The sequence below is a fragment of the Rhodococcus sp. B50 genome (genome assembly GCF_013602415.1).
Classification (GTDB): domain Bacteria; phylum Actinomycetota; class Actinomycetes; order Mycobacteriales; family Mycobacteriaceae; genus Rhodococcus.
Map to the genome: position 1 here is coordinate 115344 of NZ_WPAG02000003.1, position 115343 is coordinate 230686.

Genomic DNA, 115343 nt, shown 5'->3' on the forward strand with positions numbered 1-115343 from the left:
CGAGGTCGAGAACGTCCTGCTCGCTGACCCGCAGGTGCTCGAAGCGGCGGTCGTGGGGGCGCCCGACCCCGACCGCGGCGCGATTGTCCGTGCCGTGATCGTCGCGGATCCGACGGCCGACCGCGACCCCCTCGTCTCGAGGTTGAAGGAGGCGGTCCGTACCCAGGTCGGGCGCCACGCCTACCCACGCGTCATTGACTTCGTCGACGAGCTCCCTCGCACCGAGAGCGGCAAGGTCAAGCGAAACGTACTCAGGGACAAGGTTGTTCAGCCCGATTACCAGGAGCAGCGATGACCAGATATCAGATCGGATCGGACATCGGCGGCACCTTCACCGATGTCGCTGTGGTAGACGACCAAGGACGGATCTGGACCGACAAGGCGGACACCACGCCGCGCGCTCTGGGCGACGGCCTTCTCGCCGCGCTTGACAACGTCGCCGCGCAGATGCACGTCGGACTCGAGGACCTCCTCGGCCGGACCACTCGGTTCGTGAACGGCACGACCGCTGTCACCAATTCGATCGCCGAACTCGATGGCGCTCGCGTCGGGTTGCTGACCACCCGAGGTTTCGGTGACAACCTCACGATCGCGCGGTCTGCGCGCAATGCCCACCGCGACCAACACTTCCAGCGCAACCTTCCCCAACTGGTGCCACGGGAGCGGATCGTGGAGGTCAGCGAGCGCATCGACCGCAAGGGAGTCGCGGTCGTTCCGTTGGCCGAGGCCGAGGCGCGTCGTGCGATCGAGTCGCTGGTGGCGCAGGACGTCGACTCCATTGCGATCAGCCTGCTGTGGAGCTTCCGCAATCCCGCCCACGAGGAACTGATCGCCGACATTGTCGAGAAGGAGTACCCGGGGATATTCCTCAGCGTCTCGCATCGGCTTCATCCAGTGATCCGCGAGTACGAGCGGACCATGACAACGGTGCTGAACTCGTTCACCTGCCTTCGGGTGGCCGAGTATGTGTCGAGCATCGAATCACGCCTTGCCGAGCGGGGATTGACAGTTCCCATCGCTTTCATGCAGGGATTCGGCGGAACGGTTTCGGCCCGGGAGGCACTCGACCGACCGATCACTCTGGTCGACTCCGGCCCCGCGGCCGGGGTTATCGGATCCCAGGCCCTGGCGAAGCGTCTCGGTATCGACAACATCGTCACCGGCGACATGGGTGGAACCTCGTTCGATGTGTCCGTCCTGCCGGGTCAGCGCACGTCGGTCACACAGCGAGTCATGCTGCGTGACCAGTTTCTCACCGCATTGGCCAAGATCGACGTACTGCCGATCGGTGCCGGCGGCGGCAGCGTCGCGCATCTCGACGCGCGACAAATGCCACAGGTCGGGCCTGCCAGCGCAGGCGCCGACCCGGGTCCGGCCTGCTACGGCAGGGGCGGTCAGCGACCCACCGTGACGGATGCGGCTGCTGTTCTCGGGTTGCTGAATCCCGATGTGTTCCTGAGCGGTCGGAGAAGTCTCGACCTCGACGCTGCCCGGACGGCACTTACCGCGGACTTCGGCTCACGGTTGGGGATCGACGCGGAGGACTCCGCAATCGCGATCTACCGGATCGTCACCGCCAACATGAGCAACGCGGTTCGTGCGGTCACCGTGGAGCGGGGGCACGATCCCCGAGAGTTCGCACTGTGCTCCTACGGTGGGGCCCTGGGTATCTTCGCGTGCGACATCGCTCGCGCATCGGGGATCTCGACCGTTCTGGTCCCCCGCGAGGCAGCGGTCTTCTCCGCCCACGGCCTGCTGGACTGCGACGATGTCCGCACACGTGTGCGGTCGCTCAATTCGAAGGCCGCCGCCTCGGACGAGGTCCGTGATGCCCTCGTCGTTCTCGAGGACGAGGCCGCCGCTGCCCTGCGCGACTCCGGTTACACGGATCGCGACATCGAGTTCACGTGGCAGTTGGACCTCAAGTTCAGCGGACAACAATGGGATTTGACCGTGAACCTGGTCCGCAACCCACAATTCGGTGCCGCTGAGCTACAGAAGGTGATCGACGACTTCCCGCACCGCTACGAACTCGAATTCGGTGAGGGCAGCGCGTGGATCGGCAGCCCCGTCCTGGTGATGGCCGCACGGGTGATCGCCCGGGCATCCGCTGGACGGCCCACTCCCCTGAGGGTCGCCGCGGGTCGTGACAACACGGTCGCCGATGCCCGTACCGGATCGCGCGAGGTACGGATACCGTCTCGTGGGCAACGCATACCGGTCGACGTGTACAACGCCGAACTCTTCGCGGAAGGCCCCGGAGTGGTCGGACCCGCGCTACTCGAACAGCCTCTGACAACCGTCTTCGTGCCCGAGGGGTGGACTCACCAGGTCGACGCTTTCGGCAATCACCTTCTCACCGACGCTACTGCCGGCAACCATTCGGTCCGAACGGAGGAAGTCGCGAAATGACCACTACCGCCGAAGTCGACCAGCGCGTGGCAAACATACTTGGGGGAACCGATCCCGTAGATCTCGAGGTGTTCACCAAAGCGCTGGAGAACATCTCCTCCGAAATGGGAACAGTGATGATGCGGGCATCGGGAAGTCCCGTCATCGCCGAGGCTGTCGACTTCTCGACGTTTCTGGCCGACGCCAACGGCGACATCATCGCCTACGCGAGTTACATCACCCAGTACCTCGGCCCCGCACGGCAATCCGTCCGGCACATCCTGGCCACCGTGGACCGCGCGAGCATCCACCCCGGGGACGTCTACATCTGCAACGACCCGTTCACCACCGGCAACGCCCACCAGGTCGACGTCGGAGTCGTCAGGCCCATCTTCCACAACGGCGAGTTGGTGGCCTGGTGCTGGGCAGAAGCGCACCTCACCGATATGGGAGGCATGGCGCCCGGCGGGTTTGCACCGATGGCCGCGGACACCTACGGCGAGGGCCTGAGGCTGCCCGGCATCAAGATCATCGATCAGGGCCGGCTGATCGACGACATCTGGCGCCTGATCGAGTGCAACATCCGTGTCCCCGCACTCGTGCTCAACGACATTCGATGCTTCATCGCAGCCTGTAACCGTGCCGATGATCGCGTCACCGAACTGCTCGATCGATACGGCATCGACCGCTTCCGTGACTACCTCGAAAAGTCGCGCAATGTCACCGAACTCGCCGTCCGTCGCCGCATCGCCACCCTGCCGGACGGTGTCTACGAGGCCGAGGACTTCGTCGAACACAACGGCAAGGTCAACGACTTGTACCGGCTGCACTGCACCATGACCGTTGCCGGTGACGAGCTCACCCTGGACTTCTCCCAGTCCGCTCCCCAGACAGACGGCTTCATCAACTGCAGCGCGGCCACGACACTCGGCTGCGCGACCACACCGCTCCTGACCGCTCTGTTGCCCGACATCCCCATCAACCAGGGCACCCTGGGCCCGATCCACGTGATCACCAAGCCCGGGACGATCTGCGACATGGAGCTTCCCGCCCCCTGCTCGTCCGGGCACATGGAGACAGGTACCCGCATCTACAAGACCGTCACGCTCCTGCTGTCGAAGGTTCAGTCGGGCAGTACCGACGCCTTCGTTCGGGAGCACGCGATGGCGGCCTTCCAGGACTCGTGGAACGGTGCGCTGTTCTTTGCCCCCGACGAGACCGGCGAGTACGTGCCGTTCCTCGACATGCACGGCGGCGGCAGCGGCGCGGGCGCCCAGGCGGTGTCCGACGGCCTCGACGTCGGTGGCGTCATCGCGCAGCCCGAGAACAGCATCCCCGACATCGAAGTCAACGAGCTGGGGTATCCCGTTCTCTACCTCTGGCGCCGAATCAATCCGTCGGGCGGCCCCGGACGCTATCGCGGCGGGGACGGAATCGACCTCGCCTGGACACCGTGGTACACCGACGGCGGCCAGTTCAGCGCCTTCGGCGCATGCTGGCAGCTGCCACCCGGAGGCGCGTTCGGTGGCTTCCCCGGGTCCGCCAGTGGATTCACCGTCGCACTCGGCGCCGGCGCGGACCGGACGCTCGGCGACGGTCGGGTGCCGATGTCGATCGCCGACCTCGGCGCGACCGAACAGCAAATCGCCGGAAAGCAATTCGGCATCGAACTCGCGGCCGGCGACGTGGTTCGCATGCGATCGGGCGGTGGAGGCGGGTTCGGCGATCCACTCTCCCGCGATCCTCAGCAGGTCGCCGACGACGTCCGGTCCGGTGTAGTCTCACCCCGGACGGCAGAGGCCGGCTACGGCGTCGTGCTCGACACCGACGGCAACGCAGACGCCGCCGCCACCGAGCACCAGCGCGGGTTGATTCGCCACTCACGCAGCCGATGGTGCCCCGGCGAGTTCACGCTCGCTGGGCAGTCCCGCCCTGCATTGGTATCGTCCGCTCCGCTCTCGTCTCGTCTCTCGGACATCGGAATGTGGGCAAGCCCACGTGAAGGCGTCCACTTGATCGAATACGCAGACCCAGACACCCTCGAACTCTTATGGGTCGAGGTCCGCGTCGAGGAAGGCGACCTTCCCGCCTCATAGAGCACCATGGAGTCCCTTGCCCACGCGGGATGGCGCGACCGGTCCAGCCGCGGGTCCATCGCAGTGACCGCAAGGCATCGCGATGGACCCGCGGCCACAAATTTTGCGTCAGAACTCACTGCCGCAGAACCAAATACAGGCGGGGCGCAGGGTGGTCAACATCCTCCGTCCCGCCCACCACAACCTGGTGGCTCTCAGCCGCCAAGTCCAGAGTGAGCACGACAAGGAGTAACAATATGGGTTTGCGCACCGGTGACGAGTTCCGCAAGGGGCTGGCGGACGGTCGGCGCGTCTTCTATCGAGGACGACAGATCGACGACGTGGTCGGAGAGCCCGAACTAGCTCTCGCCGTGGATCATTCGGCACTGTGCTACGACATCGCGACGGACCGTCCTGACCTGGCGATCACCGATGTCGACGGTGAGCAGGTCAGCACGTTCTACGTCGCGCCGGCCAACGCGGACGATCTGGTTCGCCGCGGCGCGCTTATCGAGGAAGTATCCCGTCGTGGCGGCGGCACGATCGTCCTCAAGGAGGTCGGCAGCGATGCATTGTTCGCCCTGCTGCGAGCCACCGAAGGCGAAGGACTCGACAACGCACGCGCGTTCTACCAGCGGGTGTGCCGCGAGGACCTCGCGCTCGCCGTGGCGCAGACCGACGTCAAAGGCGACCGGTCCCTCTCTCCGCGCCAGCAAGCGGATCCGGACCTGTACCTGCACATCGTCGACGAGGACGACGAGTCGATCACCGTTCGCGGCGCGAAGTGCCACACGTCCTTCTCGGCCAACGCGGACGAGCTGATCGTGCTGCCGACCCGCGCGATGGGACCGGACGATGCCGACTACGCCGTGTCGTTCGCCATCCCCATGGATACCCCCGGCCTGAACCTGTACGTCTCGCCGTACGCGGCCGGCGAGCGGAACAGCTTCGAGTTCCCCATCTCCACCAAGCACAAGCTGCTCGAATCGCTGACCGTTTTCGACAACGTCCGGGTCCCGAAAGATCGGGTGTTCCTCAACCGCCGCCCCGAACTCGCCGGTCCACTGGCCCTTGCGTTCGTGGACTACCACCGCTTCACCGCCATCAACTACAAGCTGCCGCTGCTCGACATCATGGTCGGTGCGGCCTCGCTGATCGCCGAGGCGAACGGCATCAGCAAAGCGGGCCATGTCAAGGGCAAGCTGACCGAGCTGATTACCTGGAGCGAGACCGTTCGCGGCCTTGCGCAACTGTCGGCGGTGCGCTCACGTCCGGGCGAGCACGGTGTCCAGCAGCCTGATCCGCTGGCAGTGAACATGGCCAAGTACCACTTTGCGCACGGTTTCCACAACGCCGTCGCGATCCTGACGGATCTGTCCGGTGGCCTCCTCGCCACCGGCCCTGGTGGCGAGGACTGGGACAATCCCGATATTCGGGCTGTCCTTGAAAAGTACTATGCGGCGGCTGTTCCCGCTGAGAAGCGGCTTCGCCTGCTCAACTTCATCGCCGACTTGACCGCACGTGACTACGGCGGCTACCAGTCCGTCCTCGCCACCCACGCCGAAGGCTCGCTCGAAGCCGAGAAGTTGCAGATCTCCCGCTCGTTCGATCCGACGCGGGCGCGTGACTATGTCGCCGATCTCGCCGGGGTCGCCGAACTCTGAACGGTGACTCAAGTCCAAGTCGGATTGGGCTTACCACGATCTGATTGCGCGACAGACTGTGCGGTCGTCCGGCTTCGGGCGGGGCCACGGTGCACTGGTCCCGGATCCGGATCCGCAATTCCAGCGGGCTTCGTCCGGTTCCCACACGGGGCCGGACGAAGCCCGCTGTGGCGTCTTGTCTGCCAGACCGATGCGGTGCCTCGGAAGCCGGGCGTGGACAGACAGCGGGAGCACTGTGGAATCAAGGCCATAGTGGTGGACTCATCCAGAGTGGACTCATCCGATCATCGCAACCAGCACAGCGCCGTGTATGGGGGCGCTTGGCGAGTTCGGTAGCGAGGCAGTCGATGTGCTCGGCGGTGCGAATCTACAGAGGCCGAGCCAGGAAGGTACCGATGACGCAGCCCATTCGCCTTCTCTTTCGTCCAGGCCGCCACGGGGAGTGGGGATCACAGAAGCCGGCTCGGCACGGGCGGGTGATCGATTCGGCTCCGGCTCAGGCGATCGGACGCACACGGACAGTCCGGCGATCTCGATAGCTGTCGACGACTTCGGATCACCTCCCCAGCGACTCAGCAGGCCGTTCGCTTATATTGATCGAGCCGGGGTCGTACCAGCACCACAATCACTCATAGGTGGACCGCTGAGACGGGTTTCGGACGTATCGCTCGCGCCCCGACAAGATAGTGCCCCGTGGAGTGGTGGACTTCGGATCGGCTGACGATGCATGTAGCGATCAACGAGTCGCGGTGAATACTATGCTCTTTCGGTCGAACCGGTCAACGACAACGCCGGTTCGGCAGCGCGGTGCTTGGCGGCGATCACCGCCCGGAGCTCGTCCATGCTCACATCCGAGACATAGCGGCGGGTGACCTGCCATTCGTCGTGCTGCTCGATGACCACCGCGGTCGCCAGACGCAGGAACGCCGCCGGGTTCGGGAAGATCTCCACGACATCGGCTCGACGCTTGATCTCCTTGTTCAACCGCTCGATGGGATTGTTGGACCAGATCTTCTGCCAGTGCGCCTTCGGAAAGGCGGTGAACGCCAGCACATCGTGTTTGGCCGCTTCCATCAACGCCGCGACCTTCGGAAACGACCCGGAGAAGGTGTCGGTGACCTGATCCCACTGCGCCGCCACCTCGACCGGATCGGTGTGCGCGAAGATCGTCTTGACCGCGGCCATCACCGGCGGCACATGCTTGGCCGCCACCGCGGCTCGGATGTTGCGCATGAAATGCACCCGACACCTCTGCCACGACGATCCCGCGAACTGCTGCATCACAGCAGCTTTAAGACCGCTGTGCGCATCGGAGATCACCAGATGCACCCCCGACAGACCCCGGTCTTTGAGGCTGGTGAGGAACTCACGCCAGAACTCGAACGACTCCGAATCACCGACCGCGGTGCCCAACACCTCGCGGGTGCCGTCGATCGACACCCCCGTCGCGACCACCAGTGCTTGGGAGACCACGTGCGCCCCGACCCGGACCTTGCAGAAGGTGGCGTCGAGGAACACATACGGAAAGCTCGTGTGCGCCCGCGGTGCGCTCACGGAAGCGGGTGATCTCGGCGTCGAGGCCGGCGCAGATCCGTGAGACTTCCGACTTCGAAATCCCGGATCCGACGCCCAGCGCACCGACCAGGTCGTCGACGCTGCGGGTCGAGACCCCGTGCACATAGGCCTCCATGACCACCGCGTACAGGGCCTTGTCGATCCGTCGCCGCCGCTCAAGCAGGGAGGGGAAGAACGAACCGGACCGCAGCTTCGGAATCTTCACCTCGACATCGCCGCTGGTAGTGGCGACGGTCTTGGTGCGATGTCCGTTGCGGTGCGTGGTGCGGGTGTCGGTGCGCTCGTACCGGCCGGCGCCGAGCTTGTCGGTGGCTTCGGCTTCGATCAAGGCCTGCAGTCCGGTGCGGATCAGTTCGGCGAACACGCTGGCGCTGTCGGCGCCCTTGAGCGCGTCGAGTTGGGCGAGCAGTGCAGAATGGTCGTGGGTCATCGCGTGGTTGCTTTCTGTGAGTCACTTTGGTCGGTAACTCGTTGATCACTACGCGATGGCCCACTCTCGGAGAGGGAGCGACACGCCGCGGACCTGGCCGGATGCCCTCAGCCGATTCCCACCACTTCCCGGGACTTATCCCCCCGACACCCGGGGGGTGGGGAGCCGAGTTGCCACGCCTCATCGTACCCCGTATTGGTTCGCGGCTGATCGTCGATCGCGACCGGCTCACTGCCTCAGCGTCGGCCCGGCCCGGAGCGGCTCGGAGGGCATTGATGATCAACGCGCGAACGTCGAACGCAGACCGGCGTCCGGCAGGGATGATCCCCGGCCGGACGCCACTTCTGTCAGTGCTGCGATGACCGACCGAATCGGCCCGGAGTCAGGCAGTCTCGGGCACGCGGGCGGACGAGGACCTCGTGCGCCCGCCTGCGCTAGCCACCTCGTCGATGGTGCGCCCGTAGGTACGCTCACCGAAGATGCCGATGATCAGGGCCGCACTCGCGATGGCGGTCGCCAGAAACGCGAACACCGCAGTGAATCCGATATTGCCCAGAATCGCCGCGACGGCGAACATTGCACCGAAGGCGGACAGACGCCCGATGGAGTTTGCAATACCGGTTCCAAGTGCCCGAAACCGCGTGGGGAAGATCTCCGGGGTGTAGGCATAAGCGATCGCCGTGCTGCAGTAGAGAAGGAAGCATAGGACGACGCCGGAGGTGAGCAGGATCGCCAGGCTGCCGGTGAACCCGAACACGAGCAGCATTGCGCCGATGGCGAGGAAGACCACCATGATCGCTGTCCTTCGCTCGACCTTGTCGATGAAGAGCATCGCGCTCAGGGCGCCCGGGCAGGCGGCGAGCGCCAGGATCGAGGTGTATGTCAGACTGCTGGTGTTGCTGAACCCGTGTTCGGTCAGCAGAACGGGGATCCAGGAGTTGAATCCGTAGAACACCGCGCTCGACAGGCCGAGGACGAGACTCAACACCACGGTACGCTTTACGTACCCACTGCGGACGAACTCACCGAAGGTGGCCTTGTCTGAAGCGGCGGGAACCGTTGTTGCTTCATCAACTTCCAGCAGCGAAGCCGACTCACGCTCCAACTGGGCGACGATCGGTTCGGCGAGGGTAGCGCGATCGCGCGCCTCCTGCCAACGGACCGACTCGGGAAGCAGCCACTGCGACACGAGTGCGCCGACCAAACCGAGTGCGCCGAGGACGAATACCCAACGCCATGCCTCGTCCCCCTGTGGAACCACCCAGCGTGAGAACCACGACATCATGGGAATACCGAGAAGCGCGATCGCGAGGACCAACGCCTGAACCCGTCCCCGCTGACGCTGCGGGAACATCTCGGCGATGAATGTCAGGGCGCAGATGGTTACGGTGTACAGTCCGAAACCGACCAGGAACCGGTACACCATCAGCTCGCCGGCGGATTCCGCGAACGCGCAGCCCAACGAGGCAAGCGAGTAGAAGACGGTGCCGAGGACGAGCATTCGCTTGCGCCCGAATCGATCCGCCAGAACGCCGCCGACCAGGGCACCCACAGACATGCCCAGGAATGCGGATGCGGTGATCGATGCGACCTCATCCACAGACAGGCCCCACTGCGCTCGTACCGTGGGGGCTACGTAAGCGAAGGCATTGATGTCGGCCATCTCAAGAATCATCAGCATCGACACGACAGCGAACCATCGGCGCTGCGTCCGAGTCACCGTGGGAATCCTGTTCATTCTCTGCCCCACATTGAGGCTCAATTCGTCTGTCGCGCTCAAAGTTTCCCCTTTGTGCAGTGGCCGGATCCTACTGGCCTCGGACTCTCTCGTCATCAGGTGGCAACTTATGCGTGGGAACCGCGTCCAGACGGCCGGAAGTCGTTCGCCTGCACCACAGGAGCCACCAATCGTGCCCTGGATCACAGTAGGGTATTGATTCAGTCGAATCAAGGCGAGATTCGAGCGAATCATCAGATCTGGCGATCATCGCAGCGTAGAGCCGTTCCATTCGGGATCCGGTGGCGGTGACATATGGAGCCGGCCGGACCGGGTTCGACGTGCGCCGCAATCAGTCCGCGGTGGCCAATACAGCGATCGGCTGGACTAACAGAGGCGGCGCCCCGTTGGACGTCGATCCTCGGGACGCTGCCTCGTCCTGCGTCCTTGAGAATCTGCGTACACATCAGAGTGTGAAGGCGCATCGATCGAGACAGAAACTCGAGGCCGGGCGAGCGGACCGCGAATTCTCACCAAGACGTGAGCCAAGTCGGGTCAGCCGACAAGACCCTTCGTCCGCAATCAAACACCCGGCTACCGCCGCCGAGTCGGGGATCGCGCGCCGCAGTCAGGCAGGGCTCCAGCGTGGTGCCAAGTATCCGACCGAGGTTAGCCTCGGGCTTTCGCGGAGATAGCGAACCGACCGAGTGTCGCATACAAAGAATGGTGCTCTGAACTGCGAAGATGTGACTTGTCTAGGGTCATATCCGCCGCAGTTCGAGGAGCACCATTCCGGTGAGCAAGTCTACGTCCCCCTACCCTCGCGTGTCCGCATCGGCCACCGGAACCGGCGTCGTGTCCCATGCCGGCGCGGCTCTGCTGCTGCGCACCGCGGAGAAGACCGGCCTCGCTGGGGCGTTGACGACCGAGCTCGCACCATATCGAAAACCGCTGGCCCGACACGATCCCGGCAAGATCGTGCTCGATCTCGCGACGGCATTGGCGATCGGCGGAGACTGCCTCGCCGACATCGCACAACTGCGGGCGCACCCGGAGATCTTCGGTGCGGTGGCCTCGGATCCCACCGTCTCCCGCCTGATCAGCGTGTTGGCCGCCGACGTCGACACCGCACTCGCCGCGATCGGACGGGCCCGCGCCACCGCCCGAGCCCACGCCTGGGCCGCTGCCGGCACATCGGCTCCCGACCACGCCATCGACGAAGCCCATCCGCTGGTCCTCGACATCGATGCCACCCTGGTCACCGCGCACTCGGAGAAGGAACAGGCCGCTCCGACGTTCAAGCGGGGCTTCGGGTTCCATCCGTTGTGCGCGTTCGTCGACCACGGCACCGGCGGTACCGGTGAACCCGTCGCGATGCTGCTGCGGCCGGGCAACTCCGGGTCGAATACTGCCGCCGATCACATCACCGTGGTGCAGGACGCACTCGCGCAGTTGCCGTTCGACCCGACATATCGGGTCGGGAAGAAGGTGCTGGTGCGCGTCGACGGCGCCGGCGGCACCCACGGATTGGTCGAGTATCTGACCAAGCGCAGGCTCTCGTACTCGGTCGGATTCGGGTTGACCGACGCCCACGCCGAAGCGATCGACCTGGTTCCTGACCAGGCGTGGACCCCGGCCTACGATTCCGACGGCCAGGTCCGCGACGGGGCCTGGGTCGCCGAGATCACCGACCTGCTCGATCTGTCGACGTGGCCGGAAGGCATGCGGGTGATCGTCCGGAAGGAGAGGCCGCATCCGGGTGCACAGTTGCGGTTCACCGACCGCGACGGGCTACGCCTGACCGCGTTCGTCACCAACACCCGCCGAGGCCAACTGCCCGATCTGGAGCTGCGGCACCGGCGTAGGGCTCGGTGCGAGGACCGGATCCGAGCAGCGAAAGTCACCGGGTTGCAGAATCTTCCGTTGCACGGTTTCGATCAGAACCGGATCTGGTTGGCGCTCGTGCAACTCGCATGCGAGCTGCTCGCGTGGATGCAGATGCTCGCGTTGACCGAGGTTCCGGCACGGCGGTGGGAACCGAAACGGGTGCGGCTGCGGCTGCTGTCGATCGCGGGGAGGATCGCCCGACACGCCCGCCGTGTTCGTCTGCGGCTGGCCGTCACAGCTCCGGATGTCGATGTTCTCATGGCCGGCCTGAACCGGCTCGCAGCGCTTCCTGCGCCTGCGTGACCAGTTCTTATCTGTCCGATCGAGACGAAAGGAAACCGTTCTCGGGGCCGTGGACCTCGGCGTCACCCGACCGTGTCGGGCGACCGAGCGTGGATGCACACCGGATCCACGGTCTCCACATCCAATCCGAAGCCGCTCAGGCCGGCACGCGGGACTCGCGAAAGATTGAGGTTAGCGCAATATCCGAGTACTTTGCGGCTACGTCTTCGGCGGTGAGTCGTCCACCGTCGTGATACCAACGGGGAATCGCTTGGCACATGGCGAGAAGGGCGCGTGTCGTCTCGAAATTGTCTCGGACACTGAACGCTCCGGCCCGGACACCCTTCTCGACGATCGTCAGTACGATCTCTTTACGTGCTTTTCGGTACCGGCGACGGTTGTCCGGCGCGAGATACCGGACCTCGCCTTCGAGCGCCGACAGACGCGCCCGCTCGGTCATCAGCAACACAATTGCCTCGATCACGTTTTGCCAGTTGCCTCGCCGCGTCGCCGTCGGCCTCGGCGGCTTTCATCCGAATCCCGACGTCACTCGTCGAGAATTCGAGCAGGATTCCTTCTTTGTTCTTGTGGTGGTAGTAGAGTGACGGAGCTGTCACATTCGCGCGCGTCAGGATGTCTCGAACCGTGGTTCCATGCAATCCGCCCGCATGAAAGGCATCAAGAGCCGCAGACAGCAGGTTCGACAGTTCCGACGAGTCGACTCGACGCCAATCCACCACAACGATATCGGTGGACTCATTGGCGTCCGATGTCATGGTGTTGAACCCCCTGTCGGTATTTCGGCGCCTGCGATTATACGACCCGCGGCACCTGGACCCCGACATCGGACCTCCACCTCCCCCGCTCAGTGGAGGGCTGACCATTCCGTGTATTCCTCGGTACAGACCGACCAGAATGAATCTCTCCGTAGAACTGGGCACTACACCTCAGTGCCATTGCGGAAATGACGAACTGGAGACGTTCACGCTCTCGCCCGGTTCCGGACGGTGCGGCGGCCCTTGTCCTCGTGACCGCCACACCTTACGACCACCGCTCTACTCGGGATGATCCTCCCCGGGCACGCGTACCGCCTGTTGTACCAGGTCGCGCTTGATGAGTTTTCCGGTCATGGTGCGCGGCATGTCATCGATGAAGATGATCCGCCGGGGCACTTTGTACTTCGCGATACGACCCCGCAGATGCTCCAGCAGTTCTGCGGCCAGGGCATCATCGCCGTGGACTCCCTCGATCGGCTTCACCATTGCGGTGACGAGTTCCCCCATGTCCTCGTCAGGTATTCCGATCACGCCTGCGTCGAGAACCTTGGGGTGCTCAATGAGGAGATTCTCGATTTCCTGCGGGTAGATGTTGACTCCGCCGGAGATGATCATGAACGAATCACGATCGGTGAGGAACAGGTATCCGTCTGCGTCGACGTAGCCGACATCGCCCGTGGTGGTCCACGTGGGATGATCCGGATGCTGGGCGGCCCGGGTCTTGTCCGGATCGTTGTGATACTGGAACGGTAGCTCGTCCCGCTCGAAGTAGATCGAGCCGATCTCTCCTGCGGGCAACTCATTTCCGTTTGCGCCACAGATGTGCAGCACCCCGAGAGCAGCCCGCCCCACGGTTCCGGGCTTGCGTAACCAGTCCTCGGTGTTGACGATCGTGCTGCCGTTCATTTCGGTGGACGAATAGTATTCGAAAATGATCGGGCCCCACCAGTCGATCATCTGCCGCTTGATCTCGATCGGGCACGGCGCGGCGGCGTGATTCGCTATCCGCATGCTGGACAGATCGTAGCGGCGCCGAGTCTCCTCGGGAAGCCTGAGCAGGCGGACGAACATCGTCGGCACCCACTGGCTGTGGGTGACCCTGTATTTCTCGATGTACTCGAGGGTCTTCTCGGCGTCGAAGCGGTCCATCACGACGACTGTTCCACCGAGTGCCTGGATGGCGGCACACACACGCAGCGGTCCCGCGTGATAGAGCGGTGCGGGGGACAGGTACACGTCTCCCGGGCTGACTCCCCATACCTCCTTGTACGTGGTTGTGACGGTGTCTCCAGGATCTCCGATCTGGCGGTCGGGCAGTGGCGGCTTGATCCCTTTTGGTCGGCCGGTGGTGCCGGACGAATAGAGCATGTCGGCACCCCGGGGCTGATCAGCCAGAGGAACGCAGGATTGCCGGGCTGCCGCTTCGTCCAGGTCGGCGTAGCCGAGAACGGTGCCCTGGATGGACAGTCGGTGCTCGATCCCGGGGGTCAGTCCGGACAGTTCCGTTGCCATTTCTCCCAGCGCCGCATCCACCACCAGCGTCTTGGCGCCGCAGTCCTCGACGATGTAGGCCGCTTCGGCAGCGGTGAGATGCCAGTTCACCATCGTGATGTACAGGCCTGAGCGCATGGCTGCCCAGTACAGATCGAAGACCCTCGGACTGTTCGTGGTGAGCACCGCCACGTTGTCTCCGCGCTGCAGGCCCAGTTCCAGGAAAAGGCGAGCGATGCGGATCGAGTTCGCCTCGAGTTCGGCGAAACTGACCGTCTCGCCGGTGGTGGCCATGATCACCGCTGGGCGGTCCGATCCAGCTTCCAAATGTGCACCAGGGTACATATGTAGATCTCCTGAGTAGGCGGTCCAGATTCGGTCTCAGTAGCGGCGACGGGCAAGGACGATGAGGCACAGGAGTGCGACGACGGCGAGGCCCACGATGAGCGCACCGACCCGCCAGAGATTCGTCTCGTTGCCGTCGACGAGCGCGACCATGACCATTGGTGCGAAGCCACCCACGATGGCAGCACCTTGGTATCCGAGGGAAGCTCCGGAATACCGGACCTCCGCGGGGAACAATTCGGCGAACAGTGCGGCCTGCGGTCCGGACTGGAACGAGAGGATCACGCAGCAGGCGATGAGGGCGATCGCGAGTGGCCAGATGTTGTCAGGGTGGGCCGAGGCGATCAACAGGCACATGGGTACCGCCCACACGCCGATGCCCACGATTCCGATGCCGTAGATCAGTTTGCGCCCGTACAGATCCGACAGATATGCCGTCAGTGGAACCATCACAGCGGTGATACCGACCGCGGCCAGGACGATCCAGAGAACGGTGGAGCGCTCGATGCCGAGGTTCGTCGTGGCAACCTGCATCGCACCGGTGATGGTGATGTAGAAGACGAAGAGTCCTGCAAGATAGGTGCCGCCGGCGAGGAGGACCGTTCCGAGGTTGTTGCGCAGGACATGGAGTACGGGTGAGGCGGCAGGCGTGGGCGCCGCTTCCCGCTTGGCCTCCACCTCCTGGAATTCCGGGGTCTCTTCGAGGTACCGGTGGATGGCAACGGCCACGACAATCATCAGCAGGCTGATCCAGAACGGCACTCGCCAGCCCCAGCTCATGAAGGAATCAGCTGACACGGTCTGCGAGACGAGCAGAAACACGCTGTTACCCAGGACGATACCGATCGGAATGCCGAGCTGGGCGAAACTACCGTAGAACCCCCGCCGGTTCTCCGGGGCGTACTCGATGGCCAACAGGACCGCTCCGCCCCATTGACCGCCGACGGCCAGGCCCTGGCAGATGCGAAGCAGTACCAGCAGCGCGGGTGCGAGCCACACAACAGATGTGTTGGGAACCAGGCCGATCAGTGTGGTCGCAACACCCATCAACAGGATCGCGGCGACCAGAACGGGCTTTCGTCCGTAGCGGTCGCCATAGTGGCCGGCGATGATCCCGCCGATCGGGCGGGCGACGAACCCGACGGCAACCGTGGCGAACGAATTGAGTGCCGCGACCACTTCACTGTCTGTTGCGAAGAAGGTCGCGTTGAAGACGAGAGCCGCAGCCGTCGCGTAGATGAAGAAGTCGTACCACTCGAGCGAGGTCGAGATGGCGGCTGCGAATGCGGCCTTTCGCGCCCTGCGTTTCGGCTGGCCCTGTTTGGCGGAAGGTTCGAGGGTCTGCCCCTGATCTTCTTGTCGGGGGGTTGGAATCGTCATGATTGCCTTTCAAAGGATGTGTGGAAGAGTCAGCAAATCGGCAGTGAGTCCAGACCGCCCTGTCACCTGGAGTGAGACACTGTCGCCGGACGTGCCGGTACCCGCACCGCTGGTGGATTGCCGACGTCCGCGACTGATTCGCGGGTGCAGCGTCGATCTAGCGCGACGACCACTCCGTGGCGATGCCCGCAAGATCCTCGTCCGACCTCGACGGGGCGGTCGGGGCGGTCGGTGGAGTGCGCGAGAAGCGCGGCGCCGGCGCGGCCTGCGCGACACCGTCGATGTCGACGATCGTTCCTCGCTCGCGCAGGTAGGAATCTCCTGCGACCTCATCGAACGACAGGACCGGGGTGACACAGGCATCGGTGCCGTCGAAAGCGACTGTCCAGTGGTCACGCTTCTCGGATGCGAAGATCTCGGTGAACCGACGTCGCAGAGTCGGCCATCCCGATCGATCGTTCTGATCCGGAAGATCCGCGCCGGTGAGGCCTAGACCGGCGAGGAGTTCGGCATAAAACTGCGGCTCGATGGCGCCGACGGCCACTGCTCCCCCGTCCGCACACGAGTACGTGTCGTAGAACGGCGCGCCCCCGTCCAGGAGGTTCGTCCCAGCTTCGGACGACCACTGGCCGAATCCCCGCATCGCCCACATCATCTGGGCCAGAACCGAGACGCCGTCCAACATGGATGCGTCGATCACCTGCCCCTCACCTGACTGCTGGCGCTCGAACAGTGCCGACAGGATTCCGAGCAGGAGGAACATCGATCCACCACCGAAGTCCCCGACCAGGTTCAAGGGCGGAACAGGTCGTTCGCCCGGTCGCCCGACCGCGTGCAGGGCGCCGGTCAGCGAAATGTAGTTGATGTCGTGGCCGGCACGCTGCGACATCTCGCCGTCCTGACCCCAACCGGTCATGCGGGCGTAGACCAGTCGCGGATTCACGGCGGCGCAGTCATCCGGGCCCAACCCGAGACGGTCGGCGACGCCCGGCCGGAACCCCTCGATCAGCACGTCAGCCTTCTCGATCAGCTGAAGAACGAGCTCGAGATCAGTGGGGTTCTTCAGATCGGCGGCGACGGACCGACGGTTGCGCAACATATAATCCGGATTGCCGTCGAGGACGTCGACCCCGGAGGGGTTGGGGCGGTTGACTCGCACCACCTCCGCACCAAGATCTCCCAGGATCATCGCGGCGTGTGGCCCCGGCCCGATACCGGCAAGCTCAACCACCCGCAGTCCATGCAGCGGCCCCGTCATTTTCGTACCTCTTCGTTCATGATGATCAGATCAGTTGTTGCAGCCCGGTTCCGGGTTCTGGAGGGCGTCCGTGTTCGGCGCCGAGGGTCAGTCGTCACGTCGTTGAAGCTGGCAAGGGGGTTGACGGCGTTGCCGCATCCGCTGTCGGAGACAGCGCTCGGAACCTCAAGTCGGCCACCTCTGCGACTCCCTTTATTGTGCATCAAATCATATAGCGATCGATAGATACAGCATTGGCCTGATTTTCGGGAACATGGTATCGATATAGCGATCGTTATATAACTGCTTGATCCAACTTGAAGGAGGCCTTGTGGCCGACGAGTCGACCCCCGCGCCCGAACCGGCCGCGCTGTACGAGCGCCGCGGCAGCGTCGCACTCATCACCCTGAACCGCCCGCGCGCGATGAACGCCGTCAACTGCGAGCTGTCCACCGCGGTCGGCAACTACCTCGAACAGGCCGACGCCGACGACGAGGTGCGGGTCATCGTGATTACAGGCTCGGGCCGTGCGTTCTGCGCCGGCGCGGACCTGAAGGCGATCGGCGCCGGGCAGACGCTCGAGGCGGAGGACCACCCCGAGTGGGGTTTCGCTGGCTTCGCACAGCACTGGGTGAGCAAGCCGACGATCGCCGCGGTCAACGGATTTGCCCTCGGCGGCGGTACCGAACTGGTTCTCGCCGCCGACCTCGCCGTCATCGACGAGAACGCGCAGCTCGGCCTGCCCGAGGTCAAGCGCGGCCTGTTCGCCGCGGCGGGTGGCGTGATCCGTCTGCAGCAGCAGATCCCGAAGAAGATCGCCCTGGAGATCGCGCTGACCGGTGAGCCGATCAGCGCGGCAGAGGGCAAGGAGCTGGGCCTGGTCAACCGGGTCGCACCCGCGGGAACCGCGCTCGACGTCGCCTTCGAGCTGGCCGAGAAGATCGCCGTCAACGCGCCGCTGTCGGTGCGCGAGTCCAAGGCGATGATCCACCGCACCGCGACCGGCGCCGACTGGGAGTCCGGCGTCTGGGACGCCAACACCAAGTCGATGGCCGTCGTGTTCACCAGCGAGGACGCGAAGGAGGGCCCCGCCGCGTTCGCCCAGAAGCGCGAACCCGTCTGGACCGGTCGCTGACCCGGCCGCCTCGCCACCTCGCCCCACCCCACTGAAACTCGGTCCGGTGCCGTGCCCACCTTCCCGGCACCGGACCGCCCCAACCACCACACCCGAAGGATCACCATCATGACCAACGCAGTCATCGTCGACGCCGTCCGCCTCGCGTCCGGCAAGGGCAAGATGGGCGGCGCGCTGTCCGGCACCCACCCGGTCGAGCTCCTCGCCACCGTTCTGCGCTCCATCGTCTCGCGCAACAACCTCGACCCGGCCCAGGTCGACGACGTGATCGGCGGCTGTGTCGCTCAGGTCGGCGAGCAGGCAGTGAACATCTCCCGCACCGCGCTGCTGTCCGCCGGCTTCCCGGACTCGGTGCCCGCCACCACCATCGACCGCCAGTGCGGGTCGAGCCAGCAGGCCGCCCACTTCGCCGCCCAGGGCATCATCGCCGGCGCCTACGACATCGTCATCGCCTGCGGTGTCGAGTCCATGAGCCGCATCCCGATGGGCACCGCGACCCTCGGCAAGGACACCGGCGGCCCGGGCATCGCCGCCCGCTACCCCGAGGGCCTGGTCAACCAGGGCATCTCCGCCGAGTTGATCGCCGCGAAGTGGAAGCTGGACCGCGACACCCTCGACGCCTACTCCGCGCAGTCGCACCAGCGCGCCGCCGAGGCGATCGCCGCGGGCGCGTTCGACAACGAGATCATCCCGATCGACGTCACCAACGCCGCCGGCGAGACGGTCACCCACCTCGTCGACGAGACGGTCCGCGCCGCGACCACCGCCGAGGGCCTGTCCGGCCTCAAGCCGTCCTTCTACACCGACTCGTACGCGGCACGCTTCCCCGAGGCCGGCTGGAACATCACCCCCGGCAACTCCTCGCCGCTGACCGACGGCGCGTCCGCGGTCCTGATCATGAGCGAGGAGGCCGCGAACAAGCTGGGCCTGACCCCGCGCGCCCGGTTCCACTCGTTCTCCGTCGCCGGCGACGATCCGGTCTTCATGCTGACCGCTCCGATCCCCGCCACCCACAAGGTGCTCGCGCGTGCGGGCCTGAGCATCGAGGACATCGACGCCTACGAGGTCAACGAGGCGTTCGCGCCGGTGCCGCTCGCCTGGGCGCACGAGTTCAACGCGGACCCCGCGAAGCTGAACCCGCGCGGCGGCGCGATCGCCCTCGGCCACGCCCTCGGCTCCTCCGGCACCCGCCTGCTCACCACCCTGGTCAACCAGCTCGAGGCGACCGGCGGTCGCTACGGCCTGCAGACGATGTGCGAGGGCGCCGGCATGGCCAACGCCACCATCATCGAACGTCTCTGAGACACCTTCTCCTCCACACCGATTCGAAAGGCACACCATGATCGTCAATGACAGCGTCGCGGTCGTCACCGGTGGCGCGTCGGGCCTCGGCCTCGCCACCACCAAGGCCCTGCTCGCCGACGGCGCCTCGGTCGTCATCATCGACCTGCCGTCCTCCAACGGCGAGACCGTCGCCAAGGAGCTCGGTGACCGGGTCCGTTTCGTCGCCGCCGACGTCACCGACGAGGCCGCCGTCGCGGAGGCACTCGACGTCGCCGAGTCCCTCGGACCGCTGCGTGTCGCCGTCAACTGCGCCGGCATCGGCAACGCCATCAAGACCGTCAACAAGAACGGCGCGTTCCCCCTCGCCGATTTCTCGAAGATCATCAACGTCAACCTGATCGGCACCTTCAACGTGCTGCGTCTGGCGGCCGAGCGGATCTCGAAGACCGAGCCGATCGACGGCGAGCGCGGCGTCATCATCAACACCGCCTCCGTCGCCGCCTTCGACGGCCAGATCGGTCAGGCCGCCTACTCGGCGTCCAAGGGCGGTGTCGTCGGCATGACCCTGCCGATCGCCCGCGACCTCGCGTCGCTGCTCATCCGCGTCAACACCATCGCACCGGGCCTGTTCAAGACCCCGCTGCTGGGCTCGCTGCCCGAGGAGGCCCAGAAGTCCCTCGGCGCGCAGGTACCGCACCCGTCGCGTCTCGGCGACCCGTCCGAGTACGGCGCCCTGGCCGCGCACATCGTCTCCAACCCGATGCTCAACGGCGAGACCATCCGTCTCGACGGCGCCATCCGCATGGCACCCCGCTGACGCACGCACGAACCGAGGAGGGGCCGATGACTGCACAGCCGCCGACCGCCGCCGCATGGCGGGACTTCGAGCCGATGCAGCTCGGCCCCATCTTCGACCACGTCCTCGAAGCATTCCATTAGAACGGCTTCCACGGCACCACCGTCCGCGACCTCGCCCGCAGCAGTCCGCGCTCGACTCCGAGATGCGTCACCTATCCCCGGAGAACCGCCGCCGATACGCGGCCACCCGCAAGCAACTCGAACTCATGGCCCTCGATCTCGTGACGGACGGCATCGAGAAGGGTGTCTTCGCCGTCGACGACATCCCCGAGACCGTCCGTGCCCTGCTCGACATGGGCCAGTCCATCACCCGCTGGTTCCAGATCGACGGTCCCCTGACGCCCGACGAGGTCGCCGACCGCTACACCGCCATTGTCCTGCGTGTCGTCGGCCATCCCACCGCTCCCTGACAATCCGTACCGCGAGGAGACCTACGTGCTGACCACCGCATTCACCGAGACCTTCGGCGTCCGCCACCCCATCGTGCAGGGCGGCATGCAGTGGGTCGGTCGCGCCGAACTCGTTGCCGCTGTCGCCAATGCCGGCGCACTCGGCCTGATCACCGCGCTCACCCAACCCACACCGGACGATCTCGCGAAGGAGATCGCTCGCACCCGCGAGATGACAGACCAGCCGTTCGGGGTGAACCTGACCATCCTGCCCGCGATCACCCCGCCGCCGTACGACGAGTACCGCCAGGTCATCATCGACTCCGGCGTCAAGATCGTCGAGACCGCCGGATCCAACCCGGCACCGCACCTGCCCGACTTCCACGCCGCCGGCATCAAGGTGCTGCACAAGTGCACCAGCGTCCGGCACGCCGTCAAGGCGCAGGACATCGGTGTCGACGGCATCAGCATCGACGGATTCGAGTGCGCCGGGCACCCCGGCGAGGACGATGTGCCGGGCCTGGTGCTGATCGCCGCCGCTGCCGAGCAGATCACCATCCCGATGATCGCGTCCGGCGGTTTCGGCGACGGCCGCGGCCTGGTCGCGGCGCTCGCGCTCGGTGCCGACGGGATCAACATGGGTACCCGCTTCATGTGCACCGAGGAGTCGCCGATCCACCGCACGATCAAGGAGGCGATCGTCGCGGCGAAGGAGACGGACACCGAGCTCATCTTCCGTCCACTGCGCAACACTGCGCGGGTCGCCAGCAACACCGTCAGCCGCGAGGTCGTCGAGATCCTCGACCGCGGCGGGCAGTTCGAGGACGTCCGTGAACTCGTCGCCGGGGCGAGAGGGCGCCTCGTGTACGAGAACGGCGACCCGGAGGCCGGCATCTGGACGGTCGGCACCGTGCAGGGCATCATCCACGACATTCCGACGGCGGGCGAGCTCGTCGAACGGATCGTCGCCGACGCGGAGGCACTGATCGCCGAACGCCTCACAGGGCTGCTCGGCAGCGGAACCCAGACCGTCACCGCCTGACCACGAGGAGGCAGAATCTATGCAACGCAGACACTTCGAAGCCGATCACGAGGACTACCGCGGCACCGTCCGCGAGTTCCTCGCCCGCGAGGTCAAACCCCACTACCTGCAGTGGGAGGAAGACCACCTCATCGATCGCAGTGCGTGGCTCGCCGCCGCGAAGGCAGGAATCATGGGCTTGTCCGTTCCGGAAAAGTTCGGCGGCTCCGGCGTCACCGACTTCCGGTTCCGGCAGGTCGTCTTCGAAGAGATTGCCCGCTCCGCGACGACGTCTTTCGGCATGGGAACCGGCTGCCAGGATGACATCGTGATCCCGTACATCAATCATCTCGGCACTGAGGATCAGAAGCGCCGTTGGCTGCCAGGGCTGGCCGCGGGTGAGCTGATCGGCGCCATCGCGATGACCGAGCCCGAAACGGGTTCGGACCTGCAGGCGATCAGAACTTCGGCCGTTTACGATCCAGCCACCAAGGAGTGGGTGATCAACGGGCAGAAGACGTTCATCACCAACGGAATTCACTCCGACCTGGTGATCGTCGTGTGCCGCACCGACCCGAACGCCGGGTCGAAGGGCTTCTCGCTTATCGTCGTCGAGCGCGACACCCCCGGCTTCAGCCGCGGCCGCAAGCTGCACAAGGTTGGCCTCGCCGCGCAGGACACCGCCGAACTCGTCTTCGAGAACGTCCGCGTGCCCGCGAGCAACCTGCTCGGCACCGAGGGCCGCGGCTTCATCCACATGATGGAGAACCTGCCGCTCGAACGACTCTCCATCGCCATCGGTGCGATCTCTGCCGCCCGCGCCGCCTACGAGTGGACAAAGCACTACGTCTTCGAGCGCAAGGCCTTCGGCAAGCCGATCGGCGACCTGCAGAACACCCGGTTCGTGCTCGCCGAGATGCTCACCGAGATCGAGATCACCGAGTCGCACATCGACCGCTGCGTGATCGCCCTCAACGCAGACGAATTGACCGCAGTCGACGCGGCCAAGGCCAAGTGGTGGGCGACCGAGCTGCAGAAGAACGTCGTGGATCGTTGCGTCCAGGTGCACGGTGGGTACGGCTACATGATGGAGTACCCGATTGCTCGGTCCTTCCTCGACGGCCGAATTCAGACCATCTACGGCGGCACCACCGAGGTCATGAAGGAGATCATCGGCCGCGACATCGCCTCGCAAATCGCCCAGTGATCGTTTCGGAATGAGTTCGGCGTGACACATGGCGGTCGAGATGCACCCGGCACTGTGTCTCGGGCAGCTGTTGATCTTGCTCCGGATGATCTGTGGAACCGGGTGGCTCCGCTGACCGAGGCCGGGCCGCGACCGACGCTCCACGAAACACTCCTCGCCGAGCTGCGGGCCACCGATCTGCCCGGGATGAACGACGTCGCCACTCGAGGGCTCGCATGTGCGAGCCCTCGAGTGGCATTGAGCATGTCGACGCCTCGCGCACGGCTCGTCGGTGTCCGCACCGGTACGCAGGGAACGAAGGCCCCCTCGCCTGATTCGTGTCCAGTCCGCTACTGATGCTCGGTGACGTCTCCAACGCCGAGCAGATCGTCGTTCACTACTACGAGAACACCCCACGATGATGCGACGGGCTGCTCCTCTCCAACGGATGGGAGCAGCCCGTGCGGTATTCGTGTTGCTGGAGTCGAGGTGCACGTTGGTGCCCTCTCCGTCTCTGCGAGATCGGGAGGGCACCAACGTCAAGCGTTGATCATCTGCCGCAGGCGGGATTTGAGGATCTTGCCCGATGCGTTGCGCGGAAGCTCCTCGACGATCAGAACTGCCGTCGGCTTCTTGTACGAAGCCAGCCGTTCTTGACAGTATTCGATGATGTCAGCCGCGCTGGGCGGATCCTCCGGATTCGCAGCGAGGATCACGGCAACGGGAGTCTCCCCCCAGTGATCATGCTTTTTGGCAACCAGGGCGACATCCTGCACCTGGGGGTGCCCGGCAATCACGTTCTCGACCTCAGCGCAATAGATGTTCTCTCCCCCGGAGATGATCATGTCCTTGAGCCGGTCGACCACATAAATGAAGCCATCTTCATCCACTCGAACCAAATCGCCTGAGTGGAACCAGCCCCCGTGGAACGCCTCCTCAGTGGCGTCAGGCTTGTTCCAGTACCCGGCCATTGTCGACGGGCCGCGGTAAACGATCTCGCCGACCTGCCCCGCGGGGACATCATTCATTTCCGCATCCACCACACGAACCATGACGTGCGGCAACGGCTTACCGACTGACCCGAGCTTTCGCACTGCATCCTGCCCTCTGAGGACGACAGTATTAGGCGACATCTCGGTCTGTCCGAAGCCAGAGACGATGGAAACGCCGGGAAAGCAGTCGTTCATCCGGTGCAGAAGTGCCGGCGTAGCCGGGGCTGCGCCCCAACAAGCGACCTTGAGCTGAATGTCTCTCGAAGAGAGAGTGGTGCTGCTGCACACTGATTGCCACTGTGTCGGGACGAGGAAGGCAGTGGTGACCGCCTCCTGTTCGAGTGTGTCGAGGAAGGCTTCGACGTCGAAGGCGCCCGTCGGGACGATGACGGATGTGTGCCCTAAGATGAGGCTGGGCAGCGCCGCGCCGACCCCGGCTATGTGGAACAGGGGCGAGGTGATGAGCGAGATCGTGTCCTCGTCGGTCAGCTGATAGATCTGACTGACCGCAATCGTTCCGGCAAGCAGATTCTCGTACGACAGCATCGCCCCTTTCGGGTTTCCTGTCGTGCCCGATGTGTACATGATGAGCGCGATGTCTTCCAGACGCAACGGCCATGGATGTTCCACCGCAGGAGTGGTGGCAAGCAGCTCGTCATAGGACACGAGAGGCAGGGCCATCTGCTCCGGATGAGAGCAGACGATCTTGATCGGCGGTAGTGGGATGCCAGCGCACGCCGCATCCGTGACATCGATAAGACCACCCTCGGTGACGATCACGTTACCGCCGGAATCGCGGATGATGTACTCGACTTCGTCGGCGGCGAGCCGAAAATTCACCGGTACCGCGATTGCACCGATTCGGTTGACGGCGATGACCGTTTCTATGAACTCCGGCCGATTCTTCAACAGCACGAGTACGCGGTCACCGCTGCCGACACCCAGCTCCGACAGCGCGTGACCAAGTCTCGTGGTGCGATCGGCGAGTTCGGACCAGCTGGTGGTGAGACCACCGAATCGCATCGCCGGCGTGGACGGTTTAGTGTGGGCATGTCTTTCGACCTGGTGCATCCAAGTCAACGGCATATGCGGCAGCATGTACAGATCCTTTGCCTTCGATCATGTGGTCACTGGCCGGCGGCGTGACCACCACGGTGGACAGGCCACGTACCAGCCTGCGCCCCCGAGGCGGTCTGCACGCCTCGGGGGAGACAACCGAGCGGTGAGTGCACTGGGTAGTGCACCCTCTGCGCTATCCGGTGTGATCGTTCTCGACCACGACCCGGATGGGGTGAAGACTGCGGTCGCGGAGGGTGGCAATGCCTTCGGCGTACCTCTCAAGAGATACCCGGTGACTGATCGTTCCGGCGATCTTCAGCTGCCCGGATCCGACGAGCTCAATCAGGTCATCGAGGTCCTGAGAGACGTAGCCGTACGAGCCTCGAACCGACCATTCCTTCGCCACCAGTGTCCCGAGGCCAAAACCTAGCTCGACCTTCTCCGAGGACACCCCGACCACGGTGCACAGTCCTCCCGGGCGCAGGCTTCGGATCGCCTGTTCGACGGTTCTGTTCGACCCGACGAACTCGAAGCTGTAGTCGACCCCGCCACCGGTCTCGCTGACGATCCGCTTTCCTGGGGCCCCGTCCCGCGCATCGACCACCACGTCAGCCCCGAAGCCCGCGGCCCGATCGAGGGCAGCGTCGTAGGTGTCGACACCGATGACGCGGGCGCCGATCACCTGCTTCAGGATCATGGTGGCGTGCAGGCCGAGACCTCCGAGTCCGAAGACGGCGACGGTGTCGCCCCGCTGAACACCCGCTTCCCGGATCGCGTGGAACGGACCGGCAACGGCATCGGCCATGATCGCTGCGGTCGCGAAGTCGATCGAGTCCGGGATGCGGTGGACGTTGCCTGCCGGAACGGTGACGTAGTCCGCCGCGGCACCGGCTCCGACTACACCGAGGACGGTGTTGTTCGGGCACTGGTTGGTTCGCCCTGCCCGGCACGCCGTGCATTCGCCACAGACTACGATCGGATTGACGAGCACCCGGTCGCCGGTCCTGACTCCGACGGCGTCGGTACCCACTTGGTCCACGACACCGGAGGCTTCGTGTCCCAAAGTGAGTGGCAGGTCCTGGGTGGGAATGTGTCCGTCGAGAATATGGAGGTCGGATCCGCAAATACCGCAGGCGCGGACTGCAACCCGGACGTCGCGCGGACCCGGTTCCGGGATCGGCAGATCGACGAGTTCCGGATCCGCTCCGGATTCGCGAATCTGGATCGCACGCATCACAGCACCGCGATCTCTCGCTCGAGACGTTCGGCGACGTGCCGCTGGGCGGCTTCCCGGATAGCAGGGAGGTGGCCGGAGCCGAACAGGGGTTCACCGGGAGTGGCGTCGCGCAGCAGGCTCTTGGCCAGCGTCCACTTGTGGACCTCGGTGGGGCCGTCGGCGACGGCCATCACCTGGGCGTCGACCATCATCGCCGAGAACGGCATCTCATTGGAGATCCCCAGTGCCCCGTGCAGGTGCATCGCGCGCTGCACGACATCGTGATACACCTTGGGCATCGCGACTTTGACCGCGGCGATGTCCTTGCGAACGGCGCGGTAGTCGTCGTGCTGATCGATCAGCCAGGCGGTCCGCAGAAGCAGCAGCCGGAACTGCTCGATGTCGATCCAGCTGTCCGCGACCTTCTCCTGCGTCGCCTGCAGGTCCGCCAGGCGACCGTCGCGCATCGTGCGGGAAACGGCGCGTTCGAGCATGAGGTCGAACGCCTTGCGGACCTGGGCGAGGGTGCGCATGCCGTGGTGGATGCGCCCGCCCCCGAGCCGGGTCTGCGCGATGGCGAACGCCGCGCCCTCCTCCCCGAGAAGATGGTCGGCCGGCACCCGCACGTCGCGGTACCGGATGTAGGCGTGGCTCGAGTACTCGGCCGACTCGGTGCCGATCCCCGCGTCCCGGATGATCTCGATGCCGGCCGTCTCGGCAGGCACGATGAACATCGACATCCGCCGGTGCCGGTCCGCGCCGTCGTTCGTCACTGCCATCACGAGGAAGAAGCTGGCATACCGCGCATTCGACGAGAACCACTTCTCACCGTTGATGACCCAGTCGTCACCGTCGCGCACCGCGCGGGTGGTAAACAACGTGGGATCGGCCCCGGCAAGCGGCTCGGTCATCGAGTAGCACGAGGAGATCAGGCCGTCGAGCAGCGGCTGGAGGTAACGCTGCTTCTGCTCGGCCGTGCCGTACTTGGCGAGGATCTCGGCGTTCCCGGAATCGGGCGCCTGGCACCCGAACACCGACGGCGCCCATCGGGACCGCCCGAGGATCTCGTTGAGCAGGGCCAGTTTCACCTGGCCGTAGCCCTGTCCGCCGTGCTCGGGGGTGAGGTGGCACGCCCACAGCTTCTGTTCACGAACCTGCTCCTTCAGCGGCGCGATCAGGCGCATCGCCTGCTCGTCGGCCTTGTCGTAGGGATCACCGAGAACGTGATCGAGGGGCTCCACCTCCGTGCGGACGAATGAGTCCGCCCAGTCGAGCTTGGCCTGGAATTCGGGCTCTGTCGAGAAGTCCCACATCAGCTACACTCCAATTCAGTTGCATCAAACTTGGAAGCAACTGTATCTACTAGTGGAGGTAATTGCCAGATGTCTGGTCGTGTTGTGGTGGTGACGGGCGGAAGTCGCGGACTCGGGCGGGCGATGTGCCGGCATTTCGCGGCGGACGGCGATCACGTGGTGGTGGCCAGCCGCAAGCGCGAGGCCTGCGAAGCGCTCGCGGAGGAGTTTCGCGCCGAATACGGCGTGGACGCCGTCGGTTTCGCGTGCCACGTGGGCTCGTGGGAGCAGTGCGATGCGCTGATCGACTTCGTCGACGAGCGTTTCGGCCGCATCGACGTGCTGGTGAACAACGCCGGGATGTCCCCGCTGTACCCGTCGCTGGGCGAGCTGAGCGAGGAACTGTTCGACAAGGTGATCGGGGTCAACCTGCGCGGGCCGTTTCGGCTCGCGGTCCGGGCCGGTGAGCTGATGCAGCGCGAACAGGGTGGTGCGATCGTCAACATCACCAGCATCGCGGCCGTGCAGCCGCAGCCCTACGACCTGCCGTACGCCGCGGCCAAGGCCGCCCTCAACACGGTGACGAGCGGGTTGGCGCGATCCTTCGGTCCGACGGTGCGGGTCAACGCGGTCATGGCCGGCCCGTTCGACACGGACGTCACCGCCGCGTGGAACGACCACACCCGTCAGCGGACCTCCGAGGACATCCCGCTCGGGCGTATCGGAAACCCAGAGGAGATCATCGGGGCAGTCGCCTACCTGGCCGGCCCGTCCGCGAGCTACACCACCGGCGCAGTGATCAAGGTCGACGGTGGGATGGCTAGCATCCCAGCATGACCAGCAAGCAAGCCGGTGGCAAGGAAACCCGCGAACGGTTGCTCGACGCCGCCGAACGGCTATTCGCGGAGCGCGGGGTGGACTCGGTGTCCATGCGCGAGATCAGCCGCGAAGCTCGTTCCCGCAACGTGATCGCGGGCCAGTACTGGTTCGGTGACAAGGAGGGCCTCGTCGCCGCCTTGTTGGACAGGCACAACCCTGAAATCGACAACCGCAGACATGCGCTGTTGGACGCGTACGAGGCGTCCTCGGTGTCGGACATCGCCACTCTCGCGGCGGCACTGGTTCGGCCCCTGGGCGCGAAGCTCAGCCAGGGAGCCAGCGGTGCCGGATACCTCCAAACCATGTCCGACCTGCTCACCAGAGCCAACCCGTCGGTCGAGCCCTTCGGGCTTGCCGATCCGAGTAGCAGCATGGCCCGCTGGGGCGGGCTGCTCGAACCTCTGCTCGAACCCGAGGCCGTCCAACTCCACCGTAGGTTTCTCACGGCCCGATTCGTCGTAGTGGAATTGGCACTTCGTGCCCAGACTGATCGTAAAGACCACGCGTTGCTTCTCAGCCACGTCATCGACGCCGCGGCCGGACAGCTGACCGCGCCCGTCTCCGCGGAGACTCATCGACTCCGGTTGGAACGCGATAATTCGAAGAAGGGTGTAAGGAAAAGTTGACTGCGGAAATCGACTGGACGGCAATGGCCTCCTGGATTCGCGAGAACGATCTCGGCACCACTATCGCCGACGTTCGACCCCTCGCCGGTGGGACACAGAACCGGGTCCTCCGGCTCCGGGTCGACGACCGCGATCTGGTCCTACGGTGCCCACCGCTTCATCCGCGACCGTCAAGCAACAAGACCATGTTGCGCGAGTCCGCGGTCCTGTCGTCTCTCGCCGATACTGACGTTCCGCATCCCCGGCTCGTCGCGACGTGCGAGGACCTGGAGGTCCTCGGAATGGTGTTCTACCTGATGGAAGAGGTGGACGGGTTCAACCCCGGCGAAGAAATTTCGGACGCGTACACCGCCGATCGAGATACTCGACACGAATCCGGACTTGCGGTGGCCCGCGCATTGGCGCACCTCGGCGAGGTGGATCCGGCGGGCACGCCGATGGCCAAGTTCCAGCGACCGGGAAGCTTTCTGTCGCGCCAAGTGGACCAATGGCAAAAGCAGCTCAACGGCTACTCTGCCGACAGTACCTACAAACCCGCACTCCCCGACGTAGACCTCACCGCCGAATGGCTCCGCGCCAACCAACCCGATAACCAGCCCCCCGGAATCATGCATGGGGACTTCCATCTCAACAATGTCCTGCTTGCGCGAAACTCCCCCGAAGTCGCCGCCATCGTCGACTGGGAAATGTGCACCGTGGGAGACCCCTTGCTCGATCTGGGCTGGCTACTCGCCTGCTGGCCACACGAGCCGGCGCCAGTCGCAACCGGTGCTCGGCTGGCGTCCGCAGGCGGTTTGCCGACTCGCACCGAACTCGTCACTGCCTACTCCGCTGCCAGCACCCGTAGCGTCAGCGAGATCGACTGGTACACAGCCCTTGCCGGATACAAGCTCGGAATTGTATTGGAAGGCACGTGGGCTCGAGCGCTTGCCGGAAAGGCACCTCGCGAGGTCGGTTTGCGTCTCCACGAATGCGCAATTGGACTACTGGAGATCTCTGCCCGAATCGCATCGGGCGACTGGTCTGTCGCCGCCGAACAAGTTTAGCCCGAGCTGCGGCACAATCGACCTGTTAAGGCACCAACGACAAGGTTCAGCAGGTCAACTGATGTGCACGCTGTGAACTTCGTTAGTCGACGACTACATCCATTGGTAGCAGCTCACAGACGGTCTCGACGACATCGCCCCTGCGCCACGCTGACACGACCGCCACGTCCGACACCTTACGTCCCAGCTGAATCCCTAGTAGGACTTTGTTAGGTTTTTCACTTCGGGTGTGAGGGCTCGAGATTCGGCGTGATTCTCGAGACGATGACGGGGTGGATCCCGCAACCCTGACCGCTGTCGGTGAATGTCTCGATGCGTTTGTCGAGGAGGTGTTCTCCTCGCTCACACGCAAGGACCAGCGGGCGACAGCAGGGGTGTACACGCGGGGATTGATGCTCGACGGGCGCCGCAAATCGATGCAACCCATGGCCGAGCGACTGGGGGTCGATCACCAACGCCTGCAGCAGTTTGTGACCACGTCACCGTGGGACGTGGTCCCCGTCCGGAAAACACTGTCCCGCAGAACATGTGATCTGATCGAACCGGACGCGTGGGTCATCGACGACACCGGATTCGCCAAGGACGGCGACCGCTCCCCGGGCGTGGCCCGACAGTACTCGGGCACCCTCGGCAAGGTCGGCAACTGCCAGATCGCGGTCAGCGTGCACGCCGCCACCGACGTCGCCTCGGCCCCGTTGGATTGGCGCCTGTTCCTGCCCGAGAGCTGGGACGATCGGTCCACCACCGATCCGGACGCGGTCGCCGCGATCACCGCCCGCCGGACGCGGTCGGCGATCCCCGACACCGAGCATCATCGCCGCAAGTGGGAAATGGCGATCGAGATGATCGACGAGATGCTCGAGTGGGGCAGGACCCCACCGACGGTGGTCGCGGACGCCGGCTACGGCGACGCCACCGCCTTCCGGCTCGCGCTGACCGAACGGGGTATCGGCTACGTCCTCGCCGTCAAGGGCGCCACCACTGCGCATCTCGGCGACGCGACCGTCGAGACGGTGCCCTACCGTGGCCGGGGACGCCCACCGACACCCCGCTACGGGCCGCCATCGACCTGCAAGGACCTCGTTCTGGCGGCCGGAACCTCGGCGCTGACCGAGGTGACCTGGCGCCGTGGCAGCAAGGCCGACCCCGGCAACCGGACCGCGGCGATGCGCTCGCGGTTCGCCGCCATGCGGGTCCGCCCGGCGAACCGTGACATCACCCGCGCCGAGGACGGCACCCTGCCGCAGGGGTGGTTGCTCGCCGAATGGCCCACCGGCGCCGACGAACCCACCGATTTCTGGCTCGCCACCCTGCCGGCGGACACGTCCCTCGAAGAACTCGTCCGCCTCGCCAAGATTCGCTGGCGTATCGAGCACGACTACCGGGAGCTGAAAACCGGTCTCGGGCTGGATCATTTCGAGGGCCGCTCCTGGCTGGGCTGGCATCACCACGTCACCCTGGTCACCGCCGCGCATCTGTTTCTGACCACCTTGCGGTTGACCGGCCCAAAAGTGAATGGGCAGGACTGACCCTGTACGGAATCGTGCGCGAACTCCAACGCGCACTTGCCCGTTGGATCGGTACCTGCCCACTTTGTCACCACACCTTCCCAACCTAACAAAGTCCTACTAGTGCTGAGTTCCTCAAAGACGATAGATAAAACGTCGGCGTAGTTTCCTGGTCGGCGGGGCGGGACGTCCCCAAATCCAGGGCCGGGCTCGCGCATTGAGCTGTGCGGTGGCCAGGGCCGTGACCGCCTCGATCTCGCCGGGGTCGGCGAAGGTCTGTCCCGCCAGCGCGGCCTTGCGGAAGATCCGCCACCACCCCTCCTGCAGATTCAGCCAGCACGCACCGACCGGGATGAACACCTGCCGGATCCGGGGATGGTTCTCGAGCCAGGCCCGGGTGGACACGCTGCGATGAGACGAGAGATTGTCGGTGACCACCACGATCTGTCCGTCGGGCTTGTCCTGCTCCACCACCTGCAGAAAACGCTGGTAGGCAACACTGTTACGACAGGATGCGGTCATCGTCAGCTCCCGGCCGTCCCTCGGCCGCAACGCCCCGTACACCCAGGTCTTCTCCGGGCCCCGCCCGTAGTCGAGGGCGGCCTTGATCCGGTGCCCGTCCGGGGACCAGCCCGGCGCCGGCGGGAAGCTCCGCGGGATCACCGGACCGAGCTCGTCGGCGCACAGGATCGTCGCGTCCGCCGGTGGTGCGGTGTAGAGCGCGACGATCCGTGTCCTTTTCCCGCAAAATCCGGATCGGTGGACCGGATCCAGGTACGGGTGCGCCGCCACCGCACCCCCTCGGCGAGCAGGATCCGCCGCACCTGGCTGCGGTGGACATCGATACCCTCGGCCCGGGCCGCGGCGGTCAACGCGTTCAGGGTCCATTCCGGCGGACCGGCCGCCTCGGCTGCCGCGAGCTGCCCGTCCGGTGCGCGGTCCGGACGACCAGGCGGAGTCTGCATGACCAGAGCCAGAATTCGGGAACGCTCATCCTCGGTGATCCGCCTCTTGCGGCCCTGTCCACCCCGGTCGGCCAGCCCGTCGAGCCCGCCGGCGTTGAACCGTTCGAGCCACCGGCGCACGGTCTGCTCGTGGCAGCCCAGCTGCTCGGCGATCGCCGGGACCCGCAGTCCGTCCCAGCTCAGCGCGATGATCCGGCCGCGCTGCACCCCGTCGGCGGGGGCGTGCCGGGCGCCGGCCAATCGGCGGACCGTCCGTTCCTCGTCGCTGCCCGCGGCCGGGCGTGCACGCAGGATCTTCGGCATCCGAATCGCCTCCGATCGACTCGCATCGATATACTCAACCTCAATCCACGCCTCCAAAGAGGAACTCAGCACTAGTGGTTCGTCAGGCAACCTTGGCCAGGTAATGCGGGTACTCGGTCCACGTCCGAATCGGTGAGTCCGGCGCGAAGTTGGTCTTCGGGTCGGCGTGGGCGTTTCGCCACCGCACGTAGGCCGCGATCGCGGCGTTCTGGTCGGCGTGACTGCGGTGATCGGTCCCGTTCAACGCGAAGTACCGCAGCGCAGCGAACTCGGACTCGGACTCGGACTCGATCCAGTTCAACCACGACCCGTACGTCGGCAGGAGTACCAACTCGACCTCGTGGGCGGTAGCCCACGTCTTGACGGTCGGGTGCCGGTGTGGGGAGAAGTTGTCGAGGACGACGTACAACTTCTCCCCTGGCCAGCGGGCGCGCAGTGTCTTGAGCAGATCGAGGAACTCGCCGGATCGCTTTCGCGGCCGGATTCGGTAATATATTCTGCCGGTGGCCAAGTCGAGTGCAGCGAGCATGTGCATCACGCCGTCGGAGCGGTGATACGTTCGCTTGTTGTCGGCGTGGGCGGGTGACCGGCCGCCAGCACTTGCCCTCGCGGGGCTGCAGGTTGAGCAGACCGAACTCGTCGACGCAGACCACCCGACCGTCGACCGGCGGCCGGTCGTACAGATCCAAGATCGCCTGCATCTTGATCAAGAAGTCGGGTCGGTCGACGCTTTCCAGGTGGTGGACGCCTGTCAGGTGACCTTGCCGTCCCGCAGTATCCGCCGCAGCGTCTCGCGGCTGATCGCCGGCACCACCTTCCTGGCGGTCAGATGCTCGGCGAGCTTGGTCAAACTCCAGGTGGAGAACGCGCTCACACCCCAGTCGGCGGGGGACGTCCGGGCGATCAAACAGATCCGCTCTCGGGTCTGTTCATCGATCGTCCTCGGTCGTCCCCCGCTCCATTTTGGGTTCAGTGCCTCGAATCCATGCTCGTTGAACGCGTGGATGACGCCGCGGACCTAGTGCCGCATCATGCAACGTTTGCCCTGTTGACTATGTCCCGTAGCCGCCTGTCCTCGGCATGCTTGTTGCGCCAGATGATGTAGCGGCGGATCATCGACGCCTGCTCCCGATGACTGCCGTGATCGGTGCCGTCGAGCGCGAAATACCGCAGCGCGGTGAACTGCGCCTCGATCCGGTTCAGCCACGAACTGTTCGTCGGGGTGTACGCGATCTCGACGTTGTTCGCCTGAGCCCACTCGGCGACCCGCCGGCACTTGCGCGTGGTCAGGTGGGGTGAGAAGTTGTCACACACGATCGCGATACGGACCTCGGCCGGATACAGGGTGCGCAGATACCGGCAGAACTCGAGGAACTTGGTGCAGTTCTTCGTCGTCTTGACGTGCCCGTACATCCGGTCCTTGCCCAGGTCGTACGCGGCGAACAGATGACGCACTCCGTGCGGGCGAGTGTAGGTCGCCCGTCGCCGGCGCCGGGGCCCTCGATCCGGATCCTTGTGCTTGCCTCCACGCTCGGCCCACTGCCGGCCCGGATGCGGCTGCAAGTTCAAGGGCCCGAACTCGTCGAGGCAGAAGATCGCCTGTGGCTCATCGGGATCGGGCACGACCTCACCATCAGCGATGGCATACAGGTGCTCGACCCGAGCCTTCTTCACCGCGTAGTCCGGGTCCTTGGACCGCTTCCAGGTTTTCACTTTTTGAAACGAGACACCCTCCTCTCGGAGCAGCACGCGTAGACCCTCGTGGCTGATGTCGTCGACCACCCCCTCGGCGACCAGGAACTCGGCGAGTTTGGTCAGGCTCCAGGTCGAGAACGGCAGATCGTGCTCGACGGGGGTCGACTTGGCGATCTTCTTAATCTCGCGGCGTTCGGGCAGCGTGAACGTCTTCGGCCGTCCACCGGCGTATTTCGGGTACAGCGAGTCGAATCCGTCGGCATTGAAGTTGTGGATCACGTCGCGGACCCGGTCGGCGCTGGTGAAACTGACCTCGGCGATCTTGGGTACCGGCATGCCTTGGGCGGAGAGCAGGATCATCTGGGCGCGACGCCAGGTCACCACCGATCCGGCGCCGCGGCGGATGATCCGCACCAGCCGTTTACCTTCGTTGTCGTCGAGTTCTCGCACTCGTACTCGTTCTGCCACCGGACCAGGTTGACCGATACCGAGGCCGACACACCGCAATCAGGCGGCGTGTCGGCTATAACGGGGCAAAGGTTCGCGGGTGCGGCACTAGATCCTGGGAGACGTAGCTGTACGAGCCGCGCACCGACCATTCCCGGGCGACCAGAGTGCCCAGGGCGAAATTGAAGTTGGCCTTCTCCGAGGAGACGCCGACCACAGTGCACAGTCCGCCCGGGCGGAGGCTGCGGATCGCCTGTTCGACAGTGTTGTTCGACCCTACGAACTCGAAGCTGAAGTCGACTCCGCCGTCGGTCTCGTTCACAATCCGTTTGCTCGGGGCGCCGTCTCGCGCATCGACCACGACATCGGCACCGAAGCCGGTGGCACGCGTGAGGGCGGCGTCGTAGGTGTCGACGCCGATCACCAGCGCACCGATCACCTGTTTCAGGATCATGGTGGCGTGCAGGCCCAGACCACCCAAGCCGAAGACGGCGACTGTGTCGCCCTGCTGGACGCCCGCTGCGCGAATGGCGTGGAACGGGCCCGCCACGGCATCCGCCATGATCGCTGCGGTCGCGAAATCAATCACCTGGGGAACTCTGTGGACGTTTCCGGCCGGCACGATGACGTAGTCGGCCGCGGCACCGGCGCCGACCACCCCGAGGACGGTGTTGTTCGGACACTGGTTGGTTCGTCCCACTCGGCATGCGGAGCAAACTCCGCACACCACGATCGGATTCACAAGCACCCGCTCGCCGGCAACGATGCCGGAGGTGCCGGGGCCGATCTTGTCCACGACACCCGCTGCTTCGTGTCCGAGGATGAGGGGCAGGTCCTGTGTGGAAATCTGACCATCGAGGATGTGCAGATCGGATCCACATATCCCACAGGCGCGCACCGCTACGCGCACTTCGTCAAGTCCCGGCTCCGGGACGGGCAGGTCGACCCGCTCGGGATCAGACCCGGCTTCGAGCAGCTGGATCGCCCGCATCACAACGTCGCCACTTCACGCTCGAGCCGTTCCGCGACATGTTGCCGAGCCGCTTCCCGTATGGCCGGAAGGTGACCGGAGCCGAACAACGGCTCACCGGGTGCGACGTCTCGAAGCAAGCTTTTCGCCAGCGTCCACTTGTGCACTTCGGTCGGGCCGTCTGCGACGGCCATGACCTGGGCGTCCACCATCATCGACGAGAACGGCATCTCGTTGGAGATGCCGAGGGCACCGTGCAAATGCATGGCCTGCTGGACGACGTCGTGATACACCTTGGGCATCGCGACTTTGACCGCCGCGATGTCTTTGCGGACCGCGCGGTAGTCGTCGTGCTGGTCGATCAGCCATGCGGTCCGCAGCAGCAGCAACCGGAACTGCTCGATGTCGATCCAGCTGTCGGCGATCTTCTCCTGTATGCCTGCATATCCGCGAGACGGCGCGCTTGAGCATGAGGTCGAACGCCTTGCGAACCTGCGCCACGGTGCGCATCCCGTGGTGGATGCGTCCACCACCGAGGCGGGTCTGGGCGATCGCGAAGGCTGCCCCTCCTCGCCGAGCAGGTGGTCCGCGGGGACGCGGACATCCCGGTACCGTAGATACGCGTGGCTCGAGTGCTCGGCGGACTCGGTGCCGATCCCCGCGTCCCGGATGATCTCGAGTCCGGCGGTCTCGGACGGCACGATAAACAACGACATGCGTTGGTGCCGGTCCGCGCCGTCGTTCGTCACCGTCATCACCAGGAAGAAGCTCGCGTGGCGCGCATTCGAGGAGAACCACTTCCCCCCGTTAATGACCCAGTCGTCTCCGTCACGCACCGCACGGGTGGTGAACAACGTGGGATCGGCACCCGCGAGCGGCTCGGTCATCGAATAGCACGACGAGATCAGGCCGTCGAGCAGAGGCTGCAGGTTGCGCTGCTTCTGGTCCTCGGTGCCGTACTTCGCAAGGATTTCCGCGTTGCCGGAGTCCGGCGCCTGGCACCCGAACACCGAGGGAGCTTTACGAGATCGGCCGAGGATCTCGTTGAGGAGCGCCAGCTTCACCTGTCCGTAGCCCTGACCTCCATGTTCGGGGGTGAGGTGACACGCCCACAACTTCTGTTCACGAACCTGCTCTTTGAGCGGTGCGATCAAGCGCATCGCCTTCGGATCGGTCTTGTCATACGGGATCCCCAAGGACGTGATCAAGCGGCTCCACCTCTGCACGGACGAAGGAGTCCGCCCAGTCGAGCTTGGCTTGGAAATCAGGTTCTGTCGAAAAGTCCCACATCAGCTCCACTCCAATTCAGGTGCATCAACCTTCGATGCAACTGTATCGAGTTACGGAGGTGTGCGCCAGATGCCTGGTCGGATTGTGGTCGTGACGGGTGGTAGCCGGGGCCTCGGAAAGGCGATGTGCCACCACTTCGCCGCGGAGGGTGATCACGTGGTCGTCGCCAGCAGGAAGCGCGAAGCGTGCGATAAACTTGCTGCAGCCCTGACCAAGGAGTACGGCGTCGACGCCGTGGGATTCGGATGCCACGTCGGGTCATGGGCGCAGTGTGACGAGTTGATCGACTTCGTCGAGGAACGGTTCGTTCGGATCGACGTGCTGATCAACAATGCTGGCATGTCGCCGTTGTATCCCTCCTTGGGAGAGATCAGTGAAGAACTGTTCGACAAGGTCATCGGGGTCAACCTGCGCGGCCCGTTCCGGCTGGCGGTGCGCGCCGGGGAGTTGATGCAACGTGGACAGGGCCGAGCGATCGTCAACATCAGCAGCATCGCCGCGGTCCAGCCGCAGCCCTATGACCTGCCATATGCGGCGGCCAAGGCCGCCCTGCACACGGTGACCAGCGGACTGTCCCGGTCCTTCGGTCCTACCGTGCGGGTGAACGCCGTGATGGCTGGACCGTTCGACACGGACGTCACCGCAGCCTGGAACGAGCAGACGCGGCAGAAGACCGCCGGAGAACTGATCCCGCTCGGTCGCATCGGGAAGCCCGAGGAAATCGTTGGCGCCGTCGCCTACCTCGCGGGCCCGTCCGCCAGTTACACCACGGGCGCTGTCATCAAGGTGGACGGCGGAATGGCTAGCATTCCAGCATGACCAGTACCCAGCCCGGTGGCAAAGAGACACGCGAACGTCTACTCGAAGCGGCTGAGCGCCTGTTCGCCGAGCGTGGCATCGATGCGGTGTCCATGCGAGAGATCAGTCGCGAGGCCGGCTCCCGCAATGTCATCGCCGGCCAGTACTGGTTCGGCGACAAAGAGGGCCTGGTCGCCGCATTGCTCAACCGACACAACCCGGACGTCGACAGCCGCAGGCACGCCCTTCTAGATGCGTACGAGGCCTCGTCGGTCCCGGATATCACCACACTCGCCGCCGCCCTGGTCCGGCCACTGGGCGCAAAACTCAACCAGGGCGTCAGCGGTGCCGGTTACCTCCGGACCATGGCGGATCTACTTACCAGAGCCAACCCGTCGGTCGAGCCCTTCGGGCCCGCCCACCCGGGCAGCAGCATGGTGCGATGGGGCTCACTGCTCGAACCGCTCCTCGAACCAGAGGCTGTACTGCTGCACCGTCGGTTTCTCACTGCCCGATTCGTCGTAGTGGAACTGGCGTTACGCGCCCAGACGGAACGGAAGGACCATTCCCTGTTCCTCAGCCACGTGATCGATGTCGCGGCTGGGCAGCTCACAGCGCCCGTTTCAGCGGAGACACATCGGCTTCGTCTCGAACGTCGGGCAAAAATGGAAAAGGACGTAAAGAAGACTTGAGTACGGAAATCGACTGGGATGCCTTGGCCTCATGGATCCGGGAACGCGGCATCGGCACCAACATCACGGACATTTGACCACTCACCGGTGGCACGCAGAACAAGGTTTTACGGCTACGCATCGATGATCGCTGCCTCGTCCTGAGGTGCCCTCCACTTTATCCCAGGCCCTCGAGCAACAAGACAATGCTTCGCGAGTCTGCAGTCCTCACGGCCCTCGCCGGCACGGACGTACCCCACCCACGCCTGGTCGCAACATGTGAAGACCTCGAGGTCCTTGGCATGGCGTTCTACTTGATGGAGGAGGTGTGAACCGTCTGTAAGTGTTTGTGTTGGCCAGCCCGCGGCTGGCTGACAGGATCGGTGTCGTCGCCGGGATCGGTGTGACTCATGAATCGTGTTGCTCCTGATGGGATGCACTTCCCGGGATCTGTCCACTGGTTGTCAGCGGTCATGCAATTCCCCAGGTTGAGGGGTCGGCCCGTCACGTAATTCCTCACCCGGCCGTCACGTAATTCCCCACCTTTGGGGCGTGTCGGCCGGGGTGTGGGTGCTGCTGCAGGTTCGCTTCTTCCCAAGGTCCATCTCTAGGGCCTGGGAAGGGGCCCGACGGTGGCAAGGAGAACGTGGACGATGACCGATCTGATAGAGCTGTTCCGGCACTGGCATGCCGGCCGCTCCCAGGTGCAGATCTCGACAGCCCTGGGACTCGACCGCAAAACCATCCGCAAGTACCTGGCTCCAGCCGTGGCGGCGGGGTTGACCCCGGGCGACGGTGAGAAATTCGACGAGAACCTGTGGCGCGAGTTGATCACGTCGTGGTTCCCGGAAGTGGTGGACCCGACAGCGCGAGCGGTGACCTGGCCGGCCATCGCCGCCCACCACACCTGGATCGAGGGCCAACTCGACGAGTCGGTGACCGTGGCGACGATCGCTCAACGCCTGCGCGACGACCGCGGTGTTCCGGTGTCGGAATCGACCGTGCGGCGGTATATCGCAACACGATTCGCCGATCGGGTCGCAGCATCGAAAGCCACCTTTCCCCGTGGTCCGGTCCCGCCGGGCGACGAGGGTCAGGTCGACTACGGCAAGCTCGGGATGTGGCGCGATCCGGCCACGGACCGGCGGGTGGCGGTGTGGGCGTTCGCGATGATCCTGGCCTGTTCACGGATGCTGTTCGTCCAGCCGGTGCTGCGGATGGATCAAACCTCCTGGTGCGCCTCGCATGTGGCCGCGTTCGAGTTCTTCGGTGGCGTCCCGGCGCGGATGGTGTGCGACAACCTCAAAACCGGAGTGGATCGGTCCGATCTCTACGATCCGCAGATCAACCGGGCCTATGCCGAACTCGCCGACTTCTATCAGGTGCTCATCGATCCGGCCCGGGCCGGCAAACCCAAGGACAAACCACGCATCGAACGGCCCATGCCCTATATCCGGGATTCGTTCTTCCGAGGCCGCGAGTTCACCTCGCTGACGCAGATGCAGGCCGCCGCGCTGACCTGGTGCACCGATGTCTACGGCCGGCACCAGCATCGCGGCCTCGAGGGCGCACAACCGGCAGCGGTGTTCGACGCCGTCGAGAAAACCGCCTTGACGCCGTTGCCGCCGCGGCCGTTCGCCCCGGTGGTCTACTCCACCGGCAAACTCGCCCCGGACTGCCACGTCAAGGCCGGCAAGGCGTTGTATTCGGCGCCGTGGCAGCTGATCGGCCGACGATTGCTGGTGCGCACCAGCGGCGATGTGGTGCAGATCTTCCACGACGAGCAGGTCGTGGCCACTCATGTGCGTCGCCCGTCGGGACGGGCGACGAATCCCGAGCATTATCCGCCGAAGAAGACCGCGTTCACGTTGCAGACGGTGGTGTGGTGCCGGGCCCAGGCCGAGCAGATCGGGCCCGGTGCGGTCGCGATCGTCGACGAGTTGTCGCAGATCAACGCGATCCATCGACTGCGGTCGATCCAAGGCATCGTCCGACTGCGGTCGCGTTACGACGATGCTCGCATCGATGCGGCCTGCGCCCGGGCCCTCGAGGTCGGTGATCCGCGTTATCGCACGATCAAGGGCATTCTCGTTGCCGGCACCGAACACGACGGGCAGGACATCGCCGATGCCGGGATCACCGCGCCGGCGTTGCTCCGTGGGCCGGCTGCATTCGACACCGAACGTTCAGCGTGAGGTCTGTTGACCGACTACCTATTTCCCTTTTCAGGAGGACTCTGTCATGACGATTCACGATCCCAGCCTGCGTGCTGCACTGAAGACATTGAAGCTGACCGGCATGCTCGACACTCTCGATGCGCGCCTGGCGCAGACCCGCGATGGGCAGCTCGGGCACCTCGAGTTCCTGCAGGTGCTCTGTGAGGACGAGATCGCCCGCCGGGAAACCGCCGCCTTGGCCCGGCGGGTGCGCCGGGCCAAGTTCGAGCAGCAGGCCACCTTCGAGGACTTCGATTTCACCGCCAACCCGAAACTCCCGGCCGCGATGCTGCGGGACCTCGCCGCCCTGCGGTGGCTCGACGCCGGCGAGTCGGTGATCCTCTACGGGCCTGTCGGTGTCGGCAAAACACATGTGGCACAGGCACTTGGGCATCACGTGGCCCGCCGCGGTGGGGACGTTCGGTTCGTCAAGTGTTCCCGGATGCTCGCCGATCTGGCCGGTGGACACGCCGACCGCACCATCGGTCAACGGATGCGCGAGTACACCCGGCCGCTGGTGTTGATCATCGATGACTTCGCGATGCGCGAGCACACCACCACCCAGTCCGATGATCTCTACGATCTGGTGTCCGATCGGGCGATCGCCGGCAAGCCGTTGGTTCTGACGAGCAACAGGGCCCCGAAGGACTGGTATCCGCTGTTCCCGAATCCGGTCGTGGCCGAGTCCCTGCTCGATCGGTTGATCAACACCAGCCACCAGATCCTGATGGACGGCCCGTCCTACCGGCCACGCAAACGCCCCGGAAACCGCACCGCGGCCGCGAACTGAACCAACCCGGGCACCGGTCCGGCTACCCTCGACTCAGCACACCCGGACATGGGGAATTCCGTGACGGAAACCCCTGGGGAATTACGCGACGGTCGACACGGGAGAAGATCTGCGATCAGATCCTCGCCGGGCGACTGTTCTCCGGTAAAGGCGACGAGATCGCTCCCGAGATGTTCGATGCCTATGCCGACCGGTGCGGAGCCAAGACCAAACGTCGAAAGCCCAAACCGAAGCCCCGACCTACCCGGCGTGCGGCGACCAAGAGGACTGCGCCCGCGTCCCCTCCCGCGCAGGATGTTCCAGCGTCCCCCGCCGACGGACAACCTGCGCTGTTCAAGGGAGCGGTGGCATGAACCCCAGCCCGCACCTGAAGCTGTTCGAAGCTATCGCCCAGGGCGTCATCGAGGCACCGGCCGGTGATGATCATCCCGCTGCGGACCGTTGGCAGTGGTTCGCCGACCTGTACAGCCACCGCACGTGGGGTCTGGTCGCTGCCATCGACGGGTTCGCCCGCCTGGCGGCCGACCATATCGCCGCCGCCTGTCGGGACACTGCCACCGACACCGCGACAGTCGAGCAATGGCAGGCCATCGCGGACATCACGCGCACAGCCCGCACTACCGCCCACTCCCCCGGCCTCGCCATCGCGTGGAGTGCCGTCGCCGACACCTGCACCGACGCCCTCGACCATCTCGCCGGCCGCACCTTCAGCGGTCTCGAAGCCATCCTCGGCGCACTCGATGCCATTGGGCACGAGCACGAGCCCCCGATCGCGGTGTCCTTCGCCCGCGACGCGTACACCGCCTGGCAACACCGCGTGGCCCCGCCCGCGACGAGTGATCGGAATGTCGCGTGAACTCCCTGGTTGCGGTGGATCGAGACGGCCGCGAATGGGCAGTCCTTGCCGTCGATAGCGTGCTCAAAGCTCGACTCGTCCACGGGACCGCCACGCCTGCCGTCCTGGACCTCGACGAGCTGGTGCACAGGTATGGACCAGTGGTCCTGTCTCCCACGTCTCTCCCGACCTCCGGTGGGTTCGTCGCGCTCGCCGACACGGTCGGTCTCGTCGCTTCCGATCCGGAAACAGCCTCGGTCGAGCAGATCAGGCAGGTCGCCGCATTCGCACAGTCGATCATCCTGCCGCACGGTTCGTAGAACCGCCTACCGGCTCCACACCCCGGATTCCGTCCGTGCGTACCTCGTCCATCGAGAACTACGCATGCTCCGGCCGGGAGTCGTCACATGCACCTGAATGCCGAGGAGACGCATTTATGACTACGTGACCCCACCGACCAATCCGACACATCAACAGCGCAGTGACTCAACCCAAAAGAGAAACCCACCCCCGAAAGGGTGGGTTTCACCAGGACTTCCACAGAAGGACTCGCAAGATCCGTCACCACTGGAGCAAGAACGTCTGGCAGGACGATCACGCTCTTGGGCCAGTCTCCGAAGTTTGCCGCTTCGAAAACTTTTGAGTTACTGCTTCCCCGAAGGGACTTACCGTGCCAGGTACGTCTCAGGGTAGCGCACACCCTGAAACTCGCCCAACCACCTACACTTCCACCCTCGGCACCTCAACCGACAGCGATCACGTCGACTTCCCACTTCCGCAGCCGTTCACCGACGCCGACTGGGACGCGATCGTTGCCGACGCCGTCGCGAACGTCGCCGCACTCGAAGCTGCCCAAACCCAGGACCAACCAGCCGAGAAAGCTGTCCGCGACCTGCTCGACGCCCAGCCCGCGGGCACCGGTGCCGTACTCTCGCTGCCCGTCCCTGCAGGCGCATGCGCCCGTGTCCCGACCTGGCATAGCCGCCGCTACTGGCTGAGCTTGTGCGAATGGATCACCGTCCACACCGAACGCGGACGCACCGCCCTCACACGCCACGGCATCGCCGCCCAGACATTCCTACGGGTCTGCGCCGCACACGCCGAGTACGCCGAATCCACCACCGGACGCCACGTCTGCGCCTCCCTGGCTACGCTCGCCGATAGAGGCACGCTGTCGATCGACCAGCTCAAACGCGGACGCCGCGTCCTCAAGACCCTCGACCTCGGCATCGAACTGGCCCGCGGTAAGAAACTCAACGCCACCGAACGCGAAGCCGCAGCACGTCTGCATGAACAGGCCCACAGGCAATCGCCCATGCGACCACAGCTCGGCGCTGCCAGCGTGTGGGCACTGTCCGCACCAGCCTGGGCCGTCGAAGCCATACCCTCCCCGAAAACACCCCGCACGCAATCACGGCGACGGTCGCGGCGCCGACCAGCACGCGCCGCCCACACCACCGGAGCCTCCGCCGCCCGTGCTGTCCCGCAAGCCCCCTGCGGTTCCTCGAGTTCCGCACCCCAATCCCCTAGTGGTTCTTCTCCTCAGTGTCTTTCCGTCAGGAAAGATCACCAAGCGCGCACACGCGCAGGCGAACACAACTCGACACCGACCAGAACCCGCCCCCTGGCGCTTCAACGGGCAGCCGCACAACTCGTCGATCACATCCCCGCACTGCGCGCAGTCATCGGAATCGACGATGCGATGGGCAAGCGACGCGGGCACATCGGATCCGTCTGCGATCTGCTGACCGACGCCGGCATCGACACCACTCGCTGGACCGGCATCGACATCGCCCACGCCCTCACCCACGACGGAACAGCCCGCGGATGGGACTGGCCGACAACCGAAGCAATGACAAGCCCGCTGCGGCTGGTGGCCTACCGATTGTCCCGCCTTGACTGGACCGGCCCATCGCCCACCGAACAGAAAATCCACCACCTCAAGCGGACCGGCGAAACCCCAGCAGAAACGGCACACCGGCTCATCCGGGCTTACCGCCGTGTCCGCGCCGCAACCGGGAGCACACAAGGTCCACCGGCGTCCGACGCGCACCGACGAGCGGTGCGGGAACAACTTGCAGCGGACCTCGCCGCGAAGAAATCGACTATTTCAATCATCGCCGCTCGCATGGCGAGATAGACCGCATCCACCTGCGGAGCATGAAGCCGCCGACCGGTCGAATCACACAGCGGTCGACTACGGTGAGACACCCGTCCTTGCTGAGGCCTGAACCAGGTAGCCGAGCCTCCGCCGAACTCGGCGTGGTTCACCAGACAGCGCCCGAGCAACCCGATAACGCACCGGCCCCGCGGTAGCTACCCTCACAACCGCACATCGCGACACATCGACAATAAGGGAGGACCTGTGAGGCGCCTGACCGGCCGATGGCGGATCACGGAAATGGACCTGTGGGACCGCGACGCCATCGACCTCGTCGAACCCGGCTTCATCGAGTTCACCCGCGACGGCACCGGACAATTCGGCTTCATCGCCGTCCGCGGCTCCATGGACTGCCGCACCACCGAACGCAACGGCAACCCGGTCGTGGAGTTCAGCTGGATCGGCGACGACGAAGGCGACGAGGTCAGCGGCCGCGGCTGGGCAGCCCTGCACGAGGACGCCACGCTCACCGGACACCTGTTCTTCCACATGGGAGACGACTCGGGCTTTCGCGCGGACCCTATAGTCCCTGCCGACCCGCCCCGTAGGCGATGAGCGAATACCAGTACTACGAGTTCCTCGTCGTCGACCGGCCGTTGAACAAGCGCCAACTGGCCGAGGTTCGCTCGCTGTCCACGCGCGCGCGGATCACGGCCACCAGCTTCGTCAACGAATACCACTGGGGCAACTTCCGGGGCGAGCCGAGGAATATGATGGAGCGCTACTACGACGCGCACCTCTATCTGGCGAACTGGGGAACACACCGGATCATGCTCCGCCTCCCGCAGGGTCTGCTCGACCTCGACGTCGCCCGCGACTATTGCGTCGCAGATCTGGTCACCGCCTGGACCACAGGTGAATTCCTCGTACTCGACCTGACCAGCGAGGACGAGGACGGTGACTGGGATCCTGACGACGACGCACCGTTGTCGACCCTTATCGGATCCGCGCCGAACTGTCATGGCGACTGGACGAAGGTCGGATCCGATATCCACAGATCGAAGCTCCTGCACGGTGCGAGGGCAACTGCAAAGCCCGAACCGCGTGCCATGCCGCAGGAACTGCTGACTTCACACAACGACCGGAACAGGACAGGACCGCAAACCAGATGCCGGTCGCTGCTGACGAGGGTCTGTCCAGATAACGGTGTAACTGGTTGATTTGTCGTTACTTTCGTCCGGTGGACAGGCGTCCGTCGAAGGTGATTTCGAAGGCGTTCAGTGCTGCCTTCCAGCGGTTGGACCAGCGTTGGCGGGCGGTGCCTTTGGGATCGAGGCTCATGATGGCCAGGTACACGCATTTCAGGGCCGCGGCCTCGGTCGGGAAGTGACCGCGAGCCTTCACGGCTCTCCGGATCCTGGCGTTGACACTCTCGATGGCGTTGGTCGTGTAGATGACCTGCCTGATGGCGTTGTCGAACTGCAGGAACGGCACGAACTCGGCCCAGGCGTTGGTCCAGAGCCGGATGATCGCGGGATAGCGTTTCTCCCATTTGTCGCTGAACTCGACGAACCGGTCCAGCGCGGCCTGCTCCGTCGGCGCGGTGTACACCGGTTTGAGGTCCTTGGCGATCTCGGCCCAGTCCTTACGAGAGGCGTAGGCGTAGGTATTGCGAAGGAGGTGCACCACGCAGGTTTGCACAATGGTCTGCGGCCACACCTGCCCGATCGAGTCGGGCAGATACTTCAGACCGTCGCACACGGCGATCAGAACGTCTTGCACACCACGATTTTTCAGCTCGGACAACACCCGAAGCCAGTACTTCGCTCCTTCCCCGTCGCCGTGCTCGCCGGCCCATAACCCCAGAATGTCGCGGGTGCCGTCGGCAGTGACCCCCAGCACGACGTAGATCGGCCGGTTGGCCACATTACCGTCGCGGATCTTGACGTGAATGCAGTCGATGAACAACACCGGGTACACAGGATCCAACGGCCGATTCTGCCACTCGGCCATGCCGTCCATCACCCGCTCGGTGATCGTCGAGATCGTCTGCTTGGACACCTCGGCGCCGTACACCTCGGCCATGTGCGCAGAGATTTCACCGGTGGTCAACCCCTTGGCCGACAGCGAGATCACCATGTCCTCCACCCCGGTCAGCCGCCGCTGCCGCTTCGCCACGATCTTCGGCTCGAAGGAGGAATCCCGGTCCCGAGGCACGTCGAGCTCGACCGGACCGGCCTCGGTCAACACGGTCTTGGCTCGCCTGCCGTTGCGGGAGTTGCCGCTGCCCCTGCCGGCCGGGTCGCTCTTGCCGTAGCCGAGGTGGTCATCCATCTCGCCCTCGAGCGCGGACTCCACCACCAGCTTGGTCAGCTTCGCCAACAACCCACCGTCGCCGGTCAACTGCAACCCTTCGGCCCGCGCTTGCTCGACCAGCTCCTTCAGTCGCGCATCGCTGACACTCGGCTGAACTGAGTTCGTCTCTGCCTCACGATCAATCACATCAGTCATGGTGGCGTATCTCCTTTCAGAGTTACACCGTTGTTCTTACAGTCCCGCTGACGACGCATTCGTAGCGTTCATGTTTGGGAGGGCTCCGTCGGCGCGGCGACGGACACAGCCGCGCCGACGGAGGAGGCCCGACGCGACAGGGGGACAGCGCCGGAACCCGTGTCGATGCGGGGGACAAACATCGACACAGAGTTACGCCCCATGCAGGGATCGATCCACTCGGGGGGACTGAAGATCGACATAGTAGGGGCGCACGTTCGGATAATAGGAGTCCTCGTATGCGATAGTTCACGCCGAACACTCAGTACTCTACTGCTATAGATGAACAACAAGGACCTGCGCACTCTCACCGGTGAACTGCGCGGACTCGACCCGGACACGGTGTCTACCGGGCAGATGACCTACGACCTGCGTCGACTGAAAACCCGCAGCCTCATCGCCCGAATCGAGGGCACCCACCGCTACCAGGTCACCGACCTCGGACTCGACACCGCGAAGTTCCTCGCCTGCGTCCACAACCGGGTCCTGCGCACCGGGCTCGCCGAACTTGCCTCCCCGACAACCACTCCCGGCCACCTGCGATCAGCTGCCACCGCCTACCGCAACGCCGTCGACACCTTCGCCGCTACAGCGCAACTCGCAGCCTGAAATATCAAGCAGTCGAACATGACCCATACATCACAAACTTGACCCCAAAACCCGGCTACGCCGCTCTTAGCTACCTAGGCAGTCTGCTGTGCCTCGGCAATCCGCGCGGGGTCCAGGAGGACAAGCACGTCACCGTCGAGTTCTGAGGTAATAGCACTGGTAGGTGTGGTCGGGACTATCTTTCGGGTGGTCTTGTCGATGGTGACATCCCCACGTAGGTAGCCGGTATGTGCCCCCGTGACGTTGATGTCGGCGATGTAGCGGATACGGGATTCATTCGCGTTCGCACTGGTCGACTCCGTTCCGTTGAGGATCATTCCCTTCTCGTTGATGTAATCGGTGTAAACGACAGTGCGAAGGGTGTTGCCGGCAACGTTCGGGTCCGGCACCTCGTTCAGAATCGCGGTACCGCCTGCGGCACCGGCGTATTCCCCGGGGGCTGGGAGCGGTGCCGGGCCTGGGATGTAGGTGCTCAATTCTGGAGCCCACTCAGGGATCGGGGTGATCCGGTCGCCTTGGACGGGTCCGACGCTGGTCGTGTTCTTCACATTGGCGATGACCAGGCGTGTATTCGTTCGATCGGTAGTACTGAGTTCGAAGAAGGCGACGGCCTCACCTGTCGGATTCCAGCTGGGCATGCTCCGTGCGACGTATCCATCGTTGTCGACGAACAATGGAATACCGTTCTTGCCGTTGAGGTCATCTTCGATGGAAACGAGCCACTCCTGGTTCGTGACATTGGTAGGATTCGCGTAGGCTTCGTACACGCTCCCTTGAATGTGTGCTGGTAGGAACGCTGGTCGTTGGACTCTCGACATCGGGGTCAGCGCATCGAGACCTCGCATGCTTCCGACCGCCATCCACCGTTGGTTGGGTGAGAGGTCCATATCCTCGTCGTAGTCGAGGTTGCCGTTCAAGCGGGTCACTTCGCCGGTGCCCAGGTCAACGATAATGTTGTCGACGTTGCCTGCATCGTACTGTCCACCGATCACGACCACCCCTTTGCCGTCGGGCGTCCATTGTTTGCCTTCACCTGTGGCGTAGATCGCCCGTGCGTCAACGACTTCATATCCTTCGTCGGTGCGGCTCAACGCCCCCACGACAGGAACAGCGGCTATGAACCCGCTTGGGGCGATTTGGATCTGAGTGAGCAAGACGTGCTTACCGTCGGGGGATATTCTCATCTCGCGAGTCGGGTCGACAATGCGTGCCCCTGCGTGTGGGGCAAGGACCGGCACCAACCGTTTGTCGTCTCCCTCGATTTCGAGGATAACCCATGTATTGTTCCCGGCCTCCAGTAGGACCTGTCCGGATCCGTCCTGGAAGGTCGTCATTTTGCCGAGGTCATTCGTTACTTCTGGAGAGACTCCGCAGGTGACGCATTGAACGTCGGACCCATCCACTCGGATTTGGTAGATCTCTTTGCGGCCTCCGTCAGCCGGTCGTGCATGGAAGTAGATGGTTTCGCCATCTTCGGCGTAGCGGGGGTTCATAGGGTTGGTGATGCCGTCCGGCATGTCCAAGACGACACGGTCGATGGCTGGCTGTGCTGCCGAGCTTCCGCTGCCCAGCGGCCCGCCTGCGCTCCCGCTGCCCAGCGGCCCGCCTGCGCTCCCGCTATCCAGCGGCGCTGCCGAGCTTTCACTGGTGGCACAGCTGGAAAGGGACAGCGCCACGATGGTGGCGACGGCCGCCTGGACGTACTTCGAAGGTGTTCGCATAAAAAGCTGTCCTCTCGATCTTGTTCTGGATTTCTACGGGTGCCCTTGCGGGAGTCCCTACTGCGTCCCGCTAATTGACCGGACCGGCGGGTTCTGCGGGGAACCGCAACCCACCGTCAGCCAACGTGCCTACCCACTCGCCGGCACATGAATTCGTGCGTCGGCGGGACGACGATTTCAGGCACCAGGCCGGCGTGGGATATCCACTGGCGTCGGGGATCCAAGCTTCCTGGTGAGGTCTGAACGTCTCACCCTTTATGCAACGCACTACGGAATTGGTCCGCGACCGTGCCCTCGAGGTAGCGGCCGGAACACCTTCGAAGTCGGTCAGCGTGGCGCTGTCCCCCACGAGAGACTCGTATCGATGTCGACCAAGCGAAGTGATGCTTGCCTGACTGAGAGCTGGACATCCTTTGAGGCTCACACGTTTTCGTCACACTGTGGCCCTACTCGAGGCCGCACTCTCAGCTAGGGAGCGCAACTCGGAACGCCGGCCCGACGATCTGGCGCCTCACCATCCCTCCGCGACTGCGACGACCATCCATCCAGCCGCCGCGTCACAACCACTCGGGCGCTACCATAACGAGTTCTTCGAGCATTGGAGATGTAATACCGAAGGGACCGACAAGAACGTGACATGTAGGGCGCCTGCGTCGACCGACACCAACCATGCGCGCACTCCTAAAGGACGTGTGACGTAGACAACTATATTTAATTCATGTGATGAACTTAATAGCATCTCCCCGTTGAGTGCGTCAAGGAAGCCATCAAGGAAGTCGGAGGTACGTCGGATGCAGAGCCACCGCCTGCTACATCGGCAACGCGTCGTTCACCTGTTGAGGACATCTGGCCCTCTGGCCAGATCTGACCTCGCTCGAATCCTCGGAGTGACCCGCTCGACGATCACCGCGATCGTCTCCGATCTCGTCGCTGACGGCACGCTTGTCGAGCTCGATCACCGGGTGGATGGTCCGAACTCACGTGGCCGTCCGCGCACGCTACTCGTATGCAATCCTCTGGTTCGACGGGTAGTGGGGATCTGGATCGACGAGCATCATGCGCACATTGTCATCGCGGACGCGACAGGCAACGTCTCCAACGAAAGCCACACCCCTGTTGGAGAGCGAGACCCGTACTCGGTCATCGAATCGATCGTCGACATCGGGAAAGAACTGATGGACTCACCAGGGGGGCCAGTCGCTGCAGCAGGGATCTGCATACCTGGATTCGTCAACAGCGCAACGGGGACGGTCGACGAATCTGCTTCCCCTGCATGGTCGCACGTCACTCTCGGCCAGTCGATATCTCAGGGCCTGAAGATACCGGCGGCCGTAATGAACACCACCCATGCTCTCACACTGGCCGAGACAATAGCCGGTAGGGCAAGAGGGGCACGTTCCGCGGTCGTACTGGATTGCGGACAATGCATCGGTGTAGGACTGATCATCGATGGGCGACCGTATACGGGTGCCACCGGAACTGCCGGTGTCGTCGGGTCCACAGGGGGAACGCCCCTGGATGAGCCCGAATTCTCGTCGCTATGGCACGCAGCACATCGAGACCCTCCATCGCAGAATATGATTCGTGACATTGTCGACCGAATTGCCTACACTGCCCTGCTGATCGAGGCGATTGTCGACCCAGAGCTGCTCATCATCAGTGGACTCAGTTCCGAGCTGGAGGAACTCGGCAGCGCTCTGCAATCACGAATCACCGAATTGCGGCCACTGCCCAGACGAGACCGTACGAAGACCGAGCTTTCTCACATCGGTCGAGAACACCGAGTTCCGGTTATCGTGGCGCTTCAGCAACTCGATGAGGACATCGCGGCTCTGCTGCACACATCGAGTTGAGTTGACAACGGGCCCAGCCCTCTTGCGCGATAATGCCCGGTCTGGTTCTATTTTCGGGCGCCGTCGGCACGGGCAGTCGATGCAGCCACGGCTTCGGGGGACTGATGGCGTTCGCCGCTCCCCGACTCTGAGCTGAGCAGATAAGGCGGTAACCCAGGGCTCGAGTCGCTTGCCGCCACCCCGCCCCGTCCCGTCCCAGTACCGCTGCAACACGCCGCTTGGTGGTTTCGGCTCGTAGGGCAGCGTTCTCGGCTTCAAAGCGGGCGAGTTTCCGCTCGACGGTCTCCGATTCGCTGCCAGGGCTGGGCTGTTGGGTGTAGGGCCGTAAGAGCCCACCGTCTCGCCCCCATGGTCGACGAACCCGCGATGCCGTGTAGACCTTCGGTGCGCATCAGGCGCTCGACGGTGCACCGGGCCGCCCGGGTTCCTTGTCGCTGCAGCTCCGCATGGACCTTGCGGGCGCCGTTGACGGCGTGGCGCGCGAGCAACTGTCCGTGCCGAGTTCGATCGGGTCGCCGAGCTCTACGACCACGGCCGCGCCGCCGCGTGCCGATGGCTCGCCGCCTGCGACGCCCCAGAACTCGACCACCGGGCACCGATCGCCGGGCGCCACCCGGTACTACCCTCGCAACTGTCGGTGCAGCTGACCGCGCTGGTGGCCGAGAGCCCGACCGGCCGGCATACCCTCGCGCTGCTGCCCGGCGCCCAGCACGGCTTCACCCTGCATGGTTATCGCCTCGCGCTGCCACCGCAGCTTCCCCACATGGTCGGTCCGGGGCTGACCACCGACCCGTTCACCTCCGAGACCGCCACCCGGATCCGGGAACGGATCGCCCATCCCGTCCGTGCCGGTGCACTCGCTACCGTCTCGATCACCGGCCTCGGCTACGGCACCCTGGTCTCGATACCGCTGACCGCACTCAGCGACCGCGCCGATGTCCTGGTGCTCGAATCCCGCCGCCGCGCCGAACTCGGCGCGTATGCCGTCCCCGTCCCGACGCGTCCGTTGCTGGGCGCCGCCCGCACCTTTCAGGCTGTGCGTGGCGCGGAGCCGCACCATGCGTTGTTCCGCGGCGGCCTCGGCGGCCAGGGCCACTTTGTGCGGGAATCCGCCGAGGCCTGCGGGTTGACACTCCCGCCGCGGCATCGGTGGGACGCGCAGTGACTGTCCACAGTCACGGCGCACCCGTACGACGGCCCTGATCGGTGATAGCCGCCCGAGAAAACCCGTCGTCATCGTACTCAGCGGCGGACGTGGTAGCTCAGATCGGCCGAGAGAGGGCGTTCCACGACCACGTTCACGAACCACTCTCGGCCGGGGTTCCCTCGGGGCACATACCCCCAGCTCAGCGACGGAACATTGCCCGGATCCTGTTGACATTTCGTGCGGCCTACCGCTGACACCGTGTGATGTTTCCGCAGGTCACTCGCTGACAATTTCGTGCGGCCCCTCAGCTCAGTTCGATCCATTGGGAAGGCTGGAGTCGCCCCATACCGTTGCGAGCCAGATGGAACTCACGGTGTCGAGCATGCGCTGTGTCTGTTGTTCGCTGCACTTGTCAAGCCGGTCTTTGTAGAACATGTGCAGGGTCATTTCGAGCAGTGTGGAGACCAGTCGGGATAGGTCGGTCGAGACCGGTCGTGCCAGGCCGGTCTCGATATCCGTCCGGATCTGGTCTATGAGAATTCGGGCGAGCCGTTCGTTCCACACCCGCCACATCGAAGCGATCTGTTCGTCGAGTGGTATCGCTTGGATGGAGGCAATCAGGACTGCGTCGTGCGCGTGCCAGACTTCCACGGTCGCCGAGGCGGTGCGTCGAACGAAATCGGCGGCGGTTTCGTTCTTGGCGCGTGAGAACAGATGAACTCGATCCATCAGTTCGGACCAGATCTCCGAGGTCACTACCGCCAGCGCCGTGTATTTGGATTCGAAGTAAAAGTAATAGCCGGAGCGGCGAACACCCGCAGCCGATGCGATCTCTCCGACTGTCAAGTCCCCGATAGGTCTGGTCACGAGTAGTTCCGCGAGGCTGTCTAGGATGGCCTGACGTTGACGCTCCCCCTTGCTAGGAGCGCGGCGGTCACCGACGAGCGCGACGTCGTCGCTGTGTGCGCTGGCTCGACTACTCGACATGGTGTCAATTCTACCGAGAGTCGTGGTGTGGTGTGTCCCGAGGGCACCTTCATGCGCGACTCACCCCGTTCGGCGTGCTCTGGGAACAACCCTGCAATGGCAGCTATGCACCAGGCCTTGTGACAAGTCGTCCTCGGACTGCGCCGGACTGCAGACGTGCCAGAGCAGCAGGGAGATCCCCGAAGTCGACCTCCTCGAGCACCGGCGCCAGATGTCCCTCGGCGATAAGAGCCAGGACGGCTTCGAGTTCACCGATGCTGGCACCGATCGAACCGCGCAACTGAATGTTCTTCGTGACGAGTTGATGGGTGGCGATGGTGGCTTCCGGTGCGCCGAGGCCGACGAGAACCACGCGCCCACCGGGTTTGATGACGGTCACAGCGTCTGCGGTGGTGGTCCCGACTCCTGCGAAATCGATCACCGCATCCAACGCCACCGGCACATCGTCAAGGGCAGTGAAGCACTCCACGGCCCCTTGGGCACGAGCGTCGCCGAATACTGTCTGGTCGACGTCGATTCCGTAGACGGTGGCCTGCTGGAGAGCGGCGATCCGCACCCCATTGAGGCCGAGTCCGCCGAGTCCGACGATGGCCACGGTCATGCCGATTTCGATGGCGGCTTCGGTGACAACCGCGTGGTAAGCGGTGGCGACGGAGTCCGTCGCCACCGCGGCCTGGACGAAGGACACCCCAGCGGGGATCGGCACGAGGTTGGCGACGGGGGCAAGCGCCTGTCGGGCATATCCCCCGTCGAAGCCCAATCCGATGGCGTTGGCAAAGTCCGCGTGTTCGATCGGGTGAGAGATCAGCGCAACCGCGACACGATCTCCAATCTCTACCTCGGTCACGTCCGGTCCACGGCCACGGACGGTTCCGGCGACCTCGTGACCGAGGACGATCGGGCGTTTGCGGAGCCAATCATCGCCGTGTCCGTTGACGATGTGGACATCGGACTGGCACATTCCGGCGGCTTCGACGTCGAGCAGGACCTGGCCGGGTCCGGGATGGGGAGCGTCGATGTCGACAAGTTCCAGACCGGTATCTGGGGAGTTGAATTGGTATGCCTTCACAGCGTGATCCGTTCGGGTGTGGGGAGGTGACTCCATGCCGGCCAAGCGGTTGGCCGGCATGGAGGGGTTAGGCGCTGTCAGCGCCTAACGCAGCGCTAGGCGGCCTGGCCTGACCGGATGGGGGGCCCATGCGACCAGGGCGCTTCGACTTCATGGTTCGGCGTCCGTAGCGCTGTCTCGGTCAGCCGAACTTGGTGTTGTCCATGGTGTCGAACAGGTTCTTGGTGTCGAACACTTCGTGCACCTTGGTGATCTTGCCGTCCGCAGCTTCGATGGTGATCGAGTAGTCGTTGCGATACTGCTGTCTCCACCGGGTGATGGCGTTCATGGTGAAGACCATGGTGGCGTGGGTGTCGGTACCGAACGCTGCGATGATCTCCAGGGACATCTTCTCGGGGTTGTAGAACTCGGCTGCGGCATGAGCGGGCACTCCCAGACTGCATCGTCGGCCCACATTGCGATCCACTATTCACGTTCGGCGCCTCACGGGCGGTCCGCCCCTTCGAAAGCGCCGAGGAACTACTCCATCAACTGCATCGTGTCCTTACTCGTGCTCACAGAGAACCTCCGACGCTCGTACCGAAATGAACGTGCTGACCCAACGAGCGAGCCTGAGAACAATCGAGAAGGAGCTCGGCGCGACCGGCTCGGTAGATTGCACCGAGTCGGTAGTACAAAGGTGATGCTTGTGTGCTCCTACTCACCCGGAAGGAGTACCGGTTTGACGATTTCTCCTGCGAGGGCCCGTTTTTCGGCGGTATTGATCTCCGAGAGGGGGAAGGTGGTGACGAGCCGGTCGAAGGGGAACTTGCCCGCCTGCCAAAGCGCGATCAGGGTGGGGATGAACGTGTGCGGGTTGACGTCCCCTTCCAGAATCCCGGTGAGAGTGCGGCCAGCGGTCAATGCGAGCGGTGCGATCGCCAGGTCACCCTGCTGGACCCCGACCATGCCCAGGATTCCGCGCAGTTGCAGGGCGTCGAGGGTTGCCGAGATGACGGGAGGCAGACCGGTGGTGTCCAGACCGTAGCGGACCCCAGCTGGAGCGACAGCCCGGATCTGATCGGTCAGATTGCCCGTGCCCGCCTCGAGGGTGTGGGTGGCGCCGAGCTCACGCGCGAGATCGAGTCGATCGGGGTTCAGATCTACCGCGATGATCGGATGAGCGCCGGCCACCTTCGCCGCCATGACTGCGGACAATCCGACGGCGCCGGTGCCCACGACGACGATGCCTTCGCCGGTGCGCACCTGCAGGGCTTCGAGGACGGCGCCGGCCCCGGTCTGCACTCCGCAGCCGAGAGGGCCGAGCAACTGCAGCGGAAGGTTTTTGTCGACCACCACGGCGTTCTTGGCATCGACGAGGGCGTGGGTGGCGAACGACGACTGGCCGAACCAGCGACCGGCCACCGCGGCACCATTAGTGTCGGTGAGCGGGGTAGTTCCGTCGAGAGCGTTCCCGGCGAGGTTGCGCGGCAGGAAGGTGTCGCAATAGGCGGGATGGGCGTCACGGCAGTTGGGGCAGGTGCCGCACGAGTCGAAGCTGAGCACCACATGGTCGCCCACCGCGACGGTGCTCACTGCCGAGCCGACAGCCTCGACGACTCCGGCCCCCTCGTGGCCGAGCACGATCGGCGGGGTGCCGAAACCGGCGCCGGCACGGGGTAGGACATCGGTGTGACAGTGCCCGGCGCCGACGATCCGGACAAGGACCTGGTCCGGTGCCGGGTCGGCCAGTTCGAGTTCCTCGAGGGTGAACGGTGCGTCCTCGCCGCGGAGAACTGCTGCTTCGATTTTCATTACTGTTCTGCGTCTTTCGATTCGGTGACCGGCGTGTCGGTCAGGAAGATCGACTTGGTCTGTTGGTAGGCGGCCAAGCCCTCGGGGCCGAGTTCGCGGCCGAGCCCGCTGGCTTTGATGCCGCCGAACGGAGAGCAGAAGTCGAGGGCGTAGTTGTTGACGCCGATGCTCCCGGTCTGCACGCGGCGGGCGACGTCGATCCCGCGCTGTTGGTCACTGGTCCACACCGTGCCGCCAAGGCCGAAGTCCGAGTCGTTGGCGATGGCCACCGCCTCGTCGACGTCGGTGTACGGGATGACCGCCAGGACGGGTCCGAAGATCTCCTCGCGGGCGATGGTGTGAGAGTTGTCGACGTTATCGAAGATGGTCGGTTCGACGAACCAACCCGAGTCCACCCCTGCGGGGGTGCCACCGCCGGCGGTGATCCGCCCGCCGTCGGCGACGCCTCGACTGATGTAGTTCTGTACCCGCTGCTGCTGGTTCGCCGTGGCCAGGGGCCCGATCTGAGTGGTCACGTCGAGCGCGTTACCGACGTTCAGCGAGCGCGCGAAGTCGGTCAGGATGTCGACGGTTTCCGAGTACCTGCTGCGGGGTGCGAGGACGCGGGTGCCGAGGTAGCAGGTCTGCCCGTTGTTCATCAGCGTGGCGGCGAAGAACTGTTCGAGCAGCGAGGGCAGGTCGGCGTCGTCGAGGACGATCGAGGCGGACTTGCCGCCGAGTTCGAGGGTGACGGGGCGGATCAATCGTCCGCACACCTCCCCGATTGCTCGTCCGGCGGCGGTCGAGCCAGTGAAGGCGACCTTATCGACTCCGGGATGGGCAACGAGGTGGGCGCCGACATCGCGGCCGCCGGGGACGATGTTGATCACGCCGGCGGGGATCTCGGAGGCAGCGATCGCCTCGGCGAGGACGTAGGAGTCCAGGACGGTTTCCGGGGACGGTTTGATCACGACGGTGCATCCCGCGGCCAGAAGCGGCGCGAGTTTGAAAAAGGTCAGCGTTTGCGGGAAGTTCCACGGCACGATCGCCGCCACGACACCGATCGGTTCGCGGCGCACGATGGTGGTTCCTCCGGCGAACCCTGCACGGTGTTCCTCAACCGGCTGACCGGCAGCAAGATCGGCGTAATAGCGCAGCAGGGCGGCCGGGATAACCGACTCGGTGACTGAGGAGATCGAGATCGGCATGCCGTTCTGCGTGCTGACCGCCTGGGCGGTGGCGCCGGCGCGGGCATCGAGAGCGTCGGCGAGCGAATAGATCGCCTTGGCCCGCTGCTCCGGGCGCCATGACGACCACCATGAGTCGTCGAAGGCACGGCGGGCTGCAGCAACCGCGGCGTCTACATCGGCTTCGGCAGCCTCGGGGACGGTCGCCACCGCTCGGCCGGTACTGGCGTCGAGGATGTCGATGCGGCGTGGTGTCGAGGGGGCGGTCCAGTCCCCGTCGATGAAGAACCCGGTGGGTTCGGTGATCGTCATGACCTTCTCCTGAAGCATGGGTGAGGGATGAGATGAGTTGCGGGTTGAGCGTGGGGGCAAGGCCCCCCCGGAAATCCGGTCAGCTGTGCAGTGTGCTGCGTAAGAAGGCCGCAACTGCTTCCACGCCGCGTGCCTGGGCCTGAAGGCCGGGCATGGTCATGAAGCCGTGGAAGATGCCGTCCAGACGCAGGGATTGCACGGATGTTCCTGCCTTTGCGAGGAGGTCGGCGTAGTTCAGGCCGTCGTCACGGAGTGGGTCGTGGCCTGCGACGACGACGAGAGCGGGAGGAAGGCCGTCGAACGAGTCCGCATTCGCCGGGGTGGCGCGCGGGTCGGTTCGATCGTCGACGGACCTCAGGTACTGGTCCCAGAACCACACGGTGTCCTGAGCAGTGAGTACGGGCGCGTTCGCATTCTCGGTCCAGGATGCTCGCTCGACGGCGTACTCGGTGGCCGGGTACAGCAGAACCTGAGCTGCCAGCGGTGCGCTGTGGCCCCGGTCGAGGTGGGTGATGGCGGCGGAGATGTTACCGCCGGCGCTGTCTCCGCCGATCGCGATGCGGGTGGGATCGACACCCAACTCCGACCCCTGTGTCCGCAGCCAGGACAGTACGGCGACCGACTCGTCGATCGGCACAGGGAACTTATGCTCCGGCGCAAGTCGGTAGTCCACCGACAAAACCGCGATGCCCGCCTCGACGGCGACGGTGCGGCACAGGTGGTCGACACCCCCGTCGAGGGTACCGAAAGTCCAACCGCCGCCGTGGATGTAGAGCAGGATCGGCAGGGGCTGGTCGGACTCGGGGCGATACAGACGCACGGGAATCTCGCCGTGAGGACCGGAGACCCGATGGTCGGCGACAGTATGCAACGCCGGTCCCGCCGGTATCTGGGCGTCGCTTTGACGGCCGAACTCCCGTACGCCTGCGACGCCGAGCCCGGACAGTCCACCGGGCAGCGCCACGGCGAGCTGGTCCGCGACGACCTGGGCGTCCGGATCGAGAGCGGTCGTCTTTTCGTTGGTGGTCATGGCTGCCCTTCAGTGAGTGGTGGTGATGGACGGGGAGTTGAGGGTGAGACCAGCGAACGACCCGTCCTCCCACCAGCGGTCGATCATGTTCCAGAAGTCGATCTCGCTGATGTTGTGGACATCGTTGAAGAATCCGCGTGCGACATCGCCCTGGCCGTTGTAGTAGCCGGGCGTGCAGCCGGCGAAGTACGCCAAGCGCAGTTCCTCGGTGCGCTTGGTGGCCTCGACCCACTCGTCCTGGGCGGTTGGGTCGGGCTCGATGCTGGTGACGGCGTTCTTCTGGGCATGCGCGACGATGCGTGCCGCGTGCCGGGCCTTGCGGTCGAGCATGTAGGTGAAGTTCACGACGTAGGCGTTCTGGCTCAGGCCCAGCTCGACGAAGTTCGGAAACCCGTGGGAGAAGAAGCCGTGCAGCGTCTTGGCGCCGTCGGCGAAGCGCTCCCGCATCGACAACCCGTCTCTGCCGACGATGTCGTAGCCGTACCGCTCGGTCGAGGTACTGCCGGTCTCGAAGCCGGTGGCGAAGACGATGGCATCGACCTCGTAGTGCTGCCCGTCGACCACCAATCCGGTGGCCGTGATGCCGTCGACGCCAGTCGGTGCGGCAACCAAATGGACCGAGGACCGGTTGAATGCGTCGAGGTACTCGTCATTGAAGGCGGGACGCTTGCACACGAACCCGAACCACGGCTTGAGCTTGTCCGCCGTGGCGGGATCCTTCACCTCGGCGTCGATGCGCTGATGGATCTCGTACATCAATTGCATGTCCGCGATCTCGGCGAGTGCGATCTGGTCTTCGACCGGAAGATCGGTTGCCGGGACATCGATCAGGTGCTGGCCGGATAATGAAGGAAACAGGTGCGTCCAGATGTCGTCGACGAGGTTTTCGTCCTGGTGGTGGCCGTTGAGGAAACTGAGGAAGTTGTGATGACGGGCCTCCTGCCAGCCGGCCTCGAGGGACGCCGCCCACGCCGGATCGGTCGGTCGGTTGTCGCGCGGGCCAACGACGCTGGGCGTGCGTTGAATGACGAAGAGCTCCTTGGCGTCCTGTGCCAGGAAGGGAACGGCCTGGATGCCGGTGGCTCCGGTGCCGATGATCGCCACCCGCTTATCACGGAGCTTATCCAGGTCGCCGGCGGCGCTGCCGCCGGTGTAGTCGTAGTCCCACCGGCTGGTGTGGAAGATCTTGCCCTCGAACTCGTTGATTCCGGGCACTCGAGGAATCTGGGGCTTGTTCAACGGTCCGTTGGCACGCAGCACGAACTGCGCCCGCAGCACGTCGCCGCGGTCGGTGCGGATCTCCCACCGGTCGTCGGCTTCGACCCATTCGACCGAGGTGACATTGGTCTGGAACAGGGCGGTGCGGTACAGATCGAAGTGCCGGCCGATGCGCTGGGCATGCTCGAAGATCTCGGCGCCGTCGGCGTATCGCTTGCTCGGCACGTAGCCGGTTTCTTCGAGCAGCGGCAGGTACACATAGGACTCGACGTCGCACTGCACACCGGGGTAGCGGTTCCAGTACCACGTGCCGCCGAAATCGCCTCCCTGCTCGATGATCCGGAAGTCGGAGATCCCATTCTGAGTCAGATGTGCGCCGGCGAGCAGACCACCGAAGCCGCCGCCGAGGACAGCGACCTCGAGCTCTTCGGTGATCGGCTCCCGCTCGAAGGGCGCGGACCAGGGATCACTGCTGTCGAGTTCGAGGACATCCGATAAGCCCTGGAACTGGCCGAGTGTTTCGCGCTTGAGTCGGGCGGTGCGTTCGCGCGCGTACCGTTCTCGGATCTGTGCCGGGTCGAAGTCCACGGCAACCGGTGTTCCGGAGACGGGCAGTTTCACGGTCATGTCGGGGTCCTTTGTTCGGGGAAGTCATGGGGCTCGTCGACGTCCGAGCGGCGGAAATATGCGGGTCGGGGGGGTGGGATGTGGGGAATTCCGGCCCGGTCAGCAGGACCGGCAACTCGGGCTGGCGACCGCTGTTCTCGGTCCGGCCCCTTTGCGGGGTACTTCCGGCCACATCGGCTACATATTTGACAGGTTGTCTTTTTCTAAGAACACTGTGTCATATTGAGTCGTGGATCACAAGAGGGAGATCGGAAGCGATGATCATCGCAGTATCGAATCAGCACCGCGCTCTTGGATGTGTCCCACCACGACACATCGATGAAGCACGTTCACGGCCTACCGGCCGGCGCGCACCTCACAACACCAAACTTTCGTCAATCACCTGTCGCGCAAGGAATTTGCAGCATGCACTCATCTCCCCCGCACGAGCCCCCGCCCCCGGATAACCGATGGACCAGGCGCTAACCCTCGCGTGGTCCACCTACCCCAGGCATCGTCGCCGACGTTCCGGCCCAGACCGGACAGAAGGCAGAAGCTCAGATCCTTCGTTTCCGTTCCACCCACGCAGCTCGGATCCGACCGGGCAGCTCGCCCACCGAGGAGTAGCCATGTATCCCGGCGTGTATGCCGCGACCACCCCCACCAAGCCGGCCGTCATCATGGCCCCCACCGGAGAGACAGTCACCTATGAAGAACTCGAGCACCGTTCCGCCCAGATCGCGCATTACTTCCGCAGTCTTGGACTGCGGCGAGGTGACCATATTGCGCTTGTTTCCACCAACGAAGCGCGGATTTTCGATATCTACTGGGCAGCGATGCGCAGTGGACTGTTCATCACGGTTGTCAACACTCACCTGACCGCAGCCGAGGTCGCATACATCGTCGACGACTGCAACGCCGATCTGTTGATCGTCTCGGCCTCTCTGGCCGACCTCGCCACCGACGAACGGCTAATTCGGGAGACCCCGCGGGTACGGCACCGAGTGGTCTTCGGGGGCACCGCTACCGGACACACCCCGCTCGACGAAGTCGTCTGCGGCATGCCGACAACGGCACCGGCAGATCAACCCCGCGGCGCCGACATGCTCTACTCCTCCGGCACCACGGGTCGACCGAAAGGCATCGTCCCGATCTTGCCCGATCGGCAGGTCCACGAACCGGGCGACACCCTTACCGCACTGGCCGCCGGCCGATGGGCCATCGACGCCGACAGCGTGTACCTGTCGCCGGCTCCGCTCTACCATGCAGCACCGCTGCGCACCTGTGCCGCGGTACAGGCACTGGGCGGCACCGTCGTGGTCATGGACCGCTTCGATGCAGAGACCGCGCTTCGGAACATCCAGGACTTCAAGGTCACGCACAGTCAATGGGTGCCCACGATGTTCGTGCGGATGCTCAAGCTTCCCAACGAGATGCGCCTTTCCTATGACGTCTCGTCGATGCAGGTCGCGATCCATGCCGCCGCGCCGTGCCCGATCCAGGTCAAGCAGTCCATGATCGATTGGTGGGGTCCGATCCTGGTCGAGTACTACTCCTCGACAGAAATGAACGGAATGACCCTGATTACCTCCGAAGAATGGCTCCGCAAGCCTGGTTCCGTGGGGCGCGACGGAGTGCTCGGCATCGTTCACATCTGCGCCGACGACGGCACCGAACTGCCACCGGGACAGAACGGTGTGGTCTATTTCGAGCGCGACGAACTGCCGTTCAACTACCACAACGACCCGGACAAGACCCGCAAGGCCCAGCACCCGCACCATCCGAACTGGACCACCACCGGGGACATGGGTTACCTCGACGAGGACCGCTACCTCTACCTGACCGACCGCCAATCGTTCATGATCATCTCCGGCGGCGTGAACATCTATCCGCAAGAAATCGAGAACTGCCTGACCATGCACCCGGGGGTGCTCGATATCGCCGTCATTGGCGAATCCCATCCGGAAATGGGGGAATCGGTTGTAGCTCTCGTGCAACCCACCCCGGAGGCCAGCCGCGACCTCGAAGGCACAGAAGTTGCCCTGCGCGAACACGCTCAGGAACACCTCGCCGGCTACAAGCGGCCTCGCCGGTATGCCTTCGTCGAGCAATTGCCCCGCACTCCCACCGGAAAGCTCGCCAAACATCGCATCACGCTCGCCTGACACGCAATTCCCCGAGGAGAAGCCGCCATGACCACACTTGCCTACGCCCAAGGCCTCACTGTCCCCGCTCTGCTCCACGAAACGATCGGCGCGAACCTCGCCCGCACCGTGATGTCCTACCCCGACCACGAGGCACTGGTGGAAGTCACCACAGGCCGCCGCTGGACGTACAGCGAGTTCGAATCGGACGTACATCGACTCGCCACCGGACTGACCGAACTCGGCATCCGCCCGGGTGACCGTGTCGGTATCTGGTCACCGAACACCGCCGAGTGGACCCTCGTGCAGTACGCCACCGCGCACATCGGCGCGATCCTGGTCACCATCAATCCCGCGTACCGAGTCGACGAACTCGAATACGTCCTCAATCAGGCCGGCATCCGCACAGTGGTCGCCGCACCTGCTTTCAAGACCTCCGACTATGTCGCGATGCTCGACGCCGTACGCGACAATTGCCCGGACCTTCACGAGGTGATCGTCATCGGCACCGAGTCCTGGACAGCTCTCGCGACAACCACCGCCTCCCCGCCTGTACTCGACAAGATCGCCCGCCGCCTGCTCCCCGACGACCCGATCAACATCCAATACACCTCGGGTACCACAGGTTTCCCCAAGGGCGCCACCTTGACCCACACCAACATCCTCAACAATGGCTACTTCGTCGGGGAAAACCTCCAGTACACCGAAAACGACCGAGTTTGTATCCCGGTGCCCTTCTACCACTGCTTCGGCATGGTCATGGGCAACCTCGCCTGCACCACGCACGGCGCTACCATGGTCATCCCTGCACCGGGCTTCGATTCGGCCGCGACCTTGCATGCCGTCTCGGTGGAGCGCTGCACGTCCCTCTACGGGGTGCCGACGATGTTCATCGCCGAACTCGCACTCGACAACCTCGACTCTTTCGACCTGACCAGTCTGCGCACCGGCATCATGGCGGGATCCCCCTGCCCCGAATCGATCATGCGGCAGGTCATCGAGAAGATGAACATGCGCGATGTGGCTATTTGCTACGGAATGACCGAAACCTCACCGGTTTCGACGCAAACCACCGCCGCCGACACCTTCGAGCAGCGGGTGGGGACGGTCGGCCGCGTCGCTCCGCACCTCGAGATCAAAATCGTCGACCCCGCCACCGGTGAAACGGTCCCCCGGGGCACCGCGGGAGAATTGTGCACCCGAGGCTACAGCGTCATGGCCGGCTACTGGAACGATCCCGAAAAAACCTCGGAAGCAATTGATTCCGATTCCTGGATGCATACCGGTGATATCGCCATCATGGACGACGGCGGTTACGTCCAGATCACGGGCCGCATCAAAGACATGGTGATCCGCGGCGGCGAAAATATCTATCCCCGCGAAATCGAAGAGTTTCTCTACACTCACCCCGACATTCTCGACGCTCAAGTCGTCGGAGTTCCGGACGAGAAGTACGGGGAAGAACTCATGGCGTGGCTACGCATCAAGGACGGCGCACGCCACCCTACTGCCTCCGATATCCGTGAGTTCTGCACCGGGAAGATCGCCCACTACAAGATCCCCCGATACGTCCGAGTCGTCGATGAATTTCCGATGACCGTCACCGGCAAGATCCGCAAAGTCGAACTGCGTGAACTCGCCACCGCGCAACTCGCGAACCCGTAGCCGACGAAAACGCGGCGTGACCGCCATTACCCACTACTACGGACGCCCGGAATTGCTGGGTCACTACACTGGAAAGAGAGCCTATGCGTACCATGAAGTCCGGACGAATCGACTTCGGCACCAAGGAGTTTGCGGTCCGTGAAGTCCCAGTTCCCGAGCCCGGTCCAGGTGAGGTCCGGATCAAGGTCGGCGCCGCTGGGGTATGCCTTTCCGACGTCCACTTGATCAGTGGACTGGTCAGCCCGCTGCGCAATGCCACCGCCGTCCGCACTCTCGGTCACGAAGTAGCCGGCACCGTGGAGGCTCTGGGCTCCCACGTCGAACAGTGGAAGGAGGGCGACCGGGTCACCCTCCAAGCGATCATCTCCAAGCCCTGGGGTGTCGACACAATGGGTGTCGACTACGACGGCGGCTGGGCGGAATACGTCGTCGTCCCGCAAGAGGTACTCGTCGCCATACCCGATACCCTCCCGTTCGACCAGGCCTGCATCATCCCGGACGCCGTCTCGACACCCTGGGCAGCGATATCGCATACAGCGAACACACAAGCCGGTGAAGCGGCAGCCGTGTGGGGTGTCGGCGGCCTCGGAATCCACGCCATTCAACTGCTGCGCATGATTGGCGCAGCCCCGGTCATCGCCGTCGACCCACTCGCCGCAGCGCGTACCAATGCACTGAACCGTGGAGCCGACGCGGCACTCGACCCCACAGCCCCGGACTTCACCGAACAACTTCGCGAGGTCAGCGGGGACCATGGACTCGACGTGGCCTTCAACTTTGCAGGCTTCCCTGGTGTCGACGAGCAGATCCTGCCCCTGCTCGCCCGCGGCGGGCGTCTGACCATCACTGGGCTGAGCGGCAGACCGTTCACCGTCGAAAACAGCGTCGCTCTCATCGCACACCAACACCGGATCCTCGGCCACTACGGATATCTGCCGCCACACGTCGAGCAACTCGTCAGACTCGTCGACTGGAAGCGACTCGACCTGTCCACTTCCATCTCCGCGCATCTTCCACTCGAGCAGGCCGCCGAGGCTGTCCGACGACTTGAAGACAAGGACGGTGACCCGATCAGGCTTGTCTTGATTCCCTAACGGCTCGCCTCCACAGACATCACAACGCGCAACGGGTTCGTACCTCCTGTATCGCTCACCGAAGGCGAGGTACACCATTTGCAGGCTTGACCCGTTCTTGCCGGTGACGGGAATGTGGACCCACAGCCAGCTTCTGAGCGACACATGGCAGGCACGCCCATACCGGTTGACTTGCCGCCGACACCCGAAACCTCAACCAATCCGCTCGCCGCCGCTTGGCTGCGCGCGAATTATTCAACACAACAGGAGGATTCCCATGGGAATTCGCAATCCGGAGCAATACCGGGCAGGCTTGCGCGACAAGCGCACGGTCATCTATCGCGGTGAGCGGATCGGTGATGTCACCGAGTTCGATGAATTCCGCCCGGCCATCAGTCACTCTGCCCTCGCGTACGAGATAGCCACCACACACCCGGACTTGGCCATTGCTGACGACGGGCAGGGCCCGTACACCGCGTTCTACAAGCTCCCGCGGACCACCGAAGACATCATCAACCGCGGCAAGCTCATCGAAGCCGTGTCCCGGATGGGTGCGGGCACCATCGTCCTCAAGGAGGTCGGCAGCGACGCACTGTTCGGACTGCTCCGTGCACTCGACGGCCCCGGACTCGAGAACGCCCGCGCATTCTACGACCACTGCTGCCGGAACGATATCGCGCTGGCCGTCGCCCAGAGCGATGTAAAGGGCAACCGGTCCCTGCCGCCCCACAAGCAGAAAGATCCCGACCTCTACCTTCGTATCGTCAACGAGGACAAGGACACGATCACTGTTCGTGGCGCGAAAGTGCACACATCATTTTCCGCCAACGCCGACGAGCTGATCGTCCTGCCCACCCGCGCGATGAGTGCGGCTGACGCGGATTGGGCCGTCAGCTTCGCGATCCCCATGGACACCCCGGGGCTGTCGCTGTACGTCTCCCCCTACCTGCACGGTGAGCGCGACCCGTTCGAGCACCCGATCTCCTCCCAGCACAAATTGCTCGAATCGCTGACCGTTTTCGACGACGTTCGCGTCCCCAAAGAACGCGTCTTTCTGAACAGGGAGCCCGAGACCGCCGGACCGCTCGCGATCGCGTTCGTCGACTACCACCGCTTCACCGCCGTCAGCTACAAACTGCCGCTGCTCGATATTCTTGTCGGCACCGCCAAACTCATGGCCGACGCGAACGGCATTTCCGCCGCGGGACATGTGAAGAGCAAGATCACCGAATTGGTGACCTACGCGGAGACCGTCCGGGGACTAGCTGAACTTTCGGCGCTGCGCTCGCAGCCGGGTGGAAACGACATCCAGCTCCCGGACCCGCTGGCGGTCAACATGGCCAAGTACCACTTCGCGCACGGCTTCCATGCCGCCACCGCGACGTTGCTCGATTTGGCCGGCGGTCTCGTAGTTACCGGCCCCGGGAGCGATGACTGGGCGGACCACGACACCCGCAAGGTCCTTGAGAAGTATCTCGCCGGTGCCGTACCCGCAGAACAGCGCATGCGGCTCTTGAACCTGATCGGTGACATCTGCACTGGCACCTGGGGCGGTTACCAATCTGTGCTCGCGACACATGCTGAGGGTTCGCTTGAGGCGGAGAAGACTCAGATCGCGCGGTCGTACGACCCGGAGCGTGCGGTGCGCTACGTGAGTGACCTGGTCGGAATCTAGAGCGGCTCAACAGAGACGGATTGGGCTGTGGCCCTCAGCCTGAGCTCCCCACTTCGGCTGAGGGCTCGGATCGGTCTCTCCGACTCGAGCGAAGTCCGACTGTCTCGACGAAACGGCGGCACAACTCGTCGAGCACCTCGCCGATGAGCATGTCGGTGGTGCCGTAGCGCAGCCGTCTGCTCGGCTGGAAGTCGGCGATGGCGGCGAATTCGATCAGAGTCTGCTGGCGGTGCACAGCTTCGCCGGTGCGGGGAGGGCCGGAGCTTCACACAGGTCGTGCGGCAGACCGGTCTCACACTTCCCGGTCGCCGGGTCGGGTCGCTGGGTTGGCGCTGCGGGCACTGCCACGGTGGGGCCAGGGCGCATCCATGTGGTCCCAGTCCACGGCGCCTGCCCGCAGCCCGGGTACACCGACTGCAGGTAGACCTGGTGGCGCAAGCAGAGCGGCAGCAACGGATTGGCCCAGTCCGCTCGCCACCACGAATCGGGTTCGGCCAGACATCGGGCGCAGTAGCGTGATCCTCCCCCGTCGGTCCGAACTTGGCAGTGGTGCACCAGGTACCGTGCCGCGGCGGCCTCCATCGGACTACCGAACACCGCGGTCAGCAAAGCACCGGCAGGGACACCGAGGTATGTATGCAACGATCCATCGAGCGTGCAGGCTCAGATGCTCGAGAACGAGCTGGTATCCCGTCGGACTCCTCGGCACGCGAAGTTCGTGCAGAATCTGGGTCGGAGTGAGTTGATAGCGAAGGCCGACGCGCATCAGCCGGCCGGGCAGGAACTCGTCGGCATGCTCGTTCGGTAGCGCCCAACCCATCCCGTACCTCGAGCAGACCTCCCGAAAACAGGACCGGCACACGATGCTGCCCATCGAGCCTGTGGCGGAAGCGTCGCAGCATGGGGTCAGGTGGTAGGCGACGCCCGCGTAGGCGACGACGTGCGCGGTGTCGTCACGGTAGATTTCGACGATCCGGTCGAGGCATTCTGCAGTGGTCTCGGTTATGGGACGCTTTTTATCGAAGCGGTATGGGTGATACATCTCTGAGCGTCTGTGGCGATGCCGATGGTGTTGCAACTGGTGGTGGCGAAGACCGTCGTCAACCTCCGGGGTGCATCGCTGACGTCGAGGAGCCCGAGGATGTCCACGCGAACAGTGGCCGCACCGAACGCTGAACACACCCCCCGCAGTGGGCCCACGAGCGCGCTTCTGCAGGCGCCACTGAGTCGTTCCCCCGGTCGTCACGGACCCCGGGGCCGGGCTCCCGGTCGTCATGGGCTCGGCTGCAGAAGTTCACAGGTGCTCGCGGGATCGACACCCATGTAGTTGTAGCGATGCAACGCGGGCGACCGACCATTCATGGGGCCCGACGGCACGAGCGGTATCGGTGTCCTCCTCGCCGCCCCTGTCGAATACGGCTGCCCCGCAGCCCAGGTAGGAAAATACCGAGCGCCGCGTCGAACCTCGAGTGCCGCGTCGAACCTCGACGTCCGCTGGTTCGCCCGCCCCGACCTGCCCTCACCATTGCACGCCAGTTCGCCCGGGCGGATCGAGAAGGCGCTGCGCGGGGACGCGGCGACCCGTTCGCCCGTCGAGTCGCCGAACGCTGACGTTCAGGACGTCTTCGTCTCCCACAAACCCATGACATTGCCTTCGGTGTCCTTGAAATAGGCGGCGTACCCCATGTCGCCGACCGCGGTCTTCTCCCCCACCGGCTCACCGCCGAGAGTGGTGATCGCCGCCAAAGTGTCGTCGATGCTCTCGACGTCGATCGTGATCACCGGCCCCCGAGGGAAGGACGGCTCCCGTTCGAACATGCCACCGCCGATGTAACCCGGCTCGGCCGGCATCCCATTCTCGGCCGCCGGACCGGTCGACACGCCGGTGTAGTTGAACTCCGGCATCTCGTGGTAGCCCCAGCCGAACGCCTGCTTGTAGAACTCGCGTGCTCGGTCCCCGTCGCTGAAAGGAACCTCGAAGTGCACCACTCGGCCACTCATCACGGCCTCCTCCTGTAGGTGAACCTGCCCGATTCGACGGTAGACCGAATCACCGACACCCGTGAGAAGGGCTCACCCCTCCTGGGTGCACGTCGACTAGAGAGCTGAGCGCCGGCTATTGAGACCTCCCGGGCGAACTGCTCACTTTTCGACCGGACCCGACACGCCGGACTCGAGTACGGCGAGGTGACCTGCGAGATCGCATGCCCTTCGATGGCGTGCACGGCATGTCGGCCACAGCACCTCTAACCCCCACCTGGTCGGGTCCTCAGAAGTAGTAGGGAGGCTCCCGGTCCGGATCGTCGTCGACGACATCAACTTGCTCGAGGGCCACGAGCGTGGCGATCGCCTCGGCGGATCCGCCGATCGTCGCGAAGTGCGGATCGACGTCACACGTCACGCACCAGGCCCGATCGGCCGGCCACACGAATGCCGGTGTCGGCGCGTCGTTGTCGTCGAGCAACGCTTCGATCCGGTTGTTCCAGTCGGAAAAGTCCGCGAGCGTGCCGCGGAACAGGAAGTAGTCGCGGTTCGGGATCGATATCTTCGGCATCGGATCGTCGGGGCGAAAGCTCGGCCACCCGTCCCAGACCAGGAAGTAGCAATCGTCCGGTGTCCCGGTGTAGCGCGCCAATTCGGCCAGGACGACCCCGATCTGATCCGTGTCGTGCAACGCACCAGGGTCACGCTGAGCCTCACCCTCGCGTTGGCCCGGATAGCTCGGGTCCGGGACGATCCGCAGACGCGCATACCGGTCGAAACAGACCGGACCTCGTGCGGCGAGCCGACTCCAGTCCTCGGGCCGCTCCTCGATCCACCGCGCCGCACTCACATCGTCACACCGTGTGATGCCCACTCGGTCAGTATCCCTGCCATGGCTGACCGCCGAACTGCCCCGGTCCGGTGCGCGGAGCATCAAAATCGACTGCGCACCCGGTTGACGGTGGGAACATGATCCGACGTGCGCTGTTGCCAGGCCGCGATCAAGGACAACCGGTCGGGACTTGACCGGAACATTCGTCCCATACCGCGGTGAATTCGTACCAGGAGCCGCCGAGGTGAGTCGATTCGACACGGCCGATTCCCGCTCGGTCCGGAGGCGGTCCTGCCGGCGAGTAGATCCAACCTCCGGAGGTGGTCAGAAATTCTGGTCGGAGTCGTAGAAGTCCTGGACCGAGGACCGCGATCGGTGTCGCGATGCCGGCATCGACGACGACGTCGAGTTCGCGACCAATCCCGAATTGGCCCACACGATTGTCAAGGGACATGAGTGCGTGGATCTGGCGCACTTTCCGTGATTCGTTTGGCGCACTTGTTCATACGTAATGGACGACGCGCTTGCGGAGCAGGTCGAAGTTGGCTCGCCCGTACATCTGTCGTTTGAGCATCTTGATTCGGTTGACGTGCCCTTCGACCGGGCCGGAACTGTAGGCCATAGTCAGTCCCGCGGTAACGGCATCGAGGTCACGGAGCAAGCCTGCCGCGAAGGACCGCAACGCGGGCGCGCCGTCGCGGCGGGCGCGGGCGATCCACTCCTGCACCTTGTGACCGCGTCGGCCGACCATGATCTCGGCGAAGTCCCGCACGAGCCGGCAGGTGGTGGCCAACGCCGGGCTGCGCGTAAGCAGGGCTTGTCGGCCGGTGCGGTCCTCGTCGGTGAGACGATCGGGATGGCGAGTGAGCCATCCGGTGACCTGCCGGACGCTCGGCGCGGCGGGGCGCGGCGGCGCTGGGGCGGCCGCATCGCGCAGCGGATAGACGAATCGTGCGACGGTCTTGGCGCTGCCCCGATATCCGAGTGCGGTGATCTCGCGGGTGAGCCGTGCGGCGTCGAGACACCCGCCATCGATGCGTTCACGCAGGTAAGGCGCGTACTCGTCGAGTATGCTGCGGCCCTTTCGCGCAGTGGAGATCAAGGCGTGGGCGTCGGAAGCGCGGGCGAAGCGGCGGACCGTCTTGGGATCCAGTTCCAGGATGCGCGAGACGTCGGAGAGTGTGCGTCCCTGGGTGAGCAACTCGTGTACGGCAGCGTGGCGTTCGATGGTGCGTGTGACGATACGGTTCTCGACCGGCCCGGTGCTCGGAGGCGGCGTCGTTCGGTTCGGTCCGACGACGGTGGTTTCGGTGGGGGTGTGCAGGTCGGCGCGGTGGCGAATGACGGTCTTCTCCACCGCACCCACCAGGTTGTGCCACAGGTGCCAACGATCGGCAACCTGGGTGGCCTCAGGAGCGCCGGTGCCGATGCCGTCGGCGTACGCGCCGGCCCGATCCCGGCACACGATCTGGACCTCGGGACGGCCACGCAACCACGTCGCGACGGTGTCCGCGGTGCGGTCGGGCAACAGATCGATCGGGGTACGGGTGGTCATGTCGATGACGACGGTGCCGTAGACATGGCCCCGGCGGAGCGCGAAGTCGTCGATACCCAGAACGGGCACCTCCTCGACGGGCCGATCGGGGATCGCCCGAACGGTTCGCAGCACGGTGTCGCGGCCGACCGCGACGCCGAGCTGGTTCGCGAGCCGGGCGCCGGCCCGTCCGGCCACCGCCAATCCGATCGCCTCGATCATGGCCGCCGCTGCGGGCGTGCGCCGGCTCCACGGAAGCGTCAAACCCGAAATTTGCTCGGTGAAGGTCTTTGCGGCGCAGTCGGTCGTGTCGCAGAAGAATCGGCGGACCCGAATGTCGATCAGGACCGGATACCCACCGATTGCGGTATCGGCCAGTTGCCGACGATACCGAGAATGCACGCGACGCGCTTCGCCGGCACAACGTGGGCACGACGCCCGCTCACCCCGCGGCCGAGCCTCGATGCGGATGGTCGCACCTACCCGCCGGACGTCGAGAACATCGACACTGTCCAAATGCGGGAACAAGTCCATCCCGCCGTCTTCAGCGCACCCGGACGATCCTCAACCACCGATGTCGGTGCAGGTCAGCGACACGCCAGAGGCTTCACGGAAAGTGCGCCAGATCCAGATTGGCATGTCCGCTTTCAACGATGCTCGGACACGCACTCGATGCCGGTGTCCCGTTCGGGTGGGTCACCGCCGACGATGCCTACGGGCAGGTCAGCCGCCTGCGGATGTGGCTCGAATCCCGCGGTGTGGCGCACGTGTTGGCGATGCCCAAGTCGGGAGATGGTGGTGTCGATGCAGTTGCGACAGCGCCGCGCCCACACTGTGATCGCAGAGCTCGAGGCGTCGGCGTGGCAACGACTGTCGTGCGGTGATGGTGTCCACGGAGCACGGGTGTACGACTGGACGGCCGCCCCGATCCGGCCCATCCGTGAACCGGGCCGCGGTCATTGGTTGCTGGCCTGTCGGTCGCTCACCGATCCCGACGAGATCGCCTATTACATCTGCTACGGCCCGCCGAGACCCCGCTTGCCGAACTGGTGCGGGTGGCCGCCAGTCAGTGGGCGATCGAGGAGTGCTTCCAGACCGCGAAGAACGAGACCGGGCACGACCACTACCAGGTCCGGGGTTACACCGCCTGGTATCGGCACATCACGTTGTCGATGGCCGCGGCCGCGTTTTTGACGATTCTGCGCCGAGACGCTCAAAAAGGGCTCTGCAACCGGTCCTGGTTCTTGATTCCTCTGACGGTCAACGAAATTCGACGACTGTTCAATCGTGTCGTGTGTCCTGTGCGGAACGCCCTCATCCATGTGTGGCACTGGTCGAACTGGCGTCGCGTCGGTCAGGCCAGAGCTCGCGTCAGTCACTACAAACGGCGACATCCCAAACTGTCGTTGCAGTACTTAGCGTGACTCTTCGCTCGGATGAGCCTCAACCCCCAGGTCAGCGAATGACGGTGTGGTGGTGACTCCCCTCAGGCACGCGGCCACCTTACGGAACACCCGCCGGTGAGCGTGCGACGCCGACAGGTCATCCGCCGGCGGGCGCGCCGCGGGGCACGTCGCGGAAGGCGACGTTCGGGTCGTGGCTGCGTTCGCGCGGCATCCCCAACACCCGCTCGCTGATGGTGTTGCGGGCCATCTCGGTGGTGCCACCGGCGATGGTAAACGACTGCCGCATCAAAAAGTCGGTGCCGCGTTCGACGACCGCGCCGTCGTCGTCGTCCCACGCCGCGCCGCCGGCGCCGGTCATCTCGTAGATGATCGTGGTAATCCGGGTCGCGACGTCCCCGTGCATCAACCGCAGAATGCTTGCGGCCTGGTCGTTCATCGCGCCGGTCGTCATGGCCTGTCCGACGCGCTGCTGCAGCGCATTCTTTACCAGTTCGAGTGTTTCCGTCTCGCCGATCAGATCACGGGCGAGGGGGTCGTCGAGGCGCCCAGCGTCGCGGGCGACATCGAGGACTTCCTCGGTACGGGAGCCTCCGCGGCTATTGCCGGCCGGCACTGTCGCGTACGGGGAGCGCAACAGCATCCGTTCGTGGAACATCCAGCGGGTGCCGACGTTCCAGCCGGCATCGACCTCCCCGATCCGGTAACTATCCGGGATCCGCACGTCGGTCATGAACTCCTGGCAGAATTCTCTCGACCCGCTGAGCATCTCGATGCGGTGCACCTCGATGCCCTCGGCCTTCAGCGGCACCATGAACACCGTCAACCCGCGATGTTTGGGCACATCCCAGTTGGTGCGGGCCAGGCACAACGCCCAGTCGGACCACCAGGCGCCGGTAGTCCAGATTTTCGAGCCGTTGAGGATCCAGTCGTCGCCGTCGCGCACCGCGGTGGTCACCGCGCCCGCGACATCGGAACCACCGCTGGGCTCGGAGAGCATCTGCATCCACAGTTCCTCGCCGCGCAGGATCGCCGGGATGTGCTGCTTCTTCTGTTCCTCGGTGCCGAAGTCGAGGAGCACCGCTGCGCACGGCACGAACGTAGGTGCCTGCAGACGTGCCGGATACTCGAAACCGGCCAGTTCGTCGTTGAGGACGCGCTGGTGTGCGGGAGTCAGGCCCTGTCCGCCGTACTCGCGGGGAATGCTGACCCCGGCGAGCCCGGCGTCGAACATCGCCCGCTGCAGTGCGCGGTTGTGGTCGACCGCGGCGAGTTCGTCATCGTCGGAAGTTTCCTTGCGCAGCACACCGATGTGGGCGGCGGGATCGGCGGGCGCGAGATTCGCGCGGATCCAGGTGCGGGCGCGGGCGCGGAACTCGTCGAGTGTTTCGATCCCGACATCGGTCTGGGTCACTGTGCGCTCTCCTTCGACGGGGCGGCGGTTGAGATGACGGCGTCGGCGAGCACTCTGCGGTGTTCGGTGGGGGTGCCGTAGGTGGATCGGTTCGCGGCGACGCGCCGGGTGTACAGATGCAGGTCGTGTTCGAAGGTCAGGCCGATTCCGCCGTGGAACTGCACGCATTCCTGCATGAGGTCGGCGGCATGATCGCCGATGTAGGCTTTCGCCGCGCTCGACAGTCGCGCCGCGTCGGGAGCGTCCACCGCGACCGCGGCGGCCGCGGCGTCGCTGATCGCGTGACACGCCTCGAGCCACATCTTCATGTCCGCGAAGCGGTGCTTGATGGCCTGGTAGGAGGCAAGGGCCCGACCGAACGAGTACCGGTCGAACGCCCACGCCACGGTGGTGTCGAACGCCGTCTGCAGTGCCCCGACGGTTTCGGCGCAGCCCAGCACGATCGCCAGATGCTGGGCATACTCGGCGTCGGCGGCACCGTTGCCGGCGGCACCGAGCAATGCGTTCGCGGGAAGCCGCACCCCATCGAAGTCGACCTTCGCGTAGCGGCGGGTCAGGTCCACCGAGCGCATCGCGGTGACGGTCACGCCGGGAGTGTCGCGGGGCACGAGGACGTGGCTGAGCCCCTCGCCGGTGCGACCGGTCACCAACAGCACCTCGGCGGTGCCTGCCGCCTCGACGGGGCGTTTGGTGCCGTGCACGATCACCTCGTCACCGTCGACGGTGATCTCGAGTGCTGCAGTGGCGGCGCGGGCCCCGGGGGCGGGTTCGGCGGTGCACCACGCGCCGGTAGCGGAGCCGTCCAGCAGTCCGGCGAGGGTGTCGGGGTGGCTGTCGTGCCTGGCGAGCAGGGCCGCGACGATGTTGGTGGGGACGAGCGGTCCGGGGGCAGCGCGCCGGCCGAACTCGTATGCGATCAAGGTCAGGTCGAGCAGTCCAGAGTCGCTGATGGAGCCGCCGCCGTGCTCGTCGTCTACGAGCAGGCTGGTCCAGCCGAGTTCTGCACCGGCACGCCAGAAGCTTGCGTCGTATCCGGCGGCGTCGTCGCGCAGGTCCCGCAGCACCGCGGCCGGGGTGCGTTCCTGCAGGAACCGTGCGGTGGTGTCTCGGAAGAAGTCCTGGTCGGGCGTGGGTTCGAGCAGCATGCAGTGCCTCTCGTCTCGGCGGCACCCACCAAAGGAGTGCCTTAATCTCAATAACGAGAATATAATTCTCGCATCCTGTAAAGGATAATCCTTTCGCCGAGCTGTGCGAGACCACCACGCACTGGATGCTGGACACGGGCGTGGCGCCGGCATTGCGGTTCACCCTGGCAAGTCCGCTGCTGCCGGAGGTCCCGGACTGCTGGACATCTCCGCTTCGGACTCCTCGTAGCTGGTCACCGCCACCCTGCTCACCTCTGGAAAATCCGGTGCCGGCGCGCTGCGGTGCTCGACCGCCGTCTACGACCTCGATATTGAGTTGGGTACTTAAAGATATGTGAGTTCAGGAGTTCAGCGCCGGTAGCCGGGTCAGCGAACCACCGGCAGCAGGGCTGACAGGCAAGCCTCGACACCAACGGCGCGCATCCAGTCGTCAGACACGATTCACTGATGCCGGAGTCCGCGGCGATCTGCCGGAGGTGCCGAACCGGTTCACGGTTTCGGGCCAACCGCACGACGTCGTCGCGGAACTCTCCAAGGTACGGCTTGGGCACGGGGTCCATCCTTTTAACAGTGCCTCACAGCACTACAGTTCAAGATGTCACCGATCCGTGCAGCAGTCCCGCTCGAGGTGGGGTCGAGGTTAGCTTCTGATGTGTTTCGATACGTCGCCCATACCGTCCGCATAGACGTGACGTTCGTTGAAGTACCACACACCGTCATCGAGCGTGAAGGTGTCGTTGTAGTAGCCCTGCAAGATGATTTGCGGACCCGAATCATCAACCGCCTGGTAGATGATCACGTAAGACTCGGCGGTAGCACTCTTAACATCATCGGCAAGGTCGATCAGCACATTGCTGATGACGTGTCGCGTCTTCGGGACGCCGTCGTAGAGGATAACAAAATCGTTGAGGAAGCCCGCGACTGCGTCTCGCCCCTTCAGCGGACTCCCTGGACTCGGGATCCATGTTCCCCTGCTGAACAGTGCAGCCATATCGTCAAGCTGACCCTTGTCGATATTGGAACAGTAGGCGAGCATCAAGCGATTGATTGCATCTTTGGCTTTGAGCTCTTCTTCAGAAATCATTTGCGACCCCAGTTGTTATGTGGCGGAAAGCGGACCACACAGAATGCAAACAGACCCCGCCCGCTTGCGGCCGACGAGTCCACTGCTTTCCGCGTGTACACCTTGGTTGCTGCAGAAACCCCCGTTTCGGCGGCCGACTCGCATCGACCGCCGAGAGGGTATTACCAGTTGCTGGGAAGGTAAGGTACGAGCCCCTCTTCAGGTGCGACGTCGAGTGATCGCATAACCATCGCCAACATCGAATAGCAACCCACAGTGTAGAGAAGATCCATGCATTGCTGAGTGTCAAAGTTCTTCGAGAGGACCGCCCAGTTGTCATCGCTGATTTTGCCGCCGCCGAGGAGATCGTCGACCGAACCCAAGAGCGCCCTCTCGGCATCGGTCCACTCGGACGAGTCCGGTTCGTCTCTCACTCGAGCGATCTCGGCATCGGAGATTTCGGCCCGGCCCGCGATGATCACGTGCTGAGCCCACTCGTATTCACACTTCTGGAGGAAGGCGACACGCAGGATCATCAGTTCGCGGTCCCGCAGCGTCAAGGAAGAGCATGACAGCAAGTACCCGTTGAACTTCAGAAAAGCACTGATCAAGTCCGGGTGGTAGGCGAAAACGCCGAACAGATTGTTGCCGGACTGACTGTTCGACGCGGGCTTCGCCCCACGAACATTGCTCCGGTAGCTCTCGACTGTTTCAGCGAATTCGGTAGACCATTCCTCGCGCAGTAACGGTGATAGGCGGGACATCAGTTCATTTCCTTTCATTTCCGGGCCTCATCTGAGCACCCCGCGAACAAATACTGCAGGTGTTGGTCAGGCGTTCTCGAGATAGAGGTGATGTTGTGATACGGCGGCACTACATATTTCGACCGCCGTTGACACCGAAGACCTGTCCGGTGATGTAGCTGGCTTCCTCGCTGATGAGGAACGAACATGTGACGGCGATGTCTTCGGGTTCGCCGATCCGGCCGACCGGGGTTGCCGCAGTCTGGGCGGCGAGATCCACGAAACCCGAATCGACGGTACGGCGGAACATCGGGGTATCGATGAACCCCGGTGGAACGGTGTTAACCGTAATGCCGAGTTTTCCGAATTCTCGTGCGAGGACCTTGGTCAGTCCGACGACGCCTGATTTGGCTGCGACATATCCCGCAAGACCTGGGGCTCCGCTGTGGAAGCTCGACGAAGAGATGTTGACGATGCGTCCCCAGCCTTCGTCCACCATGTGGGGGATAACGACTTGGCAGCAGTCGAAGGTGCCGGTCAGGTTGACGGCGATAGACGTCTTCCAGCTCTCCTGGGTGGTTTCCAGGAACGGGCCGTCGAGTGCGAGTCCGGCACTGTTGACCAGGATGGACGGACGACCGAGATTCGACCTGACCTTGTCGACCGCGCTTTCAATGCCGGCCCGGTCGGTCACGTCCACCTGCAGACCGATTGCATTGCCGCCCTGTTCTTGGATGGACGCAGCGGTGGCCTGGGCAGCTTCGGCGTTCAGGTCGAAGATGGCGACCTGTTTGCCTTCTTTGGCGAGTCGACGGGAGATGGCTTCTCCGATACCGGAAGCTCCACCGGTGACGATTGCGGTGCGGGCGGTCATTTGATCGGCTCCCGTCCGGCGAGGGTCGTACGGTTCATGATCCGAGGCTTGCTCTTGTCGAACGGGAGCACGCGGTGTACGCAACCAGTGTTGTCCCAGATGACCATGTCCCCCACCGTCCAGGTGTGTTGGAAGACTTTGTCCGGTGTTGTAGCTTTTGCCTCGAGCTCCTTCAGCAGGGCTTTGCCCTCTTCCGGGTCCATCCCGACGATCTCGGCGGCACCGTTTCCGAAGATCAAGGAACGGCGCCCGGATTCGTGTGTCCAGACGAGCGGGTGCGTGCGCGGCTTGCGCGAAGCCCACTCCGCGAGCTGTGCAGGCGTGGGATCCGGGTAGGACAATCGCTGCTGTGTTTCGAAGGTGTGGACCACATGAAGGTCCGCGTATCGCTCCTTCTCGTCATCCGACAGATCTTCGTACGCAGCGTAAGTGCTCGCGAACTCGGTCTCACCGCCGCTCTCGGAGAGCACACGAGCGGTGAGAATCGATGCCTTCGCCACGACCTCATCCAGCAGACCGTCGATATGCCAGAAAGCATTCGCAGCGAGGTATTCCGCATTGCCATTGGCCGGATCGAAACTGACTTCCATGATCTCGTCTGCCGCCGGCGGGACATTCGGGAACTTCACCAAGGTGCCGAGGCGGCGCGCGAAGGCCACCTGGCTCTCATCGTCCAGATTGACTTCACGGAAGAGAAGCACACCGTGCTCTTCGAGAGCATCGAGAAGTGCGGCCGGAAGATCTTCGTCATTGAGCAGACGGTTGACGTCCACATCGAGAACTTCCGCCCCGATGGTTTCACCGAGCTTTTTCGTGGCAAGTTCAGGCATTATCACTCCTTATGGCTGATTATTGATGGCAATACCAATCGACCCCGTGGTCAGTCAGTACACCCGGATTTCGTCTCAGGCGACGTATTGCAAACCACCGAGGGAAGATCACTCTGCAACCGGAGCAGGTGTGTATCCGAGAATGCCCTTCACCTCGAGATAGTCCTCGAAGCCGAACTCTCCCCACTCCCGGCCATTTCCACTTTTCTTGTAACCACCAAACGGGGCTGCAAAGTCGAATCCGTCGTTGATTGCAACCGAACCCGCTCGGATGCGGCGAGCGACCGAACGTGCAGTAGCGAGATCTTCGCCTGCCACGAATGCGGCAAGCCCATACTCGGTGTCGTTGGCGATCTCGATGGCATGGTCGAGATTGTCATACCCGAGAATCGTCAGAACAGGTCCGAAGATCTCTTCACGTGCAATAGTCATGTCGTTCTTGACATCTGCGAAGACGGTCGGCTGGACGTAGAACCCCTTGTCCAGACCCTCCGGCCTTCCCAGACCACCAGCGACGAGCGTTGCACCGTCATCGATGCCCTGCTGGATCAGGCGTTGAATCGCATCATACTGCGACTTTGCGACCACAGGACCGATCACGAAATCGCCGTTGGGATCGCCAACGGAGATTGAAGGCACCGTCGCCTTCGCCACCTCGACGGCTTCTTCCATCCGCGCGGCAGGAACCAGCATGCGCGACGGTGCGCTACAGGTCTGGCCCGAGTTCACCATCATGCTTACCACGCCTTTGCGGACGTTTTCGGCAAAGGCGGCATCGTCGAGAATGATGTTCGGACCCTTGCCTCCGAGCTCTTGGGTAACCCGCTTGACGCCTTCAGCAGCATTCATGGCAATCGCGATGCCGGCCCTGGTGGAACCGGTGAACGAGACCATGTCGACATCAGGATGGCCGGACAACGGAACACCGACCGACGGCCCGTCGCCCTGAACGAGGTTGAACACACCGGCCGGCACTCCGGCGGCGTCAAGGATCTCTGCGAAGATATGACCGGTGAAAGGCGAACGCTCCGACGGCTTGAGGACCATGGTGCAACCTGTCGCCAAAGCCGGAAAGACCTTGACGGCAATCAAGTTCATGGGCCAGTTCCAAGGAGTGATAAGGCCGCAGACGCCGATCGGCTCCTTGACGATCAGCGAATTTCCCCGCTCCTCCTCGAAGACGAAGTTCTCCAGCACATCTATCGCCGAGGTCAACTGTCCCGCCCCGAGGGCTACCTGGAAACCATTTGCCAGCGCACTGGGTGCGCCCATCTCCTCAATGAGCGCCGCGCCGAGATCATCGGCACGTCTCTGGTACTCCGTCAGAATTCGCTGGAGCAGCAGCACTCGGTCGACGACACTCGTCTGCGACCAAGTGCCGAACGCCTTCCGCGCGGCGGCGACGGCGCGGTCGACATCGGCTGCCGAGCCCGACGCCACCGTACCCGCGATCTCTTCTGTTGCCGGGTTGACAACGTCGAAGGTCGACTTCTGTGCCGGCTCGACCCATTCGCCGCCGATGTAGAATTTGAGGTACTCACGCACGGCAGATCATCTCCTTGCTCGTGTTCTCCGGATGTACTGCCGGGAAAATCATTGGTATCCCGATCCTTCGGAGTACCAAGTTTTGAATTCGTCGTAGCTCGGCATCTCTTCCGAGTTCGCCTTGGGATCGACCGCCACATGGATTACGGTCGGCTTCGTTTGTGCAAGAGCACGCTTGATCGCAGGGGCGATGTCCTCATCGCGTTCTACGTACTCGCCGAAACAGCCGAATCCCTCCGCGACCTTGTCCAGGCGAGTGTTCTCATCCCAGTGCACAGCCGTCTCGAGAGAGCCCTCCCCGAAGACGCGCTTGTAGACACCAACTTCCAGACCCCAGGCGTAATCGACAGCGACAACACACACCAGGGGCAGGTTCAGCCGAGCGGCGGTCTCCAGTTCCGAGATATGGAACTGGAATGCCGAATCACCGGTGATCAACATGATCGGACGTTTACCGCCATCGGCCACTCCCGCACCGATCGCGTAGGGAAGTCCTGTACCGAGATGACCGAAGTTCTGGTTCCACATGACGTCGTGCGGTTTGGCTTGCGAATATGTCCATCCGAAGATGACCGTCGCTCCACCGTCGCGAACCATTATGCCGTCGGACGGAAATGCCTTCGTAGCTTCGACGATCAACCGTGCCGGATGTACGGGAGACATTCCGGACGGTGCGGTCTCGGCCAGATCGGCCAACTGCGCGGCGTCCTGCTTGATCCAGCCCTCCAACTCCGGCGAAGCCTTACGGGGCGAGTCCTTCAATGCCTCGACCAGCTGCGGGACGACTGCCCTCAGATCTCCGACCAGCGGCACATCGATGGTGCGGTTGACGCCGATGGCCTCTGGATCCTGTTCGATGAGAATCCATTTGCGATTCTCTTCATTGGCGACCCAGTGCCTCCAGCGGCCGAAGTGAACTGGCTCGCCGAGCTCGGTACCGATTGCCAAGCACAAGTCGGACTTGACCACCGCGTCGATTGCCGCAGCCGAGAACCCGTAGGGGAACGTGCGGTCCTCAAGTCCCTCGATGAAGGATGTGCCACCCGAGGTTTGAATGACAGGACAGGCCATGAGGTCGGCCAGGGCCCTCACAGATTCAGCAGCTCGGGCAGTATGGACGCCGTGCCCGATGAGCAGGATCGGCTGCTTCGCGGCACCGATCAATCGGGCCGCTTCATCGATACGGTCCTGTCCCGCCGTCTGGTTCACGAGCCGGTAAGTCGACGGCGCCCCTGCCGGCGGCACGTCCAACTCTTCCGTGACCATGCTGGTCGGGAATTCGATGTACACAGGGCCCGGCGTTCCCGAGAGCGCCTTACGCATCGCCTCGTGGACGATCTCGTCGGTCTGATTGGCGTATTCGATGCTCGCGTTGTATTTGACCGACGCATCGAAGAGCGGCGCCTGCTTGACGAACTGAGTACGCCCGCGACGCACCCGCTGTTCGGTGACGCGTGCGCGCTGGCCACCGATGAAGATAATCGGTGAATTCTCCACCAAGGCGCACATCATCGCGCCCGCCAGGTTGGCGACCCCCGGCCCGACCGTTCCGATGCACACGGCGGGCTTGCCCGTCATTCGCGATACGGCTTCGGCCATGAAGCCGCCGGATTCTTCGTGATGTGGCCCGACCACAGTCCAGCCACGCTCTTCCGCAAGGCGGAACATATGGACGAAGTTCGCGTCTGGAACACCGAACAGGGTGTTGATTCCCTCTGCTTCGAACAGGTCCAGGATTCGTTCGTACACCTTAACTGACATGCGTGGTGCCCTTCGTGGCGATCTCAAAACTCTTGCTGATGTGGTCTGCATGCGCCGACGGAACAACCGGCAGAATCCATGGGTCGTCGGTGCTCCGGATTTCGTCGATATGCTCGGCGACATCTTCGATCGACCACGACGGTTGGTACACACCCGGCGATTCGGCAACGAAGACTCGCGATACGCGGCCGGCGATCGACGACAGGATTTCGCCGGTGATGGAGCACGACTCGTGCGCGAGCCAACCCACAGTCGGTGCGGCGAGTGCCGGATCCATCGGAGGGTAGGACGAAGTGTCATAATCCTCGGCAAGTCGGGTCAGCGCGCCGGGCAGGATTACGTTGGATTTGATCCCTCGTGACTCCCCCTCGAGAGCAACGACATTGGATAAGCCAATAACGCCTGCCTTGCCGGCGGCATAGTTCGCGATCCGCCTGTTGCCGTAGATCCCGCCGATCGAACCCGTCAGAATGACGCGGCCGTATCCGGCCTCGGCCATCAACGGAAACGCCGGTCGGACCACGTGGAACGCGCCTCGCAGATGAACGTCGAGGACGGCGTCGAAGTCGTCGTACGTCATCTCCGACAACGTTGCGTAACGGTTGTTCCCGGCATTGTGTATGAGGATGTCGACCTGGCCGTAGTTCGAAACTGCGGTGTCGATGATCCCTTGGCCGCCCTCGGGGGTCGCGACGGAGTCGAGCGACACGACTGCCTCACCGCCGTTCGACCTGATCAGTTGAACGACCTCGTCGGCGGGGCCTGTGTCTTCATTGTCACCGCCGATGGTGCTGCCGGGATCATTGACTACCACCTTTGCACCCCTAGCTGCGAGCAGCAACGCGTAGGCGCGGCCCAAGCCGCGTCCTGCGCCGGTGATCACTGCGACGCGTCCGTCAAATCTGAGGTCAGTCATTTCTGCCTAATCTTTCGCGGAATATGCAGGCTCACAGAGCGTCGGCACCGATCTTGTCGGTCTGAATTCCAGGCATCTCACCTGTTGCACGCCACGCCGCAAGCATGTCTTCGAGCACATAGAATCCGCCCCAGAATGGTTCGCCCAGGTAAGAACGAATTCTCTGTTCACCCTCGTTGTTGTAGTAGCCCGGAGTGCATTCGCGTTGGAAGTTGCTGTTGTCGATGTCGGCCTCCCGGATCGTCACGCCCCACTGTTCCTGGGCTTCCGCAGTTGGTTCCACCGTGGTGAATCCCTTCGTACGGGCCTGACGGATGATGTAAGCGATGTGGTTGGCCTGCTGCTCGAACATCGCCGTCGTCGCCGCGGTCACTCCCCCCTGTATGAAGCCGGTGAAGAACTGGTTGGGGAACCCGTGACTCATTGTGCCGTGCAGAGTCTTGTAGCCGTCACGCCAATGGTCGTAGAGCGAGAGGTTATCGCGTCCGATATAGGGTTCGATTCCCAGACGACGATCGAGGTCGGTAGTGATCTCGAAACCGCTGGCGAAGATGATGCAATCCACTTCGTACTCAACGCCATTGGCAACGAGGCCCTTCTCGGTAATGCGCTCGACGCCCTTTGTACCCGAAACGTCCACCAGGGTGACATTCTCGCGATTGAACGCCGGCAGATACTCGTCATTGAAGCACGGGCGCTTGCAAAGGAAGCGATAGTACGGCTTGAGGATTTCTGCAACTTCCGGATCCTCGACGATCTGGTCGACGCGGTCACGAACACGCTGCATTGCCTTGTAATCATGCTCCTCGCGGAGCTCCATGAACTTTTCGGGCGTTAGTGTGTCCCAACCATTCGTCTCGTCGAGATACGCCTGCACATTTCGGCTGACCTCGGTCCACCCGTCACATACGAGGTCCGGTTGACCCGGTGCGTACGCCTCGAAGGCGCCGGTGTGAAAATTCCGACGGATTTCTTCCTGCCAACCCGGCTGCAGTGTGGCGGCCCAATCCGGGTCCGTCGGCACGTTTCCGCGGGCATAAATATAAGACGGTGTCCGTTGGAAGACCGTCAGGTGCTGCGCAGAGCGGGCGAGGTGAGGCACGATCTGGACGCCGCTGGCACCGGTGCCGATAACGGCAACGCGCTTGTTGGCGAGTTTGTCCAGACCGCCATGCATGTCACCGCCGGTGTAGTCATAGTCCCAGCGCGCCGAGTGGAACGTATGACCTTTGAAGTCTGAAATCCCGGGGATGCCAGGCAACTTCGGCCGGTTGAATGGTCCTTGGCACATGACCACGTAGCGTGCGCGGATGTCGTCGCCGCGGTTGGTGCGCAGATGCCAACGACTGATCTCGGCGTCCCACACTTGTTCTTGAACCAGAGTGCTGAAGATTGCATTCTCGTAGAGCCCGAAGTGCTTCCCGATCCGCTGGCAATGTTCGAACACCTCATCACCGTGCGAATACTTTTCCTTCGGGATGTACCCGACTTCTTCGAGAAGCGGCAAGTACGCATAACAGTCCGAGTCACACTGAATTCCAGGGTACCGGTTCCAGTACCAGGCTCCACCGAAGTCACCGGCAAGGTCGATGATGCGGACGTCTTCGACACCGGCCTCCTTGATGCGGGCTGCAGCGATGAGGCCGGAGAAGCCACCTCCCAGCACCGCAACCTCGACGTCTTCGACGATCGGCTCGCGTGGAACGACCGGGGTGTACGGATCTTCTTCATAGAAGTCCCGGAATTCTTTTTTCGTCTCGAGGTATTGCGCTTGACCTTCGGGCCGCAGACGCTTGTCGCGCTCGGCCAGATATTTCTCGCGGAGCGCGGTTCGGTCAATGTCTGGGGTCTGCGTAGGTTCGCAGTTCTGCATGTGTAATTCCTTGGAATGTCGGGCTGGATGGTTGAGCCGGCGAGATCAGAGAAGGTCTGACGGACCTTGGTTACCCATGTAGAGAGCCAAGTTGTGATGGAGGTTGACAACGCTGCGCTCGCGGTATGGATTCGGCTTGGGCCCCGAGAAGCCACGCGTCTTCATACCTTGCTGGACGGCAGACATGTTCACGAAATCCTGCGGTAGAACCGTTCGCCAACTCGGGTCGTCGGCCGGTGTGTGTTCCCACTGTGTTTCGGGTTCTTCTCCCTCTGGGAAGAGCTCGTAGACAGCGGCTTCGAAGATGCACTTGTCGGGGTCATCTCCGTACGGTCGGGCGCTGTAGCACAGCATGTTGTTGGGTGCATGTCCGATCTGGAAGTTGGGGAAGATCTGCCATGCGGTACCGCTCTTCGCCACGATCTCAGGATCGACGGTGGGCCAGATGACGCCGCGATTCGCATCGTCTTTTCTCGCGGAATCCAGCCAGTGCCTCATTACCTGATCGGGAGGTGTGCCTTCGGGAAGTTCGTTGACCAGCCTCTGAGCTGCCTCCACCAGAGTCAGCGTGGTGTTGGTGTTGGCCGCTTCCCACGTGAAGTTCTGTAGTTCCATTGTCGAGATACGGGCGTCCGGTCCGCTACCGATCCGAAGTTTGGCCTGGTTTTCTTCCATGCCTTTCGGCGCCTCATAGCCGATGTTGCTGTGCTTTCCCTGCGCACGGGACCACCCCAGAAAAGAACCGAAACTCATGAACTCCGGGTGGGTATACGGCACGTGGTATGTCTCCATGAACGCCTCGAGCGCAACCTTCCAGTTGCAGTCGGCAATCAAGTACTTTCGCCAGCGGTAGCGCATGTTGTGCAGTTCGAAAGGCTCGAGAAGGCTTGCAGCCGGCTCGAGGTAGTCCCGCAGGGGTTCGCACTCCGGATCCATGTTGATCCAGATCCATCCACCCCAGGTGTCGATCTGTACTTCTTGCAGTCGGCTCTGCTGTTCGGTGAGAGCGCCCTGCCAGTCGCCGCGCTCGGGGGCCCAGGTGTTCTTACCTTCGAGGTCATACGTCCATCCGTGGAATCCGCACACAAATGTTCGGCAGCGACCCCGTGCCTCGTGTTCTCCGGGAGGAGTGTCGACGAGCCGGCGCCCCCGGTGAGAGCAGACGTTGAAGTGCGCGCGAATCGTATCCGGTGCGCTACGAACAATGATGAACGAGTCGTCGAGGATCTCGTAGGTTAGAAAATCACCGACGTTGGGGATCTCTTCGACTCGCCCGACCTGCTGCCAGACCTTGGACCACAGTTTCTCAGCTTCGTCACGTGCGTACTCGCGCGAAACGTAAGCCTCCACACCGAGTTTGAGCGGCTCGGAAAGTGGCTCTACTTCTTGCTGATCGGCGTCTTCGACAAGATCGGTCATGAAATTCTCCTTGAAGATAGTTGCTCAATGCGTCATCGCGGCGCGAAAATCCTCGTCCTTGAGAAAAAGGGACGTGTGGTCTGCACCCAGATGGGACCACTTGAGGTTCACGCCGCCATCGACCAGCAGCGTCTGCCCGGTGATGTAGCTGGAGAGGTCCGAAAGGAGGAACAGAATTGCGCCGGCCTGCTCTTCAGGTGTGCCGCGTCGGCCCATCGCGATGGCCTGCTGGTCCCGGATCGAATCCTCTTCGACAAACGTCCTCGAGGCAGGCGTAGCGGTCACTCCCGGCGCGATCGCGTTGACTCGGATGTTGTCTGCTGCCAACTCGACCGCCATCGTGCGGGTTGCGGCGACGAGCGCCGCTTTCGCTGTGCCGTATGCGATATGGAAGGGCGCGGTGTTCATTCCGCTGATCGACGAAATCGACACGATCGAGCCTGACAATCCTCGGGACTTGAGTTCGGCGGCCACGGCTTGGCTCATGAAGAACATCGGCTCGATGTTCTGCTCGAACAGATCTCGCCAATCAGATCGCGTAACCCGAGTGGCCGGCATCCACGTGCTTGGAGCGGCGCCACCGGCGACATTGACCAAGCCATAGAGCGTCCCGTCAGCCTCGGCGGCTGCCGCTATGACCGTCGCGATGCCCTTGTCCGTACCGGCATCAGCAGCTACCGGAACGATCGACAGCCCTTCTGCCACAAGAGGATCGATATGGGTATTGAGGTTCTCCGACGAACGGCTGACCGCAATGACGGTAGCGCCGGCACTGGCGATCATCTTGGTCACCGACGTCCCGATCCCTCCCCCAGCAGCTCCGGCGACTATTACGATGCGACCGGTGAGATCTACAAACGCGTTGTCCATAAACAGGTTCAGCCTTTCTTACGGAGTGCGAGGACGCTGCCCTCTGCATCAGCGGAAATGTAGATCGTGCCATCGGGTCCCACCGCAATACCTGCGAACGGTCCTTGCGCGCCGGAAAGTGGTGGCAACCCCTTGAGCGGTTTGGTTTCGACACCTTCGGGCGCTCCCACAGGGACGTTGAGCGCCACGATGGTGCGAGCTTTGGTCTCGAGGTCGACAGCGACCACCGATTTGGCACCGACATCCACGATGTAGAGGATGTCGTCGTGCACAACGATGCCATGGGGCTCTTCGAGGCCGTCAACGACGACGTCGATCCCCGATCCCGTGGCTGCGACGATCCGACCGGCGCCAGATTCGGCGATCAGGCAGGTTCCGTTGGCAGTGAACGCCACATCAATGGGCCGATTCAGGTTGCCGGCCAAGCGTTCTGTCTTGCCGGAGTGCACCCATTCGACGGTACCTGCGCCGAGGTCGGCGACCGCGACGTTACCCGCGGGTGACACTGCAACGCCATACGCCTGATCGAGGCCTTCAGCGAGGATTTCGCCTTCTGCCATTCCGGGGTTGTACCGCGAGACGGCGCCATTACCGCTGACGAGGAACTCCCCGTTACCGATGGCAGTCACCCCACGGGCGTAGCCGGGATATCCGGGACTGAACATCATACCCAGTGCTTGCACGTCGCCACCGGGATGGAGGGCGTGGAAAAAGGAGCCGTCGGCTATGTGCAAGGTGCCCGTGCCGTCGACGGCCAGGCCCAACGGCCAAGTCAGACCGTCGGCGAGCGCCGTGCGGGTTTCTCCGCCGGCCAGAATTTCGGTGATCTGTCCGGTGAAGCTGGACACGAACAAGCGCTCACCCGCGAAAGTGAGGTTGTCGAGGCCGGGAGCCAGGCTCGCGAGCACGGTCTGCTCACCGTTGCGGGGATTGATACGCAGGACCTGCCCGGAGGCGACCTGTGTGGAGACGATGAAACCTTCAGAGTCGAACTTGACGGCGTCGGGCACCCCGAGGTCGGCCGCGACGCGTTCTGGCTCGCCACCCTCGGGATCGATCCGCCAGATCTCATTGGTACCAAGCAGCGGGTAGTAGAGCTTCCCGTCCGGACCCACCTCCATACCGTTGGGCATGGGTAGGTTCTCGAGGAGCACCTTGGGTTCACCGCCATCAGGGGTCAATTCCATCAGGCGTCCGCCGATTCGACATTCGTTGACGAACAGCCGGCCCTGGTGGACGGTGATTCCGTTCGCGCCGGGAAGATCATCGCGTACGAGCCGGGTGCGGCCATCGGGTGTGCGAACACTGACGCGGCCATCGCAGTATTCGGTGATGTACATGTCACCGTTGGGAGCAAAGGCGACGTCGTCGGGCCCGACGATGTCACTTCCCTTGGCGCTCACGGTTTCCACATCGCCGGTCTCGAGATCAAGCGCACTGATGGTGCTGCCGGCGACCTGAGCAATGTAGATACGACCGTCCGGGCCCGTCCGAATGCCGTTTGCTCCGAACAGCCGACTTGGTTGGGTCAGCCGCTCCAAACTCCATCCGTCGACGACGCCGAACGGGGCGCTGCTGGTAAAGCGAGCTGTTGCGGACAAATTGAGCCTCCAGACAATGAGAGCGAACTCGCTACTTCGACGGGAAATTTGACGATCTGCGGCAGTTCGACCATTCGTGACGTACGCCACTCTCCGGGTAACGTAACCAATAGGTCGTCAATAGCGCAAGTCTTGCTATCCTTACTAGGATTACAGTATGGTGCCGGTCACATACAAAGAAGGAGTGCTGTGACCCCTCGACTCGACTTCGGCTATCTCTACGACTTCCGCAACCCCCGCCACTGTGAGCGGCCTTGGTCTGACGTGTACGCGGAAACTCTCGATGTCATCGCTTGGTCCGAGACCGTTGGGTTCTCGGGCGCCTGGGTTCCGGAACACCACAATGCCGGCGACGGTTACCAACCGGCACCGATGGTTGCGCTCGCCGCGATCGCCGCGCGCACCAATACTCTGCGACTGGGTTCTGCTGTGTCCCTCGGTCCGCTTTACCATCCCCTTCGTTTTGCCGAGGAGTGCGCCGTTCTCGACATCCTCTCGCGCGGCCGAGCTGAGATGTCACTGGGAATCGGTTATCGCCGATCCGAATACGACGCCTTTGGCCTCGACTTCAAGACCCGCGGCAAGCGTTTCGACGAATTCCTGCACATCGTGCGTGCACTCTGGGCGGGCGAGACCGTGAACTTCGAGGGGCGTCACTTCACGGTGAAGGACGCAAAGATAATGCCTCCGGCACCTCGCGGACGGGTCCCGCTCTACATCGGCGGATTCGCCGACAAGGCACTCGAGCGGGTCGCCAAGTACGCCGACGGATACTTCGGTAACGAAGAGTTCTGCGACAGTTACGCCGCAAAACTCCAAGAACAGGGTAAGGACCCGGTCAAAGCCCGCATCCGCATTCAGGGACTGTTCTACGTCGTCGCCGAAGATCCAGAGAAGGCGATGGAGGAACTGGCCCCCTACTACCACCACGTCAACAACAGCTACGGCGAGTGGCTGAACGAGGACAATGCCATCGGCTTCGACGATGCCGCGCTCAAGCCGATGAGTCTTGATGACTTCAAAACGAGCGGAATTCTGGAGATCGCGACGCCGGACAAGGCCATCTCGAAGTTCGAGGACCTGCAGGAACGCACGAAGGCCGAGCACTTCATGATGATGATGCCGGCCGGGCTGCCGGCAGAACGTTTCATGGAGTACGCGCAGGTGTTCGCGGACAAGGTGATTCCTGCTTTCCGCTAGTTCTTTCCCAGGGGGAGGGATACAGTCACGCCGAGATTCTTCGAGAGCAAGGGAAGTTTCCTGGTCTCCAGGGTCGACCCGGGAGACCAGGTTCAATCCTTCTGCGCCACCGGTCGAGTTTCCTCGATCCCGGCCTGCGGCAACTACTGCTGGTGCATCCGGAAGCCGAGCTCGAGTTCTTCTTCGCTACCCGCATACCGATACGGGGCAAAGTCCGTAAGACCTTCCGGGGCCCATCACCTCATCGTCGATAAAGCACTCACCGGTGGCCCCGCCGGCTGCATTGGTGAGCAACACATAACCTAATGGGAGCTACCGACCCCACGACTGTGGCAAGGTTCGGTGTAGGTGGCGACCGGTGGGATAACACTCTCAAGACCAGGCGTGGCCGTCCCCGAGCAGTCGGGCTGATGCCTGAACTCAGACCATGTACCCACCGGTCGTGAGGAAAGCGGGGATCGCTGATGGGATGACGTACCCCGATGCCGTGGCGTGTCGGTGAGTACTCGAGCCATTAGGTCGCCGACTGCTTTCCTCCGCTACCGGACCGACAAATAGTGGATAGCAGCCTGTTCGGAGGGTCACTCCATGTTGTTCATCGGCGATGACTGGGCGGAAGGGCATCACGACATCGAGGTCGAAGACGACGTCGGCCGCCGGTTGGCGCGGATACGGCTGCCCGAGGGCGTCGAGGGGCTGGCCCGACTGCACGAGGTGGTAGCCGAACATCTCGATCCCGACAGCACCGACAGCAGTAACCTCCCCGAGGGTGCGGTGGTGGTCGGGATCGAAACCGATCGTGGGGTGTGGGTGTCGGCGCTGCTGGCCTGTGGCTATCAGGTCTATGCGATCAACCCGATGTCGGCGGCACGATATCGGGAACGGCACGGCACCTCGGGAGCCAAATCCGACGCCGGCGACGCTCACGTTCTCGCCGAGATCGTCCGGCCGGACCGCGGCCATCACCGCCAGGGACTCCCCGCAGGTCGAGGCTGTGAAACTGCTTGCCCGCGCGCACCAGGGATTGATCTGGGATCGAACCCGGCACCTGCAGCGGATGCGGTCGGCGTTACGCGAGTACTTCCCGGCCGCATGACCGCGTTCGACAACCTCGCCGCCCCGGACACCCTGGCATTGCTGCGCAAGGCTCCCGATCCGGATCGCGCAGCACGCTTGAGCACCGGGCAGATCACCGCGGAACTGGCCCGGGCACATCGGCGCGGGGACCGCACCGCCAAGGCCACCCGCATCCGCGATGCGCTGCGGGCACCGGCGCTGCGGCAGCCCGCTGCGATCGAACATGCCTACGCGGTCGTCGTCGCCGGACAAGCCCGCATGCTCGAGCATCTGGTCGAGCAGATCGATGAGCTCGAGCAGGAGGTGAAGCGCAGTTTTCGCCGGCACCCGGCCGCTGACATCGTCCGCAGCTGTCCCGGACTGGGGGACGTGCTGGGCGCGCCATGATGGCCGACCTCCCGGGCTCGCAGCGCGTCGTAATAGGCGCGAGCGCCCGCCAGGACTCTGAGTACATGGGTTGTACGCGATTGCGCACCTTGCGGAGGTGCTGACGGTCCCGGGCATCACCGCGGCCCAGCGTTGGCGGTAGGCACGAAGGTGGTCGAGCAACACTATCGATCACGTTCCCATCCGGTCGGGCAGGTATGTCGCGATCTCGGGAAAGAAGAGCAGGATAAGGCAGACCACGATAGCCACCGGCATGAACCATGCAACTCCCCGGAATACGTCACCAAGCGAGATCGACTGCCCCTGGTTGACTTCGGGGTCCTGTACCAACTTGTGCAAGACGAAGGACAACATGCCCACGGGCGGCGTCAGGACCGACAGTTCAGCCATGAAGACGACGAATACACCAAACCACAGCGCCGAGATGTCCAAGGCCGGCAACGTCGGAAGAATCAGCGGGACCGTCAGCAACATCATCGAGAGGGGGTCCATGAACATACCCATTACCAGGTACGCCACCATGAGTACGAGCAGGAACTGCACACGGTCGAAGCCCAACTCAGTGACCCAGTTGGTGAAGGCCGGGCCGATCCCGGAGATTGCCAGCAGACGGGAGAATGCATAGACCCCCACGGTCAGCAGGAAGATCACACCAGCGGTAGCAACCGTTTCGGTGGCTGCGCTGCTGATCGCCCGCGCCGGATGGTCCTTGCGCCGGTACCACAACGTCAACAGCAACGCTCCGAGCGCGCCCGCAGCACCAGCCTCAGTCGCCGTCACCACGCCGCTGAACATCCCGCCCAGCACCAGCCCGATCAGTACGGGAACTGGCCAGACCTTCAGCAAGGTAATGATCCGGCCGGACCAGGGAAGTAACGGGGGCCTGTCGTGTCCACCGGCGAGTGCTGGACGGGCGACCGCCAAGGCCACGATCGTGGTGCCGAAGCACGCCGCAACCACCAGGCCGGGCAAGACGCCGGCGATCAGCTGCGGCCCTACGGGGACCTGCGCGATGCCGGCGAAGATGATGAGGTAGAGACTGGGAGGGATTAGCTGTCCCGGCAAGCTGGCGACGGCAACGGCTCCCAGCGTATACCGCTTGTTGTAGCCGGACTTGAGCATCTCGGGAATGCCGACCCTGGCCAACGCATAGGTGCTGCCGATCGTAGACCCGCTGATCGCGGCGAGGCCGGTGCCGGCGGCATTGGTGCTAAACGCCAGGCCACCGGGCAACCAGCTGAGCCACTGCCGCCCGGCGTCATAGAGCTTCTCGGTGAGGCGCGACTTCCACAGCAAGAGGCCCATAAGGACGTACATCGGGATCGCGCTGAGTTCCCAGCTGCTCACCTCCTGATAGGGCAGCGACGAAAGCAGCGACTCGACAGGCATCGGTCCACGGACCGCGTACAAGCCGATCACCGAGGCGGTCACCATGGCGACGGCGATCGGCACCTTGAGGAACATCAGCACCAGCATCAACACGATCGCGCAGCCGCCGACGACCTCCGATTCGAACGGCCCGAACATCAGTGCCGTCACGCCGATGATCAGGCTTGCTGCTAGAAACCGGACAAGCCAAGAACCCTGCGGTCGATTACCGCTTCGAGGCTCTGCCTCGACGGACTTCGGCACTTCTAAAGTTGGAGAGCTGTCGGTCATGATACTGGTTCCTCATCAGGCGTTTTGTAGTGAGGCTCAGTTGGTCCTGGTCCAGCCAGGTCGAGCTGAGCGGCGGGGTCACGGGCTTCGCGCACCTGGGCGACGGCCTCGGTGATGACCAGGACCGCTAGGGCCATGAAAGAGAATGGGACGATGAAGGTCACCGGCCAGATCACCACCCCGGTCACCCCACCGGTCGCGGCGATAGCGCGGTTGTCGAGCGCCTCGAGCCAGCCGAACCAAGCGAAGGCTGAGTAAGCGACCGCCGCCAGCAGGAGTCCGAGCACGTCGAGCTCCCGCTTGTTGATGCTTGGCAAACGGTCGAACAGCACCCGCGCCTCGATGTGATCGCCTCGACGCTGTGCAACGACGAAACCGATGAACGCCACCGCTGGGAGATACCAGTAGCCGACGTACTCGTTGGTCCCCGTGATCGGCTGATTGGCGAACGACCGCATGAGTGCGTTCGCGACGACATGTAGCATCATCACCATAAGCGTGATAGCCGCAACCGCCTCCAGGGCTTGGCTACTGACGCGCCTCAAGGGACCGATCATCCGTGATTTCATCCGAGCCTCTCTTTTCTGGCCGATACTCAGTAACCGCGGCCTGCCCCGGTCAAGTCCGTCGCGTCGCTGGTTCAGCGCCACCCACCGGGTGTCCGTCGGAAGGCCCGAGCGTCGGGACATCATGCTCGTGGACCAATTCTCTACGGCGAGCCGGCGTCAACTGGGCCGTCGAGCCGACATCACGTTCTCCCAAAGCCGATCGAGGTACGGCTCCAGGTCGAGGGCGTCGCGCTCATACGTCTTCGCGAAGTCGTTGTAGGAAACGTCCTCGTACCCAAGCTCATTGAGGATCGTGGCCCACTCGTCCGCCGAGTCCTTCGCCGCCTGCGTGAACGCATTGCCGTCCGAGATGCCATCGGTCTCCGCGACGCCCTTGATCAAGGCCTCATTTTCGGCCTGAAGCGCCGTACTGGCGTCTCTGTCGAGCTCGCTCACCTGCCCACCGGCCTCCACGGCGGTGTCAATCGCATGCTTGGTCCCGTCCAGGAGGGCCTGGAGGTACTCCTCGACGAGAACCCTGCTCTGGTCGTGAAGGAGCTGCCGCGCGACGGTCGGTAGCTGCTGCCAGCGGGCCGCGTTGAAGACAATCGAGTTCACGCTGCTGCCGAAAGCCGACTCCGAGTCGACGACTATGTGCGGAGCCTGAGGCACGAAACCGACGACGTCCGCAGACAGAAGTGTGCTCATGCTGCAATCGACGGTCCCGCGCTGCAGCCCTTCGAACATTTCGGACATGACCATCGAAACTGGCGTCGCTCCCAATGCCTCGACCTGTTGGGCGCCCTCCTCTCCGGAAACGCGGACCTGGGCTCCTCTCAACTCATCCAGACTGGATCGCTCAGACGAGCAGGCCAAAACGGAACCGTCCTGAGGCATCACCGGGAGAAGGATCTCGAGGCCCATAGCTTCGAACTCGTTGACGATGTCGTCAGTCGAGTATGTCGCCTCCGCCAGGACCGGCAACGCCTGGAGTGCGCCCACGACCGGGCTGGGCTCGAGAACGATACTGGTAGTCGCCAGCGCGCTGCCACCGGGAAAACGAGCCGGATCGTACTGCGGCACGACATAACCGAAGTCCATCGTGCCATCGCTGATCGCGGTCGGCGCCCGGTCGAGAGGCGCCAGGCCGCTGCTGTACGTGATGTCGATCTTGATTTTGCCTCCGGACCACGCCTCAACCGCCGCCTTGTACTTCTCGGTGACGACGCTGACGGACTGTCCCGGCGGCGCGGCTGTCTGCGTAGTCAGCGTGATCTCATCCATGTCGGCGAAAGCAGCGACGAAGTCCTCCTGGGTCGCGCCTGCCGGAAGACCCTCTCCCCCAGACGAATTGCTTGCCACACTCCCGGAGCACGCGGAGACCAGCGACAAGCCGGCGATCGCTCCCAACGCGCAAATTCGCACTCCTGTGCGCGTACTCCACAAAAAGTTCATCCGCATCTCGAACTCCACCGTTCCGCGCGTAAGACGGGCCATCGTCCGACCACAGCCGATGCTGGGCGGCGCCAATCGCCACGCTTTCCTTATGAACATTGCTATGCTTGCATAATTATTAGCATTTAGTTTCGGCGACGACAACGTTCCCGACCGGCCGGCCCGGCCGAGCTCCTGGGATATCGAGGCGCATCGCGAACCGCCCGTGAGGTCGCAGCAACACGAGGGGGCGGCCACCCACCACGGAAGGACACGTATGGATCTGGATCGCGTGACCACCACCAGCCCGATCTCCGACGACGGAGAGCTCCGCCTGGCACTGAGGACCCTGGCAGATGTCGAGGCGATCAAGTCGCTCGCGGCTCTTTACGCGACAGCCGTGGACGACCACGACCTGAAGACCGTCATACGCTGCTTCGACTCCGACGGTAGCTTCACTCGCAACGGGGAGACCGTGACCGGACATCAGGCGCTGCGGACGTACTATCGCGGCCTGATGGACTATTACTCGGTGACGTTGCACTCCCCCGGCTGGCATGTCGTCACGGTCGAAGCGAGGGGTTCCGCTCGAGGCCTGCAGACCGGCCACGCCGAGTCCGTGCTCAATGGTGAGCTGATACGTGCGGCATATCGCTACGACGATCGCTATCTTCGCCGCCAGGATGGTCGATGGGTGTTCGCGGCAAGGACCCTTTCACTCATGTACGTGCTGCCAGAGGACCAGATGTCTACGGGTTTCCGAGACGAAATGAGGATCCGCGTTCCGGGCACCACGCCACGGGTCGCGGACTACCCGGAGCCACTCCACGCGCGGCACGACTGCCACTCCTGAGCCGCGGCACTTGCTGAGCACCACCTCTGCCTTCCACTACGAGCTGCGCCACCAGGGCAGCCAGACAGTCAACCTTCTTGTCGACGCGACAAGAAGCGGTGGCCGAAGGGTGCGATGGAAGCATCACACCGCCCTGCGTTGGTACTGCAACGACAGTTTGTAACCAGCCCTGCACTTATGATCTTGGTGCAGTCGGAAGTGCTGGAATGGTCAGCAGGGCTCACAGCGCTCTGCGGTCGGTTCGCGCACCGCTTCTCGCGGGTGGACTCACGGCGGCGGATGGCGACCTCGGTCCTCGACCCCGGTTCTTGGACACGCTGAAATCAGCATCCTCTGGGGATGCGAGATGATCTTCAGTCATGTCAGGAAAGAACTACTCGGAGGAGGCCCTACGCCAGGCCCTCGAGTTGTACGAGTCCACGCCGGGCGCGACGATCCGAGGTAACGCCGCTGACCTCGGGGTCGTACGCGGCACCCTCACCCACTGGACCGACCGGGGCGGGACCGGCACAAAATCAACCAAGCTCACCACCGAATATCACCGCCGAGCTCAACGACTACCGCTGGTGCATCCAGAAGTCGAGTTCGAGTTCTTCTTCGCTACCCGCATACCGATACGGGGCAAAGTCCGTAACACCTTCCGAGGCCAGCACCTCATCGTCGATGAAGCACTCACCGGTGGCCCCGCCGGCTGCATTGGTGAGCAACACATAAGCCGCATCACGCATAATGTCGGTCTTGCGGCTCTTGGCGGTCAATTCCTCGCCGAGAACGTTTCGCACGGCTGCGGTATCGATGGTCGTCCGCGGCCACAACGAGTTCACCGCGATCGAGTCGCCTTGCAGTTCACGGGCCAACCCGATCGTCACCAGGCTCATCGAAAACTTGGAAATGGTGTACGCCGTGCCGATGTTGTCGAACCACTCGGGTGCAAGGTTGATCGGCGGCGACAACGTCAAGACGTGTGCGTTGTCCGAGCGACGCAGGTGCGGTATCGCTGCCTTGGTCAGAGCAAACGTACCCCGGGCATTGACGTCCAGCATCAGATCGTACTTCTTCATACTGATGTGCTCGGTGGGCGACAAGTCCAGGGCGCTGGCATTGTTCACGACGATGTCAAGGCCTCCGAACTGGCTCGCAGTCTGATCGATTGCCGCCTGTACGGACTCGTCATCGCGGACATCCCCGACGATTGGCAGCGCGTGCCCTCCGGCCTCTTCGATCGCTTTGGCGGCCGTGAATATGGTGCCGGGTAGCTTCGGATGCGGGGTCGACGTCTTCGCCAGCAATGCGACGTTTGCCCCGTCCTGGGCGGCCCGGATCGCGATCGCCTCTCCGATTCCTCGACTGCCCCCTGAGATGATCAGGGTGCGTCCGGCCAGAGATCTATTCGATGCGCTACTCATCTTCCCCTTGCCTCTGTTGTTTCTGTCGACGGCCGAACGTTCATGATGTCAAGCCGTGGTAATGATGTCCGACGAGTTCGACTGCGCAACATCTGCTTCGATCAACGCACCGATCTCCTCGGGGCTGTACCCGAGCCTTCTCAGAACTCGCCGGGTGTCGGCTCCTCGATCCCGAGGAGAAGTCACCACTTTCCCGGGCGTTCGGCTGAGTTTGATCGGTATGCCGACCGATCGATGACCATCTTTGTCCACCACCATCTTCCGGTGGAGGATATGGGGATCTTGCAACGCTTGCGCAACGTTGTTCACCTGTGACGCAGGTACACCGAGCGCCAGGAGTTCTTTTGCAAGAACACTCGCCGTCCGACCATCGATGGCTTGCGCCAGCAAGATTCGTAGAGCATTCCTGTTCCGAACACGATCGGAGTTCGTGGCAAATCGCGGATCCAACGCGACCTCGGGAATCTCGAGTAGGGAGGTGAGTCTCTCAAATTGACGATTATTTCCCGCGCCGATGAAGACTTGACCGTCCGCGGCATCGAAGGTGTCATACGGCGCGATCGTCGGATGCGCCGATCCGGTGCGTTGCGGAACCCGACCATCACCGAGATGTGAGTGTGAATGCGGGTGCAGCAGCGACACCGCGGTGTCGACCAGAGTGCAGTCCACGAGCTGGCCCAATCCGGTGCGAGTCCGATCGTTGAGCGCCAGGAGAATTCCGGAGAATGCGTAGACACCGGTCACCATGTCGACGATCGGCACGCCGACACGCAATGCCGGACCGTCGGACTCTCCATTGATGCTCATCAACCCGCTGTAGGCCTGTACAACGGCGTCATATCCGGGCATCGCGCCCATCGGGCCGTCGATACCGAAGCCCGTGATGCGACACTGAATCAGCTCGGGAAACTGTTCGCGCAGCATCTGATCGGAGTATCCCCACTTCGCCAGGGTTCCTGCCTTGAAGTTCTCGACCAAGACGTCGGCCTGCGAGATGAGCCGCCCGAGGACACGCTGGCCGTCCTCGGTCCGAAGGTCGAGGCTCACGTTCGTCTTGTTCCGATTGATTCCGCTGAAGTACGCGCTCATCGTCTCGCTCACAAACGGTGGTCCCCACGTGCGCGTTTCATCGCCGGCGGGTGGTTCAACCTTGATCACCTCGGCGCCGTGGTCGGCGAGCATCTGTGTACACAAAGGCCCAGCCAAAACTCGCGATAGATCGAGAACGCGAAGACCGGCAAGGCTTCCATGGGGTGACGGGAGTGCGTTCAACACGGGTCCCTTCGTTCGATGGGATGGTGTTCTGGCATTTACTCAGTACGACTTAGGCAGGCCGAGAACGTGGTTGGAAATGTAGTTCATCACCATCTCCTGGCTGACCGGAGCAATGCGGAGGATCCGAGACTCACGGAAATATCGCTCCACATGGTACTCACGTGCGTAGCCCATCCCGCCGTGTGTCTGAATCGCTTGATCGGCGGTGTTGAAGCCGGCGTCGGCGCACAACCACTTGGCCATATTCGCTTCACGCCCGCACGGCAAGCCGTTGTCGTAACGCCACGCAGCGTTCCGTGCCATCAATTCTGCCGCGTCCAACCGCGTGACCGCCTCGGCCAACGGGAACGCCACACCTTGATTCTGACCAATGGGCCGATCGAAGACCACTCGGTCCTTCGCGTACGTGACGGCCCGGGCCAGCGCGGCCCGGCCGATGCCCAGAGCTTCGTGCGCGAGCAGAATTCGTTCTGGATTCAGTCCGTCGAGAAGGTATTTGAAGCCCTCGCCCTCCTCGCCTACTCTGGCGCTGTCCGGGACGAAGTAGTCATCGATGAAGACCTCATACGATGACACAGCGTTGCGGCCCATCTTCGGAATGGCTTTCAAAGTGACGTGCTCGGGATCGATGTCGATGAGGAACAGTGTCATCCCATCGGTAGATCGCTCGACCTCGTTGCGCTTGGTGGTGCGGGCGATGAGGATCATCTTCGTCGAATCACCGGCTTTGGTGATCCATACCTTCCGCCCATTGATGATGTAACCCTTGTCGACCTTCTCGGCAAAGGTTGTGATGTTGGTGGTGTCGGTGCCCGCGTTCGGCTCGGTCACTCCGAAACACACATGCAACGAGCCTTCCGCCGCGGCCGGGAGTATTTCCCTACGAAGCTCCTCGCTGCCGTGTTTAACTATGGTGTTAAGACCGAAGATCGTCAGATGCATCGTACTGCAGCCGTTCATGCCGGCACCTGATGCTGCGATCTCCTCGAGGAGCAGTGCTGCCTCGAAGATCCCGAGCCCGCCGCCGCCGTATTCTTCGGGAATCGCGATTCCCAACCATCCGTCGGCAGCAAACTTGCTATAGAACTCCCAAGGGAATTCGCCTTTTTCGTCCTTGTCGGCCCAGTATTCATCGGAGAAGCTCCGGGCGAGTTCCCTCGCCCCGGCGCGCATTCGTTCCTGGTCTTCGGTCAATTCGAAATTCATGATGTGATCCTTTCGGGGCGGTCGTTCATCGCATCGAAGGTCGCCCAAGCCACGAGGAACTGCTCGAAACATTGACGACGCTGTCACCGTGATGTTCGATGATGAACGCTTGAGTGGCTTCCAGATGTGCCCGGGCCAGCCGTTTCGCCTCACCGGGCCGCCCGGCCTCGATTTCGTCGACGATCCGCCGATGCGCGCACACAACATCGCTTTCGAGGGCCGAACTCGGGTAACTGCCCTTTCGCGTGGTCGCGACAGCCCACGCCTGCTCCTGGGCCGACCACAGGGCGACGTAACTGCCCACTGCCGAGCGGATCACCGGATTCGGGGTGAACGAGACGATGAGCCGGTGAAAGTCGCGCCCGGATTGAGTGAAAACCACGCCGTCGTTCATTGTCTGCTCGGACATCTCAACACAGCGCCGAAGGGCCGGTACCACCACTTCGGCACGGTCTTCCCGTGAAGCACAGGCCTCCGCACAGTTCGGCTCGAGCATCTGAAGCCCTACAGCAAGGTCGCGCAAGGTCACTCGCGCCGACTGGAGGGACAGACCGATATGATAGGCCGCCTGCGCCTCATCCGGTCGATGCACGTCTGCGCCGCCGACCTTCCCTCGCCGCACCGTCACCAAACCCTCGGTCTCGAGGATCCGTAGCGCCTCCCTGATAGAGGGATGACTCACACCGAATTCTCTGACCAGTTGCTCTTGGGTCGCAAAACTGTATTGGTCATCGGCAAAGATGCGCTCGCGCAACTCCGCTGCCACGGTTTCCGCGATGCGACGATGTGGAATCCGGCTGTTCCGCGCCGCCGTCACGGTTCAGACATCTTGTTACCACCCCGGACAGTCACACATAGACCGGGACTGTGCTGCCCGTGAGACAGCGGCCCGGATGTCATCGGGCCGTCCATCCACCGTCTACGACAATCGTTTGTCCTGTCACGTACGACGCCATATCGCCCGCGAGCCACACTACGGCGCCGACGATGTCGTCCGCCGTACCCTGCGTCGGCAGAGGGGTGTTTCGGCGCAGATATTCGGATGCGCGTTCACTGTCGTACAGGGGTCCAGTGATCTCGCTACGGAAGAACCCCGGAGCCACGGTGTTGACCCGAATGGAATGACGCGCCCACTGGACGGCCAATTCGACGGTGAGACCCGACAAACCGGCTTTGCTCGCGGCATACGACGCCTGTGGGATCCCGGGTATCCCGACCCTCCCACTGATGGAGGAGATGTTTACGATGGATCCTCTGCCCGCGGCCACCATGTGGGGAAACGCTGCTTGCGCCAATAAAAATGGCGCCGCCAGGTTGAGATCGAGTGTCTGACGAATTGCCTCGATCGGTTCGGATTCGGCCTTCTCCTCGGTGAACATGCTGCCCGCGGCATTGATCAAGATCTCCGGCGGACCCAACGCCTCGACGACCTCAGGGACGACCGAGGCGACCTGCTCGAGCACAGAAAGGTCACGGGCTACCGCAACACCGCCTATCCGTTCCACCAGACCGGCGAGTCTGTCAGCACGACGAGCCACGACGGCGACCCGGGCCCCGGACTTCGCCAGCGCCTCCGCGACTGCAACCCCGAGTCCGGACGAAGCTCCGGTAACGACCGCCACACGTCCGTCGAGGCCAAGCGTGGATGCTTCGGTAGGGCAATTCGTCATGCCGGATCCTTTGCTGTCGATGTCGATGTCAATTGTGCACTGACGAACTCGGCGAGACCTGATCGCGGAACCTTGCCCATTGCATTGATTGGAAGAGCTTCGACCTGGGTCCAGACCTCGGGGACCTTATACGGAGACAATTTCTGCCGGCACAATTCTGCGAGTGCGTCCGTGTCGATCGGCCCCACGCCTTCGAATGCTGCCGCCACCCGCTCTCCGAGGCGATCGTCGGGCACGGGGTAGACGACAACCTTGGTGATATCCGGATGGGTCGAAATGACCCGCTCCACCTCGAGGGGATATATGTTGGCACCACCACGGATTATGACCAGCTTCTTACGATCCAGAACGGTCAACCACCCGTTCTCGTCGACCGTGCCCATGTCGCCGGTGGCGATGACTGACGACTCTGTCGGACGCACGCCACCGTTCTCCCAGTACCCGAGCAGCGGCCGCCACACATCAGCAAACGGTCCGACCTCGGTTGACGTTATCCGCAGTTCGCCGAGCTCGCCCGCGGGCAACCTCACACCGTCGTCGTCATACGCTGCCACGTCGTACTGGGGTAACACCTGGCCGCTGCTCCCCTCCCGCCAGTCCGCCCCGACCGGATCGATCGACACGACCGTCGGCGCCTCTGTCAACCCGTAAGTGGCGCGCGGGATCAGCCCGTACCTTTCTGCGAACTCGCGCCGTAGCGCATCGGAGGTGTCGGCGCCGCCGCTCCACACCTCTCGCAGCGAGGACAGATCGACGTCATCTCGCCGGGCCAAATCGTAGAGCTGCGCGGGTGCACCATTCCACAAGGTGATCTTGCGCGACGCGATCCAATCTGCGACACCGGAAGCATCGCGGCGGTTCATGATCACACAGCATCCACCGACCTGTGCGGTCAGAAGTGTCGACAGCACCATCAGGTTGAGAATCGTCAGCGGAAAGCTGTCACCTTTGCGCAGATCGGGTCCCCAACCGCGAGAATGCGCCAGCGCGGCACCGGGCAACAGCATGTTCCGCTGGCTGTGGACAACTGCCTTCGGCCGACCAGATGTACCGCTGGTGAAGGCAATTCCCGCAGGTGCATCGATGTCGTGCTCCACCGACGGCGCAGACTCATCAGAGGCGAGAAGCTCGGCCCACCGATCGAGGTCCACTCTGCCCGCACTCTTCAGTCGGTACTCGGGGCCGGCGAGCACCAACATCGGCTCACAGAGATCCCGAATGTGCTCCTGCTCGCCCTCCGACAACGCTTCTCCGACACCGGTCCAGACCGCTCCGATTCTCTGGGCACCGTGGAACGCGGCAACGATGTCCAGGTCGTTGGGCAGACATGCTGCCACCCGATCCCCCGGACGTACGCCGAGTTTCCACATCGCGCCGGCCGCCCGCCGTGCCTGCTCATCGAGCTCGCGGTAACTCCACACCCCGGAGATCGCCTCGACGGCTGGGGAATCCGGTCGGTCCGCAAGCGCGGCATCGAGCACCCGATCGATAGTCCTCAATTTCTGCACAACCTCACGCTTCCGTTATCTTCATGATGCTTGAACACATCAAGCGACGTCACCGACCGGCCGCCACCGAGGCGTCGGAGAGACCTTCGTCCCGGATCGAAACCTTCAGAGGGAAGTGGCACGCCGCGAAATGGCCCGGTTCGATTTCTCTGATCTCCGGCTCTTCTTCGGCACATCTACTCCGTGCAGATGGGCACCTCGTGCGGAAGCGGCAGCCACTGGGCGGATCCAGAGGTGACGGCAGATCTCCGCTGAGGGTGAACTCTTGCACCGGAGCTTCGGGATCCGGTTCCGGGATGGACTTGATCAGGGCCTGCGTGTACGGATGCACCGGTGAGGTGAACAGATCGTCGGAACCGGCGACCTCACAGATCTTTCCGAGATACATCACAACAACGCGGTCACTCACGTTCTTGACAACGGCAAGGTCGTGCGCAATGAACAGCAGCGTCAGCCGGTAACGCTTCTTCATGTCCTCGAGAAGGTTGATTATCTGCGCCTGCACCGACACGTCCAGGGCCGAAACTGGCTCATCGCAGATCACGATCTCTGGATCGAGAACCATCGCACGCGCAATCGAGATCCGTTGACATTGCCCACCCGAGAACTCGTGGGGTCTGCGGTCCGATGCAGTATCGGCATCCAGGCCAACACGATCGATCATTTCCAAGGATCTCTTGGTGACCTCGTCCTTGCTCAGACCACCTTGAATCCGCAAACCTTCCGCGATGATGTCCTTCACCTTTCGCAAGGGGTTCAAGGACGAAATCGGGTCCTGGAAGATCATCTGCAGTTTCCGGCGATGTCGCCGCAGTGCAGTACCCGACGTACCCAGCAGGTCGGTGCCATCGACCAGGACCTGCCCGGACTTGGGCGGCGGCAACTGCATAATTGCCTTAGCCACGCTGGACTTTCCGCAACCCGACTCCCCCACGAGCCCGATGGTCTCTCCGCGACGGGCATCCAAGCTCACGTCGGAGACCGCAAAGACACGGTCACCGTCTTTCCCGCGGTACTCCACGGTCAGATTTCGAATACTGAGAACGACATCGCCGTCGTCCCGCAGATGAGCAGTTCCACTGCCGGCCATCAGATCACGCCCCTCGAGTCGAGCTCGGTACCGGCCGCGGTGGTACCCGCAGCCGCGTTGACCGCACGGGCCGCCTCGCCCTCCGGAGTTCCCAACGGGAAGAAGCACGCCACAGAATGGTCGCTTCTGTCGTCGGACACCGAAAGTAAGGGCGTCTCCACCAAGCACCGCGCCTGCGCTGACGGGCACCTCGGGGCGAAGCTGCATCCGGGCGGGGGATCGATGATCGTCGGTGGCCGACCCGGAATCGAAGGGAGGTAGGTATGGCTCGGATTCGCCAGCCTCGGAATGGCATCGATCAGCGCCCGGGTGTACGGGTGGCGCATGTGTGCGAACAGTTCGCGTGTCGGGCCCTTTTCCACCACCCTGCCCGCGTACATCACAGCAATCGTGTCCGCGCGGCCGGCCACCACTCCCAGATCGTGCGTAATCAGGATCATTGCCATGTTCGACTTGACCTGCAGGTCGTGGAGCAGATCGAGGATTTGTTGCTGCACCGTCACATCGAGCGCGGTAGTCGGTTCGTCTGCTATCAACAATTTCGGACTGCACGAGATTGCGAGCGCTATCGTCACCCGTTGACGCATACCACCGGACAGGTTGTGCGGATACTGATCAAAGCGCTTGAGCGGCTCAGGGATTCCTACCTGCGTCAACAAACGTATGACGGTTTCCTTCGCAACTTGCCGGTCGAGACCGAGATGGTAACGCACCGTCTCCGACAGCTGTTCACCGATAGTCATCACCGGTGTCAGGGACGTCATCGGGTCCTGAAAAACCATCGAGAGGTCGACACCCCAGAGGTGCTGGTTCTTCTTTCTCGACACGGTTACCAGATCAGTGCCGGCAAATCTGATCCGGCTACCGTCCCGCACCTGCGCGCTGGGCGCGAGAATTCGCATGATCGCACGGGACAGAACAGATTTACCGGACCCGGATTCGCCGACGATCCCCAACGTCTTGCCCGCCTGCAGCTCGAGGTCTACACCATCTACGGCACGTACGAGGCCACGGGGTGTATCGAACCAGACTCGGAGGTCCGAAATCTCGAGGAGATTCGACTGCTCGACCGAAGGCGCCGCAACCTCAGCCTCGTCGACCGCTGTCCTACCACTGCTCATCATATGGCCGACTCCTTACCGATCCGACCCCGCGCCCAATCACCGAGTCTGTTGAATGAAAAGACTGTGAGAAAGAAGAACAGGGAGGGGACCAGTACCAGATGTGGATATTCACGAAGGTACTCACGACCTTCTGCGAGCATGCCGCCCCAGCTCGGCGTAGGCGGCGGAACGCCCAACCCCAAGAAGCTCAAGCTCCCCTCTGCAACCACGAGAGTAGCCATCACGACCAAAGCGAGCGACATCACGGGCAACATGACATTGGCGAGAAGTTCGCGTGTCAGTATTCGAATCGGACTTGCACCGAGTGCTTTCGATGCGGTGACGAACTCTCGATCAGAGAACGCGATGGTATTCGCTCTCGCAACACGGGCGAAGTTCGGGATCCCCAAAAGTGCGAGACCGATCACCAACGTCGAAAGCGAGGGACCGAGCGCAGCTACGAGCGCGATCAAGAAGATCAACGCGGGGAATGACAACAGGAAGTTGATGAGAACCGAGATCACGGTATCGACAGCTCCGCGCAGATAGCCGGCGAGCATACCGATCGTGACGCCGATGACCATAGCTACTGCGGTACCGCCGATGGCTACGGTCATCGACACTCGAGCACCGAAGATGCATCGGGACAAGATGTCTCGCCCGAGCGGGTCGGTGCCCAACGGGTGAGAGCTGAAACCTGGTGCAGCATTGAACGTGTCGCTCAACTCGTTGGGGTCGGGGAAGGGCAACCAGTTCGCCGCCAGCGCGGCAAATACCACGAGCCCGATCCACACCGCCCCCAGTAGGGCACCGTAATCATGACGACGTCGCCGAGACCGCCTCGGACGGTCGATACGTCGTTTGCCGGGCACCAGTATCGGCTTGGCGGATTCGCTGCCCCGTTGAATGAGGTCGGTCATGATGCCTGCACCTTTCGAACTCTCGGATCGAGCCATGGATACGCCGAGTCGACAATGGTGTTCAATACCAAATAGATGACTGCGCTGAGGAGGACGATGGCCTGCACCACGATAAAGTCCCGCGACAAGATCGAGTTCACCACCAAGGAGCCCATGCCCGGGAGCGAGAAGATCAGCTCGACGATGACGGTGCCACCGATCAGCCGCCCGATCACCACACCGGATACGGTGACCAGAGAAAACGACGACTGGCGGAGTGCATGGCGGACGAGAATCCGCCATGTGGGCAAACCGCGCGCACGCGCGGACAGCACGTGATCTTGCTGGAGCGTTGTGATCATGTCCCCCTTGAGAATCCGGGTGAACAAGACGCATTCGCCGGCCGCCAAGGTGAGCACAGGCAGGATCAGGTACTTGATGTGCTCGATCGGATCCTCAGAAAATGGCACCCATCCCAGAATCGGTAGCACCCCTAGCTGCACGCCGAAGACGAAGACCAGCAGGATTCCGAGGACAAACGAAGGTATGGCCAAGGTCGCCGAGGTCGCCGCCGTGGCAACCTTGTCGAACTTGCCTCCCTGACGGTACGCCGACCAGACGCCGACCGGGATCGAGACGACAAGCGCCACGCTCATCGACACAACTGCAAGTTCCAGGGACACCGGGGCGCGTTCTGCGATCAACGCCATCACATCGTTGTTCGTCGCTAGAGACATCCCGAAGTCACCTTGAACGATTCCACCGATCCAAGACAAATAGCGGTCGAGCAGCGGTTCATTCAGCCCGTAGAGTTCGCGTGCCGCCTCTCGCACGTCCTCCGGCGAGCCGGGAGGAACCAGACTGTCCACGGGGTCACCGGGAATCAGCTCCAGCAGAAGGAAAACTGCCACACTGACCATCCAGACCAGTAAGAGGAAGTTCGCCACTCCGATAAGTATGCGCTTGATGGATCTTCCACTCACGTCTAGATCACATCCCTTCGTTGATGTGCCACCCCCGGGTGGGAGCGACTGCCGGCCAGTCGCTCCCAATCGAATGGCAATTCGAACTATCCGGACTACTTGTTGAGCCAGACTTCGTCGACGATCACACCGGCGGCTGACGGCACCCCGATGACCTTCAGCCCTTCGACGTCCTTCTGACTGAAGATGTATCCCTCGGGGTATCGCCACGTCCGGATCGGTGCGTCCTCGGACACCACACCGTTCACCGTCTGGTACGCAGCTTTCACATCTTCTGGGTCATTTGACGTTCGCGTTGTCTCCAGCGCGGCATCGACTTCCGGATTGGAGAAGCCCGTGATGTTGTTCTTGCCGCCGGAATGGAACGTATCGTAGAGGGCATCCATCTGCTGTGAGAGCGTCGAACCCAGCACCATCTGGAAGTCACCCGCACGTCGCATCGTCTCGAGGGCCCCGTATTCCACCGGTTCGATGTTCACCGTCAGACCGTTGATCTTCTGCAACTGCGACTGGAGAACCTGCGCTACAAGAGTCAGGTCGGGGATCCCGGCATGAACGTTGAAGGACAGAGTGACATCCGACTTGCCCGTGCGACTGAGGTATGAATCGAAGATCTTCTGTGCCTCGTCGAGGTTCAGTTCCGGGTACTTACCCAGTGCATCATCACGGAACTCGCTGTCGGGTCTCAGGAAAGCGTCAGCCGAGTCGGTGCCAGGGTAGACCGCGGCGTTGATACCCTTCGGATCGATGCTCTTCTGAATGGCGAGTCGCAGGTCCGGGTCTTCGAGAACTGGATCCTCGAGATTGAGGTTCAGTCCCGTACCTCCGACCAGGGGCAGGGTATGGACGGTGAAACCTTCGGCCTCCATCGTCTTCGCGTCCTTCGATTGCGTGGACCAGGCGATATCGATCTCGCCTGCGCGCAACGCATTCAGTCGCTGATCATCGTGCTTGATGACCTTCAACACGAAGCTGTCGAGATACGGCAGGTTGGCATCCCAGTAATCGGGATTGGCAACGTATCGGGCTTCCGTGTCGCGAGTCCAGCTCTCCAGCAGGAACGGGCCCGCCCCAATGGGGGCATTACCATAATCGGCACCCATCTCCTGCATCGCGGTGGGCGACCCGATCATCCCGAGTCCTTGCGTCATCGCCCAGGGCAATTGGAAGTTGGGCGTCGCCGAGGTGACCTCGAGCGTCAGTGGATCCACCACTCGCCACGTCAACGGCGCCGCAAGTTCGGTTGCCGTCGAGAGTGTTGCCGGATCTTTGATCCGGGCCCAGTTGAACGCAACCGCCTCAGCGTCATACGGTGTGCCGTCGCTGAACTTGACACCGTCACGAAGCTTCAGGATCCAGGTGACGCCATCGGTCGATTCGAAGGACTCAGCCATTGCCGACACCATCTCGTCGCTTTCGGCGTCGTACTCCAGCAGCGTGCCGAAGATCGGTGCACACCTGTCGTAGTTGTAGGGACACCAGGCCGGATCGAGTGTCTTGGATTCGATGTTCACCGCCATGACCAGTTCTCCGCCATGTTTGGGATCACCGACCGGTCCACCGTCACTGGCCACTGTCGAAGTACCGCCACACCCGGCGACTACAGTCACGAGCACAGCGCACGGAATCATCGCTCTCCACGCTCGTCCCCACTTCACCAACATTCGGTTGCTCCTGTCGTATTTCGTCGCGCCAGCCACACGTGCCCACGTGACTTGTCTGGGTACCGCTGCGTGACAAGCGAATAGATGTTTCCAAGAGTGGCGCTACGGACTCGCACACCACATCACAGCTGAGTTGTGACTGCAGTCACAGGAGGAAGTATGCGTTATTTTATCAAGATATACAATACTAGTGATGATTACGATGATTGCCGGTCGATCAGGTACACCCGCGTGCTGCCGCCACCAGCGACTCGAGCGACGTCAACTTTCAGGATGGCGGCAAGGACAAGCTCGAGGCCGGTTGCCCTTCGCGCTCGTCACCCGAGCAGGTGATCAGTAGTCGCGATTTGACGCCCGGACACCGCGCTCCAGATATCGAGTGCCTAACAACTTTCGATGCGCTGCAGGAGAACCGAATTGAGAACGGTTCAGGGTAGCGCGCTTCAGGTAGACGTGGATGCCACTTTCCCACGTGTATCCCATCCCGCCGTGAAGTTGCATTGCCTTGCCGGCGATGTCGACTGCCATTTCCGTTGCGAAGGCTTTGGCCATCGAGGCAGCCACTGCGGATTGCTCATCCCACTCGGGAGTACACACGGCGTCAACGGCTCTGGTCACGAGTTTACGGGCGATCGTGATGTTCACCAACATGTCTGCGCACGCGTGCTTGACTGCCTGGAACGAGCCAATCTTACGATTGAACTGCTCACGCATACAGGCATATTCGACAGTCGCGTCGAGCATGGCCTCACTTATTCCGATGCTGTCACAAGCGATCGCCACAGCGGTGCGATCGTTCACTCGCCGCATCGACTTGTCCGGATCGCCACTGAAACGGTGGACGGAACATTTTGGAACGGTCACGCCATCAGCAATGATCTCCCCGAACGAACGGGTCTCATCCACCACGGGCTGCTCTGTAATAGACAGTCCGGAACAGCCCTTCGCGACCTCGGCCACTACTCGGGTGCCGTCCGGCAGCATTGCCGGTACCAGAAACTGATCCGCTAGAAATACATCCGGGACGAAACCCGCCGAACCGTTGAGCGTATACTGGCCCCGCCCGTCGATGAGCTCAAAAATCGCGTTCGACGGAAGATCACCAGACTGCACAAGGACTGGTACGGCTTCACCTTTGGCAGTCTGTCGAAGCAGGTCGTCACGATTTGGGCTTTCCTCCAGTAAGGTGAGAACACCGACGGCAGCCGAGGCAACCGCCGAGTACGGTCCGCCGGCCGCCGCACGGCCGTATTCCCGGAGGATGACTGCGATCTCCGCGAATGTTGCCCCCGCGCCCTCGAGTTCGTCCGCGATCTCGAGCCCCAACCAACCGGCGCCGGCAATCTGCATCCAGTCGATCACGCCGGTGGACGTGACTGAGCCCAGAGCGTCGCGTGCGACGGTGGCGAGTTCGTCGTGAAAAACGGTGAAATCGTCAACGTGATCAGTCATCGGCTACTCCGTGGTTCATATGGCAATCCGAGACCACGCTCCCCGATGATCGTTCGCTGGATCTCACTGGTACCGCCGGGAATCGTCCATTCCCAGGACCCGATGAAATCCAGTACCCAGGAACCTGATTCCCAACCGCTCGACAGTGGTTTGCGTAGTTTGGTCTGACCGCCGAGGCCGGCGATGTCGGCGCCGAAATCGGTCATCCGTTGAAGCAACTCGCTGTAATACAACTTGACGATCGACGCATCGGCTTGCCCCGGGCTGTCGTTCCCGACGAACTCCGCACACAAGGCGCGCAGTCCGGTGACCTCGATCTCCAAAGTGGCGAGGCGGTCTACAACAGCGGCGTCATCCAAGGGACGAGTCCCGTCGACGCGTCGCTCTGCGCACAGTTCCACAAGCCATGGAAAGCCGCCGTGGCCCAGCCGTTCCGCTAGTTCCAGCATGGTCATTCCGCGTTCCGCGCCCAGAGTCTCCTGCGCAATCCTCCAGCCCTCGTTCTCCTTCCCGACCATTGCAGAGGTCGGGATCACCACATCATTGAGGAAGATCTCGCAGAAATGGGATTCACCAGTTGCCTGCCGAATCGGACGCACATCTACACCGGGTGAACGCATGTCCATCAGGAAGTAGGAAATGCCGCGACGTTGCGGAGCCTCGGGATCGGTACGCGCGAGGAGGAGACACCAATCGGCATGCATTGCTCCGCTGGCCCAGAGCTTCTGCCCGTTGACGACATAGTTGTCACCGTCCTTTCTCGCGGTAGTCGAAAGGGCTGCCATATCGGATCCGGCTCCGGGTTCAGAGAACCCTTGGCACCAGATTTCACCCTCCAGAATTGCCGGCAGATGACGGTTACGTTGTTCCTCGCTGCCGGCTGCGAGAAGAGTGGACGCGGCGTGATGTATCGAAACGAAAGGCAGGACCAGACGAGGCGCATCGTGAGCTGCCAGCTCCTGGTACAGCACCACCTGCTGTGCGACGGACATTCCCCCTCCCCATTCGACAGGCCAGTGTGGAACGGCGAAGCCGGCTGTGTGAAGCTCTGCGAACCAGCCTTTTTGAAACTGCACAAAAGCCGCGTCACTAGCTCCGGTCTGGGTCGTTCGCCAGTCGACGGGCACATGTGCTCGGCACCATTCACGTACCTGCGTCCGGAAGTTATCCAGCTCGAGGTCTTTGGAGATGCTCATCGGCTGCCGTCCCGACGCGCGAGCGCAAGCAATCGTTCGCGATGATCAGCGGACTGCATACTCGCGACCTCAGCCGCAAAACCCGCCTGCAAGGGGCCCGCGAGCGCCTGGGACAGGTACATGTTGACCACACGTTTCGTGCTGTGGAGCGCCTCTCGCGGTTGCCTGGCAAAGCGATCAGCGACGCGCCGGGCTTCTGACAAGAGACCGTCCGCGGAGACGGTGCGGGTGGCAAGGCCCAACTCGACCGCATGCGCGGCGGAGATACGATCCCCTGTATAGAGGTATTCGCGCGAGCGCAGAATCGGCGTCAGTAACGGCCAGAACGCCGCACCCCCGTCACCTGCTGTCAGACCCACAGCCACATGTGGATCAGCGAGGTAGGCATTCTCTGACATCAAGACTACGTCGCATAGCACAGCGATGCTGCATCCCAAGCCGACAGCGGGCCCGTTGATGGCAGCGATCACGGGGAGAGGAAACCGCAGCATTTCTTCGATGATCTCCGAGCCTTCGCGAATGCTGTCGTCCCGCGCCACTGGATCTTCGAGAAATGAGGTGATCCAGTCCAGGTCACCACCGGCGCTGAAGGCTCGCCCAGCTCCGGTAAGAATGACAACGGAGGCCTCGCGGTCGGCCGCCAACTGTCGCCACACGTTGGCGAGTGCCCAATGCAGGTCTTGGTTGACCGCGTTCAGATCGTCGGGTCGGTTGATCAGCACGGTGCGAACGGACCCATCAGATGTGACCGTCAGAGCAGATGGCAGATCGTACTTCACAACCCACCCGCCTCGTCGGCGGGATCGAACAACCCGGTCAATCCGCGACGTCCGACCTGGTCGGTCAGCGCGGCCGCGGTCGCCGACAATCCCACCGGAAGCCGTCGCAACGGCAGGCTGTACCTGGAAAACCACGACAACGCGGTCTCGTCACAGAAACCACTGGCCCCGTGGAGCTGATGTGCCACACGAAACACCTTGTCAGCCGCCTCAATTGCCGCCAAGCGCAGAGCCAGTGCGTCATCGACGGCCTCCGGCCGGCCGGTCTCGATGCTCCAGAGCGCGTACTTGGCCAGTACCTCGACACCGGATCGTTCCGCCTCGGCGTCGGTGAGCTGGAACTGCACGCCCTGAAGCGTCGCCAACGGCTTGCCGAACTGCTCGCGGAGCAGCACATGTGATCGTGTGAGGTCGATCGCCCTATCCAGCATCCCGAGGAGTGTCCAGCACGGCAGTACGAGACCGAGCGCGACGTCTGCAAGCCCGTTCGTGTCGAGCGGCTGCAGGTCCAGGGAAGCAACAAATGCCGAAGCACGAGGCGACCCCACCGAGGGCTGTGCGACGGCCACACTGCGGTGTCCACCCAACGTAGTGGCCACCCAACGAAGGTCCAGCCCCGAAACTGCCGCAGAAGGTTTGTTGTCGGCGATCACCAACAACCCGTCGAAGTCGAGGTCGACTGGCTTCGAAAGCCGCTCTGCCACCGGATACGGCACGGCCCAATAGCCCGCGCTGCGACATAACGCCGCTGCCGCCTCGAGCTCGTCTTCGTCCTTCCGCGGCGCAAGGTCCCAGGCACCGAGTTCACTGAAGACACCCGAGAGCAGCCGATCACGTTCATCGGGGTTGATTTCTGCGGCTTCGACAATTCCGTCGCCACCTGCGGACTCAAATGCGCGCAGGGCCGCGTGGCCGTAATCCCTTGCTTCCTTGCTCAAGTCGATGTTCATGACGTACCCAGCATCGTCCGCGCCAATAGAATTTTCTGCATCTCGATGCTCCCCGATGCAACGGTCGCTGCCTGTGAATAGCTCCAGTGGTCCCGAACATCCAGTTCGAACAGAACCGCCTTTTCCTCGGATGACTGCATGTAAGACACCATCTCGACCAACACCTCAGCACTTTCTTGATCCAGAGTGGTGACGGCGATCCGATACGATGCGGCATCGCCGGGATTCACTGCTCCCTCTGCTTGTTTCGCCACAACCTGATAGGCGAGCAACCGAGCTCGACGGCAGTGCACGAGTGCGCGTGCCCACCGGACACGCAATTCGGCAGGGAGGTCGTCCCACTGTTCGGCGAGCACTTCCGGCGCGCTCTGTAGCAGACGTTCGACACGCGCATATCGTGCTATACCCACTCGTTCGAAAGCCAGGACCTCGCGGACCACCTTCCAGCCGTCATCGACAGTCCCCAGGACTTGCGCCTCGGTCACCTTGACGTCATTGAAGAAGACTTCGTTCAAATGATGCGGACCCAACATTGTGCGGATTGGTCGCACTTCGATCGCCGGGTCGGACATAGGCACGAGGAACACAGTCAAGCCGCGCTGCTTCGGGCCCTCGGATGAGGTTCGTGCAAGCAGGAAGCACCACTGGGCCATCGTCGCGTAAGAGGTCCAGATCTTCTGACCCGAAATCGACCATCCGTCTCCATCGCGACGCGCGGTCGTCCGCAACGACGCCAGGTCCGATCCGGAACCGGGTTCGCTGAACCCCTGACACCAGATCACCTCACCGCGGCCGATCGGAGGCAGGTGCTGGCGCTGCTGCTCTTCGGTCCCGTGACGCATGAGAGTCGGTCCCACCCAGTTGACACCCATGTACTGGGCACCGCGAGGCTCGTGGTGCGCCCACATCTCTTCGCGGACCACTACTTCCTCCCATACCGAGGCGTCACGTCCACCGAATTCCTTCGGCCACGCCAGACACAGCAATTCCTTGTCAGCCAGGACTTTGCAGAACCCCTGCGCCGCCTGGAGATCTGCCGGATCATCCGTGAAGGCCCCCCGGAAGTGCGCAGGTACCTGGTCATTTATCAACCGACGTAACTCGGCGCGGAGCTCAGACGCCGCCGCACCCAACCCGAATTCCATGCGTTAGACGTTACTTCAATCATTGTTAGGATTGCAATACTTCGATCTGCGCGGTTGAGTATCGAGACGCGATGTGGCCGCAGCTCGCCAGACGCGCCGACGACATAACCGGCAAACATTGACAACATTAAAAGGATTCTCGTAGCGTGGCCCGAAGTGTCGGCCCTCAGGCACAGAAAAGGAGATCCAGCTGATGTTCAAGGCAGTTGTCATCGAGAAGGACGAGAGTGGGCAGAATGTCGCCCTCCAGAACCTGGACGCCACAGCGCTTCCTGAAGGAAACGTCCAGATCGATGTGGACTACTCCTCGCTCAACTTCAAGGATGCGCTTGCCATCACCGGCAAGTCGCCCGTGGTTCGCAAGTTCCCCATGGTGCCCGGCATCGACCTCGCTGGGACCGTGACGTCCAGCTCACACGCACGATGGTCACCAGGCGATCGCGTTGTTCTCAATGGTTGGGGCGTCGGCGAAACACACTGGGGTGGCTTCGCGCAACGTGCAAGCCTCGACGGCGATTGGCTCGTCCCTCTTCCGGATGTCTTCACCCCGCGCCAGGCAATGGCAATCGGCACCGCAGGGTACACCGCAAGCCTGTGCGTCGAAGGTCTGCT

General features: G+C 63.2%; 91 protein-coding genes and 8 pseudogenes (2 of these 99 cut by a window edge). 38 read left to right on the forward strand and 61 right to left on the reverse strand.

Going from position 1 to position 115343, the window contains the following annotated elements; all coding sequences use genetic code 11:
• The 4 genes in view from GON09_RS25035 to GON09_RS25050 are tightly spaced (at most 29 nt apart) and all read left to right on the forward strand, a layout consistent with a single transcriptional unit that may run on beyond the window.
• On the forward strand, positions 1–295 hold the 3' portion of the coding sequence (locus tag GON09_RS25035) for an acyl-CoA synthetase (protein ID WP_213934726.1). 1403 nt of this gene lie to the left of the window's left edge; the window shows 295 of its 1698 coding nt (coding positions 1404–1698); the start codon falls outside the window, past its left edge; its stop codon occupies positions 293–295.
• The gene (locus GON09_RS25040; protein ID WP_213934727.1) at positions 292–2412 is read left to right on the forward strand and encodes a hydantoinase/oxoprolinase family protein; all 2121 of its coding nucleotides are present in this window, start codon (positions 292–294) and stop codon (positions 2410–2412) included. Before GON09_RS25035 ends, GON09_RS25040 begins: the two co-directional genes overlap by 4 nt.
• Positions 2409–4487 (forward strand): hydantoinase B/oxoprolinase family protein, encoded by a 2079-nt coding sequence (locus GON09_RS25045; RefSeq protein ID WP_213934728.1) that lies wholly within the window; start codon positions 2409–2411, stop codon positions 4485–4487. The genes GON09_RS25040 and GON09_RS25045 overlap by 4 nt, the downstream gene beginning before the upstream one ends.
• A 29-nt stretch (positions 4488–4516) precedes the next feature.
• Entirely contained in the window at positions 4517–6130 is a 1614-nt protein-coding gene (locus GON09_RS25050; protein WP_244867011.1) for a 4-hydroxyphenylacetate 3-hydroxylase N-terminal domain-containing protein, read from the forward strand.
• A 756-nt stretch (positions 6131–6886) separates the two neighbouring features.
• On the opposite strand, the pseudogene GON09_RS25055 reads toward GON09_RS25050, so the two are convergent.
• Positions 6887–8135 (reverse strand): annotated as a pseudogene (locus GON09_RS25055) (IS256 family transposase).
• Between the two features lie 382 nt (positions 8136–8517).
• Positions 8518–9816: an MFS transporter gene (locus GON09_RS25060; RefSeq protein WP_244867093.1), complete on the reverse strand. Its 1299-nt coding sequence runs from the start codon at positions 9814–9816 to the stop codon at positions 8518–8520.
• 831 nt (positions 9817–10647) lie between these two features.
• Between GON09_RS25060 and GON09_RS25065 the strand changes: the two genes are divergently transcribed.
• Positions 10648–12042 carry an IS1380 family transposase gene (locus GON09_RS25065; RefSeq protein ID WP_213934647.1) on the forward strand — a complete coding sequence of 465 codons (1395 nt, stop codon included), beginning with the start codon at positions 10648–10650 and terminating at the stop codon, positions 12040–12042.
• A 136-nt stretch (positions 12043–12178) separates the two neighbouring features.
• On the opposite strand, the pseudogene GON09_RS25070 reads toward GON09_RS25065, so the two are convergent.
• From GON09_RS25070 to GON09_RS25085, 4 genes and pseudogenes are all read right to left on the reverse strand, one after another.
• Positions 12179–12797, reverse strand: a pseudogene (locus GON09_RS25070) (TetR/AcrR family transcriptional regulator).
• A 279-nt stretch (positions 12798–13076) separates the two neighbouring features.
• Positions 13077–14633 (reverse strand): acyl-CoA synthetase, encoded by a 1557-nt coding sequence (locus tag GON09_RS25075; protein WP_213934729.1) that lies wholly within the window; start codon positions 14631–14633, stop codon positions 13077–13079.
• A 36-nt stretch (positions 14634–14669) separates the two neighbouring features.
• Complete coding sequence (locus GON09_RS25080; RefSeq protein WP_374195419.1) at positions 14670–16007, reverse strand: MFS transporter; 1338 nt, start codon at positions 16005–16007, stop codon at positions 14670–14672.
• Positions 16008–16170: 163 nt separating this feature from the next.
• Complete coding sequence (locus tag GON09_RS25085) at positions 16171–17271, reverse strand: CaiB/BaiF CoA transferase family protein (RefSeq protein WP_213934731.1); 1101 nt, start codon at positions 17269–17271, stop codon at positions 16171–16173.
• Between the two features lie 310 nt (positions 17272–17581).
• On the opposite strand from GON09_RS25085, the gene GON09_RS25090 reads away from it, so the two are divergent.
• From GON09_RS25090 to GON09_RS25115, 6 genes and pseudogenes are all read left to right on the forward strand, one after another.
• Positions 17582–18385, forward strand: a complete 804-nt coding sequence (locus tag GON09_RS25090; protein ID WP_213934732.1) for a crotonase/enoyl-CoA hydratase family protein — start codon at positions 17582–17584, stop codon at positions 18383–18385.
• Between the two features lie 108 nt (positions 18386–18493).
• Positions 18494–19687 (forward strand): thiolase family protein, encoded by a 1194-nt coding sequence (locus GON09_RS25095; protein WP_213934733.1) that lies wholly within the window; start codon positions 18494–18496, stop codon positions 19685–19687.
• A 37-nt stretch (positions 19688–19724) separates the two neighbouring features.
• Complete coding sequence (locus tag GON09_RS25100) at positions 19725–20486, forward strand: 3-hydroxyacyl-CoA dehydrogenase (protein WP_213934734.1); 762 nt, start codon at positions 19725–19727, stop codon at positions 20484–20486.
• Between the two features lie 26 nt (positions 20487–20512).
• Positions 20513–20937 (forward strand): annotated as a pseudogene (locus GON09_RS25105) (hypothetical protein).
• A 25-nt stretch (positions 20938–20962) separates the two neighbouring features.
• A complete protein-coding gene (locus GON09_RS25110) occupies positions 20963–21958 on the forward strand; it encodes an NAD(P)H-dependent flavin oxidoreductase (protein WP_213934735.1) in 996 nt (331 codons plus the stop codon).
• A 19-nt stretch (positions 21959–21977) separates the two neighbouring features.
• On the forward strand, positions 21978–23144 hold the full coding sequence (locus GON09_RS25115; protein WP_213934736.1) for an acyl-CoA dehydrogenase family protein: 1167 nt from the start codon (positions 21978–21980) through the stop codon (positions 23142–23144).
• 518 nt (positions 23145–23662) lie between these two features.
• Here GON09_RS25115 and GON09_RS25120 read toward each other — a convergent pair.
• The 3 genes from GON09_RS25120 to GON09_RS25130 all read right to left on the reverse strand — a co-directional run bounded on the left by GON09_RS25120 (position 23663) and on the right by GON09_RS25130 (position 27703).
• Positions 23663–25213: a long-chain-fatty-acid--CoA ligase gene (locus GON09_RS25120; RefSeq protein WP_213934737.1), complete on the reverse strand. Its 1551-nt coding sequence runs from the start codon at positions 25211–25213 to the stop codon at positions 23663–23665.
• Positions 25214–25367: 154 nt separating this feature from the next.
• The gene (locus GON09_RS25125) at positions 25368–26408 is read right to left on the reverse strand and encodes a zinc-dependent alcohol dehydrogenase (protein WP_213934738.1); all 1041 of its coding nucleotides are present in this window, start codon (positions 26406–26408) and stop codon (positions 25368–25370) included.
• On the reverse strand, positions 26408–27703 hold the full coding sequence (locus GON09_RS25130) for an acyl-CoA dehydrogenase family protein (RefSeq protein ID WP_213934739.1): 1296 nt from the start codon (positions 27701–27703) through the stop codon (positions 26408–26410). Before GON09_RS25130 ends, GON09_RS25125 begins: the two co-directional genes overlap by 1 nt.
• 69 nt (positions 27704–27772) lie before the next feature.
• On the opposite strand from GON09_RS25130, the gene GON09_RS25135 reads away from it, so the two are divergent.
• The 4 genes from GON09_RS25135 to GON09_RS25150 all read left to right on the forward strand — a co-directional run bounded on the left by GON09_RS25135 (position 27773) and on the right by GON09_RS25150 (position 31762).
• A complete protein-coding gene (locus tag GON09_RS25135; protein WP_213934740.1) occupies positions 27773–28519 on the forward strand; it encodes an SDR family NAD(P)-dependent oxidoreductase in 747 nt (248 codons plus the stop codon).
• A complete protein-coding gene (locus GON09_RS25140) occupies positions 28516–29187 on the forward strand; it encodes a TetR/AcrR family transcriptional regulator (protein ID WP_213934741.1) in 672 nt (223 codons plus the stop codon). Before GON09_RS25135 ends, GON09_RS25140 begins: the two co-directional genes overlap by 4 nt.
• Positions 29184–30233 (forward strand): phosphotransferase family protein, encoded by a 1050-nt coding sequence (locus GON09_RS25145; protein WP_244867013.1) that lies wholly within the window; start codon positions 29184–29186, stop codon positions 30231–30233. Before GON09_RS25140 ends, GON09_RS25145 begins: the two co-directional genes overlap by 4 nt.
• A gap of 272 nt (positions 30234–30505) precedes the next feature.
• Positions 30506–31762 carry an IS701 family transposase gene (locus GON09_RS25150; protein WP_213930295.1) on the forward strand — a complete coding sequence of 419 codons (1257 nt, stop codon included), beginning with the start codon at positions 30506–30508 and terminating at the stop codon, positions 31760–31762.
• Positions 31763–31876: 114 nt separating this feature from the next.
• On the opposite strand, the gene GON09_RS25155 is transcribed toward GON09_RS25150, so the two are convergent.
• The 7 genes and pseudogenes from GON09_RS25155 to GON09_RS25180 form a co-directional block, all read right to left on the reverse strand.
• A complete protein-coding gene (locus GON09_RS25155) occupies positions 31877–32515 on the reverse strand; it encodes an IS630 family transposase (protein WP_244867095.1) in 639 nt (212 codons plus the stop codon).
• Entirely contained in the window at positions 32401–33009 is a 609-nt protein-coding gene (locus GON09_RS25160; RefSeq protein ID WP_213934742.1) for a helix-turn-helix domain-containing protein, read from the reverse strand. Before GON09_RS25160 ends, GON09_RS25155 begins: the two co-directional genes overlap by 115 nt.
• An 82-nt stretch (positions 33010–33091) precedes the next feature.
• Complete coding sequence (locus GON09_RS28475) at positions 33092–33694, reverse strand: transposase (protein ID WP_307854599.1); 603 nt, start codon at positions 33692–33694, stop codon at positions 33092–33094.
• Between the two features lie 66 nt (positions 33695–33760).
• Positions 33761–34015: a helix-turn-helix domain-containing protein gene (locus GON09_RS28480; RefSeq protein WP_307854600.1), complete on the reverse strand. Its 255-nt coding sequence runs from the start codon at positions 34013–34015 to the stop codon at positions 33761–33763.
• A 23-nt stretch (positions 34016–34038) separates the two neighbouring features.
• Positions 34039–35172, reverse strand: a complete 1134-nt coding sequence (locus tag GON09_RS25170) for an IS630 family transposase (RefSeq protein WP_213934743.1) — start codon at positions 35170–35172, stop codon at positions 34039–34041.
• Between the two features lie 55 nt (positions 35173–35227).
• A complete protein-coding gene (locus GON09_RS25175; RefSeq protein WP_213934744.1) occupies positions 35228–36142 on the reverse strand; it encodes an alcohol dehydrogenase catalytic domain-containing protein in 915 nt (304 codons plus the stop codon).
• Positions 36142–37411: pseudogene (locus GON09_RS25180) on the reverse strand (acyl-CoA dehydrogenase family protein). Before GON09_RS25180 ends, GON09_RS25175 begins: the two are co-directional and overlap by 1 nt.
• A 69-nt stretch (positions 37412–37480) precedes the next feature.
• On the opposite strand from GON09_RS25180, the gene GON09_RS25185 reads away from it, so the two are divergent.
• The 10 genes and pseudogenes from GON09_RS25185 (at position 37481) to GON09_RS28490 (ending at position 46042) form a co-directional block, all read left to right on the forward strand.
• Entirely contained in the window at positions 37481–38230 is a 750-nt protein-coding gene (locus tag GON09_RS25185) for an SDR family NAD(P)-dependent oxidoreductase (protein ID WP_213934745.1), read from the forward strand.
• The gene (locus tag GON09_RS25190) at positions 38227–38901 is read left to right on the forward strand and encodes a TetR/AcrR family transcriptional regulator (protein WP_213934746.1); all 675 of its coding nucleotides are present in this window, start codon (positions 38227–38229) and stop codon (positions 38899–38901) included. The genes GON09_RS25185 and GON09_RS25190 overlap by 4 nt, the downstream gene beginning before the upstream one ends.
• Before the next feature lie 89 nt (positions 38902–38990).
• A pseudogene (locus tag GON09_RS25195) lies at positions 38991–39212 on the forward strand (phosphotransferase); the annotation flags it as partial.
• 321 nt (positions 39213–39533) lie between these two features.
• A complete protein-coding gene (gene istA, locus GON09_RS25200; RefSeq protein WP_213931741.1) occupies positions 39534–41075 on the forward strand; it encodes an IS21 family transposase in 1542 nt (513 codons plus the stop codon).
• 46 nt (positions 41076–41121) lie between these two features.
• A complete protein-coding gene (gene istB / locus GON09_RS25205; RefSeq protein WP_064257733.1) occupies positions 41122–41886 on the forward strand; it encodes an IS21-like element helper ATPase IstB in 765 nt (254 codons plus the stop codon).
• Between the two features lie 349 nt (positions 41887–42235).
• On the forward strand, positions 42236–42742 hold the full coding sequence (locus tag GON09_RS25210; protein ID WP_213934694.1) for a hypothetical protein: 507 nt from the start codon (positions 42236–42238) through the stop codon (positions 42740–42742).
• Between the two features lie 140 nt (positions 42743–42882).
• On the forward strand, positions 42883–43041 hold the full coding sequence (locus tag GON09_RS28485) for a hypothetical protein (protein ID WP_244867008.1): 159 nt from the start codon (positions 42883–42885) through the stop codon (positions 43039–43041).
• 350 nt (positions 43042–43391) lie between these two features.
• On the forward strand, positions 43392–44861 hold the full coding sequence (locus GON09_RS25220) for a replication protein (protein ID WP_213934748.1): 1470 nt from the start codon (positions 43392–43394) through the stop codon (positions 44859–44861).
• 225 nt (positions 44862–45086) lie between these two features.
• Positions 45087–45437 (forward strand): hypothetical protein, encoded by a 351-nt coding sequence (locus GON09_RS25225; protein WP_213934749.1) that lies wholly within the window; start codon positions 45087–45089, stop codon positions 45435–45437.
• Positions 45434–46042, forward strand: coding sequence for a hypothetical protein (locus tag GON09_RS28490; protein WP_244867015.1), 609 nt, complete (start codon positions 45434–45436; stop codon positions 46040–46042). The genes GON09_RS25225 and GON09_RS28490 overlap by 4 nt, the downstream gene beginning before the upstream one ends.
• A 7-nt stretch (positions 46043–46049) precedes the next feature.
• Here GON09_RS28490 and GON09_RS25235 read toward each other — a convergent pair whose 3' ends face one another.
• On the reverse strand, positions 46050–47333 hold the full coding sequence (locus GON09_RS25235) for an IS256 family transposase (RefSeq protein WP_213934750.1): 1284 nt from the start codon (positions 47331–47333) through the stop codon (positions 46050–46052).
• A gap of 321 nt (positions 47334–47654) precedes the next feature.
• Here GON09_RS25235 and GON09_RS25240 point away from each other — a divergent pair, with 321 nt between their 5' ends.
• Entirely contained in the window at positions 47655–47981 is a 327-nt protein-coding gene (locus tag GON09_RS25240) for a hypothetical protein (protein ID WP_244867016.1), read from the forward strand.
• A 74-nt stretch (positions 47982–48055) separates the two neighbouring features.
• On the opposite strand, the gene GON09_RS25245 is transcribed toward GON09_RS25240, so the two are convergent.
• The gene (locus GON09_RS25245) at positions 48056–49702 is read right to left on the reverse strand and encodes a hypothetical protein (protein WP_244867017.1); all 1647 of its coding nucleotides are present in this window, start codon (positions 49700–49702) and stop codon (positions 48056–48058) included.
• A gap of 887 nt (positions 49703–50589) precedes the next feature.
• Here GON09_RS25245 and GON09_RS25250 point away from each other — a divergent pair.
• Positions 50590–51555: an ROK family protein gene (locus GON09_RS25250; protein WP_307854537.1), complete on the forward strand. Its 966-nt coding sequence runs from the start codon at positions 50590–50592 to the stop codon at positions 51553–51555.
• A 365-nt stretch (positions 51556–51920) separates the two neighbouring features.
• Here the strand turns inward: GON09_RS25250 and GON09_RS28495 are convergent.
• Positions 51921–52025, reverse strand: a pseudogene (locus GON09_RS28495) (IS3 family transposase); the annotation flags it as partial.
• Between the two features lie 167 nt (positions 52026–52192).
• On the opposite strand from GON09_RS28495, the gene GON09_RS25260 reads away from it, so the two are divergent.
• Positions 52193–52720 (forward strand): hypothetical protein, encoded by a 528-nt coding sequence (locus GON09_RS25260; protein WP_213934753.1) that lies wholly within the window; start codon positions 52193–52195, stop codon positions 52718–52720.
• Positions 52721–53011: 291 nt separating this feature from the next.
• Here GON09_RS25260 and GON09_RS25265 read toward each other — a convergent pair whose 3' ends face one another.
• From GON09_RS25265 to GON09_RS25295, 7 genes are all read right to left on the reverse strand, one after another.
• Positions 53012–53689 carry a TetR/AcrR family transcriptional regulator gene (locus GON09_RS25265; RefSeq protein ID WP_213934754.1) on the reverse strand — a complete coding sequence of 226 codons (678 nt, stop codon included), beginning with the start codon at positions 53687–53689 and terminating at the stop codon, positions 53012–53014.
• Between the two features lie 103 nt (positions 53690–53792).
• Complete coding sequence (locus GON09_RS25270) at positions 53793–54758, reverse strand: zinc-binding dehydrogenase (RefSeq protein WP_213934755.1); 966 nt, start codon at positions 54756–54758, stop codon at positions 53793–53795.
• A gap of 181 nt (positions 54759–54939) precedes the next feature.
• Entirely contained in the window at positions 54940–55188 is a 249-nt protein-coding gene (locus GON09_RS25275) for a hypothetical protein (protein WP_213934756.1), read from the reverse strand.
• Positions 55189–55454: 266 nt separating this feature from the next.
• The gene (locus GON09_RS25280; RefSeq protein ID WP_213934757.1) at positions 55455–56552 is read right to left on the reverse strand and encodes an NAD(P)-dependent alcohol dehydrogenase; all 1098 of its coding nucleotides are present in this window, start codon (positions 56550–56552) and stop codon (positions 55455–55457) included.
• Positions 56552–58030, reverse strand: coding sequence for an aldehyde dehydrogenase (locus GON09_RS25285; RefSeq protein WP_213934758.1), 1479 nt, complete (start codon positions 58028–58030; stop codon positions 56552–56554). The genes GON09_RS25280 and GON09_RS25285 overlap by 1 nt, the downstream gene beginning before the upstream one ends.
• A 79-nt stretch (positions 58031–58109) precedes the next feature.
• Entirely contained in the window at positions 58110–59060 is a 951-nt protein-coding gene (locus GON09_RS25290) for an alpha/beta hydrolase (protein WP_213934759.1), read from the reverse strand.
• 9 nt (positions 59061–59069) lie between these two features.
• Positions 59070–60905: a flavin-containing monooxygenase gene (locus tag GON09_RS25295; protein ID WP_213934760.1), complete on the reverse strand. Its 1836-nt coding sequence runs from the start codon at positions 60903–60905 to the stop codon at positions 59070–59072.
• Positions 60906–61513: 608 nt separating this feature from the next.
• Here GON09_RS25295 and GON09_RS25300 point away from each other — a divergent pair.
• From GON09_RS25300 to GON09_RS25315, 4 genes are all read left to right on the forward strand, one after another.
• Complete coding sequence (locus tag GON09_RS25300) at positions 61514–63049, forward strand: acyl-CoA synthetase (protein ID WP_213934761.1); 1536 nt, start codon at positions 61514–61516, stop codon at positions 63047–63049.
• Positions 63050–63076: 27 nt separating this feature from the next.
• A complete protein-coding gene (locus tag GON09_RS25305) occupies positions 63077–64693 on the forward strand; it encodes an AMP-binding protein (protein ID WP_213934762.1) in 1617 nt (538 codons plus the stop codon).
• A gap of 83 nt (positions 64694–64776) precedes the next feature.
• The gene (locus GON09_RS25310) at positions 64777–65787 is read left to right on the forward strand and encodes a zinc-binding dehydrogenase (protein ID WP_213934763.1); all 1011 of its coding nucleotides are present in this window, start codon (positions 64777–64779) and stop codon (positions 65785–65787) included.
• Positions 65788–66043: 256 nt separating this feature from the next.
• Positions 66044–67441, forward strand: a complete 1398-nt coding sequence (locus GON09_RS25315) for a 4-hydroxyphenylacetate 3-hydroxylase N-terminal domain-containing protein (RefSeq protein ID WP_213934764.1) — start codon at positions 66044–66046, stop codon at positions 67439–67441.
• A 1614-nt stretch (positions 67442–69055) separates the two neighbouring features.
• On the opposite strand, the gene GON09_RS25320 is transcribed toward GON09_RS25315, so the two are convergent.
• The 3 genes from GON09_RS25320 to GON09_RS25330 all read right to left on the reverse strand — a co-directional run bounded on the left by GON09_RS25320 (position 69056) and on the right by GON09_RS25330 (position 72324).
• Positions 69056–69442, reverse strand: coding sequence for a VOC family protein (locus GON09_RS25320; RefSeq protein WP_213934765.1), 387 nt, complete (start codon positions 69440–69442; stop codon positions 69056–69058).
• Between the two features lie 268 nt (positions 69443–69710).
• Positions 69711–70274, reverse strand: coding sequence for a hypothetical protein (locus GON09_RS25325; protein ID WP_307854538.1), 564 nt, complete (start codon positions 70272–70274; stop codon positions 69711–69713).
• Between the two features lie 484 nt (positions 70275–70758).
• Entirely contained in the window at positions 70759–72324 is a 1566-nt protein-coding gene (locus GON09_RS25330; protein WP_213934767.1) for an ISL3 family transposase, read from the reverse strand.
• Between the two features lie 2 nt (positions 72325–72326).
• On the opposite strand from GON09_RS25330, the pseudogene GON09_RS25335 reads away from it, so the two are divergent.
• Positions 72327–73013 (forward strand): annotated as a pseudogene (locus GON09_RS25335) (IS701 family transposase); the annotation flags it as partial.
• 319 nt (positions 73014–73332) lie between these two features.
• Here the strand turns inward: GON09_RS25335 and GON09_RS25340 are convergent.
• From GON09_RS25340 to GON09_RS25400, 13 genes are all read right to left on the reverse strand, one after another.
• The gene (locus GON09_RS25340; RefSeq protein WP_213934768.1) at positions 73333–74607 is read right to left on the reverse strand and encodes an acyl-CoA dehydrogenase family protein; all 1275 of its coding nucleotides are present in this window, start codon (positions 74605–74607) and stop codon (positions 73333–73335) included.
• Positions 74604–75752 (reverse strand): acyl-CoA dehydrogenase family protein, encoded by a 1149-nt coding sequence (locus GON09_RS25345; protein WP_213934769.1) that lies wholly within the window; start codon positions 75750–75752, stop codon positions 74604–74606. The genes GON09_RS25340 and GON09_RS25345 overlap by 4 nt, the downstream gene beginning before the upstream one ends.
• Positions 75753–76392: 640 nt before the next feature.
• The gene (locus tag GON09_RS25350) at positions 76393–76836 is read right to left on the reverse strand and encodes a nuclear transport factor 2 family protein (RefSeq protein ID WP_213934770.1); all 444 of its coding nucleotides are present in this window, start codon (positions 76834–76836) and stop codon (positions 76393–76395) included.
• Positions 76837–76997: 161 nt separating this feature from the next.
• On the reverse strand, positions 76998–77597 hold the full coding sequence (locus GON09_RS25355) for a carboxymuconolactone decarboxylase family protein (RefSeq protein WP_244867020.1): 600 nt from the start codon (positions 77595–77597) through the stop codon (positions 76998–77000).
• Between the two features lie 91 nt (positions 77598–77688).
• The gene (locus tag GON09_RS25360) at positions 77689–78432 is read right to left on the reverse strand and encodes an SDR family NAD(P)-dependent oxidoreductase (protein WP_213934771.1); all 744 of its coding nucleotides are present in this window, start codon (positions 78430–78432) and stop codon (positions 77689–77691) included.
• Positions 78429–79262, reverse strand: a complete 834-nt coding sequence (locus tag GON09_RS25365; protein WP_213934772.1) for a TauD/TfdA dioxygenase family protein — start codon at positions 79260–79262, stop codon at positions 78429–78431. Before GON09_RS25365 ends, GON09_RS25360 begins: the two co-directional genes overlap by 4 nt.
• Positions 79263–79370: 108 nt before the next feature.
• Entirely contained in the window at positions 79371–80807 is a 1437-nt protein-coding gene (locus GON09_RS25370) for an aldehyde dehydrogenase family protein (RefSeq protein ID WP_213934773.1), read from the reverse strand.
• A 48-nt stretch (positions 80808–80855) separates the two neighbouring features.
• A complete protein-coding gene (locus GON09_RS25375) occupies positions 80856–82568 on the reverse strand; it encodes a thiamine pyrophosphate-binding protein (protein ID WP_213934774.1) in 1713 nt (570 codons plus the stop codon).
• On the reverse strand, positions 82558–83484 hold the full coding sequence (locus tag GON09_RS25380; RefSeq protein WP_213934775.1) for an SDR family NAD(P)-dependent oxidoreductase: 927 nt from the start codon (positions 83482–83484) through the stop codon (positions 82558–82560). Before GON09_RS25380 ends, GON09_RS25375 begins: the two co-directional genes overlap by 11 nt.
• 31 nt (positions 83485–83515) lie before the next feature.
• A complete protein-coding gene (locus tag GON09_RS25385; protein ID WP_213934776.1) occupies positions 83516–85357 on the reverse strand; it encodes a flavin-containing monooxygenase in 1842 nt (613 codons plus the stop codon).
• A 45-nt stretch (positions 85358–85402) separates the two neighbouring features.
• Positions 85403–86776 carry an aromatic ring-hydroxylating oxygenase subunit alpha gene (locus GON09_RS25390; RefSeq protein WP_213934777.1) on the reverse strand — a complete coding sequence of 458 codons (1374 nt, stop codon included), beginning with the start codon at positions 86774–86776 and terminating at the stop codon, positions 85403–85405.
• Positions 86777–86800: 24 nt separating this feature from the next.
• Positions 86801–87646, reverse strand: coding sequence for an SDR family NAD(P)-dependent oxidoreductase (locus tag GON09_RS25395; protein ID WP_213934778.1), 846 nt, complete (start codon positions 87644–87646; stop codon positions 86801–86803).
• 8 nt (positions 87647–87654) lie between these two features.
• Positions 87655–89247, reverse strand: a complete 1593-nt coding sequence (locus GON09_RS25400; protein ID WP_244867021.1) for an SMP-30/gluconolactonase/LRE family protein — start codon at positions 89245–89247, stop codon at positions 87655–87657.
• A 189-nt stretch (positions 89248–89436) separates the two neighbouring features.
• Between GON09_RS25400 and GON09_RS25405 the strand changes: the two genes are divergently transcribed.
• On the forward strand, positions 89437–90447 hold the full coding sequence (locus GON09_RS25405) for an LLM class flavin-dependent oxidoreductase (RefSeq protein WP_213934779.1): 1011 nt from the start codon (positions 89437–89439) through the stop codon (positions 90445–90447).
• Between the two features lie 588 nt (positions 90448–91035).
• Positions 91036–91911 (forward strand): IS110 family transposase, encoded by an 876-nt coding sequence (locus GON09_RS25410; protein WP_213934780.1) that lies wholly within the window; start codon positions 91036–91038, stop codon positions 91909–91911.
• 171 nt (positions 91912–92082) lie between these two features.
• Here the strand turns inward: GON09_RS25410 and GON09_RS25415 are convergent, their stop codons facing one another.
• The 3 genes from GON09_RS25415 to dctP all read right to left on the reverse strand — a co-directional run bounded on the left by GON09_RS25415 (position 92083) and on the right by dctP (position 95591).
• A complete protein-coding gene (locus tag GON09_RS25415) occupies positions 92083–93570 on the reverse strand; it encodes a TRAP transporter large permease (RefSeq protein ID WP_213934781.1) in 1488 nt (495 codons plus the stop codon).
• A complete protein-coding gene (locus GON09_RS25420; RefSeq protein ID WP_213934782.1) occupies positions 93567–94139 on the reverse strand; it encodes a TRAP transporter small permease in 573 nt (190 codons plus the stop codon). The genes GON09_RS25415 and GON09_RS25420 overlap by 4 nt, the downstream gene beginning before the upstream one ends.
• 156 nt (positions 94140–94295) lie before the next feature.
• On the reverse strand, positions 94296–95591 hold the full coding sequence (gene dctP, locus GON09_RS25425) for a TRAP transporter substrate-binding protein DctP (protein ID WP_213934783.1): 1296 nt from the start codon (positions 95589–95591) through the stop codon (positions 94296–94298).
• A gap of 238 nt (positions 95592–95829) precedes the next feature.
• On the opposite strand from dctP, the gene GON09_RS25430 reads away from it, so the two are divergent.
• Positions 95830–96405, forward strand: a complete 576-nt coding sequence (locus GON09_RS25430; RefSeq protein WP_213934784.1) for a nuclear transport factor 2 family protein — start codon at positions 95830–95832, stop codon at positions 96403–96405.
• Positions 96406–96764: 359 nt separating this feature from the next.
• Positions 96765–96923, forward strand: a pseudogene (locus GON09_RS28505) (IS3-like element ISTesp3 family transposase); the annotation flags it as partial.
• Between the two features lie 39 nt (positions 96924–96962).
• On the opposite strand, the gene GON09_RS25435 reads toward GON09_RS28505, so the two are convergent.
• From GON09_RS25435 to GON09_RS25510, 16 genes are all read right to left on the reverse strand, one after another.
• The gene (locus tag GON09_RS25435; RefSeq protein WP_213934785.1) at positions 96963–97811 is read right to left on the reverse strand and encodes an SDR family oxidoreductase; all 849 of its coding nucleotides are present in this window, start codon (positions 97809–97811) and stop codon (positions 96963–96965) included.
• 48 nt (positions 97812–97859) lie between these two features.
• Positions 97860–99086 carry a CaiB/BaiF CoA transferase family protein gene (locus GON09_RS25440; protein ID WP_307854539.1) on the reverse strand — a complete coding sequence of 409 codons (1227 nt, stop codon included), beginning with the start codon at positions 99084–99086 and terminating at the stop codon, positions 97860–97862.
• A 39-nt stretch (positions 99087–99125) separates the two neighbouring features.
• Positions 99126–100292: an acyl-CoA dehydrogenase family protein gene (locus tag GON09_RS25445; protein ID WP_213934786.1), complete on the reverse strand. Its 1167-nt coding sequence runs from the start codon at positions 100290–100292 to the stop codon at positions 99126–99128.
• A gap of 25 nt (positions 100293–100317) precedes the next feature.
• The gene (locus GON09_RS25450) at positions 100318–101109 is read right to left on the reverse strand and encodes a FadR/GntR family transcriptional regulator (RefSeq protein WP_213934787.1); all 792 of its coding nucleotides are present in this window, start codon (positions 101107–101109) and stop codon (positions 100318–100320) included.
• 79 nt (positions 101110–101188) lie between these two features.
• A complete protein-coding gene (locus tag GON09_RS25455) occupies positions 101189–101962 on the reverse strand; it encodes an SDR family NAD(P)-dependent oxidoreductase (RefSeq protein WP_213934788.1) in 774 nt (257 codons plus the stop codon).
• Positions 101959–103443, reverse strand: a complete 1485-nt coding sequence (locus GON09_RS25460) for a class I adenylate-forming enzyme family protein (RefSeq protein ID WP_307854540.1) — start codon at positions 103441–103443, stop codon at positions 101959–101961. The genes GON09_RS25455 and GON09_RS25460 overlap by 4 nt, the downstream gene beginning before the upstream one ends.
• Positions 103444–103519: 76 nt before the next feature.
• Positions 103520–104560 carry an ABC transporter ATP-binding protein gene (locus GON09_RS25465; RefSeq protein WP_213934790.1) on the reverse strand — a complete coding sequence of 347 codons (1041 nt, stop codon included), beginning with the start codon at positions 104558–104560 and terminating at the stop codon, positions 103520–103522.
• Positions 104560–105684, reverse strand: coding sequence for an ABC transporter ATP-binding protein (locus GON09_RS25470; protein WP_307854541.1), 1125 nt, complete (start codon positions 105682–105684; stop codon positions 104560–104562). Before GON09_RS25470 ends, GON09_RS25465 begins: the two co-directional genes overlap by 1 nt.
• Positions 105681–106583 (reverse strand): ABC transporter permease, encoded by a 903-nt coding sequence (locus GON09_RS25475; RefSeq protein ID WP_244867024.1) that lies wholly within the window; start codon positions 106581–106583, stop codon positions 105681–105683. The genes GON09_RS25470 and GON09_RS25475 overlap by 4 nt, the downstream gene beginning before the upstream one ends.
• Positions 106580–107509: an ABC transporter permease gene (locus GON09_RS25480; RefSeq protein WP_307854542.1), complete on the reverse strand. Its 930-nt coding sequence runs from the start codon at positions 107507–107509 to the stop codon at positions 106580–106582. The genes GON09_RS25475 and GON09_RS25480 overlap by 4 nt, the downstream gene beginning before the upstream one ends.
• A 131-nt stretch (positions 107510–107640) precedes the next feature.
• Complete coding sequence (locus GON09_RS25485; RefSeq protein WP_213934792.1) at positions 107641–109065, reverse strand: ABC transporter substrate-binding protein; 1425 nt, start codon at positions 109063–109065, stop codon at positions 107641–107643.
• A 477-nt stretch (positions 109066–109542) separates the two neighbouring features.
• The gene (locus GON09_RS25490) at positions 109543–110661 is read right to left on the reverse strand and encodes an acyl-CoA dehydrogenase family protein (protein WP_213934793.1); all 1119 of its coding nucleotides are present in this window, start codon (positions 110659–110661) and stop codon (positions 109543–109545) included.
• Complete coding sequence (locus tag GON09_RS25495) at positions 110658–111857, reverse strand: acyl-CoA dehydrogenase family protein (protein WP_213934794.1); 1200 nt, start codon at positions 111855–111857, stop codon at positions 110658–110660. The genes GON09_RS25490 and GON09_RS25495 overlap by 4 nt, the downstream gene beginning before the upstream one ends.
• Positions 111854–112636 (reverse strand): enoyl-CoA hydratase/isomerase family protein, encoded by a 783-nt coding sequence (locus GON09_RS25500; protein WP_213934795.1) that lies wholly within the window; start codon positions 112634–112636, stop codon positions 111854–111856. Before GON09_RS25500 ends, GON09_RS25495 begins: the two co-directional genes overlap by 4 nt.
• Positions 112633–113586: an acyl-CoA dehydrogenase family protein gene (locus tag GON09_RS25505; protein WP_213934796.1), complete on the reverse strand. Its 954-nt coding sequence runs from the start codon at positions 113584–113586 to the stop codon at positions 112633–112635. Before GON09_RS25505 ends, GON09_RS25500 begins: the two co-directional genes overlap by 4 nt.
• On the reverse strand, positions 113583–114731 hold the full coding sequence (locus GON09_RS25510; RefSeq protein WP_213934797.1) for an acyl-CoA dehydrogenase family protein: 1149 nt from the start codon (positions 114729–114731) through the stop codon (positions 113583–113585). The genes GON09_RS25505 and GON09_RS25510 overlap by 4 nt, the downstream gene beginning before the upstream one ends.
• A 193-nt stretch (positions 114732–114924) precedes the next feature.
• Between GON09_RS25510 and acuI the strand changes: the two genes are divergently transcribed.
• Positions 114925–115343, forward strand: the start of a protein-coding gene (gene acuI / locus GON09_RS25515; RefSeq protein ID WP_213934798.1) for an acrylyl-CoA reductase (NADPH). Its footprint extends 565 nt past the window's final position; 419 of the gene's 984 nt are visible here — the first part of the coding sequence; its start codon is at positions 114925–114927; its stop codon lies beyond the right edge, outside the window.

Excerpts from the sequence above, each read along its gene's own strand:
- GON09_RS25285 (WP_213934758.1), bottom strand. The coding sequence starts at position 58,030 with ATGACGATCACCGAACCCACCGGGTTCTTCATCGACGGGGACTGGACC.
- istA (WP_213931741.1), top strand. The coding sequence starts at position 39,534 with ATGACCGATCTGATAGAGCTGTTCCGGCACTGGCATGCCGGCCGCTCC.
- GON09_RS25510 (WP_213934797.1), bottom strand. The coding sequence starts at position 114,731 with ATGGAATTCGGGTTGGGTGCGGCGGCGTCTGAGCTCCGCGCCGAGTTA.
- GON09_RS25280 (WP_213934757.1), bottom strand. The coding sequence starts at position 56,552 with ATGAAAATCGAAGCAGCAGTTCTCCGCGGCGAGGACGCACCGTTCACC.
- GON09_RS25465 (WP_213934790.1), bottom strand. The coding sequence starts at position 104,560 with ATGGCCGGCAGTGGAACTGCTCATCTGCGGGACGACGGCGATGTCGTT.
- GON09_RS25345 (WP_213934769.1), bottom strand. The coding sequence starts at position 75,752 with ATGCTGCTCGAACCCACGCCCGACCAGGACTTCTTCCGAGACACCACC.
- GON09_RS25050 (WP_244867011.1), top strand. The coding sequence starts at position 4,517 with ATGGCGCGACCGGTCCAGCCGCGGGTCCATCGCAGTGACCGCAAGGCA.
- GON09_RS25505 (WP_213934796.1), bottom strand. The coding sequence starts at position 113,586 with ATGAACATCGACTTGAGCAAGGAAGCAAGGGATTACGGCCACGCGGCC.
- GON09_RS25320 (WP_213934765.1), bottom strand. The coding sequence starts at position 69,442 with ATGAGTGGCCGAGTGGTGCACTTCGAGGTTCCTTTCAGCGACGGGGAC.
- GON09_RS25470 (WP_307854541.1), bottom strand. The coding sequence starts at position 105,684 with ATGATGAGCAGTGGTAGGACAGCGGTCGACGAGGCTGAGGTTGCGGCG.
- GON09_RS25095 (WP_213934733.1), top strand. The coding sequence starts at position 18,494 with ATGACCAACGCAGTCATCGTCGACGCCGTCCGCCTCGCGTCCGGCAAG.
- GON09_RS25265 (WP_213934754.1), bottom strand. The coding sequence starts at position 53,689 with ATGTCGAGTAGTCGAGCCAGCGCACACAGCGACGACGTCGCGCTCGTC.
- GON09_RS25240 (WP_244867016.1), top strand. The coding sequence starts at position 47,655 with ATGAACAACAAGGACCTGCGCACTCTCACCGGTGAACTGCGCGGACTC.
- GON09_RS25475 (WP_244867024.1), bottom strand. The coding sequence starts at position 106,583 with ATGACCGACCTCATTCAACGGGGCAGCGAATCCGCCAAGCCGATACTG.
- GON09_RS25295 (WP_213934760.1), bottom strand. The coding sequence starts at position 60,905 with ATGACCGTGAAACTGCCCGTCTCCGGAACACCGGTTGCCGTGGACTTC.
- GON09_RS25495 (WP_213934794.1), bottom strand. The coding sequence starts at position 111,857 with ATGAGCATCTCCAAAGACCTCGAGCTGGATAACTTCCGGACGCAGGTA.
- GON09_RS25395 (WP_213934778.1), bottom strand. The coding sequence starts at position 87,646 with ATGGACAACGCGTTTGTAGATCTCACCGGTCGCATCGTAATAGTCGCC.
- GON09_RS25410 (WP_213934780.1), top strand. The coding sequence starts at position 91,036 with ATGTTGTTCATCGGCGATGACTGGGCGGAAGGGCATCACGACATCGAG.
- GON09_RS25390 (WP_213934777.1), bottom strand. The coding sequence starts at position 86,776 with ATGACCGATCTTGTCGAAGACGCCGATCAGCAAGAAGTAGAGCCACTT.
- GON09_RS25305 (WP_213934762.1), top strand. The coding sequence starts at position 63,077 with ATGACCACACTTGCCTACGCCCAAGGCCTCACTGTCCCCGCTCTGCTC.
- GON09_RS25130 (WP_213934739.1), bottom strand. The coding sequence starts at position 27,703 with ATGTGGGACTTCTCGACAGAGCCCGAATTCCAGGCCAAGCTCGACTGG.
- GON09_RS25075 (WP_213934729.1), bottom strand. The coding sequence starts at position 14,633 with ATGTACCCTGGTGCACATTTGGAAGCTGGATCGGACCGCCCAGCGGTG.
- GON09_RS25210 (WP_213934694.1), top strand. The coding sequence starts at position 42,236 with ATGAACCCCAGCCCGCACCTGAAGCTGTTCGAAGCTATCGCCCAGGGC.
- GON09_RS25445 (WP_213934786.1), bottom strand. The coding sequence starts at position 100,292 with ATGAATTTCGAATTGACCGAAGACCAGGAACGAATGCGCGCCGGGGCG.
- GON09_RS25175 (WP_213934744.1), bottom strand. The coding sequence starts at position 36,142 with ATGCGGGCGATCCAGCTGCTCGAAGCCGGGTCTGATCCCGAGCGGGTC.
- GON09_RS25085 (WP_213934731.1), bottom strand. The coding sequence starts at position 17,271 with ATGACGGGGCCGCTGCATGGACTGCGGGTGGTTGAGCTTGCCGGTATC.
- GON09_RS25315 (WP_213934764.1), top strand. The coding sequence starts at position 66,044 with ATGGGAATTCGCAATCCGGAGCAATACCGGGCAGGCTTGCGCGACAAG.
- GON09_RS25235 (WP_213934750.1), bottom strand. The coding sequence starts at position 47,333 with ATGACTGATGTGATTGATCGTGAGGCAGAGACGAACTCAGTTCAGCCG.
- GON09_RS25040 (WP_213934727.1), top strand. The coding sequence starts at position 292 with ATGACCAGATATCAGATCGGATCGGACATCGGCGGCACCTTCACCGAT.
- GON09_RS25375 (WP_213934774.1), bottom strand. The coding sequence starts at position 82,568 with ATGTCAGTTAAGGTGTACGAACGAATCCTGGACCTGTTCGAAGCAGAG.
- GON09_RS25380 (WP_213934775.1), bottom strand. The coding sequence starts at position 83,484 with ATGACTGACCTCAGATTTGACGGACGCGTCGCAGTGATCACCGGCGCA.
- GON09_RS25435 (WP_213934785.1), bottom strand. The coding sequence starts at position 97,811 with ATGAGTAGCGCATCGAATAGATCTCTGGCCGGACGCACCCTGATCATC.
- GON09_RS25310 (WP_213934763.1), top strand. The coding sequence starts at position 64,777 with ATGCGTACCATGAAGTCCGGACGAATCGACTTCGGCACCAAGGAGTTT.
- GON09_RS25185 (WP_213934745.1), top strand. The coding sequence starts at position 37,481 with ATGCCTGGTCGGATTGTGGTCGTGACGGGTGGTAGCCGGGGCCTCGGA.
- GON09_RS25135 (WP_213934740.1), top strand. The coding sequence starts at position 27,773 with ATGTCTGGTCGTGTTGTGGTGGTGACGGGCGGAAGTCGCGGACTCGGG.
- istB (WP_064257733.1), top strand. The coding sequence starts at position 41,122 with ATGACGATTCACGATCCCAGCCTGCGTGCTGCACTGAAGACATTGAAG.
- GON09_RS25060 (WP_244867093.1), bottom strand. The coding sequence starts at position 9,816 with ATGCTGATGATTCTTGAGATGGCCGACATCAATGCCTTCGCTTACGTA.
- GON09_RS25430 (WP_213934784.1), top strand. The coding sequence starts at position 95,830 with ATGGATCTGGATCGCGTGACCACCACCAGCCCGATCTCCGACGACGGA.
- GON09_RS25455 (WP_213934788.1), bottom strand. The coding sequence starts at position 101,962 with ATGACGAATTGCCCTACCGAAGCATCCACGCTTGGCCTCGACGGACGT.
- GON09_RS28490 (WP_244867015.1), top strand. The coding sequence starts at position 45,434 with ATGAGCGAATACCAGTACTACGAGTTCCTCGTCGTCGACCGGCCGTTG.
- GON09_RS25485 (WP_213934792.1), bottom strand. The coding sequence starts at position 109,065 with ATGGCGGTGAACATCGAATCCAAGACACTCGATCCGGCCTGGTGTCCC.
- GON09_RS25490 (WP_213934793.1), bottom strand. The coding sequence starts at position 110,661 with ATGACTGATCACGTTGACGATTTCACCGTTTTTCACGACGAACTCGCC.
- GON09_RS25365 (WP_213934772.1), bottom strand. The coding sequence starts at position 79,262 with ATGCCTGAACTTGCCACGAAAAAGCTCGGTGAAACCATCGGGGCGGAA.
- GON09_RS25245 (WP_244867017.1), bottom strand. The coding sequence starts at position 49,702 with ATGCGAACACCTTCGAAGTACGTCCAGGCGGCCGTCGCCACCATCGTG.
- GON09_RS25125 (WP_213934738.1), bottom strand. The coding sequence starts at position 26,408 with ATGCGTGCGATCCAGATTCGCGAATCCGGAGCGGATCCGGAACTCGTC.
- GON09_RS25420 (WP_213934782.1), bottom strand. The coding sequence starts at position 94,139 with ATGAAATCACGGATGATCGGTCCCTTGAGGCGCGTCAGTAGCCAAGCC.
- GON09_RS25120 (WP_213934737.1), bottom strand. The coding sequence starts at position 25,213 with ATGCTGCCGCATATGCCGTTGACTTGGATGCACCAGGTCGAAAGACAT.
- GON09_RS25355 (WP_244867020.1), bottom strand. The coding sequence starts at position 77,597 with ATGAAAGGAAATGAACTGATGTCCCGCCTATCACCGTTACTGCGCGAG.
- GON09_RS25385 (WP_213934776.1), bottom strand. The coding sequence starts at position 85,357 with ATGCAGAACTGCGAACCTACGCAGACCCCAGACATTGACCGAACCGCG.
- GON09_RS25190 (WP_213934746.1), top strand. The coding sequence starts at position 38,227 with ATGACCAGTACCCAGCCCGGTGGCAAAGAGACACGCGAACGTCTACTC.
- GON09_RS25160 (WP_213934742.1), bottom strand. The coding sequence starts at position 33,009 with ATGCCGAAGATCCTGCGTGCACGCCCGGCCGCGGGCAGCGACGAGGAA.
- GON09_RS25140 (WP_213934741.1), top strand. The coding sequence starts at position 28,516 with ATGACCAGCAAGCAAGCCGGTGGCAAGGAAACCCGCGAACGGTTGCTC.
- GON09_RS25415 (WP_213934781.1), bottom strand. The coding sequence starts at position 93,570 with ATGACCGACAGCTCTCCAACTTTAGAAGTGCCGAAGTCCGTCGAGGCA.
- GON09_RS25360 (WP_213934771.1), bottom strand. The coding sequence starts at position 78,432 with ATGACCGCCCGCACCGCAATCGTCACCGGTGGAGCTTCCGGTATCGGA.
- GON09_RS25290 (WP_213934759.1), bottom strand. The coding sequence starts at position 59,060 with ATGACCACCAACGAAAAGACGACCGCTCTCGATCCGGACGCCCAGGTC.
- GON09_RS25350 (WP_213934770.1), bottom strand. The coding sequence starts at position 76,836 with ATGATTTCTGAAGAAGAGCTCAAAGCCAAAGATGCAATCAATCGCTTG.
- GON09_RS25330 (WP_213934767.1), bottom strand. The coding sequence starts at position 72,324 with ATGGACTTGTTCCCGCATTTGGACAGTGTCGATGTTCTCGACGTCCGG.
- GON09_RS25100 (WP_213934734.1), top strand. The coding sequence starts at position 19,725 with ATGATCGTCAATGACAGCGTCGCGGTCGTCACCGGTGGCGCGTCGGGC.
- GON09_RS25300 (WP_213934761.1), top strand. The coding sequence starts at position 61,514 with ATGTATCCCGGCGTGTATGCCGCGACCACCCCCACCAAGCCGGCCGTC.
- GON09_RS25115 (WP_213934736.1), top strand. The coding sequence starts at position 21,978 with ATGCAACGCAGACACTTCGAAGCCGATCACGAGGACTACCGCGGCACC.
- GON09_RS25045 (WP_213934728.1), top strand. The coding sequence starts at position 2,409 with ATGACCACTACCGCCGAAGTCGACCAGCGCGTGGCAAACATACTTGGG.